This window comes from Kribbella sp. CCNWLW201 (genome assembly GCF_037203805.1).
Lineage (GTDB): Bacteria > Actinomycetota > Actinomycetes > Propionibacteriales > Kribbellaceae > Kribbella.
Genome location: NZ_JBBCBQ010000013.1, coordinates 56,284 through 169,793, shown reverse-complemented (window position 1 = coordinate 169,793; position 113,510 = coordinate 56,284). Strand labels below are relative to the sequence as shown.

Genomic DNA, 113,510 nt, shown 5'->3' with positions numbered 1-113,510 from the left:
CGATCACTCCCATCGTAGCGAGTACCTGACTGATCAGTCAGTCAATTGTTGTGAGGTCTACGACAACTGCTCAGACGGTGATGGCGATCTTTCCTCGCACCCGGCCGGCATCGAGATGGCGCATGGCGTCCGGTGCCTGCTCGAGCGGGTAGGTCCGGTCGATGCTCGGGGTCACCTTGCCGGCCTCGATCAACTCGGTGAGGCGGGCGAGATTGCTGCCGCTCTCCTTGTTGAGCACGCTGGTCAGCCGCTGGCGGACGAACAGCGACACGATCCGCGCAGTCAACTGCCGGCCCATACCGCCGGTCAGACTGCCGCCCTCCTCACCACCGGTGAGGACCGCCGTCCCGGTGTCCGTGAGCGCGCGCCGCAGCCGGGACAGCGACGGGTTGCCGGCGATGTCGATGATCAGGTCGTAGCGGATCCCGGTCGCGGCGAAGTCGTCGCGGGTGTAGTCGATGACGTGGTCGGCACCGAGGTCCCGCACCAGGTCGAGCTTGCGGGTGCTGGCGACACCGGTGACTTCCGCCCCCAATGCCTTGGCCAGTTGTACGGCGTAACTGCCGACGCCACCCGATGCCCCGATGATCAGCACGTGCTGGCCCGGCTGGATCCGGCCCGCGGTCAGCGCATCCATGGCGGTGAGCGCGGAGATCGGGACGACCGCGGCTTGCTCGAAGGACAGGTTGGCCGGCTTCGGAGCGAGCTTGGTCTCGCGAGTCACGGCGTACTCGGCGAACGAGCCGGGTGCGACGCCGTACACCTCGTCACCTACGGCGAACTTGGTCACGGCCGAACCGACGGCCTCGATGGTGCCGGCGACATCGCGGCCCGGCACGGGATTCCTCGGTCCGCGGAGCCCGAAGGCGAGGCGGAGGAGATACGGCTTGCCCGTCATCAGGTGCCAGGTGCCGCGGTCGAGACCCGCCGCGTGCACCCGGACGAGGATGTCCTTGTCGCCGATCTCGGGCCGGGCGATCGTTCCGGGGCGCAGGACGTCGGCCGAGCCGTACGCGTTCTGCAGGATGGCCCGCATGGTGGTCTGGGTGGCGCTCATGGCCATGGTGTTCCTCTTGGCGTGTTGAGGGGCGGTGCTGATCGTCGGTGCCCCGTGCACCTTTCGTACTTAGTACGGCGAGCGTAACGTACTTTGTACGAAACTGCTATGGTCCGGGGATGGAAAGATCGGAGCGCGGTAAGACCCAGGAGCGCGTCCGGCTCAGCCGGGACCGGGTGCTGAGCGCCGCGGTCGCGGTCGCCGATGCGGGCGGGCTCGGATCGCTGACGATCCGCTCGCTGGCCCAGGAGCTCGGCGTCAAGCCGATGTCGGTGTACTACCACGTCGCCAACAAGGACGAGATCCTCGACGGCATCGTCGACTTCGTCTTCAGCCAGATCGAGATGCCGTCCACCGACGGCGACTGGCGCGCGGAGATCCAGCGGCGCGCGGTGTCGGCCCGCCGGGTCCTGCGGCGGCACAGCTGGGCGATCGCGCTGATGGAGTCGCGGACGACCCCGGGGCCGGCGACGCTGCGCCATCACGACGCGGTCATCGCCACCTTCCGAGCGGCGGGCTTCTCGATGGCGATGACCGCCCATGCGTATGCCCTGCTGGACGCGTACGTGTACGGGTTCGCCGTACAGGAAGCCGCCTTGCCGTTCGAGGGGCCTGACAGCGTGTCCGACGTGGCCGAGTCGATCATGGCGCAGTTCGCCGCCGGCGACTATCCACATCTGGTGGAGATGACGACCGAGTTCTACAGCCGGCCCGGCTACGACTTCGGCAACGAGTTCGACTTCGGCCTCAAGCTGATCCTCGACGGGCTCGCGGCGTCGATTCCCGGCCACCGCGAGTGAGCTTTCCGGTCCATACAGGCGTAGTGTGGGAGTAGTTCCGGAATCGACGACATCCCATTTGAGGCTGCCAGCCACACCGGCCCTCCCGTAGGGGATGTCATGTCTGTACTTCACCGCACCCGCAGCACGCCCAAACCCGCTGCACCAGTCACGCCGGCACCTGTCGCGCCGGCACCTGTCACGCCGGCGTCGGCCGTCGACGAGCTCTCGAAACCGCTACCTCCCAGGCCGCCCCGGACCCGGATGAGTGCCGCGTGGTTCGGGATCTGCGCCGCCGCGGTCGGTCTCGTCGTACTCATCATCTTCATGTTGCAGAACACCGGCAGCGTGGACGTCCACTTCCTCTGGATGGACGGCTCCCTGCCGCTCGCGCTGGCCCTGTTCATCGCCGGCGTCGCCACGACCATCGTGGCCACGACGATCGGCGCCGCCCGGATGACCCAACTGCGCCGCCTCGTGCGTCGCCGTGGAACTGAGGCCTCGTCATGACGCTCACCGCCAACGACGGCAGAACCTTCTTCTCCGCCACCGAACCGTCGACGCCACGGCTGCGACTCCAGGCCGGTGCCGCGCCGGAACTGCTCGACGGCGGCTGGTGGCCGCGCTCGACCGATCCCGTCGCCGAGATTCCCGGCCTCGTGCTGGCCATCGACGGCCTGCACGGGCCGATCACCCGGCTGATGCTCCATGGCAACGACTGGGACAGCCAGCCGCGCCGGATGGCCATCGCCGGACGGCTCGTGCGGCTGGGCTACTTCGCCAGCCAGCCCGTTGGCCTGCTGACCGCACTGTCCGGGAAAGCCGGCGCCCGTGTCGATCTGGTGGTCATCCCGCCGGACACCGATCCGGACACAGCCGAGACCGTGATGACACTCGCCGCAACCAACGGCAACCACATCCACGCCCAGGACCTCGTCGCGAGCGTCGTCAACGGCCAGAAGGCACCCGAAAAGGCCTGAGAACCGAGGTATCAGGCGGCTTGACCCTCCGGTCACCGGAGGGTGGAGCGTCGGTGGGGACATCACCGAGTGATTGGACCTGCCGTGATCACCAGCATCTTTCCGGTCATCTGCGCCGACGACGTGCCGGCCACGCGTGACTTCTACGTCGACCACCTGGACTTCAAGGTCACCTTCGACATCGGCTGGTACGTCCAGCTCGAGGCTCCGAGTGGCAGCCGGCCGCAGATCGGGATCGTCGAGCGGGAGCACGAGAGCGTTCCGGAGCGCTTCCGGCTCCGCCCGGCCGGGGTGCTGGTGTCGATCGAGGTCGACGACGTCGACGTCGTCCATCAGCGGGTCAGCGCGGCCGGTCGAGAGATCGCGCTGAGTCTGCGCAGCGAGGACTTCGGCCAGCGCCACTTCATGACCGTCGATCCCAGCGGCACGCTGGTCGACGTGATCACGCCGATCCCGCCGTCACCGGAGTTCGCCGCGGCCTACGCGCAGTACGCCGCGGACTGAGGATCTGCCCCGGGTGGACGATCCGGCGGTTAGCATCGCCGGGACTGTCAACGAGGGGAGATGCTGTGACCGATCAGACCGCTTCAGCGCCGGTGACCGGATATGCACCGGTGAACGGGCTGCAGATGTACTACGAGATCCACGGTTCCGGGGGGACGCCGTTGCTGCTGTTGCACGGCGGGTTGTTCAACATCGACCTGCAGTTCGGCGAGCTGCTCCCCAGCCTGGCAGCGAACCGTCAGGTCATCGCCGCCGATTTCCAGGGGCATGGGCGAACGAACGACGTCGACCGGCCCCTGGGGACGGAGTCGCTGGCCGGTGACGTCGTGGGTCTGCTGCAGCATCTCGGCGTACCGCAGGTCGATGTCTTCGGCTTCAGCGTGGGCGGCGCCGTGGCGCTGCATATCGCGATCCGCAACCCCGAGCTGGTGCGCAAGGCAATCATCTCCTCGGTCTCGTTCCATCCCGACGGGGACCGGCCCGAGAACGCCGCGGTGGGCGAGATGAAGGTCGAGATGATCGCCGGTACGCCGATGGAGGCCGAGTACCTCGCGAAGTCGCCGCACCCTGACCTCGAGCACCTGCAGGTGCTGCTGGACAAGCTCGGCGGCTACGACCGCGGCGCCGGCGGCTGGTCCGACGACGACATCCGCGGGATCGCCGCACCGACCTTGATCACCGTGGGCGACTGCGACGCCGTCAAGCTGGAGCACGCGGTCCGGTTCGCGCAGTTGCGCGGCACCGACGTCAACGGCGACTTCGTCGGCGTACCCGCCTCGCAGCTGGCGGTCTTCCCCGGTACGACGCACTTCTTCGGCCTCGCTCGCACCGACCTGGTCCGCGACGTCGTACTGACGTTCCTGGACGCACCGATGCCTGAGGCCTAGGGATTGGCCCCTGGAATAACCCTGGAAGTGGCCCAGGTATCTGGGCCGGTCGGGACCTAGGTTGGCTGTATGAGCACAACGACGCGGCGGGTGAAGCTCGCCAACCTGGTTCCCGACTTCTACCAGGCGATGATCGCGCTGGACGCGGTGTCCGACACCGGGCTCGACCCCAAGCTGGCCCACCTGGTCCGGATCCGTGCGTCCCAGCTGAACGGTTGCGCCTATTGCACCGACATGCACTCCCTCGATCTGCTGCATATCGGCGACGACCAGCAGCGGATCAGCCTGCTTCCGGTCTGGCGTGAGGCCCGCAAGTTCTACTCCGAGCAGGAGCAGGCCGCATTGGAGCTGACCGAGGCGATCACGTTGATCAGCGTTGACCACGTTCCCGACGAGGTGTACGACGTCGCCGCGAACGCCTTCGACGACAAGGACCTTGCACAGTTGATCGCGTTGATCATCACCATCAACATGTGGACCCGGGTCGGCGTGACCGGCCGGATGGAACCCGGCCACTACAAGCCGAGCTGAGGACCCGATGGCATCCGCAGCCGAACTGTTCCGCGCGCTGCACCACGGCGGCACGCCGCTGATCCTGCCGAACGCCTGGGATCCGGTCAGCGCCCGGCTCGTGGCCGAGGCCGGCTTCCCCGCGGTCGCGACCAGCAGCGGCGCGGTCGCCCGCGTCCTCGGGTACGACGACGGGCAGTTGACGCCGGCCGAGGAGATGTTCACCGCGGTGGCGCGGATGGTCCGAGCCGTCGACGTACCGGTCACCGCGGACATGGAGGCGGCGTATGGCCTTCCGGCGAAGGAGTTCACCGAGCGCCTGCTCGAGACCGGAGCGGTCGGCTGCAACCTGGAGGACTCGGTCGACGAGGTACTCGTGGATCCGGCACAGCAAGCGGACTACCTGGCCGAGGTCCGAGAGGTCGCCGGTGCGGACTTGGTGATCAACGCGAGGGTGGACAGCTTCCTGTACGGCAAGGACGTTCCCGACGCGATTGAGCGAGGGCGTGCCTACCGCCGGGCCGGAGCGGACTGCGTGTACCCGATCTTCGCCCCGGTGGACGATCTACCCGACGTGGTTGCCGGGATCGGCGGACCGATCAACGCGCACGCCGCGCCGGACGGCCCGACGCCGGCCGAACTGGCCGCTGCCGGAGCCATCCGGATCTCGTACGGGACCAGCGTGCACAAGCAGCTGATGCAGACACTGCGGCAACTGCTGCCGACGCTTGCCTGACGAAGGTGGGGCCGCCCCCAGGACGGCCCCACCTCGTTCACTGCGTCAGATGGTCAGGGTCACCACCAGCCGCGCTGCTGGCGATAGCGGTTGGCCACCGACACGAAGCAGCCGGCGTAACCCCACTTGCGCCACACCTTCTTGGCCTTCTTCCAGTCGTTCTTCAGGAAGTCCCCGATGATGCCGATGCCGGAGCCGCCCACACACGCGCGGACGTACTTGTTCTTGTAGACCTTCTTGCCGAACCGCCAGACCTTCCGGACGTACTTGTTCTTCCGGATCTTCTTCTTGGCCTGCTTCCACTTCTTCGCGGCCCACTTCAGCGCGCACTTCTTGCTGAAGCACGGCCACTTGCCGTCCAGGTCGGTCTTGTCGACCGGGTCGGCACACGCGTACTCGTACGCGTTGCAGCCGCCACCGACGACCGGGTCCGTCTGCAGGAACCGGCCGGTGACCGGGTTGTACAGCCGGACACCCATCAGCACGATGCCCGACGGCGCGTCCGCGGCCCGCTGCTCCGCACCGAGCCAGCCGTACCGCTGTTTGCCCACGGACTCCGAGTCACCGAGTACGCCGTACTCACTCGACTCGCTCGTGGTCGACAGCCCCTGCTCGCCGGCGTGGATCGTCGCCACGATGTCACCGGAGAGATCGGCGATCTGCCACTCGGCCGCGGCCGAGTCGCTGTCCAGGATGGCCGTCATGCCGGACAAGCCGGGGATGACGCGGGTGTACCGGTCCGGGCCCTCCTGGGTCCATGCCGGCGAGTCGCCGTCGTCGTCGTAGTGCTGCACGTTCTGCACCACCGCACCGGTCGCGTTGTCGGTCCAGGACCGGATCCGCTCCCCCATCACATCAATGGTGTAGTCGGTGGTCCGGCCACCCTGGGTGATCGTGTCGACCAGGTCGTTGGCGTGGTAGGTCGCGGTCAGGTTCCCGGCCGCCGGCACACCCGTGTCAATCGCCGGCACCGTCGTCGTACGGCCCAGTGCGTCGTACACGTAGCCGGCGCTCGTCACCCGGTTGGCGGTGTCGTACGTCCAGGTCCGCGACGACGCCGCAGTACTGGTCTGGCAGCTGCCGTCAGCCGCCGGTCCGTACTCCGTGACGCTGTTCCGGTCGCTCGCCGCGCTGAGCCCGTACGCCCGGGTCACACACTGCTCGCCGACCGTCTGCTGCACCGTGGTCACCCGGCCGGCCTTGTCCTGCGCGTAGACCTCACTGGACAGAGTCGACACGCGCTTGGCGGTCTGCCCCTGCGCCGTCGAGGTCAGGACCTCGCGGAACAGCGTGCAGTCGCTGGAGGCACAGCCGGGCTTGCTGTAGGTGATGCCGGCCTTGTCACCGTTCTCGTCGTACGTGGTGTCGACCTTGACCCCGTTCGGCCAGGTCTCGCTGACCAGCTTGCCGTCCGGATCGTAGCTGCCGGTGTAGTCCCCCGCCTGGCTGTCGTTCACCGAGGTGGTCAGGCCCCGGAAGTCGTAGCCGTAGGTGCGGGTTGCCTTCCCGTCACTGGTGGTCGCCGTCCGCGAGAGCAGGTCGTACGTCGTGGACGACAGGTTGCCATCGGCATCCTTGTACGACGTGAGCCGGCCGAGTGTGTCGTACGTGCGCACCACTTCCGCGATCACCGTGCCACCCGACACGGACTGGGTCCGCAGCGTCTGGCCCGACACCGGGTCGTACACGTTCCGCTTGATCGGCACCGCCGTACCGGGACCGGTCACGCTGGTCTCCAGCACGCGCCCGGCGGCGTCGTACGTCGTCGTGGTGGTGCGCAGCGTCCCTGCGCTCGTCTTCTCCGTCTCCGTCCGTTCCTGGTTGTACATGTCGTACGTCGTGACGACGGCCGGGATCTCGGGTCCGGACACGGCCTGGCCGCCCGGCTGGATCCGGCAGGGCAGGTTCGCCCACTCCGGGTGCAGATCGCACTCGGCGTACCCGGAGCCGGAGCCGGATCGGTAGTTGATCGTCTTCCGGGTGGCCGGGGTGTTGGTCGTCGTACCGCCGGCTGCCTGCGTTGTCGAGGTCACCAAGCCCGTGACCGGGTCCAGGGTCGTCCGCTCGGTCTGACCGAGTCCACCCGGGTCCTTGGTGACCACAGTGGGCTGGCGGAGCGACCAGTTGTAGGCAGTGGTCGTCGTACGGCGGTCAGCCTCGACCGTCGTACCACCGGTGCCCCACACCCGGACCGACGCATCCTCGGTGGTGATCAGGTTGTAGGGACCACCGCTCGTCGGCGCGCCCTGGTCGTACGCGTTGCGAGTCAACTGACGCCCGCGAGTGGTGGTGCCGTTGGCAAGGCGTACCTCGGTCTCAGGTGCCAGCACGGACTCCAGCCGGACACCGTCGAGCGAGTAGGTGTTGACGGTCGAATAGGTCTGAGCCAGTGCCTGCTCAGCCACATCGTTGTCACTCGACGATTGGTTCAGCGCCCGGGCCCGGTTGGCCGCGGTGAGCTTGCGCACCTCGTTGCCGAAGCCGTCGTACCAGGTGGTGGTGAGGTGGCCGCCAGGAGTGGCCTCGTTGATCTCACGCCCGTTGGCGTCCAGGTAGCTGACGGTCGCCCGCTCGTAGCTGGAGCCGTTGGGGATCTGGTCGGCCGGGAACACCGCGGTCGCGTCCGTCGGCGCCTCCGGCTGTCCCCAGCGCTTCGTCTGCGCAGGCGACAGGTCGTTCGGTGCGCCGGAGCCCGAGACCGGCACCTTGTAGACCACTGTCTCCACAGCGGTCCCGGCAGACAGCGCCGACCGGGTCACCTTCTGCAGACGACCCGCACCGGGATCAGTCGCTGTTGTCGTGTAGCTGAGCTGCGCCGGCTCTTCACCAGCAGGCTTCACGGACGACAGCACGCCGTCAGCCTGGTACGTGTACGACTCCTTCGCCGCAGCACCCACTCGTGGGTCCCACGTGGCCCGAAGCCGTCCGGTGCTGTCGTACTCGTACGCGGCCATCGGCACTGTACGCATCGCAGCCGTGTCAGGATCCCAAGCAGTAAAGGAGATCTGCTGCACCCGTCCGGCGTAGTCACCAAGCACCGAGCCGCTGGCAGTGGTAGTGGTCGCATAGGTGAAGCTCAAGGCCCGGCACCCACGGCTGAGAGTGCTGCAGTTGACCCCGTCCGGCACCGGCGCGATCACCCGCGTCGGCCGCACCACCTCGGCACCTGCGACAACCACCTTCTCCCACGCGTACGACGTGGACTGGTTGCTACCCGGCAGAGTGGTGGACGTCGGGAAGTACTTGCCCGCCGCCGAACCGGTCACCCGGCCGAACACCACACTCGTACCCTGGTCATCGGTCAGCTTGTAGGTGTCGGTCGAGCTGGTGTAGACGAGCTTGAGCGTCTCCTGACCGACCTCCGGATCGAAGTTGACACCGTCCCGGGCGGTGAAGCCGACGACGTCTCCATCCGGCGTACCGACCTGCAGGAGCGAGCCGAAGACATCCAGCGAGGTGTACGGCGTCTGGGCCTCGTCCACGATCGCACCGGAGATCCAGCCCGGGCCGAACATGCCGGACGGGTCCACCTTGGCCGCCTGCCGGCTGTTGTACGTGCGGCTGACCGTGAGGTCACTGCCATAGGAGTCGACCGTCACGTCGGTGTCGGTCAGCGTCAGGTTACCGGTCAGCAGGTTGACTTCACCCGGCCCGATCTCCTTCGACGCCGCGGTTGCCAGGTTGCGGTCGAAGGTGATCTTCACGGCGCCGGAGTTGGCCGCCGTACCTCCGGTGAAGGCACCGCGGAGTTGCAGTGGTCCGTCGCGCGGGATCGACTGCGCGTCGACCGCGGCCAGCGTCGCCTCGATGTCCCAGTTGAGCTTGGGGAACTGGCCACCGCCACTGCTCGGCAGCGGCCACGTCACGGCACCGCCACCGGCGGCCTGGGTCACGTGCGCAGCCGGCACGTTGGTCCAGGTGTCGGTGTCGCCCCGACGCCACTGGTACGTCACACCGGTCGCCGTCGAGCGGCCGGCACCGGTGATGGCTGTCTTCGCCGCACTGATGTCACCGGCCTTCGGCGTCAGTACGGCGCCCCCACCGACAGCGAACTGGTACGCCGTCAACGGCGACCTGTTGCCCGCACGGTCGCGAGTACGGACCCACAGCGTGTGCGGACCGTCAGCGGTCGGAGTGATCGACACGGAGGTGGTCGCCCCCAGGCTGGCCGCGTTCACGACCTCGTCCGGCGGGTTCTCGTCCACGCCGTACTCGTACGCCGCCACGTCGCCGACCCCTGATGCGCCGAAGGTGAAGGAGCCCGCCGTACCGGCGCTGCCCGACCACTCCGCGACCGGGTAAGTCGCCGACGACACAGTCGGAGCCACTGCCGGGGACATAGTGTCCACGGTGAACTCGCACCAGTTGGACCACGCGCCGGGCGTCGTACCATCGCTGCCCTGGACTCGCCACGCGTAGCTGCCACCCTCGGCGAACACGCCGTCAGGGATGTAGGTGCCGAGCCAGGAACCGGACGCACCGGGTCCTTCGGTCACTGTGGTGCTGGTGGCCGCGCCGACCTGCTTGTACTCGAAGTTCGCGTACACCTGGGAGCTCAGGCCGTCGCTGACCAGTGCTCGCAGTTGCGGCGTCGTACTCGAGATGTACGGGCGGGTCACACCGGTCGCACAGGTCGTGTCCGGTGCCGTCGCCACAGCGTCGACCGAGGTCTTGGTCTGGTAGGTGATCGTGACCGACGGCGGGTTGGACGCGGCGTCGCGGGAGGCGAACCGCTTCCAGCCGTAGCTGTCGGACTCACTCGCCGCCTTCACCCCGATGCTGGTCTTGGTCAGCTTGTTCGTCGCCGTGTGCTGGAAGGCCGCGGTCACCGGGATCGTCACCCAGCCGTCACCGCAGGAAGACGAGAAGCCCTTCGTCTGCGTCGATGTGCCGACCCGCTCGACCCAGGCAGGCTGGTTCGACCAGCGCACTGTGTTGGTGACGTCCGGTGTACGCCAGGCCTCCCATCCCTTCGCCGTACACGAGTACGAGTGGTGCTCCCACAGGTTCAGGGTCGCGGCCTGGATCTGCTTGTCCCACAGCCATTCCTGGTTGTCGAACCGCAGGTACGACCGGGCCTTCGTGGACCCGCCGTCGTGCGTGCCGAGCTTCAGTTCGGTCGCACCCGACTGGTCAGTGGTGTACGTGTTCTCGACGAACGCGTCGAAGCTCGCACCCGAACTCTGCGACGGGTCGATCGTCACCGGGTACACGGTCTTCGGATCGTTCAGGAACGCCGCGTCCGGGGTCAGCACGACCGCGTTCTTGGCCAGCTCGAGGCCGACCGCGGCCCGCCGGGTGTGCTCGCCGGAGGCCTCGTCGACGGTCGCGTCCCACATCATCGGCGCGGGTACGTCGTACGCCTCGGCGCCGGCGCGGACCGACAGACCGCCCTTGCCGTCCGGCTTCGCGGTCAGACCAGCGGTCTTCCACGGCATCCGGATCTGCTTCAGCTGCGCCGCGGCCGCCCGGTCCTTGACCAGCAGGTGCTGCTCGTAGCCGGTCCGGGTGGCCTCGACGACCAGGTCGACGCCAGGCTTGACGTCCCGATAGGTGGCAGTGGTGCCGTCCAGCTCAGGGGCGGGGAGCGGGCCGGACCAGCCGAGGGCGGAACGCTTGCCCTCGGCCCCTATCGAGACGAGTTCGTGGTCGCCCTTGCCGGCCGGGCCGGACAGCTTCAGGCCGTACGGGTGGGCGAGCGACTCGACCGTGCCGTCGGGCATCCGGACCAGGGTCACGTCGACGTCGATCCAGGTCCCGGACTCGTCGCGCATCCGGACCGGGCCGGCCGACATCGTCGCCTCGATCTTGCCGTCGGGCATCGCGCGGTATTCGGTCGTCTCGGTGGTCCGATTGGTGATGATGACGGGCTTGCCGGTGACGCGGGCGGTGACCGCGGCGGATGCGTCGTCGGGCCGCTGCAGCGGTACCTCTGCCGCGGAGTTGATATCGGTCTCTTCCGTCGGTGCGGCCTCGGCGCCACCGGACTCCTGGAGGACTCCGGCGACCAAGGCCAGGCCGAGCGTCACGCCGATCCAGCGCGCCGAGCGGCGCCCCGGATAGACGCGCAGCAGGCGCGATCTCGGGAATGCGGACATGGTTGACCTCTCTTGCGTTACCATTCCCGGACACGAGGTATCGGCCGAAAACACCTGCAGGAGCAGGCGCCTCGGCTACCTGGGACGACGTGAACGGGAACTCGGGGCGGACCTCACCAGCGTGCGGTGCACTCGCCACCACCGACAGAGAAGAAGTGGACAACTTCCTCAACTGGCCAGTTGTGCAACGTTCAAAAGAGGTCTAACCGAGCAGGCCGAGGCGTTGGGCCGCGGCTCCGGCGGCGAAGCGGGTCGGCGCGTCGACGAACTCCATCACCGTGGCGATGTGCCGTCGTACCGTGCGAACGCTGAGCTTCAGGTGCCGCGCGATCGCCTCGTCCTTCAGCCCGTGCACCAGCAGGGCGAGGACTTCCCGCTCGGTTGCGCCGAGTCCTTTGGCCTCCGGCGATCGCGCCGGTACGACGGGAGTCGCCGAAGCCCACAGTTGGTCGTAGTACTGCGTCAGCGCGCCGATCAGCACCGACGACCGGACGAGCAGCGCACCTGTGGTGCCGGTCGGGACCAGACCAATCAGGGCGAAGTGGTCGTCGACGATCACCATTCGGGCCGGCAACGACTGGACAGTTCGCACCTCGACCCCCGCCTCCACCGCGGCCTGGACCGACTTCGCGCCGCGTGGGTCCGCGAGGAATTCCGGCGTACACAACTCGCGGAAGTGCATGCTGGAGCACTGCGCATTCAATTGGGACGGCAATGGCAGGTCGGGATCGTTGACCGCGATCGAGCGGTACGTGCACTGCACGGTGTGGATCGAGGTCTTCCACCGTTCCGCGATCTCGTCGGGATCGGTCAGTACCTGCGCCAGAACCGACGGCACCTCCCCCGCCTTCCGGTCATGCAACTGGAGTTGGTGCACCTCGGCGGCGGCGACGTACCCCTGCAGCAGGCGGTCGTGCTGTCTGGTCAGCTCGCGATGCACCTGGGTGAGCAGACCGGTGACGGCGATCAGCGGATCGACCGGCCGCAACAACACTGTGTCCGGACCGCGATGCAAATAGGCCAGGTGACGGTTCACCAGCTCCTGATCGACCGCGTGACGTTCACGCGCCGGGCGTTCGCCGATCGCGGTCAGCTCCAGATACGAGTCCGCGACCTCGTCCGGCAGCAGCTCGCGGACCAGCTTCTCGTGCTCGGACGGTTCTTGCAGATGCCGGCTGAGGCCGGCGGTTACGTTGGCAACCACGCGACATCCCCCCACCACGGTCAGCCACCGGTTGGTGGCGTTCAGTTGTGGCGAAGAAGCTACCAAAGAGTTATCAGATTTGGTAGTTATCTTACCTAAACTGCTCGTGACATTCTGAGGGCGTAGACGAGAGCCCAGTCCTGGTCGTTGGCCAGCGGATCCGCAACGTGGGCAGGCTGCCCGTTGACACAACTCGGGTAGACGAAGGCACACGTCGCCGAACCGTCTGCCTCGAAATTGACCAGATTCGAGCGCAGGATCGCCTCGGCCGCCGCATCCAGCCACGCCGCCTGCTTCTCGTCGACCAGCTCGCGCGGCCAACCGCCGTACACGGCCGCACTCAGGACAGACCAGTAGTGCGGGAAGACGTCACCCCACAACCGCAACCGGCCGAACCAGTACCCGTCCCAATGGCGGATCGACACATGCCGCAGCCGTACGTCGGGTTGATCGGCGGCGAACGAGGTCAGCCAGGGCAGGCGCCGGGTGAGTTCGGCACCGTCGATCTGGTCGGGCGCGATCCGGTACGCCGCGACGAGGAGTTCGAGCAGTGGGGCGACCATCGACTGCTCGTAGTTGACCTCGTGCGGCGGCAGTTCATCGCCGTACTCGATGAACGTGCGCGCGTGCTGGACGAGGTGGTCACGCATCCCGAGTTCGCTCAGCAGTGGACCGAGGTCGAAGGCGAGGAAGTGCGAGCCGCCGAGTTCGTAGTACCGCTGGAGAATACGCGTCGCGCCGGCCCGATCGCCTTGGCCGAGCAGGAACCGTGCGAACCACGGGAAGTTGTAGAGCCGCACATGGCCCTGGTGAATGCTGTCGTCCTGGACCGTCCCGTCCTCGTCCACCACGTGCTCGCGGACGAACTGCTCATATCCGGCGAGCGCGTCGTCCAGCTCGGCCCGGTCGCCCCAACCGCGGTCGCGAACCTCCTGCAGCAGAAGCGCCATCCCGATCCGTTCGCGGGCGTCGGAGTAGTCCCGCCACGCGCCGGACAACACGGTGAGCCCACTGTCGTTGTCGTACGGCACGAACGCGTACTTGCGGCTGTCCGCTAGCTCCGGCCGGCGTTGCTCGTCGAGGATGAACCGCACCCGTCGTTCGGCGATCTCTTTGAGGGGCTGATGGAACATGACGGCGATCCTTGCGGTCCGTTTGCCGTCGGTCGCGTCGACGTGCACGACGCCCGGCTCGTCGCTGGTGATTGTGGTTGGGCCGATTCCGGTGAGGTGGATCGTCTCGCCGACCTCGGCGGCCAACGTGTCCGCGCCGATCAGTGGCTGCCGATCCGCGTGGAAGCCGGGCAGGTCGTCGTACCAGGAAAGCTGCCAGGTCCAGCGGTACGACTGGTTGGACGCCAGCGTGATCGACGGCTGACCGCCCAGCGCGTGTGGCGAGCGGGCGTGGTCGGTGACGTGGAGGTAGAGGTGACCGCGGATGTTGCTGCCGGTCCCCGGCTCGCGGGACTCGACCGAGTACGCCCACAGCTCACCCTCCTTGAGCTGCAACCCGAGCCCCGGACCACTGCCGTCCATCGGGACCGCCCACACCCACGCATCGGCGCCACCGGTCCACACATGCGCATGGACCGCGCCGGTGAGGCTCTCCCGACTCGACCGGTAGATGTCCCGGTACGGCGTACTGATCGCGATCGACCCGACCTCGACGGGCTCGGCACCGGTGTTGCGCAGCTCGTACGTCTCGACCCACTGCTCGCCGAACCGGCGGCCGACCCGCAGCTCCAACTCGCCGAACTGGTAGAGCAAGTCGATCCCGGTCTGCCGCCAGCGAGCGCTCAGCGGGGTGTCGAACCGGTGGCTGCCACGGTCCGTGATCACGAACCCCTTGCCCCACGCGTGCAGCGTGTCGTGCACCCCGCCGTCGTGCTCCAGCAGCACCTGCCGTCCGCCTGGGTGGACCACCTTGGCGACCGACCCGTCGTCGTCGACGTGGACCTGCCCCGCACCGAATCCGAAGATTTCCACGATCGGTCAACCTATCCATGTCGAGGATCCGTCCGCGGCTCCGTCCCACTGGTGAGAACGCCCCGAGACGGAAGGATCCCATCATGACCAAGGAAGAGATCGCGGAGATTCTGGCCAAGCCGTACGCCCAGCAGCTCCTGAACGGCCCCGAGCCGGCCCGAATGGCCTACACCGGCCTCGACGGCGACCCGCGGGCGATCCCGATCGGCTTCTGGTGCGAAGGTGAGCAGATCCTGATGGCCACCGTGCCGAAGTCGGCCAAGGTCGCGGCCCTGCGGAAGAACCCTCGCGTGGCACTCACGATCGACACCGGCGCCTTCCCGCCCAAGGTGCTCCTCATCCGCGGCACCGCCCAGGTCGAACTGGTCCAGGGCGTCCCGGACGGCTACCTCGAAGCCGGCCACAAGGTGATGACCGACGACCAGTACCCCGGCTGGGAGGCCGGCGTCAAAGGCCTCTACGACGAGATGGTCGTCATCACCATCACCCCCACCTGGACCAAACTCCTCGACTTCGAAACCACCATCCCCAAAGCCGTCGAAGACCTCATCCAGGAAAAGTCAGCCAACTGACCCACGCGAGCTGGCATCCGCTCCGCCCGCTCACAGCCGAGTCGGGGTGATGCCGCCGTGGGTGGGTCAGCCAACCAGAGTGCGGGTTGGCCCACCGGATTCTGGTTGGCCAACCCACCTCGAGGTGAGCTGACCCACTAGACACACTTGCCGGGCAGCATCGCCGAGTCGTGGATTCCTGCTGGAGATCGTGGCTGGGATCGACGCAAATCCACGACTGAGTGAGGACTCAGCCGTGGGGTTGTTGCGGTCAGGACCACCATTTCTGGCGTTGGGCTAGGGCGTCGGGAGTTTGGTTGGTGGTGTCGAGGGCGTCGAGTGCGGAGACCGAGTCATCGTCGAGTTCGAAGTCGAAGACGGCGAAGTTTTCTTCGATGCGGGTCTTGTGGGTTGACTTGGGGATGACGGACAGGCCCTTCTGGATCGCCCACCTGATCAGGACCTGCGCGGGTGTGCGTCCGGTGGCCGTGGCGATCCGCTCGACGACCGGGTCGTCGAGGTGGCGGCCGGTGCCCAGTGGGCTGTAGGCCTGGGCGACCACGCCCGCGTCCTCGCAGGCATCGACCAGAGCCCGGCGGTAGTCGAACGGGCTGAACAGGATCTGGTTGACCGCCGGCGGGATCTGGCTCACCTTGAGGAGTTCCTGGAGCTCCGCGGAGCCGAAGTTCGAGATCCCGATCCCGCGGGTCAGCCCGGCCTCACTGGCCGCTTCCATCCCGGGCCAGGCCCACGTCGGCCCGCCCTGCGGCCAGTGGATCAGATAGAGGTCGAGGTACTCGGTACCGAGCCGCTCCAAGCTCTTCTCCGCCTCGACCCGTGCGTCCCGCCGCCCCGGGTAGAACTTCGTCGTCAGGAAGATATTCTCCCGAGGAATCCCGCTGCTCCGGATCGCCCGCCCCACACTCGACTCGTTCCGGTAGGCCTGCGCCGTGTCGATCAACCGGTAACCACACTCGAGCGCCGCGGCAACCGCGCGCTCACACTCAGGACCGTCCGGCACCTGCCACACACCCAGACCCACCACCGGGATCTCCGCACCATTGAAGAGCTTTCGGGTCACCTGAGCGTCAGCCATGCATCCCTTCTACCACCCGAGCTCAAAACCCAACCCAAACAGGCAGGTCGGGTCGGCAGGATCGGGCAGCACGCAAGGAACGCGGGGTGCGCGTGGGTAGGTGGTTAGAGCTTGTTGGCTTGGCGGATTACGTCTACGACGTTGGACATCATGCTGGTGAGGTCGTAGTCCTTGGGGGTGTAGACGGCGGCTACGCCGGCGGTCAGGAGGGTGCGGGCGTCGGTGTCGGGGACTATGCCGCCGACGACGACCGGGACGTCTTCCAGGCCGGCTTCGCGGAGGCCGGCTACTACCTGGGGGACGAGTTCCATGTGGGAGCCGGACAGGATGGACAGGCCGACGCAGTGGACGTCCTCGGCGACGGCTGCGGCGACGATCTGTTCGGGGGTCAGCCGGATGCCCTGGTAGATCACCTCGAAGCCGACGTCACGAGCCCGTACGGCGACCTGCTCCGCGCCGTTCGAATGACCGTCGAGCCCCGGCTTGCCGACCAGGAACCGCAGCCGTCCGCCCAGCTCCTCGGAGGTCGTCGCGACCTTCTCGCGTACGGCGGCGATCGCCTCGCCGCCCGCTGAGACGCCGACCGATCCGGAGACCCCGGTCGGGGCGCGGTACTCGCCGAACATCTCCCGTAGGACGCCCGCCCACTCCCCCGTCGTCACGCCCGCCCGGGCGCATTCGAGGGTGACCGGCATCAGGTTGTCAGTTCCCTTCGCCGACTCGCGCAGCTTGCCGAGCGCGACCTCGACCGCCTTGTGGTCCCGGTCGGCCCGCCACCTCCGCAGTGACTCGAGTGCGGCGCTCTCGGCGGCCGGGTCGACGGTCTGGATCGCGGTGTCGAGGTTCTCGATCAGCGGCGACGGCTCGGTGTTCTCGAACTTGTTGACGCCGACGACGATCTGCTCACCCGACTCGATCCGCTGCCGGCGTTCGGCGTGGGACGCGACCAGCGCCTGCTTCAGGTAACCGCTCTCGACGGCCGCCACCGCACCGCCCATCGCCTGCACCCGATCGATTTCTTCCCGGGCACCAGCGACCAACGAGTCCACCTTCGCCTCGATGACGTGCGATCCGTCGAAGATGTCGTCGTACTCGAGTAGATCCGACTCGTAAGCCAGCACTTGCTGCATCCGTAGCGACCACTGCTGGTCCCACGGGCGGGGCAGGCCGAGCGCCTCGTTCCAGGCCGGGAGCTGGACCGCGCGGGCGCGGGCGTTCTTCGAGAGGGTGACTCCGAGCATCTCGAGCACGATCCGCTGGACGTTGTTCTCCGGCTGCGCCTCGGTCAACCCCAGTGAGTTCACCTGGACGCCGTACCGCAACCGACGAGCCTTCGCGTCCGTCACGCCGTACCGCTGCAGTGTCAGTTCGTCCCAGAGACGGACGAACGCGCGCATCTTGCAGGTCTCCTCGATGAACCGCACCCCGGCGTTCACGAAGAACGAGATCCGCTGCACCACGTCGCCGAACCGCTCGGGCGGCACCTGGCCGCCGTCCCGGACCCGGTCCAGTACGGCGATCGCGGTCGACAGGGCGAACGCGAGTTCCTGGACCGGCGTGGCACCGGCCTCCTGCAGGTGGTAGCTGCAGATGTTGATCGGGTTCCACTTCGGCACGTTCGCCACGGTGTAGGCGATCAGGTCGGTGGTCAGCCGCAGCGACGCGTCCGGCGGGAACGCGTACGTGCCGCGGGACAGGTACTCCTTGACGATGTCGTTCTGCGTCGTCCCGGTCAGCTCGTCCGGCAGCGCACCCTGCTCCTGCGCGGCCACCTGGTAGAGCGCGAGCAGCCACATCGCGGTCGCGTTGATGGTCATCGAGGTGTTCATCTGCGCGAGCGGGATCTGGTCGAACAGCGCGCGTACGTCGCCGAGATGCGCGATCGGTACGCCGACCTTCCCGACCTCACCCTTGGCCAGCGGGTGATCCGCGTCGTACCCGGTCTGGGTCGGCAGATCGAACGCGACCGACAGCCCGGTCTGGCCCTTGGCCAGGTTCCGCCGGAACAACGCGTTCGACTCCGCCGCGGACGAGTGGCCCGCGTACGTCCGCATCACCCACGGTCGATCCTTCTCGGTCGCCATGTACCCGAGAGTAGGACTCCGTGCGCTTGTGAGTCCTACTCTCGTGACCCGAGTCACCAGGGGCTTAGATCACAGTCGGGTTCACGCGCTGATCGGGAGCGGCATGCGCTCGACCCGCAGAATGCGGTGCAGCCGGGTGACCGCGAGGATGCGGACCACCGACGGCACCGGGTGCCAGAGGACCAGTTGGCGGCCCAGCAGCTGCGTACGGCGATGGGTCGCCACCAGCAGACCCAGGCCGGTGGCGTCGACCGCGTCGACCTCCTCCAGATCCACGATCACGTCACCGTCGGAGGTGTCGATCAGGTCGTTGAGAGTTTGACGGACGTCGCCCACCGTCCGGACGTCCAGGATGCCGGTCAGGTGTATGACGTTGTTCGGTGCTGTGTTGTCGTGGGTCGGTGCGAGCATGTCCGTGCCCTCCGCTCTCCCGGCGGCCCCCGAGAATCGGCCGCACTGCAGCGTGTGCCTGCTTGTGATCGTAAAGACTCCCTGGGGACACGGAAGGTTGCCAAGACCTCGCGACCTTTTATTTCGCGAGACAATGTGTCCGTGTTCGCCGAGCAGTACTTCTTGTTCCCTCTCGTGGCCATCGCACTGGCCGGGCTGATGGTACTGCTCTGCCGCTGGGCCTTCTCGAAGGCGAAGGGTGGCTCGCTGGTTCGGCGTGTCGATCTGGGCCCGGCGGAACGGGACTCCTTCGGGCTCCTGATCGACGTCCGGACGGTGCACACCTACAACGAGGCCCGGGTCAAGGTGTCGATGCTGAAGGACTTCGGGATCAAGGCGACCGCGGCCCGGACCAAGGACGGCTGGACCGTCTACGTCTGGCCGCAGGACGAGGCCGCGGCCCGCGGACTGCTCGACGCTTCCTGACCTCTCGTCCCCGAGAGCTGTCCTCCGGAGAGCGTTCTCGCGCGTCTATCTGCCGGCAGCTCGGGGTCGCGAGAAGGGGTCTGGGGACATCGGACAAGAAGAGGGTGAGCCGACCGGCACACCAGACGTGAGGAGTCCGATGACGCCCGACCTGGCCTTGGCGACCCTTGCGTTCCCGGGGCGGTTGCCGGCTGCCGCCGTACCCGCGACCGAGGCTGACGAGGACGGACGGGTGCTGGAGGCGTCGGTGCGGGAGCCAGACCGGTTCACGCTGATCTTCGACCGGTATTTCGCGCAGGTGCACTCGTACGTCGCCCGCCGGCTCGGCGCGGATATCGCGGACGACCTGGCGGCGGAGACGTTCCTGATCGCGTTCCGGCAGCGGGACCGGTTCGACCGGCGGAACGGGGTCGTCCGCGCGTGGCTCTACGGCATCGCGACGAACCTGATCCGCCGGCACCGCCGCGACGAGGTGCGGGCCTGGCGGGCGGTCGCGAAACTCCCGCTGCCGACGCCGTCGGGCGGGCATGAGGACCGCATCGCCGCCCAGGTCACCGCGCAGGGTGCGAGTCGTGAGCTCGCGACCGCGCTCGCCAAGGTCTCCGCCAAGGACCGCGAGGTCCTGCTCCTGGTGGCACTCGGCCAACTCACGTACGACGAAGTCGCCGAGGCACTGGGGATCGCCTACGGAACCGTGTGCTCCCGCCTGTCCAGGGCCCGCCGCATCCTCCGCGAGTCCCTGGGCCCGATCGCGGGTGAGTCCTGATGAACGAACTCGAGTCCCTCCGCAAGGCGTTCCCGGAGCAGGAGGAGCCGTCCGCCGAGGCGAGGACCGCGGCGCGGCGCCAACTACAGCTGCTGATCCAGGAGGCAGAAACCAGCGTCAGTTGGCGGCAACGCTGGTGGATTGCTGCTCGGTCAGGGCGCGTCGGAGTCGCGTTGACGGCAGCCACCGCCGTCGTGACCGTCGTGGCCTTGGGGGTGCCGCTGCTTCGGGGAGCCGACGGGTCGCCCGGAGCGGCGCCGGCGACCGTCATTCCGACCACCCCACGGCTGGCGACGGCGAGCCAGGTCCTGATCGCGGCAGCTGTGCTGCAGGAGACCAATGAGAAGGTCTCGGGGAAGTACTTCCGGGTGCGGAATCTGCACCTCAGTGCGGCGACTCGGGTGGGGAGCCCGAGGTACACGCTGGAACGACGGTCGATCAGCGAGAGCTGGATGCCGATGAAGCCCGGTGTGCAGTCGTGGTTCGGCTGGGTGAACCTCGGCTACCGACCCGCCACACCGACGGACGTGGCCAAGTGGCGAGCGCAAGGTTCACCCCAATCGTGGCAATTGGCCTACGAGGACGACCCGATCACCATCGCCCCCTCTGAGCCGGTGGTGAACAAGATGGCCTTCGACGAAGTCCCACCCGGGTACTACCTGACCGGAGACAAACCCCTGACCGCGCAGCAGATCGCGGCCCTCCCGACCGACCCGGTCAAGCTCCGCGCGGTTCTCGCCCGCGGCGCCGACCGCGACGCGACCGCGAGCGAGCTCAACTACGTCGTCTTCGCCGCCGCCGGCCGGCTGCTGTTCGAGATGCCCTCGCCCCCGAAGCTGCGCGGCGCGGCCCTCCGCGTGCTGGCGGCGCTGCCCGGCACGCACGTCAGCACCGGCGTCAAGGACCCGATCGGCCGCATCGGCACCGAGATCACCATCGACATCGACCCGACACTCCCGAGCGGCAGCAAGACGTTCATGCTGCGCAGCGGCGCCGCCTACATCATCGACCCGGCCACCGGCCGCCTGCTCAGTTCGACGTACGGCGACCGGAAGCCCGGCGCGACTATCGTCCTCGAATCCGGCTGGACCGACGAGCGCCCCACACCACCCTCACCAGCGATCCGCTGACCCACGACACCCCCAGTCCCTGGGGTGAACTCTGCCCACTTTGAGAGGTGAACCTTGCCCAGATTCCGCCCCCGACGGCTGCTCCCGGCCGTCGCACTCGCCGCGCTCGCCGTCACCGCGATCGCCTTCCCCGCCGCCGGAGACCAGACCGCCACCGCTACGACGACCAACGTCACAACCACCCGTGGACCGCTGACCTTCACCCTGATCACCGGTGACAAGGTGATCGCCCGTCCGGGTCCCGGTGGAACCTTCGCCACCGAGGTCCGCCCCGGCCCCGGCCGCTCCGGCATGCTGTTCCACAAGATTGCTCTAGGCAAGCAACAGTCGGTGATCCCGTTCGACGCGATCCCGCTCGTCACCGCGGGAGTCGTCGACCCACAACTGTTCGACGTCGCCCTACTCGCCGACCTCGGCCTGGACGACGCCTCCTCCCCCGCCCTCCCGCTCCTGGTCAAGTACACCGGCCAGGCCCGCGCACTCGCCCTCCCCGAAGGCAGCGAGGTCAAGCGCGAACTCCCCCTCGTCGACGCGGTCGCCCTGCGCCAGGACCGTCGTACGGCGAACGACCTCTGGCAGTCCTGGATCGGCCCGCAGACCAAGCTCGGCGAAGGCCGCCAGGTCACCAAGGTCTGGCTCGACGGCGGGATCAAGCCGGCCCTCGACCGCAGTGTCGCGCAGATCGGCGCGCCCGCGGCGTGGCAGGCCGGTGCCACCGGGAAGGGTGTGAAGGTCGCCGTCCTCGACTCCGGGTACGACGCCACGCACCCTGACCTGAAGGGTCGGGTGATCACGTCCAAAGGCTTCACCAGCGACAACGACGTCGTCGACCGGATCGGCCACGGTACGCACGTCGCGTCGACCGTCGGCGGCAGCGGGGACGCGTCCGGTGGCAAGTACCGCGGGGTCGCACCGGGCGCCGACCTGATGGTCGGCAAGGTGTGTGGAGCCCGGAACTGCGAACTGTCCGACATCATCGCCGGCATGCAATGGGCCGCGGCCGAAGGCGCCCGGGTCGTCAACCTCAGCCTTGGCGGCGGGCCGTCCGATGGCACTGACATCGTGGCCCAGGCAGTCAACGAGTTGACCGCAAGCACCGGCACCCTGTTCGTCGCCTCGGCCGGGAACTTCGGCGCCGAGTCCACCGTGAGCAGCCCAGGTGCGGCCGACGCGGCCCTGGCGGTCGCCTCGGTGACGAAGTCCGACACCCTCAGCACCTTCTCCAGCCGTGGACCGCGCGTCGGCGACCTGTCCGTCAAGCCGGATCTGGCCGCGCCGGGCGACCGCATCGTCGCCGCCCGCGCCGCCGGCACGTCACTGGATCCGATCGCGATCAATGCGTCGTACGCCGAAATGTCCGGGACCTCGATGGCCTCGCCGCATGTGGCCGGCGCGGCCGCGTTGCTGGCGCAGTTGCACCCGACCTGGAAGGCGCCGGAACTCAAGGCCGCGCTGATGAACTCGGCGCTCGGTCTCGACGGGATCGGCGTCTTCGGTCAGGGCGCCGGCCGGGTGGACGTCGGCCGCGCGATCAAGCAGTCCGTCATCGCGACGCCGGCCAGTGTCAACCTCGGCCTGCAGAGCTACCCGCATGACGACGACAAACCCGTCACGCGGACAGTCACCTATCGCAACGTCAGCAGCAAGCCCGTCAGCCTCAAGTTGCGGGCCACCAACAAGGCTTTCGCCCTGAGCCGGTCGACTGTAGTCGTACCCGCGCGGGGCACCGCGACCGTCGACGTCACCGCCGACACGTCCACGCCGGGACCCGACGGCGCGTACGCCGGCTGGCTCGTTGCTACTGGCAACGGTACGACGATCCGGACCACCGTCGGCGTGGGCAGGGAGGTGCCGAGCTTCGAGCAGAAGGTCACCATGCTCGACCGCACCGGGCAGCCGGTGATCGGTGACGAGAAGCAGTTCGGCGCGGTGTTCCTGGTCGATGTCGACCACCAGCAAGGCTATTTCGTCGAGCCGGGCAGCACAGTGCGTCTGCCCCAGGGCCGCTACGCGATGGACGGGCTGCTGGCCAAGTACAACCCCGGCGGTCAGGGCTACTCCGAAGGCACGTACTTCGGGGAGCCGGATCTCGTCATCAGCAAGGCCGGTGAACTCGTCCTCGACGGCCGCAAGGCCAACAAGGTCGCGGTCCAGGCGCCGGTCGCCGGGGCTGATGCGGCGACCGCAGGTGTCGGCTACACCCGGCCGCTGGGCGACACCACGTTCCTCGGCGGTATCGCGGTGATCAACTCGCTGGAACCAGGCTTCTCCCCCGATCTGTACGTCGTACCGAACACCACCGGTACGTCGAAGACCTTCACCGGGTTCGCGCACATCGTCTGGGCCGAAATGCCGCCGGACCAGTCGCCGGAGGGCGGCTTCTACCTGGACAGCCCGTACCTCTACCACAACGTGGTCACCTGGCCTGGCCGCTTCCCCACGAACCCCTCTCTGGTGACCAACGACTACGCCCAACTGGACGCGTCGTACGCCGGTGAGCCGGGCACGCGGGCCAACAACTACGGCTTCCCCGCGCTGCCGAAGAAGGACCAGGGCGGGCATGTGGTCGGCCTGTTCCTGTTCACGCCCGCGGTGGAGATGAACCTGCCGTTCCGCCGGAAGGAGTACTACTCCGCGAAGGGTGTCCACTGGGGATTCGAGACCGACGTGTTCCGCCTTGTGCCCGACGGGGTCGAGTACACCGCGATCGTCGACTCACAGCACGTCGCGTACCCGACCGGACGCACCACACCGGTCCGCTGGCAGCACGGCGTCTTCGGACCGAGCCTGCCGGACAACCGCGCCGGCATGCCCGGGCGGGATCCGTCGCCGTTCGTGTTCCGCGATGGCGACAGCCTGACCGTCAACGTCCCGCTGTACGCCGATGGCCGTGCCGGACGACTCGGCGACGCCACGATGGAGTCGGAGCGTACGACGTTGTGGCGAGACGGGCTCGAGGTCGGGAACAGTGACTCGTTCCGGTTGCAGACGTTCGCGCTGCCTGCCGGTGACGCGCAGTACGTGCTGACCAAGAAGGCGACCCGGTCGCCGGAGCGCTACAAGCTGTCAACCGAGATCGAGTCGGCCTGGACGTTCCGTTCGAAGCGCACCCCGGACGGGCAGTCGACCGCGCTGCCGCTGATGAACGTGCGCTACGAGCCCGCGCTCGACGACCGCAACCGGGCCCCGGCCGGCCGGTTCGACTTCCCGTTCACCATCGAGCACCAGTACGGCGCCACGCCGCGTCCGGTGGTCTCGGTGACGATCCAGGCGTCGTACGACGGTCAGACCTGGCGCACTCTCCCGGTACGGCGGACTGGCTCGGGCTGGATCGCGACGGCCGACCAGCCGGGCGGCGGGTTCGTCTCACTGCGCGCCCGCGCGGTCGACAGCGCCGGGAACGAGGTGGAGCAGACCATCCAGCGCGCGTACGAGGTGAGGTAAGAGTTGTGGGCGGCGTCTAGGGTCGATGTATGGGGATTCTGCTGGAGCTGGATCTGACCCGGGGTGTGCTCGAGACGCCGCCCTCCTCGCCGGTGGCCGCGTTCCGGTCGCGGCACCTGCCGACCCTGCGTGAGCTGGTGGCGGCCCTGCGGAAGGGTGCGCGCGACGACACGGTCGTCGGTCTGGTCGCCCATCTGGGCGGCCAGCGGCTGTCGCTCGCGCAGGTCCAGGAGCTGCGGGAGGCGGTCGCGGACTTCCGGACGTCGGGCAAGACCGCGGTCGCGTGGAGTGAGTCCTTCGGCGAGACCGGCCACGGGACCGTGCCGTACTACCTGGCCACCGCGTTCGACGAGATCTGGCTGCAGCCGTCCGGCGACCTCGCGATCACCGGCATCTCCGTGCAGGCCGTCTTCGTCCGTGGCGCACTGGACAAGGCCGGCGTGATCCCACAGTTCGGCAAGCGCCGGGAGTACAAGACCGCCGCGGACACCTTCACCGAGAAGGAGATGACCGAGCCGGCCCGCGAGATGGCGTCGCGGCTGGCCGAGTCGGCGTACGAGCAGATCGTCGAGGGCATCGCCGTACGACGCCGACTCGACACCACCCGGGTGCGGGAGCTCGTGGACAACGCACCGCTGCCGGCGCAGACCGGACTGGAAGTGGGGCTGGTGGATCGGCTCGGCTACCGCTCTGACGTGTACGACGAGTTGCGTAAGGGACTCGGCGAGACCACGCGGCTCCTGGCCGAGCGATACATCCGCCGTGGTCCTCGGACGCTGCAGGACCTACGCAAGCAGCTCCCGTGGCCGCAGAAGCCGGTGGTGGCCGTCGTACGGGTCTCTGGAGCGATCAACGTGGGCCGCAACTCCAGTAGCCCGCTCGGTGGTTCCAGCTCGGGCTCTGACACGGTCGGGGCCGCACTGCGTGCTGTGGCCGACAACGAGAAGGTCAAAGCAGTCGTACTGCGGGTGGACAGTCCAGGCGGCTCGTACGTCGCCTCGGACGCGATCCGGAACGAAGTACTGCGGCTGAGGTCCACTGGGCGCCCTGTGGTCGTGTCGATGGGCAGTGTGGCCGCGTCCGGCGGGTACTTCGTCGCCATGCCGGCCGATGTGATCGTCGCGCAACCAGGCACGATCACCGGCTCGATCGGCGTACTGACCGGCAAGGGCGTCGTACGCGACGCGCTCGGCCGGATCGGTATCACGCAGCAGGCGGTGTCGGAGGGTGAGAACGCGCGGATGTACTCGGCGCAGGAGGAGTTCACCGAGGAGCAGTGGGCGCGGCTGGAGGAGACTCTCGACCGCATCTACAAGGACTTCGTCGCGAAAGCGGCTCAGGACCGCGGGCTGCCCGTGGAGCAGCTGGAGAGTCTCGCTCGCGGCCGGGTCTGGACGGGAGCCGATGCCCACGCCCGCAAGCTCGTCGACGAGCTGGGCGGGTTCCAGCACGCGCTCACCATCGCCTGCAACCGGGCCGGCCTGGACCGCGACAACATCGCGCTGGCCACGGTCCCGCACAAAAACCTGCTGGACCAGCTGCGTGCGCCCACGACCACTGACGACCTGGCCGTCAAGGCTCAGCCGGTCACGCTCGACGGTCTGACCACCGGCATCTACGCCGCGCTCGGCCTGCCGCCGGAAGGACTGTTGCGGATGCCACTCAACTGGCAGTTGGGCTGATCGACTGCGGGAAGGCGAAGAACCCGTCCGGGTCGTAGGTCTGCTTGACCTTGCGGAGCCGGTCGAGGTTCTCGCCGTGGTACGCCGTGAGCGGGTCTTCGAGGGTGGGGTCGGGGAAGTTCGGGTAGACCCGGCCGGTGCCGTAGGGCTCGAGTGGCGTGAAGACTTCGGCCAGCTTGGCGCGCAACGCGGCGTCTTCCGTCGCTGGTGCGCTTGCCATGAGTTCCAGCAGGAAGGCCGTGTCGCGGTGGGCGAACGCGGTCGCGTCCGCGGGGAAGCGGTTGTAGGCGCCGCCCATCGGCGTGAAGTTCACCTCGCCCGGCGCAGCCCTGAGCACCTCCTCGAGCACGGGTGCTGGGATCGGCTGAGCGAAGAACTCCGACTTGCTGACCTCGATCGTCTCGACGGTGCCATCCTCCGCGCCGAGACCGACGAACGATCGCTTCAGCTGCCGGTAGGGCAACTCTTCGACGGTCGCCTCCACCGGAGGGAGGTCCACCGGCACTGCGAACTCGCCGGTGGTGAGCCCGAACAGGTGGACCGCGTCGGCGGCGACGCGAACGTTGGCGTTGAGTTCATCCGCGGCGTACGGCGCCCACCGCTGCCACGCGTCGACCACCGCAACCGCGTCTGCGCGCGACCACGTGAGGTGGAACCGCGTCGCAACCGGAGCGGGCAGAGTCGAGAACCACAGCCGGCTGACGACGCCGAACTGCCCGCCACCCGCGCCCCGGAGCGCCCAGTACAGGTCGGCGTCCTCATCGGCGGAGCAGGTGATGACGCGACCGTCGGCCAGGACCACCTCCGCCGCCACCAGGCTGTCGCAGGTGAGGCCGTGCATCCTGCCGAGCAGGCCGATCCCACCGCCCAAGGTCAACCCCACGACACCGACCGTCGGACCACAACCACCCGGGATGGTCACGCCGGCCGCGTCGAGAGCGTCGTACAACTCGTTGAGCCGGACGCCTGACCCCACACAGGCCACGCCGTCGGTGATGTCCACCGAGGTCATCGGTGAGACGTCGAGGACGATTCCGGTCGTGGACGATCGGCCGGCGAAGCAGTGGCCGCCGCTGCGTGGCACGACTGGCATGCCCGTACGGCGTGCTTCGGCCAGAACGTCGACCACGTCGGCTGTGGATGAGCACTGGGCGATCGCGGCCGGGCGGATCGCGCCGTACTGGGGCATGGCCGGCCGCCGGGCCGCCTCGTATCCGGCGGAACCCGGCCGGAGCCACCGGACGGTCACGAGGTCCGTTCGCCGCCCGGGACCCAGAGGATGTCGCCGCCGGAGGAGAGATTGGCCACCCGGCCGAGGATGAACAGCAGGTCGGAGAGGCGGTTGAGGTAGGTGAGCGCGAGCAGGTTCACCGACGGGCCGTGCGCCTCGACGGCGGCCCAGCCGGCGCGTTCGGCCCGCCGTACGACGGTCCGGGCGACGTTCAGGTAGGCAGCGCCCTCGGTCCCGCCGGGCAGGATGAACGAGCGGAGCTTGGTCAGCCGGCTGTTGTAGTCGTCGCACCAGCCTTCGAGGCGGTCGATGTACTCCTGGGTGATGCGCAGCGGCGGGTACTCCGGATTCGGCGTGATCGGGTTGCACAGGTCGGCGCCGACGTCGAACAGGTCGTTCTGGATCCTGGTCAGCAGGACCACCAGGGTGCTGTTCAGGTGCCCGGCGGCGATGGCCACTCCGATCGCGGAGTTCGCTTCGTCCACCTCGCCGTACGCCGCCAGCCGCGGATCGGTCTTCGAAGTCGTCGAGTTGTCGCCCAGGCGGGTCTCGCCGGCGTCGCCGGTCCGGGTGTAGATCCGCGTCAAGTTCACAGCCATGGCAAGGACTCTACGCAAAGGCTGGGATCGTTAAACGCTACAGTCGGCGGGTGGAACGGTTTCGGATCGCGGGTGAGGCACGGCTCGAGGGAGTCGTGGAAGTTGCGGGCGCAAAGAACAGCGTGCTCAAGCTGATGGCGGCGGCTCTGCTGGCGGAGGGTACGACGCTGCTACGGCAGGTACCGAGCATCCTCGACGTCACGTTCATGGCCCAGTTGCTGGACACCCTCGGTTGCTCCGTCAACGTCGACGCGGACGAGCGGACCGCGACGATCGCCGTACCGGGTGAGGTCGGACACCAGTGTGATTACGAACTGGTGCGCAAGCTGCGGGCGTCGATCTCGGTGCTCGGACCGCTGCTGGCCCGCTGCGGTCAGGCGGAGGTGGCGCTGCCGGGCGGCGACAACATCGGCTCCCGCGGGCTGAACATGCACGTGGCGGGGCTGGAGGCGATGGGCGCGAAGGTGCACATCGAGCACGGTTTCGTCATCGCCGAGGCGCCGCAGGGGCTGCACGGCGCCGAGGTGTGGCTGGACTTCCCGAGCGTCGGGGCGACCGAGACGATCATGATGGCCGCGGTGCTGGCACGCGGTACGACGATCATCGAGAACGCGGCCCGGGAGCCGGAGATCCAGGACATCGCCGCGATGCTGGTCGAGATGGGCGCCCAGATCGACGGCGCCGGGTCGCCGCGGATCGAGATCACCGGTGTGACCGGGCTGCTCAAGCCGGTCGAGCACGTCGTCGTACCGGACCGGATCGTGTCCGGCAGCTGGGCGTTCGCGGCCGCGATCACCAAAGGTGACGTGACGATCACGAATGGCCACGCCGAGCACCTCGAACTGCCGCTGGACAAGCTGCACAAGGCCGGCGCGGAGATCACCGTGCTGGAGTCCGGCTTCCGGGTCCGGATGAACGACCGGCCGAAGCCGGTGGACGTGGTCACGCTGCCGTACCCGGGGTTCGCGACCGACCTGCAGGCCTTCGTGATCGCGATGAACGCGATCAGTGACGGCGCGGCGATGGTGACGGAGAACCTGTTCGAGGGCCGGTTCACGTTCGCGCAGGAGCTGACCCGGCTCGGTGCCCAGATCCAGACTGACGGTCACCACGCCGTGGTTCGTGGCGTCCCGCGGTTGTCGGGTGCGCCGGTGGTGGCCAGCGACATCCGCGCCGGCGCCGCCCTCGTGCTCGCCGGTCTTGCGGCCGAAGGCGAGACGCTCGTGTCCGCCGCGCACCACGTGCACCGCGGTTACACCGACTTCGCGGGCAACCTGCGCCGCCTCGGCGCGGACGTCACCGTGGAGCCGGACGACGCGGAACTGTACTGGAACTGACCGCGCATTCTCGGTGCATTCTCTGAGCACTCAGGCCTGGTAGCCCGATCGAGCGGGTTAGGGTCATCGACATGAGTGAGCGCGTAGTCAAACCTGTAGGCCGTGGATTCCTGTTCCTGGACTCGCATCCAGGCGGGTGTGCCCGGCTCGTCCGTGACCTGGCCGGCCAGGTCGAGCGTCGTACGCCGGAACGCCGCGTCGCGCTCGTGATCGGGTCGAGCTCCGGCTACGGCCTGGCCGCGACGATCGCGGGGCTCGCGCGCTACGGGATCGACGGGGTCGGTGTCTCGTTCGAGAAGGCGCCGACGGCCCGTCGGACCGCCACGGCCGGCTGGTATCGGACGGCCGAGACTGCCGCGTTGGCTTCGGAGCTCGGCCGGGACTTCTCGTTCGTCAACGCGGATGCCTTCGCGGACACGACGAAATCCGAGGTGCTCGACCTGATCGCCGAGCGGTTCGGCGGGGTCGACCACCTGATCTACAGCGTCGCTGCACCACGCCGGGTGGATCCGCGGACCGAGGAGACGTACCAGTCCGCGATCAAGGCGATCGGCGCGCCGCACACCACCAAGAGCCTCGCCTTCGACGGCGGCGACCCGGTGCTGCAGGAGGTCGGCATCGAGGTCGCGACCGACGACGAGATCGCGCAGACGGTGAAGGTGATGGGCGGTGAGGACTGGTCCCGCTGGATCTCCGCACTGGACGAGCGCGGGTTGCGGAAGCCGGGATTCAGCACCGTCGCGCTCACCTACATCGGTTCCGAGCGCACCGGCCCGATCTACCGCCAGGGCTCGATCGGTGCGGCGAAGGCCGACCTCGAGCAGACCGCGCTCACGCTCAGCAAGGACGGCGTCCAGGCGATGACGTCGGTCAACGGCGCCGCCGTCACCCAGGCCTCCTCGGCGATCCCAGGCATCGGTCTGTACGTCAGCCTGTTGCACAAGGTCCTCGGCGACGGCCTGCAGACCCCGATCCAGCAGTCGATCGCCTTGTGGGATCAGCTCACCGGCGACGCCCCGCTGGACCTCGACGAGGAGGGCCGCATCCGCCTCGACCGCTGGGAACTGACCGACGACGTCCAAGCCGCCGTACGCACCGCCTGGGAAGCGGCAACCCAGGACAACATCGCCGACGTCGCCGACACCACCTGGTTCTTCTCAGAGGTACGCCGCCTGTACGGCTTCGACGTACCGGGTGTTGACTACGAGGCCGAAACCGAGGTCGACGTCGCCTGGCCTGCTGAGCCTTCTACAGGGGCTTGAAGGAGACCATTTCGAGGACCAGGTCGCCGGCCTCGTCGGAGGCGGCTAGGTCGACGGTGGCGGTGATGCGCCAGTCGTGGTTGCCCTCGGGGTCGTCGATGATCTGCTGGACCTCCCAGTAGCCGGGGTGCTCCTCGACGATGAAGAGGGCCGGGCCGCGTGCTCCCGGGCCGGTGTTGAGGGTGGAGTGTTCGGCGTAGTACGCCGTACCGGCCTCGGCCCAGCGGGCGGCGTCCCAGCCGGCGTCGGTGTCGAGCTGGCCGAGCTCGGCCCAGCGGTGCAGTGAGACCAGCTCGACGCGGCGGAACATCGCGTTGCGGACGAGCACCCGGAAAGCCCTGCTGTTCAAGGTGATCCGGCGCGGCCCGGCCGGGGTCGGCGCGACGACCACCTCGTCCGTCGGGTTGGTCAGTTCCTCCCACTCGTCGAGCAGGCTGGAGTCGGTCTGGCGAACCACCTCACCGAGCCACTCGACCAGATCGGTGAGATCCTCGTTCACCAAGGCCTCTGGCACGGTCTGCCGGAGTGCCTTGTAGGCATCGCTGAGATACCGCAGTACGACGCCTTCGGACCGAGCGAGCCCGTAGAAGCCGATGAACTCGCCGAACGTCATCGCCCGCTCGAACATGTCCCGGACCACCGATTTCGGCGACAACCCGGCGTCCGCGATCCACGGATGCGTCTGCCGGTACATCTCGAACGTTGCCTCAAGCAACTCATTGAGCGGCTTCGGCCAGGTCACGTCCTCGAGCAGTTCCATCCGCTCGTCGTACTCGATCCCCTCGGCCTTCATCGCGTTCACGGCCTCGCCCTTGGCCTGGTGCTCCTGGGCCCAGAGCACCGCCCGCGGGTCCTCCAGCGTCGCCTCGATGATGGAGACCACGTCCAGCGCGTACTCCGGGCTCTCCGGGTCGAGCAGGTCCAGCGCGGCCAGGGCGAACGTCGACAACGGCTGGTTGAGGCTGAAGTCCTTCTGCAGATCGACGGTCAGCCGCAACATCCGGCCGTACTCGTCCGGCTCGTCCAGCCGCTCGACAACCCCTGCGGTCAAAAGGGTCCGGTAGATCTGGATCGCACGGCGAATCAGGCGGACCTGGGTCTTCGCGTCCTCGTGGTTGTCACGGAGCAGATGCCGCATGCTCGCGAACGCGTCGCCGTCGCGGGCGATCACGTTGAGCAGCATCGCGTGGCTGACCCGCATCCGCGACCGCAGTGCCTCGGGCTCGGCCGCGACCAGCCGGTCGAACGTGTCCTCGCCCCAGGTGACGAACCCCTCCGGCGGCTTCTTCCGCTGCACCTTGCGCTGCTTCTTCGGATCGTCACCGGCTTTGGCGAGCGCCTTGACGTTCTCCACCACATGATCCGGCGCTTGTACGACAACGGTCCCCGACGTGTCGTATCCGGCCCGGCCCGCGCGACCCGCGATCTGGTGGAACTCCCGCGCCTTCAGGATCCGTTGCCGGCGTCCGTCGTACTTGCTCAGCGCGGTCAGGACGACGGTCCGGATCGGTACGTTGATGCCGACGCCGAGGGTGTCGGTGCCGCAGATGACCTTGAGCAGACCGGCCTGGGCGAGCTGCTCGACCAGGCGGCGGTACTTCGGCAGCATGCCGGCGTGGTGGACGCCGATCCCGTGTTTCACCAGTCGCTGCAGGGTCCGGCCGAAGCCCTTGCTGAACCGGAAGTTGCCGATCAGCTCGTTGATCTTCTCTTTCTCCTCCTTCGAGGAGACGTTGATGCTGGTCAGCGCCTGGGCACGTTCGAGGGCGGCGGCCTGGGTGAAGTGGACGACGTACACCGGCGCCTGGTGGGTGGTGAGCAGCTCCTCGAGCGTCTCGTGCAGCGCGGTGGTGACGTACTTGTAGATCAGCGGCACCGGGCGCTCGGCGCTCGACACGATCGCCGTCGGCCGGCCGGTCCGCCGGGACAGGTCGATCTTGAACCGCTCGACATCGCCGAGGGTCGCCGACATCAGGATGAACTGGGCATGCGGCAGCTCGAGCAGCGGCACCTGCCAGGCCCAGCCGCGATCCGGCTCGGAGTAGAAGTGGAACTCGTCCATCACCACCTGGCCCACGTCGGCGGCGGCGCCCTCACGCAGCGCGACGTTGGCGAGCACCTCGGCGGTGCAGCAGATGATCGGGGCACCGGCGTTCACCGACGCGTCGCCGGTCAGCATGCCCACCTTCTCGGCCCCGAAGATGTCGCACAACGCGAAGAACTTCTCCGACACCAGCGCCTTGATCGGCGCGGTGTAGAAGGTGCGCTTGCCGTTCGCCAGCGCCGCGAAGTGCGACCCGGTGGCGACGAGACTCTTCCCCGACCCGGTCGGCGTCGACAGGATCACGTTCGACCCCGTCATCACCTCGATCAGCGCCTCCTCCTGCGCCGGGTACAGCGAGATCCCCTGCTCCCCCACCCACCCCGCAAAGGCGTCATACAGCGCGTCGGCATCAGCAGTCGCAGGAACTTGCTCGGTCAGCGTCATCACCGACCATTGTCCCTTACTGCCTAGAAGAGAGCCGCGACCAGGTCACCCGGGTCGCGAGACGCCGGCCAATCGCTCACCTGCCCGTCGCCGAGCTCGACCACCCGCCAGGCACCATCGCTCCGCTTCACCAGGTCAACGGTGACGAACGGTAGCCCGAGGTCGGCCACCAACGGCTCGACCTCGATCAGATCCAGCCCTTCTGGCAGCTCGTCCGGAGTATCGGGATGCGGCGTGACCAACGCACAGCGCCCGCCGATCCACCACGTCCGCGCCTCGGCCCCGGTGAAGCTCTCGAACCTGCGCACCACGAACCCACCGGTGAACGAGTCCTCCCGCAACTCCAGGAACCTCCGCGCAACCCGCTCGACGGCCCGCGGGTCAGGCACGTACGCCGCCTCATCCCAGTAATGCTTCATCGATTTCACGTAGTCCCGCAGCACCACAGGCCCCTCACCAAGCGCCCGCGCCGCCGAGACCACCGCCTCGACATCGTCGCCCGTGGTCCAGACAGACTCCGGTGTCACTGCATTCAGCGCGTCGTACCAGCCCGGCAACTCATGGGCAGCGCGGTAGGCAGCCGCCGTCGTCCGCAGTGTCACCCCACGACCAGCGAGAGCCTTCGCGAATCCGTCGTACTCGACCGCCGTCATCATCCACCCGCGATACACGGCATCCTCGCCCGCCGGCACTCCGGCAACCGCACGCTCGGGGTCGTCCAGCGCATCGTGGTCGATCCGGGCCACCACGATCCCCCGCTCCCGCGCAGCCGCGGCCTGATCCGCGAAGTGCGGATCGACGCGACGTGGGTTGAGCGGATCCCCAGGCACCAGCAACATCCCCCAATTCTCTTCGCTTCCCAGGTGTCGCGCCCCCTATTTAGTGCGAGGGGACCTAAGGACTGGAAGTGTGCCGTGGCGGTCACCTTGTTCCCGCGTGGATCGGGCGCTGCACCGGCTGATCCGGGTGATACGTCCTGTCCTTCGGTCCCCTGTGGACAACCGGAAGCAGCGTCGGGCCGAACTCGGGCAGCATTTCCGGATGGAGTCTGTTGCCGACGTCCTCCGGCGTCTGGGGCGTGCGGCAAGCTCGGCGGAACTCGTGGCTGCCACTTCCAAGAGGGCCCTGGCCTCGGCCGTGCGCCGTGGTGAGGTGGAGCGGCTGAGGCGAGGGGTCTACACCCTGCCAGGCTCGGCAACGGACCGGATGACCGCAGTTGCTTATGACGGTGTCCTCTCGCACCTGAGTGCCGCGCAGGTGTGGAACCTTCCGCTGCTGGTGGCGCCGTCGAAGCCGCACATCATCGTTCCGGTGAAGCGCAAGCCGCGTCGTGGTCCGCCCGCCGTCCTGCACTGGGCCGAGGTCACGGCGGACGAGCGCCGGACCGGGACGACTTCACTGCTCCGGACAGTCATCGACTGCGCGAGACTGCTCCCGTTCGGCGAGGCGCTCGCGGTGGCTGATGCCGCGCTGGCCAGCGGGCTGATCGCCCCGGACGAACTGCTCCGGGCGACCGTCGCGGCACGCGGTCCCGGCTGCCCGAACATCCGCCGGGTCGCCGCCTGTGCGGACGGTCGGGCCGGCAGTTTCCTCGAGTCGATGCTTCGAGCGCTGCTGATCACCCACGGCGTGGATGGGTTCGAGCCGCAGGTGATGGTGCGCTCCGGACCGTTCCGGGTGCGCGTCGATCTCGGCAATCGGGGGGCGCAGGTCGCACTGGAGGCAGAGGGTTACGAGTTCCACGGATCGCCGAATGACTTCGCCGCAGACTGCGGGCGGTACAACGAACTCGTCAGGGCGGGTTGGGTGGTCCTGAGATTCACCTACCAGCATGTGATCGGGGACCCTGCGTGGGTCGTCGACACCACAAGGCGGACGTTGGCGCAGCGGATTGGCGTGCCGAACGACAGGAGGTAGTCGCGCCTTGCCGCGGTCGGCAAGCGTTCGTCGGCGGGCGGCCGGGCACGCAGCATCCATACCTCCTGTCCTTCGGTCCCCCCGACCGCTTGTCTCCGGGAACGGGCCGTTGGGCGCTGCAACAACTGCAACTCGTTGAGTCATATCTATTCAGCGGTGACTTGGCAGTATGAATACTGGTGGCGCCGAGTGGGCGCGAGTGCGCCGGTGATGGCGGTGGGTGCGGCGCGGCGTTCATCCGGACCAGCGGTGAGTTCGACGGCTTCGTCGACTTCGACGCCGCCACTCGCGACCCCGCCGACCCGACCCGACCCGCCTGCAACGTACGACGGGGGCGACGGCCTCCACCCCAACGACGCGGGCAGCCACGCGATGGGTCACACGGCGGACCTCGACACCCTCCGCTGCGACTGAGAGGAGCCGTTGGTGGTGCCGGGGCGAGGTTGCCCCGGCACCGCGTTACTTCCTTCCTTGGGTGGCCATGGCCTCCTCGAATTCGTGGCGGATGGCGTCGCCGCCGGCCTTTCGCCAGTCGGCGACTGCCTTGTCCCAGGTGGAGAGGTCGGCCCGGCCGAGCTGGATGTCCTTGGTGAGGGCGTCGAACTTGGTGTCGAAGACCTTGAACTTGGTCGAGTGGGTCGGCGAATAGAGCCCGTACGTCGGCTGCTGGGCAGCGGTCGGCAGGATCGCCTTGAGGTGGTTGTACGCCACGTCGACCGCCTCCGGACGGCCCGGGAAGTAGACCGGGAAGCCGCCGTCGGCCAGGTACTGGATCGGGAACTCGCCCAGGCAGACCTCGCTGCCGCCGGTCTCGGTCAGCACCGGGTCGGTGCCGTTCAGCGTGTAGTGCCGCCCGGGCAGACCGAACTTGCGGAACAGGTACTCCTCGGTGCCGAACGGCGCGGCCATCCAGTTCAGCACCCGCAGCAGCATCTTGGTGCGCTCCGGCGAGCTGGGCTTGACCGCCGCGATCGAGTTGACCGGCTTGCCCAGCAGGACCCGAGCGGTCTTTCCGGCCTGGTTGCGGACGACCGGGATCGCGATCGCGAAGTCCTTCACGACACTGCGCCGGTAGAAGCTCTGGATCGAGGAGTACGTGTCCGACGTCATCACCGCCGAGCCCTGGCTGAACCAGACCTTCTGGTTGTTCTTCGCCACCCCGTCGGGATGGATCAGCCCGTCGACGACCAACTGCCGGCCGATCGCGACCATCTCCTTGTGCTCCTCGAGTTCCCAGGTGTGCACCAGGCGACCGTCGCGGACCTCCCAGTCCCTGGGCAGCCCCAGCATCGCGGACAGCGCCCACCTGGGCGGAAGGGCGAACGCCCAGCGATTCTTCTTCTCGTCCGTGACCGCCTTCGCGACCTTGATCAACTCGTCCAGATTGGGCGAACCGAGCTCGACGCCGAGCTGATCGAGGATGTCCTGCCGCGCCAGCAGCAGGTCGGTCGACATCACCCCGCGCTGGATCGGCACCGCCCGGATGCCGCCGGAGAACACGCACCCGCGCCAGGCGTCGGCGGACAGGTTGGCCAAGAACGGGTACTCCAGGATCGCATCGCCGGACAGGTGCTCGGTCAGATCCTGGGCTCTCGCCTCGAGGAACTGCGGCAGATAGGCGAAGTCGCCGTACACGTTGAACAGATCGCCGAGGGTGTCCCCGGCGACGGACGTCGCGAACTTGTCGTCGTAGTCACCGGCCGCGGTGATGGTCAGCTCGAGCGGTGAGCCGAGCCTGCGGTTCAGCTCCTGCCAGTACTGGTTGCGGTCGGCAGTCGGTGGGATCGGATTCGATGTCGGCACGCTCCCGGTCAGGTCCTCGCCGTCACCGGGTACGCCGTCGGTGACCCGAGCCGGCTGGGCCGGGAACCGGTAGAAGCAGTCCGGCATCAGCGGATGGCTGCGCGGCAGGTCCGGCTTCGGTCCGTCGAAACGCCGGTACGTCGGCAGTTGTACGGGCTTGTTCAGAGCCGCGATGTCCGTCGACCGGGTCACCGTGGCACAGCCGCTGAGGCTGCCGATGGCGGCGGCGGCCAACGACCCGCCGAGGAGAGTTCGTCTGCTGATCATGGTCATCCCTTCACCGCCCCGGTCAGCATTCCCTTGGCGAAGTGCCGCTGCAGGAACGGGTAAACGATCAGGATCGGCACCAAGGAGACCACCAGGATCGCCATCTGGATCGACTCCTGCGGCGGAAGCTGGTCGGCGGCCGCGCCACCGAGGTCACCACTGCTGAGCTCGGTGTTGTTGATCACGTAGGTCCGCAGTACCAGCTGCAGCGGCCACTTGGCGGTGTCGCTGATGTAGAGCATGGCGCTGAAGAACGCGTTCCAGTAGCCGACCGCGTAGAACAGGCCGATCACCGCGAGCACCGCCTTGGACAGCGGCAGGATGATCGACCAGAAGATCCGGAAGTCGCCGGCGCCGTCGACCCGGGCGGAGTCGATCACCTCGTCCGGGATGCTCATGAAGAACGAGCGGAGGATGATCACGTTGAACCCGCTGATCGCGGTCGGCAGGATCAGTGCGAGCAGCGAGTCCAGCAGGCCGAACTGCTTCACCACCAGGTAGTTCGGGATCAGGCCGGGGCTGAACAGCAGGCTGAACAGGACGATCATCAGCATCGGCCGCTGCCCGAACGAACCCGGCCGGCTGAGCGCGTACGCCAGCATGGTCGACCCGGCCAGGCTGATCAGGGTGCCGCCGATGGTGATCGTGAAGCTGATCAGCAGTGCCTGCAGTACGACGCCACCGTTGAAGATGGTCCGATACGCGTCCAGGTTGATCCCGTCCGGCCACAGCACGAAGCCGCCGGAATTGGTCACATGCGCCTGACTGGCGATGCTGGTCGAGATCACCCCGATGAAGGGAATGATCACGACCAAGCAGCAGAGCACCAGCACGATGCCCTTGATCGCCCGAACCGGCATCCCCGGCCCGTCGATCAGTTCCGGCCGCCCGGAGGTGGGCCGTTCAAGGTCTGTTTGGGTACTCATGATTTTCTGTACACCCCCGCCTCGCCGAAGATGTGGGCGATCTTGTTGGCGCCGATCACCAGGGCGACGCCGACCAGACCCTTGACCAGGCCGACTGCGGCCGAGACGCCCCACTGACCCGCGAGCACGCCGTTGTTGTAGACGTAGGTGTCCAGGACTTCGCTGGCCGGTCTGCCGACCAGGCTCTGCTGCAGGATGATCTGCTCGAAGCCCACGGTGAGCGAGTCGCCGAGCCGCAGGATCAGCAACAGCACGATCAACGCGCGGATCCCCGGCACGGTGACGTGCCACAGTTGCCGCAGGCGTGAGGCTCCGTCGACTCTGGCTGCCTCGTAGAGCCCGGGATCGATCCGCGTCAGCGCGGCCAGGAACAGGATCGTCCCCCACCCGGTGTCCTTCCAGATCACCTGACTGCTGAGCAGCGCGATGAAGGTGTCGGGATTGCCGAGGAAGTCGATCGTCGACCAGCCCTGGGACCGCAGGAAGTTGTTGATCATGCCGCTGCCGCCCAGCACCTGCTGGAAGATCGCGATCACGATCACCCAGGACAGGAAGTGCGGCAGGTACAGCACCGATTGGACGATCCGCTTGATCCGCTCCGACAGCAGGCTGTTCAGCAGCAGTGCCAGCGCGATCGGTGCCGGGAAGACGATGATCACCTGGACCAGGGTGATGAGTAGCGTGTTCTTCAGCGCGTTGAGGAACTCCGCGTCTCCGTTGAAGATCACCGCGAAGTTGTCCAGCCCGACCCACGCGCTGCGCCCGAGCGGCACGAACGGCAGGTACTCCTGGAACGCGATCAGGTTGCCGAGCAACGGCAGGTAGTGGAACGCGAGCATCAGGCCCAGGCCGGGCAGCGCCATCAGCAGCAGCACCTTGTCGCGCCGCGCCCGCGCCCACCAGGTGAGCTTCCCACCGCCCGACGGAGGGGCGGATCTCCCGGAGGCGGACGTCGGCGGCGATCCGGAATCGGACACCCCGGCTGGATCGATCGGCTTGGACTTGTCGGTTTCCGGGCGGAGGATTCCGTCTGTTCGAGCCACGCGACACACTCCCTGCGTCGTTGTCGGACGCCGCTCTCCCGGCTTGGAGAGCGCTTACCGTTCCAACGTTGTATCGTGTCTCGGCCCGTGACGCTAGGTCGAACGGTGCATCTTTTTGAGTTAAGTCAGGTGCCAGCGGGGTTCGGCGAGGTGCTCGCGGGACAGTACTTCGAGGTGGGCACGGGCCATCTGAACCGTCTGCAGGCAAAGCCCGCCGAAGTCGCCCAACTGGGTGCCGAGCTCCCCGGCCAGTTCACGGACTGTGAGGGAACCGCGGATGCGGAGGAGCTGGCGGGTGAAGGTGTCGACGTCACTCACCCACTCGATGCTCTCGCTGATGCGGCGCCGGCCGGCGGCGGCGTCGAGCGGGTCGCCGTGCGAAGGGACGAGGGCGTCGAAATCCAAGCCCAGCAGGCGATTGAGGCCGTCGACGTAGTGGTTCACGTTGGTGTATAGCCAGCTCAAGCCCACCGCCGTACGCGTAACCGTTGATTGCCGCGATGACCGGCGTACGCAAGCCGCGCAACCCGTCGCAGTAGTCGCGGCGGTTGCGGAAGTGCCACGGGCCGTCGTAGGCGTCGAGTTCGCGGACATCGCTGGCCGACCCTCCACGGCCCGGGAGCCAATCCCTAGCAAGCTCCCGGGCCAGCGCCGGCGGGTGGCATCCGGCACCTGTTCGTGCGCGGGAGCCCTACTTCACCAGGAGCCGCCGCCTCCGCCGCCGGAGCCGCCGCCGACGCCGCTGCTGGAGCTCCCGCTGTAGCTGCTGCTGGAGGACGACCCCCCGGAGCCGCCGGAGGCTGACCTGGCGCTGTCGGTGGCCATCGGCAGGTACAGGCCCAACTGCCAGCGGACGTGGTCGTACTCGGGCTGGGCCTGACGGGCCGAACCGCCCTGCTTCGTTGCGCGCTCGGCTTCGATCGTCCAGGAGGTGGTCTCACCGAGTCCGGCGGCCCAGGCGGTGAGCAGGTCCTCGTCGCGGCCGTCCCACCCCTCAAGGCCGGCAAGATAGAGGCGGTACGCCTCGGCCTGGCACCACAGCTCCGAGCCGCGCGCCGTACGGGCCCTCAGTTCCCAGGACCGCAGCACCGCCGCGAGACCACCACCAGCCAGTGCCGCGCCGACGGCGGTCGGCGTGCGCCAGGCCGTGCCCGAGTCCAGCGCGCCGTCGGCCGTGAAGATCAAGACGATCACACCGGCGACAGCGGCCAGCACACCGGCGATCAGGGCCACGCGGCGCGCTCGCTCCGCACCTGGCACCCAGAGCTCCATGTCATCGGACAGCCGCCAATCGTTCAGCCCACTCTCCAACTCGCGCCAGGCCTCGGCGAAATTCTTGCTGTACTTGCGCAGCGAGACGTCCGGATTCCTGGCGAACAGGGTGCCGACGACTCGCTCGGTCAGTTTGTCGGCGTTGCCGGGCTCCTCGACGGCTCTACGCAGTACCGGTTGGGTCGCCCCGGTGATGCGCAGGTGGCCATCCAGTGCGGCGCCGAGCAGCCACGCGACCAGATGGTTCTTGCGAACCTGTCCGGTCAGGAGGATGCCGCCTTGGGCCGGGCCGAGCTCCGCCGGGGGGACGGAGGACGGCCGAACAGTCCGGGCCAGCTTGCCCAGGTCCATCCGGCGTCCGCCCCGGACACGCTGACGTCCCGCCAGCCGGAGGAGTTCTGCGATCACCAGGGCGGCCAGGACGGCGATCCCCGTGATCCACAACCAGCCCTGTGCGAGGTGCCCCTCGGGCTCGGCGGGCGCCGGTCCGGTCGGCGGCTCGGGCAGTGTCGCACCGCCCCCGCTGGCCTCCGTGAACGTGCCGTACACGGTCAAGCCCTGTCCCTTGTCCAGGCCGCCGTGGCCGGCATCCAACTGTCCCGGCCGGGGCTGTTGCGTCGTCGCGCAGGGATCTCCCGAGCCGTACGAACCCGCGTTGCAGTGCACCGACCGCAGCGCGTACGGCGTGGCGACGTGCACCTCCACCCGCCTGATCGGCACCTCCCACTCGGTGCCCACGGCGTCCCAGGCCAGCCGCTCAAGGTTTCCCAGCGTCCGCAGGGTGTACTCGATCCGGTACCGGTGTGTCCCCGTCACCGTCGACGCCGGGTCGCCGATCACCATCTCGGTCACGAGGGACCCGTTGAGCCGGAACGGGACCTCCGCACCGTCCATCGTGATCGAGACGTCCCGCAGATCGCCACGCTCGTCCAGTGGCACGGTCCGGTAGATCCCGTGCTTGTCCTTGCCGGCGAAGTCGTAGTCGATGACCTCGGTGATCCGCGCGCTTCCGTCCGGGCGCACCTCGGCCCCGACCCACATCCGCGCGACCTGCTCCCCTGTTTGTGCGAGGAGCCCGACCAGCAGCCCGACCAGGCCGATCAGCAGGACACCCGCGACCAGCCAGAGGGCGTCCTTCTTCCTGCGCCTTGCGACCGAACCCGCCATCGTCGCACGTCCTCTCCTGACCCCCGGTGCCGGCACGGACGGTCCATCATCCTTCCAGTCCCAGGGGTGCATCACCCCAGCGCATCGGTACGGGCGCGGTACGGGCAGAGCGTCAGCAGCGGCGGTTCGTAGGGGGTCGGCGGGTCCCACCTGCCCGGTACCGCGGTGCGGCACGTCGTCCTGAGCACCGCCGCCACCAAGCCCGCGCACGCGACCAGCACTCGAACCGGGTATGCGCGAAGATGGCGAGGGTCGAAGGACAAGCGAGCGGAGTGTCATCGCATGTTCAACCACGAGCCTGACGACTATGAGTGCCCGTTCTGCCTGGTGGCGGCCGGCGGTGAGAACGGCTACTCCGGGCAGCAGGACATCGTGCTGCGCACCGAGCACGCGATGGCGTTCGTCGCCGCCCGGTGGTGGCCGAACAACCGTGGGCACGTGCTGGTGGTGCCGACCGCGCACCACGAGAACCTGTATGACCTTCCGGCGGTCTACGGGCACGCGGTACACGACGTCGTACGGGAGGTGGCTATTGCGATCCGGCACACCTACGACTGCGCAGGGGTGTCGACTCGGCAGCACAACGAGCCTGCTGGGTATCAGGATGCGTGGCACTACCACGTGCACGTGTTTCCGCGGTACGACGGGGATGAGCTCTACAACACGCGGCACCTCGCCGAGCCCGCTACTGCCGAGCAACGGTTGCCTTATGCGCGGCGGCTCCGGGAGTACTTCGCCCGGAGTTAGCCGGCTCGGCGACGAGGATGCGGGGGTGCTGCCCGGCGACAGCGACGTCGTACACGTCGAGGACCCGCCAGGCAGCATCCCCGATCATCCTGTCGCCCTGTTCGTGATTGAGGATCGCGACGACGAGGCCGTCCGGTCGCACGACTTGTCGCCATTGGTTCAGGTACGGCGTCAGGTCGCCGATGCCGAGCCGGATGTCCCAGGGCGGGTTCGTCACGATGCGATCGACTCGACCGCGTAGGTGTCGCGCGTCGCCGACAGACCACGTGACGGGTGCGTGTTCAGGCGTGTTCGCGCGAGCGGCCGCGATCGTTGCCTTGTCGATCCCCAGGTACGTCGCCCCCGGCATGAGCGCGTGTGCTTCTAGCAGGAGCGTTCCCGCACCACAGAAGGGGTCGAGCACTCGATCACCGGTCCTGATGCGAGCAAGCCTTGCCATGGCCGCGGCGACCGGTGGGTGCAGGCTGCCGGTGACTGTCTGACGGCGCCACTCGCGGCGGTGAAGCGGTACGTCGAAGGGGCGGATACCGACCCACATCGTCGTACCGTCGAGCACCACCCGCCAGTCGACCCGCTCGTCCGGTGGGGCTGTGCCGGTCCGGCGGGAGTGATACCTGGAGCCGGAGAGCCGCCGCAGTGCTTCACCGATGAGATCTTCGACGTCGAACCTGTTGTAGTTGCGCCTTCCCTGGAATGACGCGCTCACCGCGAACCGGCCCGGCGGGCAGGCTGTCAGCTGACGTTGGACAGCAGCGACGGCCGCTGCCAACGCCGGCCTGGTGTGACCTGGATCAGCCACGGCTGCCTGGATCACGAAGAGGTCGTCGGCCAGTCGTGGTGGGGTGGTGATGATCGTCGCGGAGGTGGGTTCGACGATGAGTTGTCGTTTGGACAGGTCGATCACGCGGTGACTCGCCGCGGCCAGTTCGGCGGCGGCGAGCCGCTCCAGGCCAGTGACGGTACGCACCAACACCGTCGGCTGGTCGCCGAGGTTGAGCGCGCGGGTGATCGACTCTGCCGCGCCGAGGCGCACAGAGGGCATGAAGGTTTCTCCCGGTCAGCGTTCGGGAGCGCCCAAGGGGGTCCGCTCCCGCGTCGCCGGCTGCGGGCAAAGCCACGAACAGGCCAGCGGGAAGCTAGCCCACGCGGAAGAAGTATGTCTCCATGGCGGCCGATGATGGCACAACTGCTTCGCCGTTCCCACCGATTTACCCGCCCGGTGGTTGAGCTCAGTGCATCAGCAGGCGTGGCAGCTTGTAGTCGATCCGGTGGATGACCTGTGCGCCGAGCCGGACATGCTCATCAGAGTCCCACTCGAAGTCGAAGGCGTTGGCCAGCCGGTTCATGACGTTGAAGATCAGGTTCACGTACAGCGCGTCGACAATGGCATCGTCGGGCACACCTGCCGCCCGGACGGCATCGACGTCGGATCGGGTGAGGCTGTCCGGCTGGTGGGTCGTCTTTTCCAGCAACGGCAGCACCGCCGCCAGCTGCGGACGAACGGAGCCGATGTCGTCGACGTCCAACTGCCCGGCCGACTCGACTCGGGTCGTCTCGATGTGGATCCGCACGCAGAAAGGGCATTGGTTGAGGCGAGACGTGAACACCGCGAGGAACTCGCGCTCGGCGGCAGTCCAGTACGACGGACCCCGCAGTACGTCGCTGCCGAAGGCAAACATCGGCGCGCCGAAGTACCGGGGACGGTAGAGCGCCAACTGCGCGACCGGATCCAGTCGCTGGCCACTCAGTCGCCGTACCGAGCGGATGAACAACCGCGCCCGCAGTCGGTGCCCGCTCTCCAAGATCGGCAGCCTCATCGTCAGGCCTCTTCGCGCAGAACACGCAGGCCGGCGTCCAAGCGGTGACAGGCAGCGCCGAGTGCGGCCGCGACAGTGATCTCGAAGATCTCGTCCTCGCTGACCCCGACCGCTCGGAGCTCCGCGACATCCGCATCCGTCACGCGGTACGACTCATCGCGGACCTTGGCGGCGTAGGACCGCAGCGGCTCGGCCAACGGGCCATCACTCGCGGCAGCCGCGCGGACAGCTGCGCCGGATCGGGCCGGCGCCTCGAAGACGACGCGCCGAAGCTCAGCCAGCAGCGCGGCTCTCCGCGCCGCGGGCCCTTCCACGCCGGATCGCCGTCCCAGGCCCATCGTCCCCGTCCTCGAGCCTCAGTATCTCCGATCAGCGCGTTCGCCGGAAGGTCAGGACGGCGGCGGGCGGTCAGTTGGAAGTGCGGTGCTCCTTCCACTCGCAGGCCGTTGCCGTCGGCATCAGTCAGCTCGGCCCACCGCACGTCGCTCCGCACGCCGTTCTCCTGCGGTACGACGAGCACCGGCCGGATCCAGTCGAGCCCGAAGACTCCGTCCCGCGGCTCCCACGTCGACCAGACCGACTCCCCCACCCGGATCACACCGATCCCCGCCGCGCTCATCAGATCCAGGTCTGTATCAACCCGACCATGCAACTCCCGCGACAGATACTCCGGGTAATAAGCCGTCCCCAACACAACCCGCGGCGGCGGCATGAGAAGAAGTTGACCCAGACAACGCCTGAATGCAATCGTTTGCACGCGACGCGACAGGACACGTGGCGTGGTTCGGGATGAGGTCAGGTGGCGCGGATGCGGGCTCGTCGGCGAGCCGGGCCGGTGCTGGCGCGGACTACCAGTTCAGGGGTCAGCAGGTCTGGACGCGGCCAGTCCTCACCCGAGAGTCTTGCGGACAGCTGTTGCCAGGCCAGCTCTCCCAACCGCGCGCGTTCGTTGCGGAGGGTGGTGAGTGGGGGGCGGGCGTAGGCGGCGATGGGGATGTCGTCGTAGGAGGCGACCGACAGCTCGGCGGGGACCTCGACGTCGTTGTCGTGCAACCAGCTGAGAAGGCCGACGCCGACCAGGTCGTTGAAGGTGATGACGGCGGTCGCGCGACTCCGCAGTACGGTCGGCCCGGCGTCGTACCCGTGGTGACCGGCCCAGCCGCCCTCGATCTCGTCCAGCGTCACGTCGAGGGCGCGCGCCGTACGACGCAAGGTCCGCCGGCGCTCGCCGTCCGACCAGGACGTAGCCGGGCCGCCGACGTACAGGACTCGCCGATGACCTAGACCGGTGAGGTGTTCGAGCAGGATCCGGCTGGCGGCGCGGTAGTCGATCGCGACCACACCGGCGTGCTTCACCGTCCGGTTGATACAGACAACCGGCACCGGGAACGCGAGCGCCTTCTCCAGGCCGGCCCGGTTGAGCCGCGAGCTGCAGAGCACGAGCGCACCGGAGTGGTCCACCAGCTCCTCGACCAAGCGCAGTTCCTCGGCGGGATCCTCGCCGCTCTCACCGATGAGCAATCGGTAGCCGCCGGCCCGGGCCGCGGCGGCGAGCCCCTTCAGCACCTCGGAGAAGAACGGGTTCGTCAGGTCCGGCACGGTCACCCCGACGGTCAGCGGCCGGCCGAGCTTGAACTCCTGCGCCCGCTTGTCCGCACGGTACCCCAGCTCCCCCGCGACCGCCCGCACATGCGCGACCACCTCGGGTGAGATCAGGTCGGAACCGTTCAGCGCCCGGGACACCGTCGACACCGACGTGCCCGCCTCGCGTGCCACGTCGATCAGCCGAACCCGCTCCGCCACGCTCACCTCTCATCTGCTGAGGGGGTGGGACGCCGTCACCCCACCTGAGTGTCTCCGATCCACACATTCCGGATCGTCACGTCGTCGGCGTACTGTACGACAGCTTCCGCCGCAACCACGTCGAACCGGCTGTTCGTGACAGCGACGGAACGAATCCGCAGACTCTCCGCTCCCACCATCCGATACGCCCGCTCGGCCCGCGCCACCCGGACCCATCGAACCGGATGTCGCTTGAGAGACCGTGTCGCTGCGGATCGGGTTCCGCACCGCGTCTGGGTGACTCTGGACGCACTGCAGCACGCCCTCGGCAGCCCGACCAGTGGAGCACCGATCCTGCCGCCGTACGACCTGCAGCCCCGCGCTCACCGCGTCCGATTCACCCTCAGCTGAAGTGCAGCCAGGTGCCGGCCAGGGGTTGCTGGGCGATGCCCGGCTTGGTGTAGTCACAGACGCCGGTCGGGAAGATGGCGAGCAGGCGATTCCATTGGGCGTCGGTGAAGCTGGAGTAGTCGCTGCGGACTGGCGTGTGGAGGCGGCACTTCACCACGTCAGCGGCCACCCCCGCGCCGGCGACCTCGCGCGGGAACGACGCAGACGGGAACAATTGCTCGCAACGCGACGAGGGATTGCGGTTGAGCGGCTGCGCGATGAAACCTTCGGGCCCACGGCAACCTTCGACCAACGTGGACGGACGCGCGTCGACGATCTTGTCGATGCGTGGGCGGGACGAGTCGTCGGCGCTCAACGCGGTCAACCAACGGTCGAGCGAGTCGACGGCGTGTTGAAGCAGTGGGCTCGCAGTGCTGAAGAGGCCGTACTGCGCGTTCTCCAGCAGGCTCACCTGATTCGCCGACGTCCCGTTCGCCTTCTCCAGCCGCGCACGCATCGAGAACGTGTGGTACCTGACGTGGATGTCGCCGTACGACTGATCGTCGTAGTACGCGCGATAGTCGATGATCGGTACGTCGGCCAGCCCTCCCCCGCCGCTGGTCAGTCGTCCGGTCCGGTACGCCGTACGCAGCGCCTGCGGATCCGCCACCGTCCGGGCCGGCACCAGGTTCGCGTCGGCGTCGAAGCCGCCGACCCGCTCGTTGAGGTCGAGGAACTGCTCTGCCGTGATCACGCCGGACCGCAGTACGCCGAGGCCGTACTGCACGCCCACGTTGTCCAACGGCCGGCGGGCGAACCCGGTCGCCGGGTCAGCGCCGTACGCGTTGATCGCGTGGTCGTAGACATCGCAGCGGACGCCACGCGGGTTCTGCAGCGGGTCGTAGCGGTCCGCGGCCGGGATGATGTCGCAGTTGCGGCGTGGATCGATGCGTCCGGCGCTGATCGCCATACTCGGAAGGGTCGCGTACGTCGCGAAGCCGGAGACCTGGCGCTTCTGCTCCTGGGTCCAGGGGACGCTCGCGCGGGAGGTGAAGTACGAGTCCAGCAGCCAGGCGTCGCTGATGAACGTGACGGTCCCGAACCCGACGTCCGGGAACGAGCAGCCCACGATGATCCCGTCGAAGATGCCCGGGTAGTTGTCGGTGATCTGATGGGCCTGGTACGAGCCACCCGAGCAGCCGAAGCCGACGGTGTACGCGGGTTGGCCGTAGTGCTCGACGAACAGTTCCTTCGTCATCATCGCCGACTCCGCGGCCGTCAGATCGTTGCAGTTCTGGCCGAAGACGTTCAGCGACGACGACATCAGCGCGTAGCCGCGGCCGAGCAGGAAGGCGTCCGTCACGCCGCCGGTGGTGCTGCCGGAGCGGTACCAACCGCCCGCGCAGCCGCCGCCGAGGGTGAAGATCGCGCGGCCGTTCCAGCCGGCCGTCCGCTTGACGGGCGTTGGCGCGGGCTCGCTGAGCGGGTCGTGCAGCATGCTGGTCTGGACGACGGCCCGGTTGGCGCTGCCGGTTTCCATCCGTACGACGAACGGAACCTTCACGCCGAGCGAGTTGGTGGTGCGGGCAAGGTCAGCCGGGTATGACGTGGTGCCTTTGGGCCACGTGGCCCACTGGCCCGTGGTCGTCCGGTAGAAGTAGTCGACCCGCGGCGCGACGGTGCAGTTGGCGTCGAGTGGGGCGCCCAGGGTTCCGCCGATGACGGGGATGGTGAACTTCGCGGTCTCGCAGACGAACGGTTGCTGGTGCGGGCCCGAGAACACCGGGCCTTGCCGTGGATAGTTGCGCACTTCGAGGGTCGTTCGTTCGTCGGCGGCCGACGCTCGCAGAGTGTTCGAACCCACCCGCATGCCCCCGACCAGACCGGTCAGTCCCTGCCCGTCGGCGGTGAACACCGACGTCACGTCCCTGCCGTTCAGCGTCACCTGCACACGCTCGGCGCCAGCCGGCACATCGACGTGCACGAGCGCGTCGCCACCAGTCACCGTGTCCGGGCGACCGGAGAGGACCTCGACCCGCAACTCATCGGCAGCCGAAGCCGGCAACACCGCCACAGGCAGACCCACCACAAGCAGGCACGCGATCAGCCCGATCGGCCGGGAGCGATTCACGACTCCTCCCGAATCAGCCGCGCCTCGCCCCAGAAGACGGCCCGAACGGTGCCAGTGGCAACGTCCGGGTACCCGCTGTAGACGCCGATCCGGTTCACGTCCCTGAACGTACCCAGATTCAGCGTCACTACCGCCGCCGTGGTGGCTGAGGCTCACCCGGCGGCGGCTGGACCTGGCCTCAGTGGTAGGTCTGGCTGCTGGGTGGGGCGGATTCCATCCAGGCCAGGACGCCGGTGAGGGCCTCTTCGGTCATGGCGAAGTGGACCGTGCGGTCGCGGAGCTCGGCGTCGACGATGACGTGGCCGGCGTAGGTGACCAGGGGCTCGTTGCCCATCGGGCGGCGGGTGGTGACGCCTTCGAGCTGGCGGCGGTTGACCACCAGCTTGGGCCACCAGGCGAGGCTGAAGACGCGGAACCACTGGAGCTCGTCGCCGACGTACCGGGCCAGGCCGAGGGCCCAGCCGCGTCCGTGGTCCTTCTGCGCCAACTGCAGGCTGCAATCGAACGTGCCGCCGTCCCTGGACAACCAGCGACGGCGGCACGCGAAAGCGATGATCAACAGTACGGCGGCAAGCAGACAGACCCCGACGACATCGAGGACTGTCCTCATACCTTGCCGACCCCATTTCCGGTGCCCATTGTCCGGTACTGCCCCGGGCACCGCCGGAGAACCGTACTGTCAGTGACGATATTCAATTATGACAGGTGGGGTCAGTCCGCCTTCTCGGCGGCCCTCACCCTCGCTTCGGCGAGCCGGACGTCTTCCTGGGCACCCTCGGTGTCGCTACCGGTGGCCAGGGCCCGCTCGAGATCGCGACGGGCCTCCTCCAGGTCGATGTCGTGACCCATCTCGGCGTTCTCGGCCAGGATCGAGACCCGGTCGTTGGCCACCGAGATGAAGCCGTCGGGTGCGGCCGCGACGAAGTACTCGTCGTCGACGGTCCGCACCTGCACGGTGCCACCCTGCAGCAGGCCCAGCAGCGGCGCGTGGCCGGGCAGGATACCGACGTCACCGTCCGTGGTCCGGGCGATGACGATCTTGGCCTGGCCCTGCCACACCGTCCGCTCGGCCGCGACCAGCGCGACCTCGAGGTGCTTGGCAGAATCCTCGGCCATCTCAGTTGTCCTTCTGCAGCTCGGCCCACTTGCGCTCGACGTCCTCGAGCGAACCGACGTTGAAGAACGCCTGCTCGGCGATGTGGTCGCACTCGCCTTCGGTGATCTTCTTGAAGGACTCGATGGTGTCCTTCAGCGGCACGGTGGAGCCCGGGATGTTGGTGAACTTCTCCGCCATGTAGGTGTTCTGGGAGAGGAACTGCTCGATCCGGCGCGCGCGGGCGACGGTGATCTTGTCCTCTTCGGAGAGCTCGTCGACACCCAGGATGGCGATGATGTCCTGCAGTTCCTTGTTCTTCTGCAGGATCTGCTTCACCCGGACGGCCACGTCGTAGTGCTCCTGGCCGATGTACTGCGGGTCGAGGATCCGCGACGTGGAGGTCAGCGGGTCGACGGCCGGGTACAGACCACGCGACGCGATGTCACGGGAGAGCTCGGTGGTCGCGTCGAGGTGGGCGAAGGTGGTCGCCGGCGCCGGGTCGGTGTAGTCGTCCGCGGGCACGTAGATCGCCTGCATCGAGGTGATCGAGTGACCCCGGGTCGAGGTGATCCGCTCCTGCAGCACACCCATCTCGTCGGCCAGGTTCGGCTGGTAACCGACCGCGCTCGGCATCCGGCCGAGCAGGGTGGAGACCTCGGAACCGGCCTGGGTGAACCGGAAGATGTTGTCGATGAAGAGCAGTACGTCCTGCTCCTTGACGTCGCGGAAGTACTCCGCCATCGTCAGCGCCGACAGCGCGACGCGAAGACGCGTGCCCGGCGGCTCGTCCATCTGGCCGAACACCAGCGCGGTGTCCTTGAAGACGCCGGCCTCTTCCATCTCGTTGATGAGGTCGTTGCCCTCACGGGTCCGCTCGCCCACGCCGGCGAACACCGACGTACCACCGAAGTTGTGGGCGATCCGGTAGATCATCTCCTGGATCATGACGGTCTTGCCGACACCCGCACCGCCGAACAGGCCGATCTTGCCACCCTGCACGTACGGCGTGAGCAGGTCGAGCACCTTGATGCCGGTCTCCAGCATCTCGGTCTTCGACTCGAGCTGGTCGAAGGCCGGCGCCTTGCGGTGGATCGGCCAGCGCTCGGCGATCTCGAACTCGGACTCGTCCTGGCTCAGGCACTTGCCGGTGACGCTCCAGACCCGGCCCTTGGTGACGTCGCCGACCGGCACGGAGATGGCCGCGCCGGTGTCGCGCACCTCGGCGCCGCGGACCAGGCCGTCGGTCGGCTTCATCGAGATGGCCCGGACGATGTTGTCACCGACGTGCAGGGCCACCTCGAGGGTGATGGTCTGGGTGACGTCGCCGAGCGTCAGGTCCACCTCTAGCGCGTTGTACATCTCAGGCATCGCATCGGCGGCGAACTCGACGTCGACGACCGGGCCGATCACCCGGGCGACGCGACCGACGCCCGCGGCGCCGGCCTCGTTGTTCTTCTCGGTAACCGTGGCAGTCATCTCTCTCACTCGCTCCCGGCGGATGCGTCGGCCAGCGCGCTGGCGCCACCGACGATCTCGCTGATTTCCTGGGTAATTTGGGCCTGGCGGGCCTGGTTCAGATCCCGCGTCAGCTTCTCGATCAGATCCTGCGCGTTGTCCGTCGCCGACTTCATCGCGCGCTGCCGGTTGGCCAGCTCGGAGGCCGCCGCCTGCAGCATGCAGTAGTGGATCCGGCTGGCGACGTACTTGGGCAGCAACGCGTCCAGGACGTCCTCGGCGGACGGCTCGAACTCGTACAGCGGCAGTACGTCGTCGGCCGCGGGGGCCTCCTCGCCCTCGACGACCTCCAGCGGCAGCAGCCGGATCACGTCCGTGCGCTGGGTCAGCATCGACACGAACCGGGTGAAGACGATGTGGATCTCGTCCACGCCGCCCTCCTCGGTCGGGGTCAGGAACGCCTCGATCAGCGCGTCGGCGATCTCCCGGGCCCGGGCGAAGCTCGGGCTGTCGGAGTCACCGGTCCACGACTGCGCGATCTCCCGCTGGCGGAAGGTGTAGTACGCCAGGCCCTTGCGGCCGCTGATGTACGGGACGATCTGCTTTTCTTCCTCGCGCAGCAACGTGTTCAGCCGCTCGCCTTCGCGGATCACGTTGGAGGAGTAGGCGCCGGCCTGGCCGCGGTCGGAGGTGATCAGCAGCACCGCCGCCCGCTTCGGGTTCGGCTTCTCGGTGGTCAGCGGATGGTCGACGTTCGAGAACGTCGCCACCGCCGACACGGCACGGGTGAGCTCACGCGCGTACGGACCGGCCGCCTGGGCGCGTTGCTGCGCCTTGACGATCCGGGACGCCGCGATGAGCTCCATCGCGCGGGTGAGCTTCTTGATCGTCGAGACCGAGGCCTTACGCTCGCGAAGCTCCCGCAGACTGGCTGGCACGGTTGATCAGCCCCGCTTCTGCCGGACGATCTGCTCCTGCTCGACGTCCTCTTCGTCCATCGCCTCGGCCGGCGCCTCGTTGGCGGCCAGCAGCTGGCCGTCCGAGGTCTGGAAGGTCGGCTTGAACGCCTCCAGCGCCTCGGTCACGGCCGCGGCTGCGTCGTCGTCGAACTGGCCGGACTCGCGGACACTGTCGAGCACCTTGCTCTCGCGCCGCAGGTAGTCGAGGAAGTCCCGCTCGAAGCGGAGTACGTCGTTGGTCGGAACGTCGTCGAACTTGCCCGTCGTACCGGCCCAGATGGAGACGGTCTGCTCCTCCACCGGGTACGGCGAGTACTGCGGCTGACGGAGCAGCTCCACCAGACGCTGACCACGGTCGAGCTGACGACGCGAGGTGGCGTCGAGGTCGGAGGCGAACATCGCGAACGCCTCCATCGCGCGGAACTGGGCCAGGTCCAGCTTCAGCGAGCCGGAGACCTTCTTCATGCCCTTGACCTGCGCGGCACCGCCGACCCGGGACACCGAGATACCGACGTCGATGGCGGGGCGGATGTTGGCGTTGAACAGGTCCGACTGCAGGAAGATCTGGCCGTCGGTGATGGAGATGACGTTGGTCGGGATGAAGGCCGACACGTCGTTCGCCTTGGTCTCGATGACCGGCAGGCCCGTCATCGAACCGGCGCCGAGCTCGTCGGACAGCTTCGCGCAACGCTCCAGCAGGCGGCTGTGCAGGTAGAAGACGTCACCCGGGTACGCCTCGCGGCCCGGCGGGCGGCGCAGCAGCAGCGACATCGCGCGGTACGCCTCGGCCTGCTTGCTCAGGTCGTCGAAGACGATCAGCACGTGCTTGCCCTGGTACATCCAGTGCTGGCCGATGGCCGAACCGGTGTACGGCGCGACGTACTTGAAGCCGGCCGGGTCGGACGCCGGGGAGGCCACGATGGTGGTGTACTCCATCGCGCCGGCCTCTTCCAGCGCACCGCGGACGGCGGCGATGGTCGAGCCCTTCTGGCCGATCGCGACGTAGATGCAGCGGACCTGCTTCTTCGGGTCGCCGGAGTCCCAGTTGGCCTTCTGGTTGATGATCGTGTCGATCGCGATCGCGGTCTTGCCGGTCTTGCGGTCGCCGATGATCAGCTGCCGCTGGCCGCGGCCGATCGGGATCATGCCGTCGATCGCCTTGATTCCGGTCTGCAGCGGCTCGCGGACCTCCTGGCGGTCCATCACACCGGCCGCCTGCAGCTCGAGCGCACGGGTGCCCTCGAGGTCCTTGATCTCGCCCAGGCCGTCGATCGGCTTGCCCATCGGGTCGATGACGCGGCCGAGGTACCCCTCGCCGACCGGCACCGACAGGACCTGCCCGGTCCGGCGGACCTGCTGGCCTTCCTCGATCCCGTCGAACTCACCGAGGACGACGACACCGATGTCACGGACGTCGAGGTTCAGCGCGATGCCCCGGGTGCCGTCCTCGAACTCGAGCAACTCGTTCGTCATCGCCGAGGGCAGACCCTCGACGTGCGCGATACCGTCACCGGCGTCGACGACCGTGCCGACCTCTTCCCGGCTGGATTCGGCCGGTTGGTACTCGTTGACGAACTGATCCAGGGCGTCCCGGATCTCCTCCGGCCTGATCGTGAGCTCAGCCATTGTGTTTCCTGCTTCCTTGACCTTGCTGGCCTGTTGTGGCCCTAAAGGCTTTCCCGACCCTTAGCACCATAAGGTTTATGTCGTTAAGAGCCGTCAGCCCGCGATGCGCCGTTGCGCTTCGTCGAGCCTGGCCGCGATGGTTCCGTCGATCACTTCGTCGCCGATGTCCACCCGGACGCCGCCGACGACATTGGGGTCGACGATGACGTTCAGCTGGATCTCCCGGCCGTACTGGCGGCCGAGCGCCTCGGCCAGCCGGGTGCGGTCGGCCTCGGACAGGTCGGTCGCGACCCGCACGGTGGCGATGCTCGCGCTGCGGCGAGCCGCCGCGGCGACCTGGTAGGCCCGCAACGAAGCGGCGAAGCCCCGTCCCCGGCCGTCCACCGCACGCTCGGCCAGCCGCACCGTGGTGGGGTCGGCCTTGCCCTGCAGCAGTCCGTGGATCAGTCCCTGCCGGGCGGTGACCGGAAGGCGGCGGTCGCTCAGCATCTCGCTCAGCGCCCGCTCGACCGCGACCACCCGCTCCAGCCGGAACAGCTGGTCCTCGACCTCGTCCAGGGTCCGCTGGTTGTCGGCGTACGCCACCTCGGCCTCGACACTCAACTGGTCCAGCGCGTTGCCCAGATCCCGGCCGCTGACCCAGCGGCCGGCCACGGCGGCGGTCAGGATCCCCAGCGCCTGGGCGGAGATCTTGCCGCCGAACAACTGCTCGACCAGTGCGGTGCGCGCGGCCTGCGGACGGGCCGGGTCGGTCAGGGCGCGCCGGAGCGAGCCGTTCCCGTCCAGCAGCCGGGCGACCGAGAACAACTCGGTGCCCAGCTCCTCGGCAGCGGTGACACCGGCCAGGGCCTCTTCGGCCCGGGCGAGTGACTCCTTCGACGCGCCGCGCATCAGCCGTCCGTTCCGACGGCCTGACGTGCGGACTCCGACGCCTCGAGCTCCTCCAGGAACCGCTCGACGGTGCGACGCTGACGCGCCTCGTCCTCGAGCGACTCACCGACGATCCGGCCGGCCAGGGTGGTGGCCATGTGGCCGACCTCGCCGCGCAGCGAAGCGACCGCCTGGGCCCGCTCCGCGTCGATCTGGGTCCGGGCGTGGGTGACGATGCGCTCGGCCTCGACGTTCGCCTGCTCACGCATCTCCGCGATGATCTGCGCACCCTGCTCGCGCGCGTCCTCACGGATCTTCGCAGCCTCCTGGCGGGCCTCCGCCAGCTGCGCGTTGTACTTCTCCAAAGCCGCCTTCGCCTCGGCCTGGGCCTGCTTGGCCTCGTTCATCCCGCCTTCGATGGCCGCGGTCCGATCGGCGTACGCCTTCTCGAACTTCGGGACGACGACCTTGGCAAAGGCGATGGCCAGCAGGACCAGGAAGACGAAGCCGAAGATGATCTCCGCGGTGTGCGGCATCAGCGGGCTGGGACCCTCAGTCGCCGCCTCGGTCAGCGGGAGCACTTTCGTCAACATGTCTGAGTCCTGTCAGTCAGGGGAAGGGATCAGGCGCCGCGGAAGACGAAGGCCAGGGCGATACCGATGATCGCCAGCACCTCGGTCACGCCGAAGCCGATCCATGCGATCGACTGCAGCTTGCTCTGGGCCTCGGGCTGCCGCGCGGTGCCGTTGATCACGGCGGCGAAGATCAGACCGACACCGACGCCCGGGCCGATCGCGGCGAGGCCGTAGCCCAGGACGGCAATGTCGCCGGTGATCTCGAGAGCAGTCATTGCAGTGTGTTCCTTTCGGTACGGATAGGGGCTATCCGGGTTTCCGTTACTACGGTCTAGGGGTACTGCGGGTGATGCGGATCAGTGCTCTTCGGCGATCGCGCTGCCGATGTACTGCGCGGTCAGCACGACGAAGATGTAGGCCTGGATGCACTGGACGAACAACTCCAGCCCGGCGATCGCCAGGCCCATCAGCAGCGTCAGGATGCCGACGCCGCCGAGCGCGATGCTGCCGGAGTGCAGCAGCATGTACTCGCCGCCGAGCACGAACACCAGCAGCAGGATGTGGCCGGCGAACATGTTCGCGAACAACCGCAGGCTCAGCGAGACGGGCCGGACCAGGATGTTCGAGATGAACTCGATCGGGATCATCAGCGGCATCAGCCAGCCCGGCACACCGGCCGGCATCGTCTGGAGCTTCAAGTAGCCCCCGACGCCGTGCTTCCTGATGCCGGCCGCGTTGTAGATCACCCAGGTCATCACCGCGGCGACGTACGCCCAGCCGACGTGGCTGAAGGTCGGGAACTGAATGAACGGGATCGACGCGGCGACGTTGTTCAGCAGGATGAAGAAGAACACTCCGCACAGGTACGGCACGTACTTCATGTGCTCGTGGCTGCCGATCGCGTCGCGGGCGATCGAGTTCCGGACGAAGTTGTAGCCGAGCTCACCGGCGAACTGGAGCTTGCTCGGGACGATGTCCGCCTTGCGGGACGCGCCCCAGAAGAACCAGACGATGACGACCACGGACAACGCGGCCACCAGTACCGGCTTGGTGAACCATTCGACGCCCGAGAAGATGGGCGGAAGGTCGAAGTCTGCTGGACCGGGTGGGTTGAACTCGGTCGAAACGCCGGCGATCACCGGGTCTCCTCTCGCGTCGTGCTCAAGTCGGACGCCTTGTGGCTAAGGGCAGGGCGGCTCAGGGCATGGCGGTCAACAACGTCAGACCCGGCAGGGCTCAGGACCGCGACCCGTACCGGAAGTGCAACATCACAATGCTCAGCGCGGCACCGAGGACGATGCCCACCGGGAGTAAGAACTGGGTGCCGAGCAGGCGATCCAACCCGAACCCGATGCCGCCGTACACCACGACACCGCCGATCAAGTAGGACAGGACCCGCCAGCCGTCGCCCGCATTCGGGGGTGATGGCTTCGGATCCTGATGCTCGCTCATTGGCACCCGAAAGGTACCAGTCCAGAACAGATCCGGTCACATCGGCACCCGTAACCCTCAGCACAGCAGGCAAACCACTACGCAGGGTGCTCATCCGGTGACCTCGCCGTCCAGGTCGTAGATCGGCACGCGCAGCCGCGACCAGGCCCAGATCTCGCCGGCCATCCAGCCCATCACGACGACCAGGGCGCAGACGCCGAGCACAGTCAGATTCACGTGCCGGGCCAGGCCTTCCGAGTTCAGCGCGAGGGCGAGCAGGCCGCCGAAGATCGCGATCCGCCCGGTGTAGGAGGCCATCGCGATCGCCAGTTGCATGGTCGGCGACGTACCGCGGGACAGGTGCAGCGCGACCAGGCCGGCGCCGGAGAAGACGACCACCATCAGCAGACCGAGCAGAGCACCCCAGAGTCCTTCGAGACCGGCGGCAACCGTCGAAACGGCGGCGGCGTTCACGCCGACCACGAGCGCGGCGACGAGTGCGCCGCGCAGCATGACCAACGCCGGGTGCCTGGTGGCCTGGCCGGCGACTTTCGGACTCTGAGCCGAGGGAGCCATCTGGTGGTTCCGTCCTGCTGGCGACCGGGTCTCACAGCCTGGTCGTCGGGTGGGCGGGGTCAGGGGTGTCGCTGTTCTTTGCTGGTGCTTGTGAAAACTAGCACAAAGTCTGCGCGGTCAGCAAAACGAGCCCCTTGCCGCTGTACAGGCACACCCTATCGGTAGGCCACGCTGACGAGTGGTCTGGTCCCCACCCGTTTGCTCCCAGACCCCGCTCGGACCCGGCTCAGACCCGGCTCAGACCTTGGCGAGCGGTTTCCGGGAACGGCGTGGGAGGCCGGTGGTGAGCAGGATCGCGGTGACCGTGACCGCCAGCACGATGAGGGCGGTCCACCAGAACAACACGAGCCCGAGGACGACGACGCCGTACGCGATCAAAGCGGTCCAGAGGTACATGAGCAGGACCGCGCGGCGGTGTGAGTGGCCGCGTTGCATCAGGCGGTGGTGCAGGTGCAGCTTGTCCGCGGCGAACGGCGAGCGGCCGGCCTTGGTACGGCGGATGTACGCCATCGTCAGGTCGAGCGCGGGGATCGCGAGGACTGCGATCGGGAGGATCAACGGGAGCAGCGCCGGCAACAGGCTGGAGCCGCCGGGCTCGTACGGGACCGCGTTCGGGTCCATCTGACCGGTCAGGCTGATCGTCGACGCGGCCAGCATCAGCCCGATCAGCAGGGCGCCGGAGTCGCCCATGAAGACTCTGGCCGGGAAGAAGTTGTGCGGCAGGAAGCCGAGACACGCACCGGCCAGGGCGACCGTGATCAGGGTCGAGGTGGTCGCCCGGTCGAGGTTCTGCTCGACGTTCAGCAGGTACGAGTAGGTGAAGAACGCGGTCGCGCCGATCGCGGTCACGCCGGCGGCCAGGCCGTCCAGGCCGTCGACGAAGTTCACCGCGTTGCAGGACACCAGCAGGATGCCGGCGGTGAGGACGGCGAGCTGTGCGGGCGGCGGGGAGACGACGCCACCGGGGAGCGGGAGCCAGTACAACTGGATGCCCTGGACAACCATCACGCCGACGGCGAGGACCTCGCCGGCCAGCTTGGTGATCGCGTCCAGCTCGTACAGGTCGTCGACCACGCCGACGGCGCAGATCACCACGCCGCCGATCAGGATGGCGCGGGCGTCGTGGGCGACCTGCAGGCTGTCGCCGAGGAAGGGCAGGCTGGAGGCGACCGCGAAACCGGCGATCAGGCCGCCGAGGATGGAGATGCCGCCGAAGTACGGGATCGGAACCTTGTGCACATCCCGGGCCCGGACCTTCGCGACAGCGCCGTACCGCAGGGCGATCTGCCGGGCCACGCCGGTCAGCAGGAAGGTCGTGGCCATGGCCACGAACAGGACCAGCAGGTACTCGCGCACTAGTCCGCAGGCCTCACATCGGGTTCGGTCGGCTTCTCGTCCTTCTCCGCAGACTTGGACGCCTCGGCCACCGCTTCGGTTGGCTCGTCACCCTCAACCGGCTTCTCGTCCTCGACCGGCTTCTCGTCCTCGACCGGCTTCTCTTCGTCGGCGGGCTTGTCGTCCTCGGCCGACTTGTCCTCGAGGGGCTTCTCGTCCTCGGCGGGCTTCGCTTCGTCTTCGGGCTTCTCGTCGTCGTCGGCCTCGAGGTCGCTGGTGACGTCGGGTACGACGGCGCGGAGTTGGGCGAGGGTGAGGGCGCCGAAGCGTACGACGTGGGGCGTGTCACCGGTGATGTCGACGATGGTGGAGGGCTGGCCGCCGGTTGCCGTACCGCCGTCGAGGTAGACCGCGACCGAGTCGGCCAGCTGCTCCTCGGCGTCGTACACGTCGAGCGCCGCCGGCTGGCCGCTCAGGTTGGCCGAGCTGACCGCGAGCGGGCCGGTGCGGGACAGCAGTTCACGGGTGTTCTCGTGGTCCGGCACGCGCAACGCGACGGTCCCCTGGGTCTCCCCCAGGTCCCACATCAGCGACGTCTGCGCGTGGCAGATCACCGTCAGCGGCCCGGGCCAGAACTCCTGGCAGAGCTTGCGTCCGGACTCGGGGACGTCGGTTGCGAGCGCGTCCAGCGACTCCACCACCGAGATCAGCACCGGCGGCGGCATGTCCCGGCCCCGGCCCTTGGCGTCCAGCAGTCGCTGGACCGCGTCGGACTTGAAGGCGTCCGCGGCGATCCCGTACACGGTGTCGGTCGGAAGGACGACCAGGTCGCCGGCCTCGATGGCGTCCACGGCCGCTCGATAGGCCGGTGCCAGCTCGTCGCCGGTGAAGTCGAAGCGCTCACTCACGCACCGAATCGTGCCACTCACGCACCCACCCGCTCCACTCGGGCTACCTCCGGCGTGATCTGACAAATGATTGTCAGCTTTCCAGCGCGTCCCGGTCGGACGTCTTTAGGATCCCGGACATGACTGTGTCGCGAGAGTTCCTCGCCGGCCTGCCGAAGGCCGAGCTGCATGTCCATCACGTCGGATCCGCCTCGCCGCGGATCGTCGCCGAGCTCGCCGCCCGGCATCCGGAGTCGCGGGTGCCGGCCGACCCGGCCGCGCTGGCGGAGTACTTCGAGTTCAGCGATTTCGCCCACTTCATCGAGATCTACCTGAGCATCGTCGAGCTGATCAAGACGCCCGAGGACGTCCGGCTGCTGACCTACGAGATCGCCCGCGAGATGGCCGGGCAGAACCTGCGGTACGCCGAGCTGACGGTGACGCCGTACACCTCGGTGACGCGCGGGATCGCGGCCGAGGCGTTCTGCGAGGCGATCGAGGACGCGCGGGTGGCGGCCGAGAAGGAGCTCGGCATCACGCTGCGCTGGATTTTCGACATCGCCGGTGAGGCCGGGCTCCCGGCCGCCGACGAGACGCTGCGGATCGCGACGAAGATCCGGCCGGAGGGACTGGTCGGGTTCGGGCTCGGCGGGCCGGAGATCGGCGTACCGCGGCCGCAGTTCGCCCCGCACTTCGAGGCGGCCATCGCGGAGGGGCTGCGGAGCGTGCCGCACGCCGGTGAGACGACCGGACCGGAGACCATCTGGGACGCGCTGCGCGTGTTGAAGGCGGAGCGGATCGGCCACGGTACGTCGACGATGCAGGACCCGGCCCTGGTCGACTACCTGGGCGAGCACCGGATCCCGCTCGAGGTGAGCCCGACGTCCAACATCGCCACCCGCGCGGTCGCGTCGTACGACGTCCACCCGCTGCGCGCGATGGTCGAGGCCGGGCTGGTCGTCACCATCAACTCCGACGACCCGCCGATGTTCGGCACCGACCTCACCAACGAGTACGCCGTCGCCGCCGAACTGCTGGAGCTGGACGAGGCCGGGGTCGGCGAGCTGGCCAAGACCGCCGTCCAGGTCTCGTTCGCCGAGGACTCGGTGAAGACCGCGCTGGTCGCGGAGATCGACGAGTACGTCGCCAACTCGTCGACGTAGGTCGAGCGTGGTTCTCTAGGTGGGGTGCGGAGAGTTCCAGGAGTGCTGGCGGTGCTAGGTGTGTTGCTGGGTGTGACAGCCTGCAGCGACGTGCCTGGCGCCGCAGCACCGAGTGCCACTCCCCCAACGTCGACCAGCCCGTCGCCGAGCCTTCCACCTCCTCCTGCTGATGGGGACCTGCCGCGAGGCGGGCGGACGATCTTCCCGAAGTACCAGCTCGTCGGGTACGTCGGTCTGCCCGGCTCACCGGCTCTCGGGCCACTGGACAAGGACCTGGACGTCAAGGCCGCAAGGCTGGAGAAGCTGTCGCGTGCGTACGCCGCCGGCCGGACACCGCTGCCCGTGATGGAGCTGATCACGGTGGTCGCGAAGGCAGGACCGGGCAAGGACGGGATGTATCGCGGCCGGCTGCCGGACGCGAAGATCCAGGAGTACCTGACCGTCGCGCGCAAGCACAGAATGCTGTTGCTGCTCGACATCCAGCCGGGCCGGGCCAAGATCCTGCCCGAGGTGAAACGGCTCGAACGCTGGCTGAAGGAGCCGGATGTCGGGCTGGCGTTCGATCCGGAGTGGGCGGTCGGTCCGAACCAGGTGCCAGGCCAGGTCTTCGGCCGTACGACGGGCGCCGAGCTCGACGGCATCGCGTCGTACCTCTCGGGTCTCGTGCGGACGCATCAGCTGCCGGAGAAGGTGTTCGTCTTCCACCAGTTGTCGCCGCGGATCGTGGCCGGGGAGCAGGCGCTGAAGAAGCACCCGGGTGTGGTGACGATCAAGTCGGTCGACGGGATCGGTGCCCGCGAGGACAAGCTGAAGACGTGGGGCAAGCTCACCCAGCGCTTGCCGGCCGGAGTGCATGCAGGCTTCAAGGTGTTCCGGGTCGAGGACGCCCGCCACGGGCCAGTGATGACACCAGCGCAGGTGCTCGCGCTGAGACCCCGGCCGGAGTTCGTGGTGTACGAGTAGCTAGATCCGCCGGCCCGTTGCGAAGCGGGGGCGGGCGGCGAGGTCTTGTTGGTCGCGGACCTCGGCGAAGAGGCCGGTGGTGGCGAAGACGGCGGGGGCGGACCCGCCCTGGACGTCGGCGTGTTCGCAGGCGAACCAGCCGCCGGGCTTGAGCAGGCGACCGGCGGTGGCAGCGACCACCTTGATCTCGTCGAGGCCGTCGTCACCCGACCACAAGGCCAACGCGGGGTCGTGGTCGCGGACCTCGGCGGTGACGGATTCCCACGCGGTCAACGGGATGTACGGCGGGTTGGAGATCACCGCATCCACCCGGCCGTCGAACTCGGGCAGGCAGCCGTCGATATCGCCCTCGTGCAGGACCGCACCGGTCCCCGCGAGATTGCGGCGCGCCCAGACACAGGCGTCTGGCGACAGCTCGACCGCATGTACGACGCTGTCCGGCCGCTCGGTCGCCACCGCGCCGGCGATCGCACCAGAGCCCGTGCACAGGTCCACGACCAGCGGTTCCTTGACGTCAGCCAGCTTGTCGAGGATCCAGCCGACCATCACCTCGGTCTCCGGCCGCGGCACGAAGACGCCTGGTCCGACGACGAGTTCCCGGTAGCGGAAGGCCGCCGTACCGGTCAGGTGCTGGAGTGGTTCGCGAGACGCGCGCCGGGCGATGAGCTCGTCGTACCGAAGCTTCTGCTCGGGGGTGGGCTCGGCGAGGTTCAGGCGGCTCGAGGCGGTGACGAAGGCGAGCAGCTCGGCGGCGTCGAAGTCGGGTGACGCAACGCCCGCTTCCCGCAACCGGTCCGCCGCCTCGGAAACCAGGGCCTTGGCACTCACTGTGACTCGACGGCCTCGAGGCGGGCGGCGAGGTCGGCATCGGTCAGTGCCTGGATCACCGGGGCCAGCTCGCCGCCGAGGACCTGGTCGAGGTTATGCGCCTTGTAGCCGACGCGGTGGTCGGAGAACCGGTTCTCCGGGAAGTTGTAGGTGCGGATCCGCTCGGACCGGTCGACGGTCCGGATCTGCGAGCGGCGGGCGTCCGAGGCCTCCTGGTCGGCGGCCTCCTGCGCGGCCGCGAGCAGCCGGGCCCGCAGGACGCGCATGGCCTGCTCACGGTTCTGCAGCTGGGATTTCTCGTTCTGCATCGACACCACGATGCCGGTCGGCAGGTGGGTGATCCGGACCGCGGAGTCGGTCGTGTTCACGCTCTGCCCACCCGGGCCGGACGACCGGAACACGTCGATGCGCAGGTCGTTCTGGTCGATCTCGACGTCGACGTCCTCGGCCTCCGGCAGCACCAGCACACCGGCCGCGCTCGTGTGGATCCGGCCTTGCGACTCGGTCACGGGGACGCGCTGGACACGGTGTACGCCGCCTTCGAACTTGAGCCTCGCGTACGGCGCCTCACCCGGCTCCGGCGTGCCCTTCGCCTTCACCGCGACGGTGATCGACTTGTACCCGCCCAGGTCGGACTCGGCCGAGTCGAGCACCTCCGTCTTCCAGTTCTGCGACTCGGCGTACTTCAGGTACATCTTGAGCAGGTCGCCGGCGAACAGCGCGGACTCGTCGCCGCCCTCACCGGCCTTGATCTCGAGGATCGCGTCCTTGTCGTCACTCGGGTCGCGCGGGACCAGCAAAACCTGCAGCTTCTCCGCCAGCTCGTCGCGGCGGGCTGCCAGCTTGGTGGCCTCCTCGGCGAACGACGGGTCCTCGGCAGCCAGTTCCCGGGCCGCCTCGATGTCGTCCGCGGTCTGCAGCCATTCGTCGTACGTCCGCACCACCGGCGCGAGCGCGGCGTACCGCTTGCCGACCCGGCGGGCATTGGCCTGGTCGGAGTGCAGCTCCGGATCCGACATCTGCCGCTCCAGCTCGGCGTACTCCGCCTTGAGCGTCTGAACCGCCTCGAACATTGTGCACTCCTCCCTTCGAAACTACCGCTGACAACACAAACCGCGCGCCGGTCCACTGAGCGTGAGCTCGTGGACCGGCGCGCGGTGAGACAGCTACTTCTTGGCGTACCGCTTCTCGAAGCGGGCCACCCGGCCACCGGTGTCGAGGATCTTCTGCTTGCCGGTGTAGAAGGGGTGGCACTGCGAGCACACGTCGGCGTGGATCACGCCGTTCTCCGCGGTCGAGCGCGTGGTGAACGTGGCGCCACAGGTACAGGTCACCGTGGTGTCGACGTACGTCGGGTGGATGTCGCTCTTCAAGGGTTCTCCTAGGTTCAGGTGCCCCGGGTCGCCCGCGGATGCGGACGTGAACCGGAACCGACGTACCAGTTTGCCACCCGAGGGCGGCAAACTGGTAATCGAGTGCGTCTCAGTTGCCGTCGTCAGTGCTGCGGCCACCGGCCGACGGGGTGGTCTTGTTGACCTGCAGCAGGAACTCGATGTTCGACTTGCTCTCCTTGAGCTTGCCGATCAGGAGCTCCAGCGCGGCCTGGCCGTCCAGCGCGGACAGCACCCGGCGGAGCTTCCACACCACCTGGGTCTCGTCCTTGCTCATCAGCAGTTCCTCGCGGCGGGTACCGGAGGCGACCACGTCGATGGCCGGGAAGATGCGCCGGTCGGCGAACTCGCGGCGCAGCCGCAGCTCCATGTTGCCGGTGCCCTTGAACTCCTCGAAGATGACCTCGTCCATCTTGGATCCGGTCTCGATCAGCGCGGTGGCCAGGATGGTCAGCGAGCCGCCGTCCTCGATGTTGCGGGCCGCACCGAAGAACCGCTTCGGCGGGTAGAGCGCCGACGAGTCGACACCACCGGACAGGATCCGGCCGCTGGCCGGTGCCGCGATGTTGTACGCCCGGCCCAGCCGGGTGATCGAGTCGAGCAGTACGACGACGTCGTGGCCCAGCTCGACCAGGCGCTTGGCCCGCTCGATCGCCAGCTCCGCGACCGTGGTGTGGTCGTCGGCCGGCCGGTCGAAGGTCGAGGCGATGACCTCACCCTTGACGGTGCGCTGCATGTCGGTGACCTCTTCGGGCCGCTCGTCCACCAGCACGACCATCAGGTGCACTTCGGGGTTGTTCGTGGTGATCGCGTTCGCCAGCGCCTGCAGCACCATCGTCTTACCGGCCTTCGGCGGCGAGACGATCAGGCCGCGCTGGCCCTTGCCGATCGGGCTGACGATGTCGACGATCCGGGTGGTGAGCACACCGGGTTCGGTCTCCAGCCGGAGCCGCTCGGTCGCGTACAACGGGGTCAGCTTGTTGAAGTCCTGCCGCTGCTTGGCGATCTCCGGGTCCGACCCGTTCACGGTGTCGATCCGGACCAGCGGGTTGAACTTCTCCTTGCGCTCGCCCTCCTGCGGCTGCTTCACCGCACCGGTGATCGCGTCACCCTTGCGCAGGCCGTACCGCTTGACCATCGACAGGGCGACGTACACGTCGTTCGGGCCGGGCAGGTAGCCGCTGGTCCGGACGAACGCGTAGTTGTCCAGTACGTCGAGGATGCCGGCCGCCGGGACGAGGACGTCGTCCTCGCTGATCGTCGGCTCCGGGTCGAACCGCTCACCGCGGCCACGGTTGCGGGTGTTGTCCCGCGGGCCCTGGTTCGGTTCGCGGTTGCGGTCCCGGTCGCGGCCCCGGCGGCGCCGGCGACGGCCCTCGCCTTCCTCGCCGCGGTCGTTCTGGTCCTGCCGGTTGCGGTTGTCGCGGTCACCACGGTTGTCGCGGTTCTGCTCACCACGGTTGTCGCGGTCGCCACGGCTGTCGCGGTTGCCGTCCCGGCTCTGGGTGTCCCGGTTGCGGTCGCGGTTCTGCTCACCACGGTTGTCGCGGTCGCCACGGCTGTCGCGGTTCTCGCGGTTCCCGTCCCGGTTCTGGGTGTCCCGGTTGCGGTCGCGGTTGCGGTTGTCGCGGCCCTCCGCGGGCTCGGCGACGGTGGTGCCGTTCTGCGACGCGACGCCGTTCTGGGTCGCGACCTCGGCGGCGGGCGCCTCGGCGGCGACGGCCGGCGCGGCAGCGGGGGCGGCGGTGGTCTCGGCGGCCGCGGCGCCGTTCTGGCCGGCGTCCTTCTCGGCCGCGGCGCGGGTCCGGCGGCTGCCGCCCTCGCGCTTGGCCGGGGCCGCGGCCTTGGCCGCGGGCGCCTCGGCGACGCCCTCGTCCAGGGTCGGCTGGCTCGCCTTCGGGCGCGAACCGCCCGTCGAGCCACCCGCCTGGGCGGCCTTGATCGCCTCGATCAGCTGGCCCTTGCGCAGTGCGCCGGTGCCCTTGATGCCGAGCGTCCCGGCGAGCTGCTTGAGCTCGGGGAGCAGCATGCCTTCGAGGCCGCCTCCGGCCTTCCGGCGACGCGTCGCGGTGGTGGCCGCAGCGTCGGTACCCGGGGCCGGCGTGGTGCCGGCGCCGCTGGAGGCTTCAACAGTTTCTGTCACGTGAGGTCCTTCCCACACGGATCGTCGATGTCAGATGTGCGCATCGACCGTTTCATCACCCACGACCGACGCGGTGCCGACTGGTCCGGCTTCGGCGGCGACGTGGATACAAGAGGCTCTCGCTCGATCTGAGTCCCCCCGGACCTCTCCGGCGCAGGCGGCGCAAGTTCAATCCACAGGAGGGTCGCCACACAACACAGGGTGCCGGGAGCACAGCCCGGATCGTGGCGAGAGTTCACCGATCACCTGGAGGGGATCGGGTGAGTCGAGACTAGCACCACTCCGGGTCGTTCTGCTGACTCGAGGGGTTCAACGCGTGTCAATTTCAGATCATTCCCAGCGGCCGGAGGTAGCTAGCCCGCCTCCAGCGACCAGACCTGTACGCCGACTGGATCGATCCCCAGCTCGTACCGCGTCCAGCCGTCCGGCGGGGGCGGCGCGGTCCACGAGGTCCCATCTGGGCGGCCCAGTACGACGACGGTCGGGCCGGCGCCGCTCACGATCGCCGGCAACCCGCTCCCCCGCAGTTTGTGCACCAGCGCCAGGCTCTCCGGCATCGCCGGCTCGCGATACCCCTGATGCAACCGATCCTCGGTCGCCGTCAGCAGCAACTCCGGCCGCCCGGTCACCGCCGCGACGAGCAAAGCCGCCTTGCCCGCGTTCGCGGCCGCATCACTGTGAGGTACGACGCCCGGCAGCAACCCGCGCGCCTCCTTTGTCAGCACACGATTGTCGGGTACATAGGCCACCGCACCCAACCCTTCCACGGTGTCCAGCCGCACGGCCCGGCCAGTTTCGCCTTCTGTCCAAGCGATCGTGAACCCACCCAGCGCGGCCGCGGCCACGTTGTCCGGATGCCCTTCGATCTCGTTCGCCAGTACGACGAGACGCTCGCGGTCCGCCGGTTCACCGGCCAGTGCGTACGCCGCCGCGAGGCCGCCGACGATCGCGGCCGACGACGACCCGAGCCCGCGGCCGTGCGGGATACGGTTCTCACACCGCAGCGTGAAGCCGGGCACCGAGGCACCCAAGGCCTCGAGACCGCGACGGATCGACCGGACCACGAGATGCGACTCGTCCAGCGGCACCTCACCTTCACCGCAGCCGGTCACCTCGACCGTGACACCGGATCCGCCCGGGGTCACGATCAGGTCGTCGTACAAGGTCAATGCCAGGCCGAACGCGTCGAACCCAGGGCCGAGGTTGGCGCTGGTCGCCGGGACCCGCACCCGCACCTGGTCGCACGCCCGGCGGTCGTCCTTGCTCTCCACCGCGGCCGCCGTCAGACGAGACCGGCGACGCGGGCGACGGCGTCGGTGTCGGCGGGGGTGACCGGGGACTCGATCACCTTGGCGTGGTCGAGGGCGGTGTCGATGTCCTTCAGGCCGTGGCCTGTGACGGTGATCACCACGGTCGAGCCGCCGTGCAGCCAGCCGTTGGCCTTCGCGTGCAGCAGTCCGGCCACACCGGCCGCCGACGCGGGCTCCACGAACACTCCCTCACGGGCGGCGAGCTCACGCTGCGCGGTCAGGATCTGCTCGTCGGTGACCATCTCGATCCGGCCGCCGGACTCGTCCCGGGCGGCCTCGGCCAGCGTCCAGGAGGCCGGGTTGCCGACCCGGATCGCGGTCGCCGCGGTGTCCGGCTTCTCGACGATCGCGCCGCGCACGATCGGCGCCGCACCCTCGGCCTGGAAACCCCACATCCGCGGGGTCTTCGTGGCCAGCTTGTCCTTCGCGTACTCCTGGTAGCCCTTCCAGTAGGCCGCGATGTTGCCCGCGTTCCCGACCGGCAGCAGGTGCAGGTCCGGGGCGTCGCCGAGCGCGTCGCACACCTCGAAGGCCGCGGTCTTCTGGCCCTCCAGCCGGACCGGGTTCACCGAGTTCACCAGCGCGACCGGGTAGTGCTTGCCGAGCTCGCGGACGATCCGCAGGCAGTCGTCGAAGCCACCGTCGATCGACACGAGCTGGGCACCGTGCACGATGGCCTGCGCCAGCTTGCCCTTCGCGATCCGGCCGGCCGGGATCAGGACCAACGGGATCAGCCCGGCGCGGACGGCGTACGCGGCCGCCGAGGCCGAGGTGTTGCCGGTCGACGCGCAGACCACGGCCTTGTCGCCGGCCTGCGCGGCCAGCGAGATCGCGACCGTCATACCGCGGTCCTTGAACGAGCCGGTCGGGTTGTTGCCCTCGACCTTCAGCCAGACCTCGCAGTTGGTCTGCTCGCTGAGCCACTGCGCGGCCACCAGCGGCGTGCCGCCTTCGCCGAGCGTGACGACCGGGGTGTCCGCCGAAACGGGGAGCCGGTCTCTGTATTCCTCGATCACGCCCTGCCACTGGTGAGCCATTGTGCTCAGTCTCCTTCTACCCGCATCACACTGCTGACTTCCCGAACGATGTCCATGTCACGCAGGGCCTCCACGGTCGCGGACAACGCGGCGTCGGTCGCGGTGTGGGTGACCACCACCAGTTGCGCGTCACTGCCCCGGCCTTCTTGGCGGACGGTCTGGATGGACACGTCGTGCTCCGCGAAGGCATGGGCCACCGCCGCCAGCACACCGGCCTTGTCGGCCACGTCCAGCGACACGTGGTAGCGGGTCATCGCGTCGCCCATCGGCCGCACGGCTCGCTGGGTGTACGACGACTCGCCGACCCCCGGCACACCCTTGAGCCGGTTGCGCGCGGCGGACACGAGATCCCCGAGGACTGCACTGGCCGTCGGGGCGCCGCCGGCACCACGACCATAGAACATCAGCTGGCCGGCCGCTTTGGATTCCACGAATACAGCGTTGTAAGCGTCCCGGACACTTGCCAGCGGGTGGGTGGCGGGGATCATCGCCGGATAGACGCGGGCGCTGACCGAATCGGTCGCCTCGTCCAGCTCGCAGATCGCCAGCGACTTCACCACACAGCCCATCTCGCGGGCCGAGGCGATGTCGGTCGCTGACACCTCGGTGATGCCCTCGCGGTGTACGTCGGCGATGGAAACCCTGGTGTGGAAGGCCAAACTGGCCAGCAGCGCGGCCTTCGCGGCCGCGTCGAAGCCCTCGATGTCCGCGGTCGGATCGGCCTCGGCGTACCCGAGCGCCTGGGCCTCCTCGAGCGCCTCGTCGAAGCCGGCGCCGGTGCTGTCCATCTTGTCGAGGATGTAGTTCGTGGTGCCGTTGACGATGCCCATCACCCGGGTCACGTCGTCACCGGCCAGCGACTCGCGCAGCGGCCGCAGGATCGGGATCGCGCCGGCCACCGACGCCTCGAAGTACAGGTCGCGCTGGTACTTCTCCGCGGCGGCGAACAGCGTCGGGCCGTCCTCGGCCAGCAGCGCCTTGTTCGCCGTGATCACCGAGGCGCCGTGCTCGAGCGCGGTCAGGATCAGGCTGCGAGCGGGTTCGAGCCCTCCGATCACCTCGATCACGATGTCCAGGTTGCCGCGCTTCACCAGCGCCTGGGCGTCGGTGGTGATCAGCGCGGGGTCGACGGCGATGTCGCGCACGCGTCCCGGCCGCCGTACCGCGATGCCGGCGATCTCCAGCCGCGCGCCGACCCGGGCGGCCAGGTGGTCGGCCTGCTCGGTGAGGATCCGGACCACCTCGGTCCCGACCACGCCACAGCCCAGCAGGGCGACCTTCAAGGGTTTGTCGTTCACTCCGCCCCCATGTCGAGTGCCAGCAGATCGTCTTCGGTTTCCCGCCGTACGACGATCCGCGTGTGACCGTCCTTGACCGCGATCACCGGCGGCCGCGGTACGTGGTTGTAGTTACTCGCCATCGACCGGCAGTACGCACCGGTCCCTGGTACGGCGACCAGGTCGCCGGGCTGCACGTCCGAGGGGAGGAACTCGTCCTTCACCACGATGTCACCGGACTCACAGTGCTTGCCGACGACCCGGGCCAGGGTGGGCTCGGCGTCGGAGTACCGATTGGCCAGCGTGCAGGAGTAGTCGGCGTCGTACAGCGCGGTGCGGATGTTGTCGCTCATCCCGCCGTCGACGGAGACGTAGGTGCGGGAGGCACCGGCGTCAAGCTCGACCTCCTTGACCGTGCCGACCGTGTACACGGTGCAGACGGCCGGGCCGACGATCGCGCGGCCGGGCTCGATCGACACCTGCGGCACGTCCACCTCGAAGGCGCGGCACTCGTGCTCGACGATCTTGCCCATCTCGGTCGCGAGCTGCGCGGGGTCGGACGGATCGTCCTGGGTGGTGTAGGCGATGCCGAAGCCACCACCCAGGTCGAGCTCCGGCATGTCCACGCCGAGCTCCTCGGAAACCCTTGCGTGCAAGGCGATCACGCGCTTGGCGGCGATCTCGAAGCCGGACGCGTCGAAGATCTGCGACCCGATGTGCGAGTGCAGTCCGAGCAGCTCCAGCTCGGGCGCTTCGTTGACTCGGGCAACGGCTTCGTAGGCCGCGCCGGAGGTGATCGAGAAGCCGAACTTCTGGTCCTCGTGCGCGGTCGCGATGTACTCGTGGGTGTGCGCCTCGACGCCGGCGGTCACCCGGACCATCACCGGGGCGGTCGTGTCCCGCTCGCGGGCCAGCTCGATCAGCCGGTCGATCTCGTACAGCGAGTCGACGATGATCCGGCCGACGCCGGCGTCGACCGCGCGGGCGAGCTCTTCCTCGGACTTGTTGTTGCCGTGGAAACCCAGTCGCTTGGGGTCGGCGCCGGCCCGGAGAGCGACGGCCAGCTCTCCCCCGCTGCAGATGTCGAGGTTCAGCCCCTCTTCCATCACCCAGCGAACGACCGTCGTACACAGGAAGGCCTTGCCGGCGTAGTAGACGTCGAAGTCCTTGAACGCGTGCTTGAAGGCGCGGGCGCGGGCCCGGAAGTCGTCCTCGTCCAGTACGTACGCCGGGCTGCCGTGCTCGGCGATCAGGTCACGGGCGTCGACACCGCCGATGACCAGCGAGCCCTCGGCGGTCTTCTTGGCCGTGGACGACCACAGCTGCGGGACCAGGTCGTTGACATCGCGGGGTGCGCGCAGCCAGGACGGGCCGCGGTGGCCGATGTCCGCGTGCAGCGCGCCCGCCTCGTGCGCCCTCACATCCGCTCCGGAGCGGAGACGCCGAGCAGGTCCAGCCCGTTGGCGAGTACGGTCCTGGTCGCGCCGACCAGGGTCAGGCGAGCCTTGTGCACCGGCTCCACCTCCTCGTCGCCGCGCGGCAGCACCCGGCAACTGTCGTAGAACTTGTGGAACGCCGACGCGGTGTCCTCCAGGTAGCGGGCGATCCGGTGCGGCTCGCGCAACTCGGCCGCGGTGGCGACGACCCGCGGGAACTCGGCCAGCGCCCGGAGCAGGTCACCCTCGCGCTCATGGCTGAGCAGCCCCGGGTCGAACTCGTCCAGCTTGATGCCGAGCTCGTCGGCGTTGCGCAGGATCGAGGCCAGCCGGGCGTGCGCGTACTGCACGTAGTACACCGGGTTCTCGCTGACCTGGCGGGTCATCTCCTCGATGTCCAGGGTCAGCGGCGAGTCCACCGGGTAGCGGCAGAGCGTGTAGCGGAGCGGGTCGACGCCGCCCTCCTCGACCAGCTCGGCCAGCGTGACGATGGTGCCGGCCCGCTTGGACAGCCGCATCTCCTCGCCGCCCTTGAGGATCTTCACCAGCTGACCGATCAGGATCTCGATGTTGTGCTCCGGGTCGTCACCGGCACAGGCGGCGATCGCCTTCAGCCGGTTCACGTACCCGTGGTGGTCGGCGCCCAGCATGTAGATGCAGACCTCGAAACCACGCTCGCGCTTGTTCACGTAGTACGCGGCGTCGGAGGCGAAGTACGTCGGCTCGCCGTTGGTCCGGATCAGCACGCGATCCTTGTCGTCGGTGAAATCGGTCGTCCGCATCCACAGCGCGTCGTCGGCGTCGTACAGGTGACCCTGCTCGCGCAGCTTCTCGATCGCGTGGCCGACACCGTCCTGCTCGTGCAGGCTGCGCTCGGAGAACCAGACGTCGAAGCTGGTCCGGAAGTGCTCGAGCTGGGACTGCTGCTCCTTGAGCTGGCGCTCGTACCCCGCCTCGCGGAAGGCGATCACCTGCTCGGCCTCGGGCAGGTCGGTGATCCCGGGCACCTCGGCGACGATCTGCTTCGCGAGGTCGACGATGTACTCACCGTGGTAGCCGTCCTCGGGGATCGGCTGACCGTGCGCCGCGGCCTGCAGGCTGGCGCCGAACTTGTCCATCTGGGCGCCGCGGTCGTTGATGTAGAACTCGCGGGTGACCACGGCACCGGCCGCGGCCAGCACCCGGGCGAGCGCGTCGCCGACAGCGGCCCAGCGGGTGTGACCGAGGTGCAGCGGACCGGTGGGGTTGGCGGAGATGAACTCCAGGTTCACCGCCTGACCCTGCAGGGTGTCGGTGTGGCCGTAGCGCGGCCCGGCGTCCACGATCGCCTGCGCGACCTTGCCCTGGGCATCGGCCGCAACCCGGATGTTGATGAAGCCCGGCCCGGCGATCTCGACTGCGGTGATCGCGGCGTCGTCCGTGAGCTTGGCGGCCAGCAGCTCGGCGAACTGGCGCGGGTTCAGCCCGGCGCGCTTGCCCAGCTGCATGGCGACGTTGGTGGCGTAGTCCCCGTGCTCGGGGTTCTTGGGTCGCTCGACCTTCAGCTCGCGCGGCAACCCGCCCTCGACGGTGATGCTGCCGTCGTCGGCGAGAGCGGTCAGGGCCTGGAGGATCTTCGCAGCGAGCTGTTCCGGGGTCACCGGATCAGCCTAATGGCCGCGCCCCCAAACCCTTGACTCACCATCCACAGCCCGGTACGGCGGTCACTCCCAGGGGTTGAGCAGCTCCACCCCGGTCTTGACGAAGTCCTTGGTGTTCCGGGTCGCGAGGGCCGCTTCCTCCACCAGACAGATGGCTGCGATTTGCGCGTCCAAGGGCGCGATCGGCAGACCAGCCCGGCGCCGGTCGGTCATCACCACCGGGTACGCCATCGCGGCCTCGGCGGTGAAGGACAGGACCTCGTCCTGCACCAGGGCGAAAATCCCCCCGGCAGCCTCCCGGACCTGCTTCCGCAGGCGTCCGGCCGGCAGCTGCTCGATGCCGTTGTGGATCTCGGCGGCGGTGATCGCCGTCGTGTACAGCTCCTCGCCCAGGTTGTCGTGCAGCCATTGCCAGACAGCAGTGTCCGGCGACTCCTTCATCAGCTCCGAGATGACATCGGTGTCCAGGACGATCATCAGTCGAACTCGACCACCCGGTGGTCGTGCGTCCGTGGCGGTATGTCCAGCTCGACCCCGCCGATCGCGGCGCAGCGCTCATGCAGCAGGAGAAGCCAGTTCTTGGGCTCCTCGTCCTCGGCCACGGCGTCGACGAGGATCGCTCGCACCTCGGCTTCCATCGACCGGCCGTGTTGGGCCGCCCGGATGCGCAGTCGGCGCTTCACGTCGTCGTCGAGACTTCGCACAGTGATTGCCGCCATACTCGATCTCCTCCCTGCGCACAGTGCTAGCAGAAAGACTAGCAGTGATTGCACTGTCAGTGGCGGGCCGCGATCTGGATGTGCGCTTTGGGCGTCATCGGTGCGTCCCAGGAGGCTGTTTGGTTGTTGACGACGACGGTGAGCGACTTGCAGGCGTCGGCCAAGCACTTGGCGTCGTACCGGATGCCCCAGAGGGTGAAGAACTGGGCGAGCGTCGGGCGCTCGGCCGTGGTCTTGGCCTCGACGTAGACCAGGCCGTCGGTGGTGTGCGTGTGTACGGCGGCCTGCTCGGCACGGATCCGGTCGACACCGATACCGGCCGGGATCTGCACCGGGGCACCATCGATGGCGACCGAGAGGGTCAGGGTGTACGGCGAGGGGCCGGAAAAGTCGAGCGGGAGTCGTTCGAAACCGGCCTTGTCGATGTACGAGACCGCGTCGCGGGGAGCGTCCCACGGCGGCGGCCCGGTCCGGAGCTCAGCCGGACCGGGCGGCGCGGGACCTACCTGGCAGCTGCTGATCACACTGCTGACGAGGAGCAGAGCGGCTGCCGTCGCAGCCGCCCGGCGCCACCTGCCTGCTCTCACGAGGAGTCAGGTTGCCATGCGGCGCCTGAGCGGGTTGTCGCCGGGGGTCAGCGCTCCGACGGCATCAGGATCCAGAGAACGATGTAGATCAGGATCTGCGGGCCGGGAAGCAGGCAGCTGATGACGAAGATGAGCCGCATCGTGTTCGCGGACATACCGAACCGGCGAGCCAGTCCGGCACAGACACCGCCGATCCAACGACCGTCGGACGGGCGGACCAGAGTGCTAGCCATGGGTACCGATTTCCTTTCAGCTGATGGGCTTACAACCACTATGACGCCACCGTGGGCACTCGCGATCCCGCCGCACCGCTGTTCCAGGGTCCCGTCAGGGAGTCCCCTGCCCCCGTCTCCGGTACCCACCCGACGCACCACAACCCGATTCGGGATTCGCAGAAGTTTCCTGCTACTGTTCTGACCGTTCCTGAGCCCCCGTAGCTCAGGGGATAGAGCACCGCCCTCCGGAGGCGGGTGCGCAGGTTCGAATCCTGCCGGGGGCGCGAACGATCTGGGCGATCCTTGCTCGCAGAAAGCGCGAGCCTTGGATCGCCCTTCGTGTTTGTGGGGGTGCAACCCCCACACCCCGCCCGGCGGGGCTTCGCCCCCCCGGACCCCCCTTGGCTGTGGTTGCTGTGGGCTGTCTGGTGCGGGTTGCTGCTCTGTTTGCTGTCCGCTGTCTGGTGCGGGTTGCTGCTGTGTTTGCTGTGGCCGTCATGCCTCCTGCGTCGGGGGCACCGCCGTTCTGCCTTCGGTTAGTCGTCGGGGAGAGCTATGAGGGAGAGGACTACTCGGTCCTTTCCGGGGGCTGCTTGGAGGTGGGGTTCCAGGAGGGCGTTGATGGCTTGGCGGAGGGTGGCCAGGTCGGTGGGGTCTACGTAGAGGGCCAGTTGGGCGTAGGTGAGTTGGTTGAGGCGGGGGTAGAGGTCGCCTCGGTCGACCAGGCGGTCGAAGTCGGCGGCCAGGCGGGTGAGGAGCAGGAGGAAGGCTTGGCGGTGCTGGTCCGGGGTCATCGCCCGGGCCTCGCGTTCGTCGATGCGGCCGACCTTGGTTTGGTCGAGGGTGAGGGTGCGTTCGGTCGTGCCGCGGATCTTTCGCTCGCGGACGACTGTCAGGTAGCCGGCGTCGATCAGGGCGGCGACGTGGCGGTAGAGGGTTGTGGCGGGGACGTCCGGTAGGTCGCGTTTGAGCTCGGTGGTGGTCAGCTCGCGGCCCAGTACGCGTTGGACGATGCGCCACCGGATCGGGTGCAGCAGGACATCGAGCACTGGCGTCGGCGACTCATCCATGACACGCTCCCATTGGTTCCAAGTTTGGTAATAATATCTTAGATGGAAGCATTTCCCTTCGCCCCGAGGAGAAGTCGCCGTGTCTGTTTCTCGTCGAACCGTGCTCCGTGCCGCCGCCGTCGCCGTACCGCTGACCGCCGTACCCGCTCTGCCTGCTGTCGCCAGTGAGCCCGCGTCGATTCGGCGGCTCGCGGAGAAGATCGAGGCCGGGATGGCGAAGTACGCGATCCCGGGGGTCGGTCTGGGCCTGTGGTACCGCGGCCGGGAGTACATGCGCGGCTTCGGCGTGACCAGCGTCGACACCCAGGAGCCGGTCACCGCCGACACCGTGTTCCGGGTCGGCTCGACCACCAAGACCTTCACGGGTACGGCGCTCATGCGACTGGTCGAGCGTGGGCGGATCAACCTCGACCGGCCGGTGCGCGCCTACCTACCGGACTTCCAGACCGCCGATCCGTCGGTCGCCGCCCGGGTCACGGTCCGCCAGCTGCTGAACCACTCGGCCGGTTGGCAGGGCGACTACTTCGAGGACACCGGTCAGGGTGACGACGCGCTGGCCCGGTACGTCGCCGGCATGTCGAAGGTGCCTCAGCTCACCCCACCCGGCACGGTGTTCTCGTACAACAACGCCGCGATCGGTATCGCCGGCCGCATCCTCGAGGTCGTCACCGGGAAGCCGTACGAAGCAGCCGTTCGTGAACTGGTCATCGATCCGCTCGCGCTCGACCACAGCCGGTTCTTCCGTAGCGAGCTCGAGGGGTTCAGCGTCGCAGCATCGCACAACGTGGTCGACGGCAAGGCTGTGGTGGAGCCGTCGTTCGACGCGATGCCGCGCAGTCTGCACGCGGCCGGCGGCCTGATCTCCAGCGCCCGCGACCAGCTCCGCTACGCGCGTTTCCACCTCGGCCACGCCGGACTCCCCCGGCTGCTCAGCGATCGCGCACGTGTCGCGATGCACTCCAAACCAGGTCCAGGCGGCACGCTGTTCGTGGAGTTGGACGGTGTCGGTGTCAGCTGGATGCTGCGGCCGACTGCCGAGGGACCGACCGTCGTACAGCACGGTGGCGACTGGTCCGGCCAGCACTCGGGCTTCCTGATGGTTCCGCGCCGCGACTTCGCCATCACCCTGCTCACGAACTCCGAGAGCGGTCCGGCCTTGGTAGCAGAGCTGTTCGCGGACGACTGGGCGCTGCGGGAGTTCGCGGGCGTGAGCAACCTGCGTGCGGTGCCGCGTGAGCTGCCGCCTTCTCGACTGGCGCAGTACGAAGGCCTCTACGTCGCGCAACAGATCGGCTTCGACGGACAGCCGAGTGAGTTCGGGCTCGAACTGACCGCCGACGACGGCGAACTGGTCGCCCGACTGAACGGCGAAGTCGCCCTACGCCTGGCCTTCTACCGCAAGGCCTACGTACTCGCCCTCGACCCAGCAGGCCAGCCCACCCACGTCCGAGCCAACTTCGTCCTCGGCCCCGACGGTCAACCCCAATGGCTCCGCTACGGCGGCCGCCTCTTCCGCCGCGAACCCGCCGGACGTCGTACCACCGCACTGAAGCCAGCCAAGCTGCCCCGGTTGCTCTGACCGTCAGGCGGGCTGCTTCGTGAAGCGGGCGGCAGGTTTGCCGGTGAGGTGGCCGGTGGGGAGGGTTCGGCCGCAGAGGACGAGGAGGAGGTCTTGGGCCAGGCCGGTCAGGACCTCCGAGCCGGTGCCGTGGGTCCAGTCGAGGTCGGTGGCGCGGAGTTGGATGTTCGTGAGGTCGACGCCGAAGTACTTGAGTTGGCGGGGTTTGAGGTCGCCGAGGATGTGCTGCAGGCGGTCCGGGGGTACCTGGCGGTCGATGCCTAGGGCAACGGTGATGTCCAGGCCGTGGATGACGTCGTGGGACAGTGCGCCCTCGTAGCCGCCGCCCGGTGGTTTCCAAGGGTGGTTGATGTTCTGCCGCAGGCACTCCGTCAGCTCTTGCGGGGAGAGCTCGGCGGCGTCTTGGCGGGCCTGGCGATCGGCGTAGCGGTCGAAGTTACCGCGGGCCCTGATCATCCCCAGCAGGAAGCGGGGCATGGACATCCGGTACGGCATGGTGATGTGGGCAACGAGTTCGCGAACCCGCCACCCCTCGCACAGCGCCGGCTTGTCCCAGTCCTCTTGCGGTAGTCCGGCCAGCAGGTCAGCGAGGTCGGTCCGCTCCCCCGCCACGGCCACTCTGATATCTGTCATACCCCACCGACGAACGGGTCCCGCTCAGACAGACACCTCCTCCAGCCGTTTCGTCAGATATCGGCGCTCGGCATCGGTGGCGGCGAGTTCTATTGCTTCGCGGTACGACGTTGCGGCGTCGACGTACCGTCCGAGGCGCCGGAGGAAGTCGGCGCGGGTGGCCGGGAGGAGGTGGTAGCCGGCGAGTGGGCCGGCTGCGAGGTCGTCGACGAGTCTGAGTCCTACGGCCGGGCCGTCTGCCATGCCGATGGCGACTGCGCGGTTGAGTGCGACTACTGGGGTCTGTTTGAGCTGCCCGTACAGTGCGGCGATCTGCGGCCAGTCGGTGTCGGCCGCCGTACGTGCAGAGGCGTGGCAGGCGGCTATGGCGGCCTGCACTTGGTAGGGACCGGGTGAGCCGCGTCTGAGGGTGGACTCCAGCAGGTCAACGCCTTCTGTGATCAGCGTGTGGTCCCAGCGGGAGCGGTCCTGGTCTTCCAGCGTCACCAGCACACCGTCAGCGCTCAGCCGGGTGTCACGGCGTGAGTCGTGCAGCAACATCAGTGCGAGCAGTCCGGCCGCCTCTGGCTCGTCCGGCATCAGTTGCACGAGCAGGCGAGCCAGTCTGATCGCTTCACTGGTCAGACTGCTCCGGACGACATCCGTGTACCCCTCGTTGAACAACAGGTAGAGCACAGCCAGTACGGCGGGCGTCCGCTCCGGCAGGAGGTGCGCAGGTGGGACCCGGTAAGGGATACCGGCGTTCTGGATCTTCTGCTTGGCCCGGGTGAGTCGCTTCGACATGGTGGTCTCCGGGACCAGGAAGGCCCGCGCGATCTCCGCCGTACTCAGGCCGGCCAGCGTCCGCAGCGTCAACGCGACCCGAGCCTCCATCGCCAGCGCCGGGTGGCAGCAGGTGAACATGAGTCGCAGCCGATCGTCCGGTACGTCGTACGGCTCGTCGGGCTCGTGAGACATGACAGCCACCTCCTTCAGCTTGGCCGCGCCCACGGCCTCCCGGCGCAACCAGTCGACGGCCTTGTGGCGCGCGGTGGTGGTCAGCCAGGCACCGGGCTTGTCCGGTACGCCGTCGCGCGGCCAGCGTTGCAGCGCCGCGGCAAACGCCTCCTGCGCGCACTCCTCGGCCAACTCCCAGTCACCGGTCAGGCGAATCAGTGTGGCGACGACCTGTGCCCACTCCTGCCGGTAGATCTGCTCGAAGGTCACACAACCCCCGGCGGCGGCTCCAGCACCGGCCTGATCTCGATCGTTCCGTAGCCGGCCGCCGGATGCTTGGCCGCGATCTCGATGGCCTCGTCCAGATCGGCACAGTTGATCAGCACGAACCCGCCGATCTGCTCCTTGGTCTCCGCGAACGGACCGTCGGTCAGCAGCAGTTCGTCGTTCCGCACCCGCACGGTCGTCGCCTCCGACGGCGGCCGCAACCCGGCCCCGCCCTCGACCACGCCGCGCTGCTCCATCTCCTCCGACCAGCCGCCGCACCCGTCGTTCGCGTGCGCCTCGGCGGTCTCGTCACCAGCGATCATCAGCAAGTACTTCACGGTCCTCCTCCAGAGAGTCTCACCCCACCGACGAACAGCCCCGGCGGAAACAGACACCCCCACCGTACGAGTCGCCACGCCCTTCGGCCCCTGGACACACGAAGGCCCAGGTCACGCGGGGACCTGGGCCTTGTCCGCCATCCGCGAAACGAACGCCGGCGGCCTCAGCTACGGACCTCCTTACGAGGCGACTCGATCGTTGCGGCGGTGGGCCGGTGGTCGAGGCGGTGCTGGTAGACCAGGTAGATCAGTGCCGCGGTGAGCATGAAGTTCGGCGCCCGCTCGACGACGTCCCAGACCTCGGGGTAGAAGTCGCCGACGGCGGTGACCCGCGAGGCGGCGGTGGCGAATCCCCAGAGCGCTCCCCAGGCGTAGATCGCGATGGCGACCGGGCTGTAGGCCAGCCGGTACAACGCGCCCTGTCCCTGAATGGCACCGATCAGCATGGCCAGCATGACCGCGCTCACCGCGAGGTCGAACCAGCCGATGCCCTTGACCCAGTTGGTCGCCGTACCGGTGCTGACGGTGACGCCCAGGACGTGGTCGAACGAACCGCTGAACAGCTTCACGAACGACTCTTTGCCGTCGATCGCCCACATACCGTGTCCGAGGAAGGCGCCGATCGCGCCGACGGACAACAGGCTGTAGAGAACCTTGTCTCGCTTCATGGCTTCTCCTGTGATCGTGTGCCGATGAGTTCTCTGCTCTCAGCGTGCGCACAGCGAATTCACAGCGAACGAGTCGAAGGACTCCAGTCGGCAGGTCCATAGACCCCCTCCCGGCGCGGCTCCTCGGCCGGGAGCTGGTTCCAGGTGCTCAGGCGGCCCACTCGCCGGCGGCCGCGCCCTCGGTCTTGATCAGGAAGCGGAAGGTGGTGGCGTCCTTGACGTCGGTTGCGATCACCGTCCACTCGTCGACCTTGGCGAAGGTGTCGGCCGACTGGCAGCCGCCGTTCTCGAAGCAGACCTTGATCTCCAGGCCCTTGAGGCCCGGCTGGCTCCTGAGCTTGAGGTTGATGTCCCTGCACCTCCGCCCGGTTTCTGTGCGCTTTCCGGTCAGCCCATGCCTTGGAGGTGGCGCATCGGGCCGTAGCGGTCGATGAGCCGGCTGAAGTCGGGCTCGTCGTACAGGGAGATGGTGCCGGCGCCGTACGACTTGGCGGTCTCGATGCAGAACCGGGCGGCCGCCTCCACGCTGGTCAGGTCGGTGGCGCCGGTGCCACAACCGGGTACGGCGGTCTCGGTGGTGATGGCGACACCGACCACCGGGGCAGCGGTCGCCGTACAGGGCTGGAGGATCGAGTTGATGTGGTAGACGTCGTTGCCGTACGGCGTGATGTCCTGCATGGTCAACGGCAGTACGACGGGCAGCCGGCCGGTCACCTGGGACGCCAGGTCGAGCAGGTCCTCGGAGACCCGCAGGATCCAGCCCTCCTTGACCGTCGGCGAGATCGCGAAGCCCTGGTGGTTGACGACCCGGTTCCCCTTGGTGGTGTCGACCGAGAGGATCGCCTCCATCGCGTCCTCGACCTCGTGCCGGTTCATCGCGTCGACGTCCACCGGCGAGTCCATGAACGGCACCGGATCGTGCGGGCGGGTCGGCGCGTCCGGGCAGACGTGGGTCGCCACGATCACGTCACCGGGCAACTGGTCGCCGCGCTGCCGCATCGTCCCGAGTTTGCCGGCCACCGCGAGCGAGACCAGGGCGCCGTCGCCGTCGGACACGAACCCGATCCGCTCCGGCCGGGCGCCGAGCCCGCCGAGGCGGCCGATCACGCCGAGCGTCGGTGCGTCGCCGCCGGCCAGCCGGCCCCGGCTGCCCGGGATGACCGCGCGGACGAAGTCGGTGCTGCCCTTGTCGCCGGTCACCGTGGTCACGCTGACGTCGTCGACGCCGTGCTTGCGCAGCCAGGCGGCCACCCCGTCACCGGAAGCGGAAGCGTCGTCGAGCAGGTCGTAGAGGGCGAGAACTTCGCGCCATGCCATATCTGTGGATCTCCTGTCAGAACTTGGTTTTCACGAGACTGTTGCCGAAGCCCCAGAGGGCGTCGCCGGCGATGAAGCCGGCCGCGGCGATGGTCATCTGGGTCTCCGCCTCGGCGCCCTTCCAGCGCCGGTACGCGAGCCGCAGCACGATGCCGGCCAGTACTGTCCAGCCGGCGATCGGGTTGACGATCAGCGTGCCGGTGGCGAGCAGGATGCCCATCTGCCGCTTCGGGCCGCCGATCGCCTGGATGATCGCGCCGGGCACGGCCCACAGCAGCAGCTTGCCGATCAGGCCCGGATCGACCCCGGCCTGGATCGTCTTGGCGTACACCTGGACGATCGGCGGGAACAGGTCGCGGTCGAAGTACACGTGGTAGGTCAGCGCGACCACCACTCCCGCGACCGCCATCCCGACCAGGCCGGCGAAGAGTTGTTGCCTGCGGCCCGCAAGTTCGAAGGCCGGATCCGCGCCACGGCCGCGCAGGATCCAGCCGGCCTTGAAGTCGTAGCCGGCATCGGCGAAGGCCGGGCCGCCGGCGGCGATGAAGCCGACCAGCAGCGCGAGCGCGATCGCCGGGAACCCGAGCAACATGCCGATGGTGAGGAAGATCAGCGAGGTCGCGAACGACGGGAACCAGCCCGAGTGCATCGCGGACAGGCCGACGATGAACTCGGCGATGATGCACGACACGGCGGCGTACAGCACCCAGAGCACCAGTTCGCCCAGGCCCAGGTCGCTGACCAGTCCGCCGGTGACCGCGAGCAGCACCGCGGCTCCGACGTACAAGGCAAGACCCCGGCCGAGGCCGCGCCCGACGTACGAGTCGTCCCGCGTGTACGACGTGGGTTCGGCCACGGGTCGCTGGACTCGCCGGCCGCGGATGACGACCACCAGGGCCTGGGTCAGCGCGACTAGGCCGGCTCCGATCATCAGCCCGTGCGGGATGTACAGCTCGGCGATGTTCACGCCGAACACGTCCGCGCTGTAGCCCCGTGCCAACAGCCCGATCCCGAACATCGTGAGCGCGACGACGTTGCCGATGAAGGCGACACCGAAGGCGGACATCGGTACGCCGAGCCAGGCTCCGGCCAGGCCGACCGCCGTACCCGCACCGAGCAGGGCGGCCCGCTTGCCACCCTCGTCACCGGCCTTGATCGCCTCGGCCGCGGCGACACCGGGCGGCCAGGCCGCCTGCCCCGGGAAGACCTTGGAGTCGAAGAGCCAGTACAGCATCGCGAAGTCGATCAGCATCGCCAGACCGGCCCCGATCAGCATCGGCCAGACAAGTCCCGGCCGGCCGAGGACGACCGGGATCGCGATCGGCAGCAGCAACGAGTTGGCCGCCGCGAAGGTCGCGGTGGAGATGTTCGACTGGACCAGGTTCTGCCGGTGCACGGACCGGAACGGGCGCAGTACGGCGAGCGGCACCCGGCTCAGCGCGATCGCGACCAGGACGCCGATCAGCGCGGTGTTCGGCGTGACCCCGAGTGTGGTGATGATCTGCAGGCCGATGATCGAGCCGACGGCGGCGCAGATGACCAGCAGTACCAGGGTCGCCGGCTCGAAGGTGCGCGGGTGCCGGGTCGACCGGGATTCGGTGGGCAGCGTGTCTGACATGGCTCTCTCCAGGTTCAGCAAAGCTCGGCGGTGAGCCGCGCGACAACAGATCGGGACAGCACCACCGGCCGGCCGGCCGCCGCGGCGGCCGCCTCGCGATGCGCCTGCGTGTAGCCCATACAGTCGAGCACCAGGATCTCCGCGCCGTCATCGGCCAGGCTGCGCGCCGCCTCCTCGACAGCGGTCATTCCCGGCTGGTACGGCGTCGCCCAGGCCACCTTCACCTTCTGCTCGAGGTGGCTGAACTTCTCGTACGACTGCTGTTCCTGCTCCGCGAGCGGACAGATCACCCCGACCACCGAGTCACCGGCGATCGCGGACAGCCCGGCGGTCAGCAAGGGTCCGGCCAGCAACAACGGCCGGCTGTGCCGGAACGCCGGGAACTCGCCGGTGCAGACGATCAGTACGACGTCCGCGCCGCCGGCCTCGAGTACGTCGATCTGGTCCTGCAGCCGAGGCAGGATGCCGGCCCGCCCGATCACGACCGACGAGCCGTCCCGCATCCGGGTGGTGAGCGTCTCGTCACCGGGAACCGGGGCCAGCGCCTCGATCTCCGCGGCAGTCAGTCCGTCCAGCGCGCCGCGTTCGCGCACTTCGACCTCCGGCAGCCAGTCGATCAGCTCCGGCACCATGTCGGTGCGCGGTGCCTGACCGATGGTCACCACACCGAGAACGGTCATGCGATGGCCTCCTTGAGTCCGGCTTCGACTAGCTCGCGGCGCTGGGCGCGGTCGAGCCGCGCCCTCGGGTCGGCGGACGGCACCGCGGCCAGCAACGCCTTCGTGTACGGGTGCTTGGGCGCCGCGAACACCTGGTCGACCGTGCCCTGCTCGACGACCTTGCCGCGGCTCATCACCAGCACCTCGTCGGCGACCATCTCCACCACGGACAGGTCGTGCGAGATGAACACATAGGTCAACCCCAGTCGCTCCTGCAGGTCCTTCATCAGCTCCAGCACCTGCGCCTGCACCGAGACGTCCAGGGCGGACACCGGTTCGTCACAGACGACCAGCGACGGGTTGAGCAACAGCGCCCGGGCGATACCGATGCGCTGGCGCTGACCGCCGGAGAACTCATGCGGGAACCGGTGCAGATGATCGGCCTCGAGCCCGACGAGTTCCATCACCTCGACCGAGCGGTCGCGGATCCCATCGGCATCGAGGTCGGTGTGCAGCCGCAGCGGCTCCGCCAGGGTGCGCGCGATCGTCCAGCGCGGATCCAGTGACGCGTAGGTGTCCTGGAAGACGATCTGCATCCGGCTGCGCATCGCCCGCAGCTCTTCCGCGGACAACGCGAGCAGGTCGACCCCGTCGAACCTGACCGACCCGGATGTCGGTTCATGCAGCCTGAGCAGCGCCCGCCCGGTCGTCGACTTGCCCGAGCCCGACTCCCCCACGATCGCCAGCGTCCGTCCCGGCGCGACGCTGAAGCTCACTCCATCGACAGCCGTCACCGGCTCGTCCCGACGCCGACTCGGGAACACTTTCCTCAGGTCGGCCACCTCGAGCAGCGGGCGTTCGTCGTCCACCGGAAGCACCGGCGCCACGTCGTACGACGAAATTCGCGCCAGCGGTTCGCCGACGGGCTGGAGGACTCGTTGCCGTCCGGACGGAAGGAAGCTCAGCAGTCGTTGGGTGTACTCGGCCTGTGGGGCCCCGAAGAGCTGCTCGACCGGGGCCGTCTCCTGGACCCGACCGTCGTGCATGACGGTGACGTGGTCGCACGTCTGCGCGACCACCCCGAGGTCATGGGTGATCAGCAGGACCGACGTACCGTGGGTGCTCTGCAGATCCATCACGAGCTCGAGGATCTGCAGCTGCGTGGTCACGTCCAGCGCGGTCGTCGGCTCGTCCGCGATCAGCAGCTTCGGCTCGCAGGACATCGCCATCGCGATCATCACCCGCTGCCGCATACCGCCGGACAGTTGGTGCGGGTAGTCCCGCAGTACCCGCTTGGTGTTCCGGATGCCGACCATGTCGAGCAGCTCGGCCGCCCGGTCCGCGGCCTGCCGCCGGTTCAGGCCGAGGTGGATCCGCAGCGGCTCGGTGACCTGGTCGGCGACTGTCAGCACCGGGTTGAGTGCGGTCATCGGCTCCTGGAAGATCGTCGCGATCTCCTTGCCTCGGACCGCCCGCAGCGACCGGTCGGACAGGCTGGTGAGCTCGCGTCCGTCGAACACGATCCGGCCGCCGGTCACGTGCACCGACCGGCGCGGCAGCAGCCGGGTGATCGTCATCGCGGTCACGCTCTTGCCGCTGCCCGACTCACCGACCAGACCGAGCATCTTCCCGCGCGGGATGCTCAGGCTGACGTCGCGCACCGGGGTGATCGGACCGCGCGAGGTGTCGATCCGGACGGTGAGATCGGTGATCGTGAGCAGATCAGTCATCGCTCAGCCCCAGGTAGCGGATCGTGGTCAGCGCGTAGGTCTTCGCCGCCAGTACGACGTCCTCGACCGGAGCCCGCTCGTCGAAGCCGTGGATCGTGGACAGCTCGGCCGGGCCGTACTGCAGCACCGGGATGCCGTGACTGCGGAACGTCCGCGCGTCCGACGACGCCCACTGCAGCACCCCTTCGGCCGGCTCTCCGGTGAGATCACGCAGCGCACCGACGAGCTCGGCCACGATCGGGTCGTCGGGCAGCGTCCAGTTGGGTTCGCTGCGGAATCCGATCGGCTCGACCGTTGCCTCGACACCCGCTTCGGTCATCAGTTCGTCGACCTTTCGCAAGACCTCTGCGCGGGTCAACCCGATCGGCACCCGGGTGTCGATCTCGACGACACAGGTGTCCGCGACGACATTGGTCGCACTGCCGCCGGTGATCGTGCCGATGTTGATCGTCACGTGGTCGAACACCGCCCCGATCCCTGGCGCGTAGCCCTCCCGCTCCTCGGCGAACAGCTGCGATCGACGGACCAGCTCGCGGACCTCGGGCGGCGCGTCCGGTTCCAGCTCCCACAGGCGTTGCAGAGCGAGGACCGCCTTCGCTGCCTGAAGATTCGCGTTGGTCCCGTGCAGCGGTTGCAGGCTGCCGTGTCCCGGCCGGCCGGCCACCGTCAGGCGGAACCAGTTGCTGCCCTTCTGCCCGATCGTCGGATGGGTCCGTTCGGCCGGCTCCGCGATCACCGCTCCGGTCGCGCCGTCCAGCACGCCCTGGTCGAGGAGCCAGTCGGCCCCGAGCGGACCACCGGCCTCCTCGTCCGGCACGGCCGCCAGCGACAGCCGCCCGGCCAGTGGTACACCGAGCCGGTGCATCACGACGTACGCCTGGATCACTCCGGCGAGCCCGGCCTTCATGTCGCTGGCGCCGCGACCGCGCAGGTACCCGTCCACGACATCGCCGGCGAACGGCGGGAAGCTCCAGCGGCTCACATCGCCCACGGGTACGACGTCCGTGTGGCCGGCCAGGACCAGATGACGGTCACCCGCCGGGCCCTGGTGCGACACGACATTCAGCCGTCCCTGGCCCGCGTCCAGGACATCCACCTCGACGCCGGCCTTCCGCAGTACGGCGGCGACGTACTCACCGATCTCGGTGCAGTCGCCCGGCGGGTTCTCACTCGGGATCCGGATCAGCTCACCGGCGAGCTCGATCAGCTCGTCCGCGGTCCGGTCCAGCTCCGCGAGGACTGTCCCCTCCCAACTCATTTGGTCGCGCTCAGCTGGAAGAAGCGGACGATCCCGTCCGGGTACGACGTGTAGCCCTCGATGCCGGCGCGGTGCGCGACCACGATGTTGTACTCGTACAGGTAGGCCCACGGTGCCTTGGTGTTGATGACCTGTTGCGCCTCGCCGTACAGCTTGTTGCGCTTGGCGGCGTCCGGCTCACGCGCGGCCTGCTGCCAGGAGCGGTCCACCGTCGGGTCGGAGAAGTTGGCGTAGTTGCTGGTGCCCTGGCTGGTGAGCAGCAGACCGAGGTGGTAGCCGGGGTCGTTCACGAACGACGTCCAGCGGCTGATGTACGCCTGCACCTTCTTGGTCTCGAGCGCGTCGAGGAACTGCGGCCGGGCCATCTTCTTGATCTTCATCGTGACGCCGATCTTGGCCAGCTCGGCCTGGATCAGGACGGCGTCGTCGTTCCAGTCGTCGAACCCGGAGCCGAGGGTGAAGTCGAAGCTGAACCCCTTGGACAGGCCTGCCTCGGCCAGCAACGCCCGCGCCTTGTCCAGGTCGTAGGTGTAGGTGTAGCCGGCGTCGGTGGAGCCCGGCGTCGAGCTGGCCACCGCCGACTTCATCGGGGACGCCTCGCCCTTCATCACGTCGTTGATCAGCTTCTCGTACGGGATCGCGTACGACACGGCCTGCCGGACCCGCGGGTCGTCGAACGGCTCGATCTTGTTGTTCATGGCAAAGAACAGGATCTTGTTGCTGGCCCGCGAGTCGATCACGACATCCTCGGTGTCCTTCAGCGACTGGACGTCCTTCGGCGGCACCTCGAGGGCGAGACCGACCTCCCCCTTGCGCAGCAACTGCACCCGGTTCGAGGCCTCGGCGATGAACTTGACGTCGACCTGCCGCAGCTTCGGCTTGTCACCCCAGTAGGCGTCGTTGCGGACCATCGTGGCCTCGGTCGACGGGTCCCACCTCGTGATCTGGTACGGACCGGAGCCGGCCGTGTTCGTGGCCAGCCACTTCGCGCCGCCGTTCTTGGTCACCTGGTCCATGTCGATGATCGAGAACGAGTACATCGGCAGGATCTGCAGGAACAGGTGGTTCGGCGCGGTCAGGTCGATCTTCACGCTGCGCTCGTCGACCTTGGCCACCTTGGCGATCCCGGCCATCTGGTAGAGAAAGCTCGCCGAGCTGGACGCCTTGATGTGGGCGAACGTCTTGACCACATCGTCGGCCGTGAGCGCCGAGCCGTCCTGGAACTTCGCGCCGGCCCGCAGGGTGAAGGTGTACGACGTGTTGGTGGCGTTCGCCTTCCAGGACTCGGCCAGCATCGGCACGATCTCCTCGGTCTTCGCCCGCGGCTTGCCGTCGGCCTCGGTCCGGGCGTAGGTGACGAGCTGGTCGTACGCCGCCAGCACGAACGTGTCCGAGGTGACGTCGTTGGCCTCGGCCGGGTCGAGCGTCTTGCCGCCCTCGGAGTACGCGGCGACCAGCGTGTCGCCCGCGCCGGCGTTGTCACCGCCGGCGCTGTTCGCGTTCGCGGCACAGCCGGAAACCGCGAGGACGACCGCTGCGAACGAGAGAACTGTGCGCTTCACAGGGATCTCACCTTTCAGGGGATGGTGGGTCATGGGGCCTCCCGGCCTGGACTGAGGAGTGGAGGGAGCGAAGCGACTGGAGCGACGAGGGAAGGCCGGGAGTCAAAGCCCCATGACCACGCCGGCGCCGGAGGCCCGGCCAAAAGCACAGTCATTTGCTCGTCCGCAACCGGGGGTCCAGAACGTCCCGGAGGCCGTCGCCGAGCAGGTTGAAGCCGAGAATCGAGGTGGCGATCGCGAGCCCCGGGAAGGTGGTCATCCACCACTCGCCGCTGATGATGTAGCCGCGGCCGTCGGCGATCAGCACGCCCCACTCGGGGTCGGGCGGCTGCGCACCGAGGCCGATGAAACTGAGCGACGCGGCGGTCAGGATCGCGTAACCCATGCCGAGCGTGGCCCGGACCAGGATCGGCGCCATCGCGTTCGGCACGATGTGCCGGGCCAGGATGCTGCGCCCGGGCAGCCCGATCGCGTGCCCGGCCTCGACGAAGTCCCGCTCCCGCAGCGACACCGTCTGGCTGTACACGATCCGGGCGAACTCCGGGATGCCGACGATGCCGACGGCAACCATCGCGCTGACCATCCCCGGCCCCAGCGCGGCCGCGATCGCCATCGCCAGGACCAGCGACGGGAACGCCAGCAGCATGTCCATCACCCGCATCACCAGCCCGCCGGCCCGGCCGCGGACGAACCCGGCGAAGGCTCCGAGCGGTACGCCGACCAGCAGCGAGATCGCGACCGCGATCAGTCCGGTCCACAGCGAGATCCGGCCGCCGGCCAGCACCCGGGCGAGGATGTCGCGACCGAAGTTGTCGGTCCCGAACGGATGCGCGAGCGACGGTGGGCTGAGCAGTCCACCAACGCCCGGCTGCGTCGCGCCGTACGGAAGGAGACCGGACAACAGGGCGCCGAGCGTCCACAGGGCGATGAAGACGAGGCCGACGACGGCGAGACGATTGCGCAGCAGCAGGCGGGCGGTCGTCCGGGGTTTCAGCGCGGTCTCAGGCATCGGCGATCCTCGGATCGAGGCGGGCGTTGACGAGGTCGACGATCAGGTTCGCCGCCAGGTAGACGACCGCGGCCAGCAAGGTGAACGCCTGCACCGGCGCGTAGTCGGTGGCCAGGACGGACTGCACGACGTACGAACCGATCCCGGGCCAGGTGAAGACGGTCTCGGTGATCACCGCACCGCCCATCAGCTGGCCGAACTGCAGCCCGGTCACCGTGACGATGACGGGCGCGGCGTTCTTCAGCGCGTGCTTGAAGGTGACGACAGCGGGCTTCAGTCCTTTCGACACCGCCGTACGGACGTAGTCCTGGCCGATCACCTCGAGCATCGCGGACCGGGTCATCCGGGCGAGGATCGCGGTGCTGCCGGTGGCCAGGCAGAGCGCGGGCCAGATGATGTGGGACAACGACGACCGCAGGGCCACGGTGTCGCCGGTGAGCAGCGAATCGAGGACGTAGAGGCCGGTGATCTGGGTCGGCGGGTTGACCCCCTGCGCGACCCGGCCGAGTGGCGCCGGCGCCCAGCCGAGCTGGTTGTAGAACACCACGATCACCATCAGGCCGAGCCAGAACAGCGGCATCGACGCGCCGAGCAGCGAGAAGACCCGGCTGACGTGGTCGACCGGACGGTCCCGCCGGGTCGCGCTGACGATGCCGATCGGGACACCGATCAGGATCGAGAGGAACAGGGCGGCGAGCGCGAGTTCGACGGTGGCCGGCAGCCGGGACGCGAAGTCCGAGGCGACGCTGTGACCGGTGTGCCAGGCGAAGCCGAGGTCACCGTGCAGGAGATCCGCGAAGTAGCGGACCAGCTGGAGGTGCAGCGGCTGGTCGAGTCCCATGTCGGCGCGGATCCGCTCGACCACACTCGGGTCGGCCTGGTCGCCGGCCAGCGTGCGGGCCGGGTCGCCGGGGAGCACCCGGGTGAGCACGAAGATGCACACGACGACGCCGACCAGGGCGGGCACCATCGCGAACATGCGACGCAGGACAAGGTTCATGACGACTGAGGCTCGGGGACGGGCGGCGACATCTGCAACGACTTCTCTCTATATGAGAGGGGAAATCATTTAACGGTCCGTGCGTTAGGGTTGCCGGATGCTGGATGATGCGGTGCGGTCGCCGTTGCAGACCGTGGACCGGGCCTTGCTGATCCTGATCTCGTTCTCCGAGCAACGCCGCGACTGGGGCGTGATGGAGCTCGCCGAGGAGCTCGACATCGACAAGTCCACCGCGCAGCGGTTGCTGGCCGCCCTCGCGTTCCGCGGGTTCCTGCGGTCGGATCCGATCAGCCGGCGCTACAGCCTGGGGCCGACGATGTGGCGGATGGCCGCGCTGTGGGAACGGACCGGCGGCCTCGCCGCGCTGGCCGACGGCGTCCTCGCCCGCCTCGCGCAGGACACCGAGCGGACCGCGACCTTCACCATCCCGGACGGTTTCCACGTGCGCTGCATCGCCGCGGTCGACGGCGGCGGCGGTCCGCTGCGCAGTCACCCACTGGTCGGCGACCTCTACCCCGCGCACGCCGGGGCGACCTCGCGGGCGTACTTCGCCTTCCTCGATCGCAACGAACGCCGCGCGCTGCTGTCCGGCCGCCCGTTCGCCCGTTTCACCGAGCTCACCGAGGTCGACGAGGCCGCCCTGGAGCAGGTGTTCGAGCAGACCGTGCAGACCGGCTGGGCCTTCTCGGACGGCGAGTACGACGCCGGCACCCGGGCGATCGCGGCACCGGTCCGCCTGGGCCGGCGCCCGATCGGTTCGCTCACCCTGGTAGAGGGCAAGACCGAAGAACTGCCCGGCGACATCCGGGACCTGGCCCCACGGTTGCTCGAGGCAACCGAAGAGCTGAGCAACCTGCTCTCCCATCGCGCCCCGGCGGCTCGCGCCCGCCGCTGAACCCCTGTGAAACAAGGAGAATCCATGCAACTGCTGCTGCTCTCGAACTCCGCCACCCACCAGCGGCCGTACCTCGAGCACGCGCTCGACGCGCTGACCGACATCCTGCGCGGCATCGACGAGTTGGTGTTCGTCCCGTACGCGCTCGCCGACCACGACGGCTACACGTCGACGGTGCGGAAAGCCTTGGAGCCGATCGGGGTGTCGGTCGTCGGTGCGCACACCGATCCGGAGGCGCTGCGCAAGGCAGCCGCGATCTTCGTCGGCGGCGGCAACACGTTCCGGCTGGTCAAGGCCCTGCAGTCGAGCGGCGACCTCGACGTCATCCGCGACCGCGTCACGAGTGGCACGCCGTACATCGGCTCGAGCGCCGGGACGAACCTCGCGGCCCCCAGCCTGCGCACGAGTAACGACATGCCGATCGTGCAACCGCCGTCGTTCGAGACCCTCGGGCTGGTCCCGTTCCAGATCAACCCGCACTACCTCGACCCGGACCCGGACTCCGAGCACCAGGGCGAGACCCGAGAACTGCGCATCACCGAGTTCCTCGAGGAGAACGACGTACCGGTCCTCGGCCTCCGCGAAGGCACCTGGCTCCGCCTCCGCTCCACCACCCTCACCCTCGAAGGCTCCGCCGTCGGCGCCCGCCTCTTCCGGCGCGGTTCGGCCGCTGAAGAGATCGCTCCCGGCACCGACCTGTCCAGCCTGCTGGAGACCGCCGCCGCCTTCGACGCCTGAGGGCTGGCCGGGGGTCGGCGAGCGGGTCTAGCGTCGAACCAAACCCGGTTCCAAGGGGAGGACTTGTGATGGCCGGACGAGTGGTGCATTTCGAGATTCCGTACGACGACGGGGAGCGGGCGCGGGCGTTCTACGCCGACGTGTTCGGGTGGCAGATCAACGTGATGCCGGAGCTGAAATACACGAGTGTGTCGACCGGGCCGGTGACCGAGGAGGGCTACCCGACCGAACCCGGCTACATCAACGGCGGCATGTTCGAGCGGGCTGGGGCGCCGGCCACGCTGCCGGTGATCACCCTCGACGTCGACGACGCCGACGCGGCGCTGGAGTCGATCGAGCAGCACGGCGGCAAGACGGTGGCCGCCAAGTTCGCGGTCGGCGAGATGGGATTCGCCGCCTACTTCGAGGACTGCGAGGGCAACGTCCTCGGCCTGTGGCAGAGCGCCTCCGGCGGATAAATCGTTCGCACTGCGCTGGGCTCCGCCGTAGCGTAGTGGCGACACCACAGATTTGCTCCGGGAAAGACTTCGCTGCCAAACGATGCACCCGGAGCCGGGAGACACACGTCTCCTGGCTCCGGGTGCTTTTGGTTTTCCGGGCCGAGATTTTTCGGGCTGGGATTTCCGGGCTGAGAGGAGTGATGCGGATGTTGACGGATGCTCAGCGAGATGAGTTCGAACGGACCGGTCTGGTGCGCCTGGCCGGTGCGATCCCGGCGGCCGACACCGTCCTGATGTGTGACCGGATCTGGGAGCACGTCGAGGCCGAGCACGGGATGCGGAGAACCGAGCCGGCCACCTGGCTGATCGAGCAACGACTGATGGGCCTTCAGCAGGTGGCCCGCTGCGACGAGTTCGAGCGGATCGGAACCCAGGCGGTCCGGACGTCGCTCGACGAGCTGCTCGGCGAGTGGCAGGAACCCAACCGCTGGGGTGGATTGCTGGTCACGTTCCCGCTCCGGGAGAAGACGGAGTGGGATGTTCCGCTCTCCGTGTGGCACAACGACTTCGAGCGGTTCGTCGAGCGGCCGGGGCTTCGGGCGGTGCAGCTGTTCGTGCTGCTGAACGACGTCCGGCCGCGGGGCGGTGCGACGCTCGTACTGACCGGGTCGCATCAACTGGTGGCGACGTACGCCGATCCTGCCGAGGACGGGCCGCATCCGAAACGGCTGCGGCGTGAGCTCGGCGGCGCCCATCCGTGGTTGCGCGAGCTGTGGGGCCGGGACGGCAACGGCGACCGGATCCAGCGCTACATGGTCGACGGTTTCGAAGTGGACGGCGTACCCCTGCGGGTGGTCGAGCTGGCCGGCCGAGCGGGCGACGTGTTCCTGATGCACTGCGACACGTTCCACACCGCGGCGCCGAACTGCCTCGATCAGCCGCGGATGATGGCGACCACCATGATCCGCCGGGCGACCGGGCCGGGTGCCTAGACTTCTGGGTGTTGGCTCCGGTGTCCGTGGCTTAGGTGTTCGTTGGAGGACTGCATGCCTGACCGTACTCAGACGATTGCCTATCCGGCGCCGGGGTCGCGGCCGTCGCGACGGGATCCGGAGCCGCTCGCGCCCCATGTGATCGTGCTGTTCGGGGCGACCGGGGATCTGGCCAAGCGCAAGCTGCTGCCGGGGCTGGCGTATCTGCAGCTGTCCAAGTTCGCGCCCGACGTACGCATCATCGGGATGGCGACCGAGCAGCTCACGTCAGACGAGTTCCGGGAGCGGGCCCGCAAGGCGGTGGAGACGTTCGGCACGCACCGGATGAGCGACGAGGAGCTGACGCAGTTCGCCGAGCGGCTCGAGTATGTGCCGGCGACGGCCGGGCCGGAGGCGCTCGCGGCCGCGGTCAAGGCGGCCGAAGCGCTGCTCGGTCCGGAAACCTGCCGGCTGCACTACCTGTCCGTGCCGCCGAAGTCCGCGCAGGCGGTGATCGCGATGCTGCGCGACGCGGACCTGGTCGATCGGGCCCGGGTGGTGATGGAGAAGCCGTTCGGCGACGACCTGGCCAGTGCGATCCAGCTGAACAACTTCGTGCACGAGACCTTCGACGAGTCCCAGGTGTTCCGGATCGACCACTTCCTCGGCAAGGAGGCGGCGCTGAACATCCTCGCGTTCCGGTTCGCGAACGGGTTGTTCGAGCCGATCTGGAACCGCAACTTCATCGACCACGTGCAGATCGACATCCCCGAGTCGCTCGGCCTGGACCAGCGGGCCACGTTCTACGAACCGACCGGCGCGTTCAAGGACATGGTCGTCACGCACGTCCTCCAGGTGCTGTCGTTCGTCGCGATGGAGCCGCCGACCGCCCTGGAACCGCGGGCGATCTCGGAGGAGAAGAACAAGGTGTTCCGCTCCATGCTCCCGATTCAGCCGGCCGACGTGGTGCGCGGCCAGTACGGCGGCTATCGCACCGAGGACGGGGTCGCGCCGGACTCCGACACCGAGACGTTCATCGCGATGAAGGTCGGGATCGACAACTGGCGCTGGGCCGGCGTGCCGTTCTACCTGCGCACCGGCAAGCGGATGGCCGAGGGGATGCGGATCATCTCGATCGCCTTCAAGGAAGCACCGAAGACGATGTTCCCGGCCGGCTCCGGGGTCGGCTCACAAGGCCCCGACCACCTGACCTTCGACCTGGCCGACTCGTCCCGGGTGTCGCTGTCCTTCTACGGCAAGCGCCCCGGTCCGGGGATGCGGCTGGAGAAGCTGTCGATGCAGTTCTCGACGCAGGAGACGGAGAGTGCGGGCGACGTACTCGAGGCCTATGAACGCCTGATCCTGGACGCGATGCGCGGCGACCACACCCTCTTCACCACCGCCGAAGGCATCGAATCCCTGTGGGACCGCTCCGCCCTCCTCCTCGACGACCCGCCCCCGGTCAAGCCCTACCAACCCGGCACCTGGGGCCCCAACGCCATCCACCAACTCATCGCCCCCCGAGCCTGGCGACTCCCCTTCGAACGAGAATGGCGCGAATCCAAGCAGTAGGGGTCCCTCGAACACTGCCCGAAAGGACATTGACGCTCTGCCACCGCCCGGGCACTCTAAGACTCCACGGGGTGAGTCTGGGGTTGGGGCTGGGGGCGGATCATGCTGTGGCGACGAATCGTTGTGCCGGTGGTGATGTTCGGTGTGCTGGCCGCCTGTGGGGCGGACGCACCCGCGGCGAGCGGCGACGGGGAACCGAGCACGTCGAAGAGTTCCGAGGGCAAGGCCGGCGGGTGGCTGTCCTGGGTGCCGTTCGGGCCGAAAGATCCGAAGTCGCCGACACCGGGCTGGCCGGCGTACAACGCCTTCGCCAACGGCAAATGCTCCGAACTGCGCACCTACCTCAAGAGCAGCGATGCGGGCGAATTCGGTAGGTCTGACTTCGCGAGCGCCATGCTTGCAGTGTGCCGGGCCGCCGTCGACGGGCAGACGAAACAGTGGGACATCGCGGCAAAGCACGCGGACGCGGATTCCTCGCTCCTCGGACACGGCTGCCTGGAGCCACTGATCAAGAGCATGATCGATCGCGCATTGGCGTGGCACAAGGCCCACCCGGGCGAGACGCCCAAGGTGACGTTCAAGCGGGCCAAGGGCGGTATGACGGAGTGCGGGAAGAAGGACGGCGAGTCCGAGGAGCCGACCACGGAGCCTACTGACGAACCGTCGGTGACGGAGGAGCCGACCGACGAGGAGTCGCCGACGTCCGGGCCCAGCGAGGCGTCGTCGTCCGGCGAGACCACCGAGCCGACCGGATGACCGACTCCGCCCAACTGTCTCCTGCGACTGTGCCGGATGGTCGCCCGGATCCTCCTGCCCCAGCTCCCGCCGAGCCATCCGTACCTCCGCCCGCCGGCGCGCCTGACGAAGGCCCGCTGCAGGCCGTGTTGTCGGTGGTGACGACACTCGGCCCGCCGTTGACCATCGCGACGGCCCTGCTGTTCTACTTCGGCTGGGCGCGCAGTGATGCGCAGGCCGAGGAGCTGGGGCTCGACGTCAGCCTGTTCGGCTACTCGACCCAGGACTACGTGCTGCGGAGCATCAGTACGCTCTACCTGCCGCTGCTGTTCATCGCCGCGCTCGCGCTGGCCGGCCTGGCTGTGCATCGACGGCTGGATGCGGCACTTCGCCGTACCGAAGCTCACGCCGTACTGCGGAAGACCGGGCGGGCCGCGCTGATCGCGGGGCTGGTGGCTGTCGGCGTCGCCGTGATCGCCGCCGCGGCGTTGGGTGATGCGGTGGATCTGCTCGCGCCGCTTGTCGTTGCCGGCGGCACCGTCGTTGCGGCGTACGGCGCCTGGCTTCGGACCAGCGCGGACGGGGCGTGGGTGCAGCCGGCGTGGCACCGGGCGTTGCGCATGTTTCTCGTCGGTGGTGTGGTCACCTCGGCGCTGTTCTGGGCGGTCTCCGACTTCGCGGCGATCGTCGGCCGAGGCTACGCACAGCAGCTCCAGGCGAAGGTGACCGAGCTCCCCCGCGTGACCGCCTACAGCAGTACGCCGCTCGGCCTCGAAGCACCCGGGGTGGTTGAAACGCCGATCACCGAAGGCAAGGCGGTGCGGTACCGAACCACCGGCCTGCGCCTGCTGGTCAGCTCCGGCGGCCGGATGTTCCTGCTGCACGACGGCTGGAAGGCGGGCGCGGGCACCGTCATCGTGCTGCCCGACAACGACCAGACCCGGTGGCAGTTCTCCCGCTGACGCCAAGGCATTGCCGCGTTGTGGTTGGGGGGCGCACTATCTAGGTGTGATGTGAGTCACAAACACCTGGAGTGTGTCTGGAGGTGGGCGAATGACCGGGACCAGGACGCATCTGACCGCGGAGCGGGCGCCGTGTGGGCGGATGGGGGACGCGGACCGGAGCCAGGAGGACGACTTCGAGGGCTTCCGGATGGATGACATGCACTACGCGTGCGGGTGTCGCCGGATCCGGCACGAGTTTCATGACGGCAGTGTGCGGATCCAGACCGTGCGGCACGACGGCAAGATCCTGATGGACGAGCACAGCGGCGACCACGAAGCCTGAGACGGGGAACGGATGACATTCCACGACGTCGTGGTGGTTGGGGGCGGCGGCGCGGGGTTGCGGGCTGCTATCGCGGTGGCGGAGACCAATCCGGCGTTGCGGGTGGCGGTGATCTCGAAGGTCTATCCGATGCGCAGCCACACCGTGTCCGCCGAGGGTGGAGCCGCGGCCGTTGCCGCTGACGACGACACGCTCGACGAGCACGCGTACGACACGGTCTCCGGCAGCGACTGGTTGTGCGATCAGGACGCGGTCGAGGCGTTCGTCGCCGAGGCGCCGCGTGAGCTGCTCCGGCTGGAGCACTGGGGTTGCCCGTGGAGCCGGCAGCCGGACGGACGGATCGCCGTCCGCGCGTTCGGCGGCATGAAGAACATGCGCACCTGGTTCGCCGCCGACCGGACCGGGTTCCACCTGCTGCACACGCTCTTCCAGACCGCGCTCTCGTACTCCGACATCGTCCGGTACGACGAGTGGTACGTGACCAAGATCCTGGAAGACGACGGACGCGCGTACGGCGTCGTCGCGATCGAACTGTCGACCGGCCGGATCGAGACCATCACGGCCAGCGCGGTGATCGTGTGCACCGGTGGATGCGGCCGGGTCTTCCCGTTCACCACGAACGCCAACATCAAGACCGGGGACGGGATGGCGCTCGCGTACCGGGCCGGCGCCGCACTGAAGGACATGGAGTTCGTCCAGTACCACCCGACCGGGCTGCCGTTCACCGGCATCCTGATCACCGAGGCGGCCCGGGCGGAAGGCGGCTGGCTGCTCAACAAGGACGGCTACCGCTACCTGCAGGACTACGACCTCGGCACGCCGACACCGACACCGGTCCTTCGCAACATGGAACTCGGACCACGAGACCGGCTGTCGCAGGCCTTCGTGCACGAGATGGAGAAGGGGAACACGATCGATACGCCGTACGGGCCGGTCGTGAACCTGGACCTGCGGCACCTGGGCGCGAAGCTGATCGACGCCAAACTGCCGTTCGTCCGCGAGCTGTGTTCGAAGTACCAGAACATCGATCCGGTGACGGAACTCGTGCCGGTCCGCCCGGTCGTGCACTACATGATGGGCGGCATCCACACCGACATCCGCGGCCAGACGTCACTCGAAGGTCTGTATGCCGCCGGCGAGGTCGCCTGCGTCAGCATCAACGGCGCGAACCGGCTGGGATCGAACTCGCTGCCCGAGTGTCTCGTCTTCGGCAACCGCGCCGGCCGGGCCGCGGCGGTGTTCGCCGGCCGATACCGCAACGTCGTACCCAAGGCTGTCGAAGCTCAGGGGCGGGACGAGGTACGACGGCTGTCGGAGGAGCTGACCCGGCACGCCGAGGGGCACGAACGGATCGCGGACATCCGCACCGAGATGCAGACCACGATGGAGAACGGCGCCGGGATCTACCGCGACGGCGACTCGCTGGCGAAGGCCGCCGACCAGCTGAAGGAGCTGCAACTGCGGTTCAGCCATGCGGCGATCGACGACCACAGCACCAACTTCAACACCGAGTTGATCGCGCTGCTCGAGCTCGGGTTCATGCTGGATGTTGCCGAGAGCATCATCGCGTGCGCGCTGCTCCGGGAGGAATCGCGCGGAGCACATCAGCGCACCGACTTCCCGGCCCGCGACGACGATCGGTTCCTGGCGCACTCGCTGGTACGACGTGAGCCGGACGGAACGAGCCGGATCTCGTACCTGCCGGTGACGATCACCCGCTGGCCACCGGGCGAACGCGTGTACGGGAGGTAGGGATGGCAGACGAGATCACCCTCGAGGTCGCGCGTTACCGGCCCGAGCTGGAGTCCGAACCGGTGATGCAGTCCTACCAGGTGCCGCTGCGCGAGCACTGGGCCGTTCTCGACGGTCTGACGTACATCAAGGACCACCTGGACGGCACGTTGTCGTTCCGGTGGTCGTGCCGGATGGGGATCTGCGGCAGCTGTGGGATGACCGTGAACGGCGAACCGCAGCTGACGTGTGCGACCTTCCTCACTGACTACGCACCCGGTCCGATCCGGGTCGAGCCGTTGCGGAACTTCCCGGTGATCCGGGACCTCATCATCGACATCGACGACTTCATGACCAAGCTGCCGAAGGTCAAGCCGTGGATCGTCCGAGAGGTGCACAGTCCGGTCGAGGAGGGCGAGTACCTGCAGACGCCGGAGGAACTGGACGAGTACAAGCAGTTCAGTATGTGCATCAACTGCATGCTCTGCTACTCGGCCTGCCCGGTGTACAGCCTCGAGCCGGAGTTCATCGGTCCCGCGGCGATCGCGTTGGCCCAGCGGTACAACCTCGACTCGCGTGACGAGGGGGCCGAGGAGCGTCGCGCCGTACTGTCGTCGCCGGAAGGGATCTGGGCCTGCACGTTCGTCGGTGAGTGCAGTGCGGCGTGCCCGAAGGGTGTGGACCCGGCGGGCGCGATCCAGCGGTACAAGCTGACCGCGGCTACGCAGACGATCAAGGATCTGCTGATGCCTCGGAGCCGACGGTGAGCACCTACCAACGGCCGCTCGCTCTGTTCTGGTGGCTCGAACGCCGGTCCTACCTGTTGTTCGTACTGCGTGAGCTGAGCAGCGTCTTCGTCGCGTGGTTCGTGGTGTACCTGCTCCTCCTGGTCAAGGCGGTGAGCGACGGCGCGGCGTCGTACCAGGACTTCCTCGACTGGAGTGGGCGGTGGTGGGTGCTCGCGATCAATGTGGTCGCGATGCTGTTCCTCCTGCTGCATACGATCACGTGGTTCGCGCTGGCGCCTCGGGCGATGGTCATCAAGGTGCGCGGGCGCCGCGTGCCGCCGGCTCAGATCGTTGCCGCGCACTACTTCGCGTCGTTGTTGCTTTCGGCAATCGTCGCCTGGTTGGTACTGCGATGAGCCGCCGGCCCGCTCCCGAACCGCTGCTCTGGATGCTGTTCAGCGCCGGCGGCATGGTCGCCGCTCTGATGATCCCGATCCTGCTGTTCCTGTTCGGTATCGCGTTCCCGCTGGACCTGCTGTCGCCACCGGACCACTCGCACGTGTTCGCCGTACTGCGGAATTGGATCACGCGGCTCGTGTTGTTCGGGTTGTGTGCGCTGGCGCTGTTCCACTGGGCGCACCGCTTCCGCTACACCCTGTACGACGGGTTGCAGCTGAAGCGGTACGACGTACCGATCGTGCTGCTGTGTTACGGCGGCGCTGTGGCCGGAACCGTCATCGCCGCCGCACTCCTGCTGACGATCTGACTCAGTTGGGGTTGAAGGTGCCGACGGCGCAGAGGACGAAGCCGTAGGCGTCGATCTGGTCGTCGGTGCTGCCGCTCGCGAGCTTGCTGAATGACGCCTCGAAGATCCAGCCGTCGGCGGAGTAGCGGGGCATCGAGGTGTAGAAGGTCAGTCCGCGACCGTAGTTGCTGCCGCCGGAGAAGCCTCCGCTCACCGCGACCTGACCACTCGGGCACATCGCCTGCCAGTTCGCGTGCTCGCCGTCCCGGATGGTCTTCTTCACCAGGATCGGCGGGCTGACGGACAGCCCGGACGGGTCACCCTTCGGGCCTTGCGGACCTTGTTCGCCTTGCGGTCCGGGGACGCCCTGCGGACCTGCCGCGCCCTGTGCTCCTTGCGCGCCTTGAGGTCCTTGGGGGCCGGTCTCGCCCGTGGGGCCCTTCTGGTTCCAGGTGGTGGCGACCTCGTAGAAACGGCACTTCTCGCCCTTGGCCGGGTCGATGATCCGGACGTCGCCGAAGTTCTTGTCCACGCAGGCGCTGATGACGGCCGGCGCCGGTTCGGCCGCCGACGCGACCAGCACGCTACTGCCACCGACCACGACCGTTGCCCCCAGCACCATCGCGATCAGACCGTGCCGCCCGAGTCCCCGTGCTTTGCTCTTGAGTCCCATGCGTTCGATTGTGGGAATCGGGTGCTGCCGGCAACAGCTCCGTTGACGCCGGCGGTGGTGCCAGGTCACCTTCACCATCGGGCAATCTGGTCGCGATCGCTCACCGAGCGTAGTGACATAGGGTGCGGGGCATGCGGGAGATCGTGGTGATCGGCGTCGGTGCGGGCGATCCGGAGCAGGTGACGATGCAGGCTGTGTCGGCACTCAACCGGGTCGACGTGTTCTTCGTGCTGGACAAGGGCGAGGTCAAGCAGGAGCTGGTCGACCTGCGCGAGGAGATCCTCCGCCGGTACGCCAAGGACAAGGACTACCGGGTCGTCGTCGGCCGCGATCCCGAGCGGGACCGGACCACCGACGCGTACGTCGAAGCCGTCGACGACTGGCGGCGACGCCGAGCGGACGTGTGTGCGGACCTGATCGCGACCGAACTCGGCGAGGACCAGGTGGGTGCGTTCCTGGTCTGGGGCGACCCTTCGCTGTACGACAGCACGCTGGCGATCCTGGACGACATCCAGGCGCGGGGCGACCTCGCGTTCGAGGTCGAGGTGATCCCGGGGATCAGCAGCGTGTCGACGCTGGCGGCGCGGCACCGGGTCGGGCTGAACCAGGTCGGCCGGCCGATCCAGATCACCACTGGGCGACGGCTGGCGAAGGGGTGGCCGGAGGACGTGGACGACGTGGTCGTCATGCTCGATGCGCACACGGCGTTCACCGAGCACCTCGATCAGGACGCGACCATCTATTGGGGCGCCTACCTCGGCACTCCGGACGAGATCCTGATCTCCGGTCCACTGCGCGAGGTCGCCGCGCAGATCGAGAAGACCCGCGCCGAAGCCCGCGACCGCAAGGGCTGGATCATGGACACCTATCTGTTGAGGCGCGCTTAGACCAAAGGTGTAGGTGGCGTGGCCGTCGGGCCGAAGCGGGCTTGGGGTTGTCTGGCTGAGGCTGCTGGGCATGACGAGATTGCGAAAGCTACTGCGGTTGGCCGTTGGCCTGGCGCTGGTGCCGGCTGGGTTGGTGGCAACCAACGCTTCGGCCGAGACAGACGTCGTACGGACTGATGCCGGGCTGGTGAGCGGGACGTCCGCCGACGGGGCACGGGTGTTCAACGGGATTCCGTACGCCGCTCCGCCGGTCGGACCGTTGCGGTGGAAAGCACCACAACCCGTGCGGCCGTGGGACGGCGTACGAGAGGCCGTGGACGTCTCGAGCGCGTGCCCCCAGCAGGCCAACCCGGAGGCGCCCGACGGGTCCAGCAACGAGGACTGCCTCTATCTGAACGTGACTGCGCCCGCCAAGCCGTCCAGCAAGCCGCGGGCAGTCGTGGTCTGGATCCATGGTGGCGGGTTCTTCTCGGGAGCGGGTAGCAGCTACGACGCCGCGAAGTTCGCCACCAGGGGTGATGTGGTCGCCGTGACGGTCAACTACCGGCTCGGCATCTTCGGGTTCTTCGGCTACCCGGGTCTGCCCGGCTCTGGCACGTACGGCATCCAGGACCAGCAGGCCGCCCTGCGCTGGGTGCAGCGGAACGCGCGTGCGTTCGGTGGCGACCCCCGCAACGTCACGGTCGCAGGTGAATCGGCCGGCGGCATGAGCGTCTGCGCACAACTGACCTCCCCCACCGCCACCGGCCTCTTCGCGAAGGCGATCATGCAGAGCGGCTCCTGCGCGTTCAACTGGGACGACAACAGCCAGTACCCGGGCCAGGCCGCCGACTCCCCCTGGGTCCCACTAAAGACGGTCCAGACCACCGGCACGCAGTGGGCAGCCGACAACAAGGACAAGCTGTCCTGCAAGCCCAGCCAGTCCATGCTCGACTGCCTGCGCGCCGCGAAGTCCGACGTACTCGTGCAGGACACTCTGCAGTTCACCCAGGTCGCCTACGGCCGTACGGCGACGGTCCCACTGAGTCCCGCGATGGCGATGAAGGCCGGACTGTTCCACCGGGTGCCGATCATCTCCGGCAACAACCACGACGAGGCGACACCGTGGTTGGCCGCCTTCGGCGAGATCAAGGACTATCCGCAACTGGTGACCAACATGGTGGGCGCGGACCAGGCGGCCGAGGTACTGCGTGAGTACCCACTCGACCGGTATGAGTCACCGGCCGCAGCGTGGGCCGCAGTCACCACAGACCGGATCTGGTCCTGCACACAGGCAGCCACAGACCAGCAGGCGGCTCGCAAGGTGCCGGTGTACGCGTATGAGTTCGCCGACAAGCACTCACCACTCGCACAACCCGGTCAGGGCGCGGCACACGCTGTGGAGCTCCCGTACCTGTTCCGGCTCGGCGGCTGGGACGCCCCGCTGTCAGACACCCAGCAGGTGCTGTCCAACCAGATGATCGACTACTGGACCACCTTCGCCCGCACCGGCGACCCGAACGGCTCAGACCGACCACGCTGGTCCCCCACCAACAGCCACTCGGTCACAGGCCTCTCCCTGGCCCCCACCGACCAGGGCGGCCTCGAGCGAGCAGACCTCACCACCGAACACCACTGCACCTTCTGGTCAGGCATCAACTGACGCCAGCAGCGCCCGGTGCCGTCGGCAACGACGGACCGGGCGCGTGCTGCTACTTCTGAGGCGTGCGGAGCAGAGTCGCGGTGAGGACGAGTGCTGCGACCACGAAACCGGCTGCCGCGATGAAGGCCGCGCTGTAGCCGTCCCGGAGTGCCAGTACGGCGTCCGCACCTTCGCTCAGCCGGTTCGTCGTAGTGGACGCGGCCAATGTCGCCAGTACGGCGGTTCCGACCGCAGCACCAGCTTGTTGTGCGGTGTTGTTGAGACCCGAGGCCAGTCCAGCGTCACCCGGCTGAGCGGCCGACATGGCCAGCAGGATGGCCGACTGGATACCTATGCCGACGCCGATGCCCATCACCGTGAGCACTGGCGCGACGTTGACGACGTACGAGCCATCGACCGGAGCCTGGCTGAGCCAGAGCAGTGCGAGCAGGAATGCGGTGAGTCCGGCCAGCAGCATCGTGCGGCCGCCGAAGCGGACGATCAGCCGCGGAGCGACGAACAGAGACATCACCGCTCCCATCACGGGAGCCGGAAGGAACGCCAGGCCGGTCGTCAGTGAGTCATAACCCAGCACTCGCTGCAGGTAGAGCGCCGTCATGAACTGGAAGCCGAACCCGGCCGCGAAGAGCAGGATGACCACAACGTTGGACACACTCACCTGACGGTTGCGGAAGATGTGCAGTGAGAGCAGCGGGTTCGTGCTGCGTGCCTGACGCAGTACGAACGCTGCCAGCAACACCACCGAGATCACCGCGAGGACGAGCGTGCGCGGCAGTTCGGCGGATGGCTCAGCGGTCTGCACGATCGTGTAGACGCCCAGGGAGAGGCCGGCGGTCACCAGTACGGCGCCGAGGACGTCTGCGCCCTTGCCGAGCCCCAGACCGCGCTGCCCTGTCAGCAGCCGTACGGCGAGTGCCACGGAGACGGCACCGATCGGAACGTTGATGAGGAACGCCCAGTGCCACCCGACGGTCTGGGTGATCACACCGCCGAGGATGAGGCCGATGGACGCGCCACTGGCCGAGGTGAAGCCGTAGACACCCATCGCCCGGGCCTGCTCACCGGGAGCCGGGTAGAGGCCGACGATCATGCCGAGGATGACCGCGGAGGCCAGTGCGCCGCCGACGCCCTGCAGGAACCGACCCGCGATCAGGACCTCCGCACTGGTGGCCACACCACAGAGCAGCGACGCGGCGGTGAACAGGCCGAGGCCGGCGAGGAAGACCCGCTTGCTGCCGATCAGGTCGCCGATCCGGCCGGCCAGCAGCAGGAGTCCGGCGAAGGCGATCAGGTACGAGTTCATCACCCAGGCCAGGCCGGCCTGCGAGAACCCGAGCTCTTCCTGGATCGTCGGCAACGCGACCGTCACCACAGTGCCGTCGAGGATGATCATCAGCTGCATCACGCACAGCACCATCAGCGCTTTCACCCGGCTCCGAGCCGGGTGGTCGGTCGTCGGCGGAGGGGTTACCTCAGAGGTCGTCATGAGAACGACCTTAACAGATAGTTTTGTAGCAGACTATCTCTTTGTGGATCAGCTGACGCGCTGCCGTGCCCGTCGTACCGGCTGCGCCTCGACCGGAGTGGACAGGTGGCCGTCGACGAGCTCGATCAGGGCGTCCACGAACGGCTTGCGTTGGGTGGCGGCGAGCACCTCGAGGGCCTCGGCGTGGACGCGGTCGACGATCCGCTGGCCCTCCTGCGCGATCGCGGCGCCGGCGTCGGTGACGGCGATGATCCGGGCCCGGCGGTCGGTTGCGGACGGCTTGCGTTCGGCGTACCCGGCCTTCTCGAGCGCGTCGACGGTGACGACCATGGTCGTCTTGTCCATGTACGCCAGCTCGGCGAGCTGGATCTGGGTCCGCTCCGCCTCCAGCGCGTGCCGCAGTACGCACTGCATCCGCAACGTCAGCCCAACCTCCGCCAGCGCGGCAGACAACTGGGTCTCAAGAACATGACCGGCATGCGTGAGATACCCGGTGAGGTCAGGAACCGTGCGCGGTGGAGTCTTCGCCATACCTTCGAGGATAGCCCGGGATTATCCGGTGCCAGATGATCCCGTGACGGATCATTCGCCCTTTCCGCGGGATGGCGGGAATGCGACGTAGTGCGTGTTGCGTGAGGGCTAGCTGCGCCGGTCTACTGGCTGGAGTTGGTGTCGCGGATCTTGGTTGGGCTGGTGATCGGCGGGTTCTGGTCGATCGGCGCGGGTCTGGCCGGGAGGCTGGTGGCGCAGCGATCCGCGGTGCTCGGCGTACCAGCGGGGACCTTCCTCGGCGAACTCGCCGGCTGGCGCACGTCATTCGTCGTACTCGGGCTGCTAACGCGCGACGTTCCTGACCTGCGCAGGCCTCATAGCCGCCGCCACACTGCTGCTGCCGGTACTAGGACGCAATACGGCGGGCGCACTGGTCCTGCTGGTGGTGTGGGGACTCGGGTACGGCGGTGTGCTCGATGAGCTGGTTCGCCCGCGCCGTACCGCACGCCCGTGAGGCAGCCACCGTGCTGTTCACGTCCTCTTTCCAGGCCACGCTGTCCGTTGGTGCACTGCTCGGCGGACTGGTCGTAGACGCCTGGTTTGTGTCGGTGGCGATGGTCTGTGGCGGCCTGTGCGCGCTGCTGATGGCCGCCGTACTGCTGTGGTCCAGCACACAACGGGAGCCGGGCACGTAGCATCTCGGCTGTGGCGAGGACTCAGACGGACCGGTGCCCCGGCGTACTGGCGGTGCATCAGGCGGCCGACGGAGGCCTGGCCCGCGTGCGCGTCCCAGGTGGAGTGCTGAGCGTCAGGCAACTCGAGGTGCTGCGGCAGGCCGCGCTCGAGCTGGGTGACGGCCGGCTGGAGCTGACCTCGCGTGGAAACGTGCAGGTCAGAGGACTGACACCGGACGGCCCGCAGGAGTTGTCGGAGCGCCTGTACGACGCCGGACTGCTGCCCTCCATCACGCATGAGCGAGTCCGCAACATCCTGGCGTCGCCCCTGTCCGGACTGGACCACGAGAGCCGGTACGACGTCCTGCCGGTGGCAGCCGCGGTCGACCGGGCGCTGTGCTCGCGTCCGGAGCTTGCAGAGTTGCCGGGGCGGTTCCTGTTCGCGCTGGATGATGGCCGCGGGGACCTGGTCAGTGCGCAGGCGGATGTGCTGGTTCGGGCGGTGGACGACCATGAGGCGATCCTGAGCCTCGGGGGTGGATTCGGAGCGCGGGTGGGCTGGGCTGACGCGGCTGAGGTGATGGTTGGCGCAGCGGAGGCGTTCCTGGCGGAGCGTACGGCGCAGGGGTCGCAGGCGTGGCGGGTCGCGGAACTGGAGGACGGGGCTGATCGGATCCTCGACAGGCTCGGGCTGGACGCCACAGGAGTGGATCAGAGCTGGGCACCAGCGGTGGCGGCTGGGGCGCACGGGGAGAGTGCGCTGGTGGTGACGGTGCCGTTGGGGAGCCTTGGACCTGAGCAGGCCGACGTACTCCAGCAGGTCGCTGCGGGGCAGGTGCGGATCACGCCCTGGCGCTCCGTTGTACTGCCGGGGCTGCCGCAGGACCCGAGTGCGCGGCTGGATGAGGTTGGGTTGGTCACAAAGGCGGACTCGCCGTGGAACGGTGTGACAGCGTGTGCAGGTCAGCCCGGGTGCGCCAAGGCGCTGGCGGATGTCCGGGCGGACGCGAAGCGGGTGACGCCGCGGTTGCCCCGACACGGGCGGCCGATGCACTGGTCCGGGTGTGAACGGCGGTGCGGCAAACCGGCCGGCGAGTTCGTCGACGTGCTTGCCATCGGCAACGGATATGTGATCGACGGTGAGCGGATGGGACTGCGGTGAAGCACGAGTATGTGAAGGACGGGGCCGAGATCTACCGGCGGTCGTTCGCGACGATCCGGGCCGAGGCGGCGCTCGGCGATCTCCCGGCGGACCTCGCGCAGGTCGCCGTACGGATGATCCACGCCTGTGGCATGACCGACCTGGTCGCCGACATCGAGGCGTCGCCCAACGTGGTCAAGAACGCGCGAGCGGCCCTGCAGAACGGCGCACCGATCCTGTGTGACGCGCAGATGGTGGCGGCCGGCATCACCCGGAAGCGTCTCCCCGCGGACAACCAGGTCATCTGCACGCTGCAAGACCCACAGACCGTCCAGCTGGCGCAAGAGCTCCAGACCACCCGCAGCGCCGCCGCGGTCGATCTCTGGCGCGATCACCTCGACGGCTCGGTTGTTGCTATCGGCAACGCTCCGACCACGTTGTTCCGGCTGCTCGAGGTAATCGCCGCGGGCGGGCCGCGACCGGCCGCGATTCTCGGCATCCCGGTCGGGTTCATCGGCGCGGCCGAGTCCAAGGACGCGCTGGCCGCGAACGACCTCGGGCTGGAGTACCTCGTCGTCAAGGGCCGCCGGGGCGGTAGCGCGATCACCGCGGCCGCCGTCAACGCGATCGCGAGTGAGGCGGAGTGACGGGCCGGCTGTGGGGTGTCGGGCTCGGCCCGGGCGACCCCGAACTCGTGACGGTGAAGGCTGCCCGGCTGATCGGTGCGGCGGAGGTGATCGCGTTTCACAGCGCGCGGCACGGCCGGAGCATCGCCCGCTCGGTCGCGGCGCCGTACCTGCGGGAGGGACAGCTCGAGGAGCACCTGGTCTACCCGCTGACCACCGAGACGACCGACCACCCCGGCGGCTACCAGGGCGCGATGGACGACTTCTACGCCGACTGCGCGGCCCGGCTCGCCGCGCATCTCGATGCCGGCCGCGATGTCGTCGTACTGGCTGAAGGGGATCCGCTGTTCTACGGGTCCTACATGCACATGCACAAGCGGCTGGCCGACCGGTACCCGTGTGAGGTGGTTCCCGGCGTAACGTCGGTGAGCGCTGCGGCCGCCGTACTCGGGCGGCCCCTGTGTGAGCGGGACGAGATCCTCACTGTGCTGCCTGGCACGCTGCCCCCCGACGTACTGGCGGACCGGCTGCGCAACACCGACGCGGCAGCGGTGATGAAGCTCGGGCGGACGTTCGACAACGTCAGGGAGGCGTTCGAGCTCGCTGGTCGAGCAGACGAGGCCTGGTACGTCGAGCGGGCCACCACCGAGGCACAGCGGACCGCTCCTCTGGCTGACGTCGACCCGGACGAGGTGCCGTACTTCTCCCTCGCCCTGCTCCCCAGTCCGATCAACAACACGTTCACCGCACCGGCGACCAGGACCGAGTCGGAAGGCTCCGTGACCGTCGTCGGCCTCGGACCGGCCGGACCGGAGTGGATGACACCTGAGGTGCGTGCGGCGATCGCAGGTGCCGACGACTTGATCGGCTACGGCCCGTACGTCGACCGCCTGCCGGACCGCGCGCGGCAGCGCAAGCACGGCTCGGACAACCGGGTCGAGTCAGAGCGGGCCGCCTTCGCCCTGGACCTCGCCCGCAAGGGCTCCAAGGTGGTTGTGGTCTCGTCCGGTGACCCGGGTGTGTTTGCCATGGCCAGTGCGGTCACTGAGGTCGCGTCGGAGCCTGAGTACGCCGACATCGCCGTACGGGTGCTGCCAGGGATGACCGCCGCCCAGGCCGTCGCCAGCCGGGTGGGTGCACCACTCGGGCACGACTACTGCGTCCTGTCGCTGTCGGACCGCCTGAAGCCGTGGGAGGTGATCGCCCAGCGGCTGTCCGCGGCCGCCGCGGCGGACCTGGCGATCGCGATCTACAACCCCGCCTCGAAGTCCCGCACCTGGCAGGTCGCCGCCACTCGCGACCTGCTCCTCGAACACCGTTCGCCCAGTACGCCGGTCATCGTCGGACGTGACGTGGGCGGTGCCGAGGAGGCGATCACCGTCACAACGCTGGCTGAACTGGACCCGGAAGCGGTTGACATGCGTTGCCTCCTGGTGGTCGGCTCGTCGCAGACCCGCACCGTGCCCCGCCCGGCCGGCCCTCTGGTCTTCACTCCCCGCCGATACCCGGCGACAGGGAGTGAAAGTGCGCCAGAGGCCGGTTAAGACCGGCGTCTGGTTGTGTCAGACGCTCACTGGGCGGGTAGGGATCGCGCGAAGCTGACCAGTGAGGAGAAGCCGACATGGCTCAGCAGTACGGCGACACCGCCATTGCCCCCGTGACGGAGTCGAGTGCCGACCCGACCACCCAGAGCTATGAGGAGGCACGGGCCCGAGCCGCCCGGGCGATGAGCAGCGTCACGCTCATCCCGGACAAACCCCTCCCCCCGTCGGTCGAGGGCACTCAGCCGATCGAGCCCGTCGTCGATCCGGACCTGCTGTCTTACCGGGGCTTCAAGTTCGGAGCCGCGTTCTTCGGCTGGCTGATCGCAATCGCCATGTCGGCGCTGCTCTCGCTCGCCGTCTCCGCGGCCGCCCTCGGTACGGCGGAGATCCTCGACTACACCCGTGCCGACGCCGAGGCCCAGCCTGGTGCCGCCGGTATCACCGCCGCGGCCGTCGGCGTCTTCGTGCTGACCCTGGCCTTCTACACCGGTGGGTACGTCGCCGGGCGGCTGGCTCGGTTCGACGGCGGCCGGAACGGGTTCGGCGTGTGGATGTTCGCGTTCCTGTTCTCCGTGCTCGCGGCCGGGGCCGGTGCGCTGGTGAACAGCCAGTACGGCCTACTCGACGAGGTGAACCGGCCAGACGTGTCGGTGTCGACCAACACCATCACCACCGCAGGCATAATCGCCGCCGCGGCCCTGGTGGTCCTGACGCTGATGTTCTCGATCATCGGCGGCAAGGCCGGCAAGCGGTACCACGACAAGATCGACCGCCTGCTCGACTGACACGCAGTTATCACCTCGCCACGCATAGCCAGCGTTCCGACGGGTACCGGAGGAGCACACGGGGCTGTCTGGCGAGGAGAACTGACATGGCCCAGCAGTATCGGGACGACGTAGACGCAAACGCACAGTTACCCCATTTCTCGGACGACGAGCCGGGAACCACCACTCAGCAGCCGCAGCACCGGGCCCGCATCCGGACGTCGGCAGCCGATGAGGTCCACCCGGCGTACCGCGGGTTCAAGGGCGGTGCCGCGTTCTTCGGCTGGCTGGTCGCGATCGGCCTGATCGTGCTGCTCAGCGGGATCGTCGGCGCGGTCGCGGCGGCGGTCGACTACGCGGTCACGATCGACTGGAACGCAGCCCAGTCGGAGGCCGGCACGATCGGCATCGTCTCCGGCGCGGTGCTGCTGCTGATCCTGGCGATCGCCTACTACAACGGCGGGTACGTCGCCGGCCGGCTGGCCCGCTTCGACGGTGGCCGACAGGGCCTCGGCGTCTGGCTGCTCGGCGTACTGGTGACTGTGGCCGTCGCGGCGATCGCTGCGTTGGCCGGTTCGCAGTACGACGTACTGGACCGGGTGGACCTGCCGACCGTGCCGTTCACCGACGAGACGCTCACCACCGGCGGGATGATCGCGATCGGCGCGGCGGTAGTGGTCACCTTCCTCGCGTCCGTGATCGGCGGCAAGGCGGGTCAGCGCTACCACCGCCACATCGACATCAGCGGCGACTGATCCTCAGCGGACCCGGACGGCGGATGACCCCTATCCGCCGTCCGGGTCTTCGTTGCTCGACGCGCCGAAGCCGAGCAGGATGCCGCACATGGCCCGGACCGCACTCGTCATCGGAGGTACGAGCGGGATCGGCGCGGCCACCGCACTCCGGCTCGTCATCGACGGTGCGACCGTGATCGCGGCCGGGCTCGGTACGTCGACCGCCTCACCCGAGCTCCGGAAGGCGGCCCGGCTGCACGAACTGGACCTCCGGGATCCACAGGCCCTGGAGGACCTGATCGGATCTCTCGACCAGCTCGACGTACTGATTTATGCGGCCGGCATCATCCGGCGCGGCGACGAGCACCGGCCCGAGGTGTTCCGGGAGGTCGTCGAACTCAACCTCACCGGTGCGATGCGGGCGGCCGAGGCGGCGCACGACCTGCTCGCCGCCAGCCGCGGTTGCATCGTCAACGTCGCCTCGATGCTGAGCTACTTCGGCGGTCCGCTCGTGCCCGGATACAGCGCCAGCAAGGGCGGCGTCGTCCAGCTCACCAAGTCGCTCGCGGTCGCCTGGGCCGCCGACGGAATCCGGGTGAACGCGGTCGCGCCCGGCTGGATCGCCACCGACCTCACCGCCGCCCTGCAAGCCGATCCGGTCGCCGCCGACCGGATCATCTCCCGTACGCCGATGGCCCGCTGGGGTACGCCGGAAGAGGTCGCCAGTGCGATCGCCTTCCTGACCGGTCCCGACGCGGCCTTCGTCACCGGCGCGGTCCTGCCCGTGGACGGCGGCTACCAGAGCATGTGAAGGAGCTTCGATGATTCCGGTTTCGGCAGGGGTTCCGGCGGAGATCGCCGTACCGGCGGTGCCCGAGGACGATCGACTGTGGGTACCGCAGGCGCCCGACGTGTGGTTCCGGCCGCTGATGCTGAACACGATCACCGGGCAGTGGTGCAACCTGCTCAAGGTGACCCGCTCCGGCATCGTGTCGCGGCACCGGCACCCGAGCGCGGTGTTCGGCTACGTGATCAAGGGCAAGTGGCAGTACGACGAACACGACTGGGTCGCGGAGACCGGGTCGTTCGTGTACGAGCCGCCGGGTGAGATCCACACGCTCCGGGTGCCGGAGGACTGCACCGAGATGATCACGTTCTTCAACATCTCCGGCGCGATGATCTACGTCGACGACGAGGGCAACCAGACCGGGTACGAGGACACCTTCACCAAGATCCAGCTGTGCCGCGACCACTACGGCTCGAACGGCCTCGGCGCCGACTACGTGGACCAGTTCATCCGGTGATCTCGCGGATCACGTCGATCACCTGATCCAGCGCCGGTGAGTAGAGGCGTTCCTTGCGGCAGAACAGCGCGACCTGACGCTCGACGCCGGCGTCCTGGATCGGGACCAGCCGTACGCCGGTCAGGTTCGCGGTGGTGACCGCCAACTCGTTGGTGACTCCTACGCCGAGGCCGTGCCGGACCAGGGACAGCAAGGTCTGCGGCTGGTTGGTACGGAAGGCGGACTTGGGATTCAGGCCGGCGGATGCGAAGGCCAGGTGTGATTCGAACTGACGGGGTCCGGAGCTCTCGCCGATCGAGATGAGCGGGAGTTCGGCCAACTGCTCGAGGGTGACTATGTCCGCTGCCGCCAGCGGGTGTGATTCGGCGAAAACGGCGACGAGCGGCTCTCGCCAGAGCACCTCATGCTCGAGGGCCTGGTCGGCGACGAGTGGGTGGACTGGGCGGATCGCCAGGTCGATGTCACCGCGGAGCAGCGCGCTTTCCAGGTCGATGCTCGGCCCCTCGACCAAGTGCAGCGTGATGTTTTCCGGCAACCGCCGTACGACTTGCGGAAAGAGCCAGGCGGCCGCGCTGGGATAGGTGCCGAAACGGACCTCTCCCCCACCGGACGACAGGTCGCTCAGCCGGTTGAGAATCTCCTCGGCGTGTGGGAGGAGCGTCCGGCCTTCGGGCGTGAGCCGCGCCGGGTGGGCCGTCCGGTCGAAGAGCTGTACGCCGAGAGCGCGCTCGAGATCGGCCACATGCTCGCTGATCCGGGACTGACCACGGAACACGGCCTTGCCGGCGGCCGAGAACCCACCGTGCCGGGCGACCGCGACAAAGCTCACGATCCAGTCCATCCGAAAGCCATACGCCGCGGTCAGATCCATGGGCTCAGTATTCAGTCCACCCTCGTACGACGACACGCCGCCAGAACTCCAGCCCCCCGACGGGACCTGAGACAGGAAATCGTGACCAGGGACCTGAAATATGAGGTCCCAGCCCAGAACTTCCTGTCCCAACTCCCCACAGTTGCACGGTTCTGGGCCGGTGGTCTCGGTATCCGGACCCCTCCGGCCGGATGCTGGTCAACGCGGGTCCTCGTACACCCGGCGGGGACCTCGTACATCTGGTCAGGTGTCCCAGGTCCCCATCAGGTGTCCGAAGTTCTGCTCGTCGTCTGACCGCGAGCGCTGAACCGATCCACGACACGGGCTATACGTCTGCGCGGGATCCGCACAGCTGCGTCCTTCCCAAGCACCATCACGCAGCGGAGCCCGCGACATCACGATCCGTCTTCCCCGTAAGACAACCGGCACCCACCACAAACCTCCCGCAGGGAAGACCTGGCAGTTCCAGACTGTTGACTCCCGATGTGAAGGTCGTGGTGATCGGGGCAGGTCAGGCCGGGTTGTCGGCTGCTTACCACTTGGTTCGGCTGGGATTCGCGCCGTACGACGAGGTCGTCGTACTGGACCGGAATCCGGCGCCGGGAGGGGCGTGGCAGCACCGGTGGGACTCGCTGACCATGCACGACGTGCACGGGATCGCGAACCTGCCGGGTGTGCCGGTGCCCCCGAGTGCCGCTGGTGACCGGGCCAACGAGTTCGTGCCGGCGTATTTCGCGGACTACGAGCGGCGCTTCTCGCTGCCTGTCCTGCGGCCCGTCGAGGTGACGAGTGTGCGGCGGGTGGACGGGCTGTTCGAGGTGCGGACCTCAGGTGAGACGTACTTCTCGGAGACGATCGTGAACGCGACAGGGACGTGGAATCGGCCGTTCATTCCTTGGTATCCGGGAATCGAGTCGTTCCGTGGGCGGCAGTTGCACACGGCGGACTATCGCGGTGCCGACGAGTTCGCGGGTCAGCACGTGCTGATGGTCGGCGGAGGTGCGTCGGCGGTGCAGTTGCTGGCAGAGATCTCCGAGGTCGCGACGACGACGTGGGTGACGCGACGGCCGCCCGAGTGGCGGACGGGTGAGGAGTTCGGGCCGGAGCTCGGGCGCCGCG

Annotated in this window: 111 protein-coding genes and 1 tRNA gene (1 of these 112 running past the window's edge); 45 read left to right on the top strand and 67 right to left on the bottom strand. The window is 68.2% G+C overall.

Going from position 1 to position 113,510, the window contains the following annotated elements:
- Positions 1-70 precede the first annotated feature (70 nt).
- Positions 71-1,057: an NAD(P)-dependent alcohol dehydrogenase gene (locus V9K99_RS38190; protein ID WP_337012069.1), complete on the bottom strand. Its 987-nt coding sequence runs from the start codon at positions 1,055-1,057 to the stop codon at positions 71-73.
- 119 nt (positions 1,058-1,176) lie between these two features.
- Between V9K99_RS38190 and V9K99_RS38185 the strand changes: the two genes are divergently transcribed.
- From V9K99_RS38185 to V9K99_RS38155, 7 genes are all read left to right on the top strand, one after another.
- A complete protein-coding gene (locus tag V9K99_RS38185) occupies positions 1,177-1,857 on the top strand; it encodes a TetR/AcrR family transcriptional regulator (RefSeq protein WP_337012067.1) in 681 nt (226 codons plus the stop codon).
- 243 nt (positions 1,858-2,100) lie between these two features.
- Positions 2,101-2,346: a LapA family protein gene (locus V9K99_RS38180; protein WP_337012065.1), complete on the top strand. Its 246-nt coding sequence runs from the start codon at positions 2,101-2,103 to the stop codon at positions 2,344-2,346.
- Entirely contained in the window at positions 2,343-2,816 is a 474-nt protein-coding gene (locus tag V9K99_RS38175) for a DUF5994 family protein (RefSeq protein ID WP_337012063.1), read from the top strand. Before V9K99_RS38180 ends, V9K99_RS38175 begins: the two co-directional genes overlap by 4 nt.
- A gap of 84 nt (positions 2,817-2,900) precedes the next feature.
- On the top strand, positions 2,901-3,320 hold the full coding sequence (locus V9K99_RS38170; protein ID WP_337012061.1) for a VOC family protein: 420 nt from the start codon (positions 2,901-2,903) through the stop codon (positions 3,318-3,320).
- A 65-nt stretch (positions 3,321-3,385) separates the two neighbouring features.
- Positions 3,386-4,207, top strand: coding sequence for an alpha/beta fold hydrolase (locus tag V9K99_RS38165; protein ID WP_337012059.1), 822 nt, complete (start codon positions 3,386-3,388; stop codon positions 4,205-4,207).
- A 69-nt stretch (positions 4,208-4,276) separates the two neighbouring features.
- Positions 4,277-4,738 (top strand): carboxymuconolactone decarboxylase family protein, encoded by a 462-nt coding sequence (locus V9K99_RS38160; RefSeq protein ID WP_337012058.1) that lies wholly within the window; start codon positions 4,277-4,279, stop codon positions 4,736-4,738.
- A 7-nt stretch (positions 4,739-4,745) separates the two neighbouring features.
- Positions 4,746-5,453 (top strand): isocitrate lyase/PEP mutase family protein, encoded by a 708-nt coding sequence (locus V9K99_RS38155; protein WP_337012057.1) that lies wholly within the window; start codon positions 4,746-4,748, stop codon positions 5,451-5,453.
- Between the two features lie 59 nt (positions 5,454-5,512).
- On the opposite strand, the gene V9K99_RS38150 is transcribed toward V9K99_RS38155, so the two are convergent.
- The 3 genes from V9K99_RS38150 to V9K99_RS38140 all read right to left on the bottom strand — a co-directional run bounded on the left by V9K99_RS38150 (position 5,513) and on the right by V9K99_RS38140 (position 14,740).
- Positions 5,513-11,551: a DNRLRE domain-containing protein gene (locus tag V9K99_RS38150; RefSeq protein ID WP_337012056.1), complete on the bottom strand. Its 6,039-nt coding sequence runs from the start codon at positions 11,549-11,551 to the stop codon at positions 5,513-5,515.
- 202 nt (positions 11,552-11,753) lie between these two features.
- Entirely contained in the window at positions 11,754-12,755 is a 1,002-nt protein-coding gene (locus V9K99_RS38145; RefSeq protein WP_337012055.1) for a helix-turn-helix transcriptional regulator, read from the bottom strand.
- A 95-nt stretch (positions 12,756-12,850) separates the two neighbouring features.
- The gene (locus tag V9K99_RS38140; protein WP_337012054.1) at positions 12,851-14,740 is read right to left on the bottom strand and encodes a hypothetical protein; all 1,890 of its coding nucleotides are present in this window, start codon (positions 14,738-14,740) and stop codon (positions 12,851-12,853) included.
- A gap of 83 nt (positions 14,741-14,823) precedes the next feature.
- Here V9K99_RS38140 and V9K99_RS38135 point away from each other — a divergent pair, with 83 nt between their 5' ends.
- On the top strand, positions 14,824-15,312 hold the full coding sequence (locus V9K99_RS38135; RefSeq protein WP_337012053.1) for a pyridoxamine 5'-phosphate oxidase family protein: 489 nt from the start codon (positions 14,824-14,826) through the stop codon (positions 15,310-15,312).
- Between the two features lie 250 nt (positions 15,313-15,562).
- Here the strand turns inward: V9K99_RS38135 and V9K99_RS38130 are convergent, their stop codons facing one another.
- From V9K99_RS38130 to V9K99_RS38120, 3 genes are all read right to left on the bottom strand, one after another.
- On the bottom strand, positions 15,563-16,387 hold the full coding sequence (locus V9K99_RS38130) for an aldo/keto reductase (RefSeq protein WP_337012051.1): 825 nt from the start codon (positions 16,385-16,387) through the stop codon (positions 15,563-15,565).
- A 104-nt stretch (positions 16,388-16,491) separates the two neighbouring features.
- Entirely contained in the window at positions 16,492-18,471 is a 1,980-nt protein-coding gene (locus V9K99_RS38125; RefSeq protein ID WP_337012049.1) for a protein meaA, read from the bottom strand.
- Positions 18,472-18,552: 81 nt separating this feature from the next.
- Complete coding sequence (locus V9K99_RS38120) at positions 18,553-18,882, bottom strand: STAS domain-containing protein (RefSeq protein ID WP_337012047.1); 330 nt, start codon at positions 18,880-18,882, stop codon at positions 18,553-18,555.
- 141 nt (positions 18,883-19,023) lie between these two features.
- On the opposite strand from V9K99_RS38120, the gene V9K99_RS38115 reads away from it, so the two are divergent.
- The 5 genes from V9K99_RS38115 (at position 19,024) to sppA (ending at position 26,369) form a co-directional block, all read left to right on the top strand.
- Entirely contained in the window at positions 19,024-19,347 is a 324-nt protein-coding gene (locus V9K99_RS38115; RefSeq protein ID WP_337012045.1) for a hypothetical protein, read from the top strand.
- Positions 19,348-19,486: 139 nt separating this feature from the next.
- Complete coding sequence (locus V9K99_RS38110) at positions 19,487-20,113, top strand: RNA polymerase sigma factor (RefSeq protein WP_337012043.1); 627 nt, start codon at positions 19,487-19,489, stop codon at positions 20,111-20,113.
- Positions 20,113-21,243, top strand: coding sequence for a CU044_5270 family protein (locus tag V9K99_RS38105; protein WP_337012040.1), 1,131 nt, complete (start codon positions 20,113-20,115; stop codon positions 21,241-21,243). The genes V9K99_RS38110 and V9K99_RS38105 overlap by 1 nt, the downstream gene beginning before the upstream one ends.
- A 54-nt stretch (positions 21,244-21,297) precedes the next feature.
- Complete coding sequence (locus V9K99_RS38100) at positions 21,298-24,687, top strand: S8 family peptidase (protein ID WP_337012038.1); 3,390 nt, start codon at positions 21,298-21,300, stop codon at positions 24,685-24,687.
- Between the two features lie 29 nt (positions 24,688-24,716).
- A complete protein-coding gene (gene sppA, locus V9K99_RS38095) occupies positions 24,717-26,369 on the top strand; it encodes a signal peptide peptidase SppA (protein WP_337012036.1) in 1,653 nt (550 codons plus the stop codon).
- Here sppA and V9K99_RS38090 read toward each other — a convergent pair.
- Both V9K99_RS38090 and V9K99_RS38085 read right to left on the bottom strand, forming a co-directional pair.
- The gene (locus V9K99_RS38090; protein ID WP_337012034.1) at positions 26,350-27,618 is read right to left on the bottom strand and encodes an FAD-binding oxidoreductase; all 1,269 of its coding nucleotides are present in this window, start codon (positions 27,616-27,618) and stop codon (positions 26,350-26,352) included. The genes sppA and V9K99_RS38090 overlap by 20 nt on opposite strands.
- A complete protein-coding gene (locus tag V9K99_RS38085) occupies positions 27,615-28,199 on the bottom strand; it encodes a cob(I)yrinic acid a,c-diamide adenosyltransferase (protein ID WP_337012033.1) in 585 nt (194 codons plus the stop codon). Before V9K99_RS38085 ends, V9K99_RS38090 begins: the two co-directional genes overlap by 4 nt.
- Positions 28,200-28,249: 50 nt before the next feature.
- Here V9K99_RS38085 and murA point away from each other — a divergent pair, with 50 nt between their 5' ends.
- Both murA and fabV read left to right on the top strand, forming a co-directional pair.
- Positions 28,250-29,536 carry a UDP-N-acetylglucosamine 1-carboxyvinyltransferase gene (gene murA / locus V9K99_RS38080; protein WP_337012031.1) on the top strand — a complete coding sequence of 429 codons (1,287 nt, stop codon included), beginning with the start codon at positions 28,250-28,252 and terminating at the stop codon, positions 29,534-29,536.
- 71 nt (positions 29,537-29,607) lie between these two features.
- Positions 29,608-30,798, top strand: coding sequence for an enoyl-[acyl-carrier-protein] reductase FabV (fabV, locus tag V9K99_RS38075; RefSeq protein ID WP_337012029.1), 1,191 nt, complete (start codon positions 29,608-29,610; stop codon positions 30,796-30,798).
- Here the strand turns inward: fabV and V9K99_RS38070 are convergent.
- Positions 30,785-33,286, bottom strand: a complete 2,502-nt coding sequence (locus V9K99_RS38070; protein WP_337012027.1) for a DEAD/DEAH box helicase — start codon at positions 33,284-33,286, stop codon at positions 30,785-30,787. The two genes, fabV and V9K99_RS38070, sit on opposite strands and share 14 nt — an antisense overlap.
- Before the next feature lie 23 nt (positions 33,287-33,309).
- A complete protein-coding gene (locus tag V9K99_RS38065; protein WP_337012025.1) occupies positions 33,310-34,125 on the bottom strand; it encodes an ATP-grasp domain-containing protein in 816 nt (271 codons plus the stop codon).
- Positions 34,126-34,327: 202 nt separating this feature from the next.
- On the opposite strand from V9K99_RS38065, the gene V9K99_RS38060 reads away from it, so the two are divergent.
- Entirely contained in the window at positions 34,328-35,203 is an 876-nt protein-coding gene (locus V9K99_RS38060) for a type IV toxin-antitoxin system AbiEi family antitoxin domain-containing protein (RefSeq protein WP_337012023.1), read from the top strand.
- Between the two features lie 459 nt (positions 35,204-35,662).
- Here V9K99_RS38060 and V9K99_RS38055 read toward each other — a convergent pair whose 3' ends face one another.
- The 5 genes from V9K99_RS38055 to V9K99_RS38035 form a co-directional block, all read right to left on the bottom strand.
- Positions 35,663-37,273 carry a substrate-binding domain-containing protein gene (locus tag V9K99_RS38055; RefSeq protein ID WP_337010165.1) on the bottom strand — a complete coding sequence of 537 codons (1,611 nt, stop codon included), beginning with the start codon at positions 37,271-37,273 and terminating at the stop codon, positions 35,663-35,665.
- Positions 37,274-37,275: 2 nt separating this feature from the next.
- Positions 37,276-38,199 carry a carbohydrate ABC transporter permease gene (locus V9K99_RS38050; RefSeq protein WP_337010163.1) on the bottom strand — a complete coding sequence of 308 codons (924 nt, stop codon included), beginning with the start codon at positions 38,197-38,199 and terminating at the stop codon, positions 37,276-37,278.
- Positions 38,196-39,242, bottom strand: coding sequence for an ABC transporter permease (locus tag V9K99_RS38045; RefSeq protein ID WP_337010161.1), 1,047 nt, complete (start codon positions 39,240-39,242; stop codon positions 38,196-38,198). Before V9K99_RS38045 ends, V9K99_RS38050 begins: the two co-directional genes overlap by 4 nt.
- Positions 39,243-39,362: 120 nt before the next feature.
- Positions 39,363-39,707, bottom strand: coding sequence for a hypothetical protein (locus V9K99_RS38040; RefSeq protein WP_337010159.1), 345 nt, complete (start codon positions 39,705-39,707; stop codon positions 39,363-39,365).
- A gap of 231 nt (positions 39,708-39,938) precedes the next feature.
- The gene (locus V9K99_RS38035) at positions 39,939-41,681 is read right to left on the bottom strand and encodes a DUF2207 domain-containing protein (RefSeq protein WP_337010157.1); all 1,743 of its coding nucleotides are present in this window, start codon (positions 41,679-41,681) and stop codon (positions 39,939-39,941) included.
- A gap of 282 nt (positions 41,682-41,963) precedes the next feature.
- On the opposite strand from V9K99_RS38035, the gene V9K99_RS38030 reads away from it, so the two are divergent.
- Entirely contained in the window at positions 41,964-42,428 is a 465-nt protein-coding gene (locus V9K99_RS38030) for an HIT family protein (protein ID WP_337010155.1), read from the top strand.
- Here V9K99_RS38030 and V9K99_RS38025 read toward each other — a convergent pair.
- The 5 genes from V9K99_RS38025 to V9K99_RS38005 all read right to left on the bottom strand — a co-directional run bounded on the left by V9K99_RS38025 (position 42,367) and on the right by V9K99_RS38005 (position 46,048).
- Complete coding sequence (locus V9K99_RS38025) at positions 42,367-43,470, bottom strand: TRM11 family SAM-dependent methyltransferase (RefSeq protein WP_337010153.1); 1,104 nt, start codon at positions 43,468-43,470, stop codon at positions 42,367-42,369. The two genes, V9K99_RS38030 and V9K99_RS38025, sit on opposite strands and share 62 nt — an antisense overlap.
- Before the next feature lie 187 nt (positions 43,471-43,657).
- Complete coding sequence (locus V9K99_RS38020; RefSeq protein WP_337010151.1) at positions 43,658-44,245, bottom strand: hypothetical protein; 588 nt, start codon at positions 44,243-44,245, stop codon at positions 43,658-43,660.
- 2 nt (positions 44,246-44,247) lie between these two features.
- Positions 44,248-44,388: a hypothetical protein gene (locus V9K99_RS38015; RefSeq protein WP_337336426.1), complete on the bottom strand. Its 141-nt coding sequence runs from the start codon at positions 44,386-44,388 to the stop codon at positions 44,248-44,250.
- On the bottom strand, positions 44,385-44,957 hold the full coding sequence (locus tag V9K99_RS38010) for a beta-galactosidase (protein WP_337336425.1): 573 nt from the start codon (positions 44,955-44,957) through the stop codon (positions 44,385-44,387). Before V9K99_RS38010 ends, V9K99_RS38015 begins: the two co-directional genes overlap by 4 nt.
- Before the next feature lie 83 nt (positions 44,958-45,040).
- Positions 45,041-46,048: a LacI family DNA-binding transcriptional regulator gene (locus V9K99_RS38005; RefSeq protein ID WP_337010146.1), complete on the bottom strand. Its 1,008-nt coding sequence runs from the start codon at positions 46,046-46,048 to the stop codon at positions 45,041-45,043.
- Positions 46,049-46,279: 231 nt separating this feature from the next.
- On the opposite strand from V9K99_RS38005, the gene V9K99_RS38000 reads away from it, so the two are divergent.
- Positions 46,280-46,438 carry a hypothetical protein gene (locus V9K99_RS38000; protein ID WP_337010144.1) on the top strand — a complete coding sequence of 53 codons (159 nt, stop codon included), beginning with the start codon at positions 46,280-46,282 and terminating at the stop codon, positions 46,436-46,438.
- Here the strand turns inward: V9K99_RS38000 and V9K99_RS37995 are convergent.
- From V9K99_RS37995 to V9K99_RS37925, 15 genes are all read right to left on the bottom strand, one after another.
- The gene (locus tag V9K99_RS37995) at positions 46,431-48,548 is read right to left on the bottom strand and encodes a DUF6351 family protein (protein ID WP_337010142.1); all 2,118 of its coding nucleotides are present in this window, start codon (positions 48,546-48,548) and stop codon (positions 46,431-46,433) included. The genes V9K99_RS38000 and V9K99_RS37995 overlap by 8 nt on opposite strands.
- Positions 48,545-48,676: a hypothetical protein gene (locus V9K99_RS37990; RefSeq protein ID WP_337010140.1), complete on the bottom strand. Its 132-nt coding sequence runs from the start codon at positions 48,674-48,676 to the stop codon at positions 48,545-48,547. The genes V9K99_RS37995 and V9K99_RS37990 overlap by 4 nt, the downstream gene beginning before the upstream one ends.
- A 50-nt stretch (positions 48,677-48,726) precedes the next feature.
- Positions 48,727-49,158, bottom strand: a complete 432-nt coding sequence (locus V9K99_RS37985; protein ID WP_337010138.1) for a DUF2550 domain-containing protein — start codon at positions 49,156-49,158, stop codon at positions 48,727-48,729.
- Between the two features lie 101 nt (positions 49,159-49,259).
- Entirely contained in the window at positions 49,260-49,664 is a 405-nt protein-coding gene (locus V9K99_RS37980) for a F0F1 ATP synthase subunit epsilon (protein ID WP_337010136.1), read from the bottom strand.
- 1 nt (position 49,665) lies between these two features.
- Positions 49,666-51,120, bottom strand: a complete 1,455-nt coding sequence (atpD, locus tag V9K99_RS37975) for a F0F1 ATP synthase subunit beta (protein WP_337010134.1) — start codon at positions 51,118-51,120, stop codon at positions 49,666-49,668.
- A gap of 5 nt (positions 51,121-51,125) precedes the next feature.
- Positions 51,126-52,037: a F0F1 ATP synthase subunit gamma gene (locus V9K99_RS37970; RefSeq protein WP_337010132.1), complete on the bottom strand. Its 912-nt coding sequence runs from the start codon at positions 52,035-52,037 to the stop codon at positions 51,126-51,128.
- A 6-nt stretch (positions 52,038-52,043) separates the two neighbouring features.
- On the bottom strand, positions 52,044-53,684 hold the full coding sequence (atpA, locus tag V9K99_RS37965; RefSeq protein WP_337010130.1) for a F0F1 ATP synthase subunit alpha: 1,641 nt from the start codon (positions 53,682-53,684) through the stop codon (positions 52,044-52,046).
- A gap of 93 nt (positions 53,685-53,777) precedes the next feature.
- A complete protein-coding gene (locus V9K99_RS37960) occupies positions 53,778-54,575 on the bottom strand; it encodes a F0F1 ATP synthase subunit delta (protein ID WP_337010128.1) in 798 nt (265 codons plus the stop codon).
- Positions 54,575-55,147: a F0F1 ATP synthase subunit B gene (locus V9K99_RS37955; protein WP_337010126.1), complete on the bottom strand. Its 573-nt coding sequence runs from the start codon at positions 55,145-55,147 to the stop codon at positions 54,575-54,577. Before V9K99_RS37955 ends, V9K99_RS37960 begins: the two co-directional genes overlap by 1 nt.
- 29 nt (positions 55,148-55,176) lie before the next feature.
- Complete coding sequence (atpE, locus tag V9K99_RS37950) at positions 55,177-55,404, bottom strand: ATP synthase F0 subunit C (RefSeq protein ID WP_337010124.1); 228 nt, start codon at positions 55,402-55,404, stop codon at positions 55,177-55,179.
- Positions 55,405-55,485: 81 nt separating this feature from the next.
- Positions 55,486-56,268 carry a F0F1 ATP synthase subunit A gene (gene atpB, locus V9K99_RS37945; protein ID WP_337010122.1) on the bottom strand — a complete coding sequence of 261 codons (783 nt, stop codon included), beginning with the start codon at positions 56,266-56,268 and terminating at the stop codon, positions 55,486-55,488.
- A gap of 97 nt (positions 56,269-56,365) precedes the next feature.
- Positions 56,366-56,581, bottom strand: a complete 216-nt coding sequence (locus V9K99_RS37940) for a hypothetical protein (RefSeq protein WP_337010120.1) — start codon at positions 56,579-56,581, stop codon at positions 56,366-56,368.
- Between the two features lie 90 nt (positions 56,582-56,671).
- Positions 56,672-57,136 carry a hypothetical protein gene (locus tag V9K99_RS37935; protein ID WP_337010118.1) on the bottom strand — a complete coding sequence of 155 codons (465 nt, stop codon included), beginning with the start codon at positions 57,134-57,136 and terminating at the stop codon, positions 56,672-56,674.
- Positions 57,137-57,373: 237 nt separating this feature from the next.
- On the bottom strand, positions 57,374-58,492 hold the full coding sequence (locus V9K99_RS37930; protein WP_337010116.1) for a glycosyltransferase family 4 protein: 1,119 nt from the start codon (positions 58,490-58,492) through the stop codon (positions 57,374-57,376).
- A complete protein-coding gene (locus tag V9K99_RS37925) occupies positions 58,492-59,379 on the bottom strand; it encodes an L-threonylcarbamoyladenylate synthase (RefSeq protein WP_337010114.1) in 888 nt (295 codons plus the stop codon). The genes V9K99_RS37930 and V9K99_RS37925 overlap by 1 nt, the downstream gene beginning before the upstream one ends.
- Before the next feature lie 119 nt (positions 59,380-59,498).
- On the opposite strand from V9K99_RS37925, the gene V9K99_RS37920 reads away from it, so the two are divergent.
- Together V9K99_RS37920 and V9K99_RS37915 are read left to right on the top strand one after the other, a co-directional pair.
- Positions 59,499-60,521, top strand: coding sequence for an adenosine deaminase (locus V9K99_RS37920; protein ID WP_337010112.1), 1,023 nt, complete (start codon positions 59,499-59,501; stop codon positions 60,519-60,521).
- Between the two features lie 90 nt (positions 60,522-60,611).
- Positions 60,612-61,484: a hypothetical protein gene (locus V9K99_RS37915; RefSeq protein ID WP_337010110.1), complete on the top strand. Its 873-nt coding sequence runs from the start codon at positions 60,612-60,614 to the stop codon at positions 61,482-61,484.
- Here the strand turns inward: V9K99_RS37915 and prmC are convergent, their stop codons facing one another.
- The 13 genes from prmC to V9K99_RS37850 form a co-directional block, all read right to left on the bottom strand.
- Positions 61,485-62,312 (bottom strand): peptide chain release factor N(5)-glutamine methyltransferase, encoded by an 828-nt coding sequence (prmC, locus tag V9K99_RS37910; RefSeq protein WP_337010108.1) that lies wholly within the window; start codon positions 62,310-62,312, stop codon positions 61,485-61,487. It abuts the gene before it with no gap.
- Positions 62,309-63,385 (bottom strand): peptide chain release factor 1, encoded by a 1,077-nt coding sequence (gene prfA / locus V9K99_RS37905; protein ID WP_337010106.1) that lies wholly within the window; start codon positions 63,383-63,385, stop codon positions 62,309-62,311. The genes prmC and prfA overlap by 4 nt, the downstream gene beginning before the upstream one ends.
- 93 nt (positions 63,386-63,478) lie before the next feature.
- Complete coding sequence (rpmE, locus tag V9K99_RS37900) at positions 63,479-63,685, bottom strand: 50S ribosomal protein L31 (protein WP_130387310.1); 207 nt, start codon at positions 63,683-63,685, stop codon at positions 63,479-63,481.
- A 109-nt stretch (positions 63,686-63,794) separates the two neighbouring features.
- Positions 63,795-65,846 carry a transcription termination factor Rho gene (gene rho / locus V9K99_RS37895; RefSeq protein ID WP_337010094.1) on the bottom strand — a complete coding sequence of 684 codons (2,052 nt, stop codon included), beginning with the start codon at positions 65,844-65,846 and terminating at the stop codon, positions 63,795-63,797.
- Between the two features lie 353 nt (positions 65,847-66,199).
- A complete protein-coding gene (gene thrB / locus V9K99_RS37890) occupies positions 66,200-67,117 on the bottom strand; it encodes a homoserine kinase (RefSeq protein WP_337010092.1) in 918 nt (305 codons plus the stop codon).
- An 11-nt stretch (positions 67,118-67,128) separates the two neighbouring features.
- The gene (gene thrC / locus V9K99_RS37885) at positions 67,129-68,193 is read right to left on the bottom strand and encodes a threonine synthase (protein ID WP_337010090.1); all 1,065 of its coding nucleotides are present in this window, start codon (positions 68,191-68,193) and stop codon (positions 67,129-67,131) included.
- A 5-nt stretch (positions 68,194-68,198) separates the two neighbouring features.
- Positions 68,199-69,491 (bottom strand): homoserine dehydrogenase, encoded by a 1,293-nt coding sequence (locus V9K99_RS37880; protein WP_337010088.1) that lies wholly within the window; start codon positions 69,489-69,491, stop codon positions 68,199-68,201.
- Positions 69,488-70,891: a diaminopimelate decarboxylase gene (lysA, locus tag V9K99_RS37875; RefSeq protein WP_337010086.1), complete on the bottom strand. Its 1,404-nt coding sequence runs from the start codon at positions 70,889-70,891 to the stop codon at positions 69,488-69,490. The genes V9K99_RS37880 and lysA overlap by 4 nt, the downstream gene beginning before the upstream one ends.
- The gene (gene argS / locus V9K99_RS37870; protein ID WP_337010084.1) at positions 70,888-72,546 is read right to left on the bottom strand and encodes an arginine--tRNA ligase; all 1,659 of its coding nucleotides are present in this window, start codon (positions 72,544-72,546) and stop codon (positions 70,888-70,890) included. The genes lysA and argS overlap by 4 nt, the downstream gene beginning before the upstream one ends.
- 63 nt (positions 72,547-72,609) lie before the next feature.
- The gene (locus V9K99_RS37865) at positions 72,610-73,023 is read right to left on the bottom strand and encodes a type II toxin-antitoxin system VapC family toxin (protein ID WP_337010082.1); all 414 of its coding nucleotides are present in this window, start codon (positions 73,021-73,023) and stop codon (positions 72,610-72,612) included.
- Positions 73,023-73,265, bottom strand: a complete 243-nt coding sequence (locus tag V9K99_RS37860; protein WP_337010080.1) for a FitA-like ribbon-helix-helix domain-containing protein — start codon at positions 73,263-73,265, stop codon at positions 73,023-73,025. The genes V9K99_RS37865 and V9K99_RS37860 overlap by 1 nt, the downstream gene beginning before the upstream one ends.
- A 56-nt stretch (positions 73,266-73,321) precedes the next feature.
- Positions 73,322-73,852, bottom strand: coding sequence for a hypothetical protein (locus V9K99_RS37855; protein ID WP_337010078.1), 531 nt, complete (start codon positions 73,850-73,852; stop codon positions 73,322-73,324).
- A 47-nt stretch (positions 73,853-73,899) separates the two neighbouring features.
- The gene (locus V9K99_RS37850; RefSeq protein WP_337010077.1) at positions 73,900-74,085 is read right to left on the bottom strand and encodes a PspC domain-containing protein; all 186 of its coding nucleotides are present in this window, start codon (positions 74,083-74,085) and stop codon (positions 73,900-73,902) included.
- Positions 74,086-74,279: 194 nt separating this feature from the next.
- On the opposite strand from V9K99_RS37850, the gene V9K99_RS37845 reads away from it, so the two are divergent.
- Positions 74,280-74,351 (top strand) — tRNA-Arg (locus tag V9K99_RS37845).
- A gap of 252 nt (positions 74,352-74,603) precedes the next feature.
- On the opposite strand, the gene V9K99_RS37840 is transcribed toward V9K99_RS37845, so the two are convergent.
- Positions 74,604-75,137: a helix-turn-helix domain-containing protein gene (locus tag V9K99_RS37840; protein WP_337010074.1), complete on the bottom strand. Its 534-nt coding sequence runs from the start codon at positions 75,135-75,137 to the stop codon at positions 74,604-74,606.
- Positions 75,138-75,216: 79 nt separating this feature from the next.
- Here V9K99_RS37840 and V9K99_RS37835 point away from each other — a divergent pair, with 79 nt between their 5' ends.
- Positions 75,217-76,716 (top strand): serine hydrolase domain-containing protein, encoded by a 1,500-nt coding sequence (locus V9K99_RS37835; protein ID WP_337010072.1) that lies wholly within the window; start codon positions 75,217-75,219, stop codon positions 76,714-76,716.
- A gap of 3 nt (positions 76,717-76,719) precedes the next feature.
- Here V9K99_RS37835 and V9K99_RS37830 read toward each other — a convergent pair whose 3' ends face one another.
- The 12 genes from V9K99_RS37830 to V9K99_RS37775 form a co-directional block, all read right to left on the bottom strand.
- Entirely contained in the window at positions 76,720-77,349 is a 630-nt protein-coding gene (locus V9K99_RS37830; protein WP_337010069.1) for a maleylpyruvate isomerase family mycothiol-dependent enzyme, read from the bottom strand.
- A gap of 24 nt (positions 77,350-77,373) precedes the next feature.
- Positions 77,374-78,555, bottom strand: a complete 1,182-nt coding sequence (locus V9K99_RS37825) for an RNA polymerase sigma factor (RefSeq protein ID WP_337010067.1) — start codon at positions 78,553-78,555, stop codon at positions 77,374-77,376.
- Positions 78,552-78,890, bottom strand: coding sequence for a YciI family protein (locus tag V9K99_RS37820; protein ID WP_337010065.1), 339 nt, complete (start codon positions 78,888-78,890; stop codon positions 78,552-78,554). Before V9K99_RS37820 ends, V9K99_RS37825 begins: the two co-directional genes overlap by 4 nt.
- Before the next feature lie 164 nt (positions 78,891-79,054).
- Entirely contained in the window at positions 79,055-79,558 is a 504-nt protein-coding gene (locus V9K99_RS37815) for a hypothetical protein (protein ID WP_337010063.1), read from the bottom strand.
- A 387-nt stretch (positions 79,559-79,945) separates the two neighbouring features.
- Entirely contained in the window at positions 79,946-80,875 is a 930-nt protein-coding gene (locus V9K99_RS37810; RefSeq protein ID WP_337010061.1) for a DUF1177 domain-containing protein, read from the bottom strand.
- A 16-nt stretch (positions 80,876-80,891) separates the two neighbouring features.
- The gene (locus V9K99_RS37805; RefSeq protein WP_337010059.1) at positions 80,892-82,493 is read right to left on the bottom strand and encodes an OPT/YSL family transporter; all 1,602 of its coding nucleotides are present in this window, start codon (positions 82,491-82,493) and stop codon (positions 80,892-80,894) included.
- Positions 82,494-82,507: 14 nt separating this feature from the next.
- Positions 82,508-83,173 carry an AroM family protein gene (locus V9K99_RS37800; RefSeq protein ID WP_337010057.1) on the bottom strand — a complete coding sequence of 222 codons (666 nt, stop codon included), beginning with the start codon at positions 83,171-83,173 and terminating at the stop codon, positions 82,508-82,510.
- Complete coding sequence (locus V9K99_RS37795) at positions 83,170-84,882, bottom strand: ABC transporter ATP-binding protein (RefSeq protein ID WP_337010055.1); 1,713 nt, start codon at positions 84,880-84,882, stop codon at positions 83,170-83,172. The genes V9K99_RS37800 and V9K99_RS37795 overlap by 4 nt, the downstream gene beginning before the upstream one ends.
- Entirely contained in the window at positions 84,875-86,140 is a 1,266-nt protein-coding gene (locus V9K99_RS37790) for a M20 family metallopeptidase (RefSeq protein WP_337010053.1), read from the bottom strand. The genes V9K99_RS37795 and V9K99_RS37790 overlap by 8 nt, the downstream gene beginning before the upstream one ends.
- Positions 86,137-87,702, bottom strand: a complete 1,566-nt coding sequence (locus V9K99_RS37785; protein WP_337010051.1) for an ABC transporter substrate-binding protein — start codon at positions 87,700-87,702, stop codon at positions 86,137-86,139. Before V9K99_RS37785 ends, V9K99_RS37790 begins: the two co-directional genes overlap by 4 nt.
- Before the next feature lie 151 nt (positions 87,703-87,853).
- Positions 87,854-88,711 (bottom strand): ABC transporter permease, encoded by an 858-nt coding sequence (locus tag V9K99_RS37780; RefSeq protein ID WP_337010049.1) that lies wholly within the window; start codon positions 88,709-88,711, stop codon positions 87,854-87,856.
- On the bottom strand, positions 88,704-89,711 hold the full coding sequence (locus V9K99_RS37775; protein WP_337010047.1) for an ABC transporter permease: 1,008 nt from the start codon (positions 89,709-89,711) through the stop codon (positions 88,704-88,706). Before V9K99_RS37775 ends, V9K99_RS37780 begins: the two co-directional genes overlap by 8 nt.
- 97 nt (positions 89,712-89,808) lie before the next feature.
- On the opposite strand from V9K99_RS37775, the gene V9K99_RS37770 reads away from it, so the two are divergent.
- The 12 genes from V9K99_RS37770 to frdD all read left to right on the top strand — a co-directional run bounded on the left by V9K99_RS37770 (position 89,809) and on the right by frdD (position 99,574).
- On the top strand, positions 89,809-90,606 hold the full coding sequence (locus tag V9K99_RS37770) for an IclR family transcriptional regulator (protein ID WP_337010045.1): 798 nt from the start codon (positions 89,809-89,811) through the stop codon (positions 90,604-90,606).
- A gap of 24 nt (positions 90,607-90,630) precedes the next feature.
- Entirely contained in the window at positions 90,631-91,344 is a 714-nt protein-coding gene (gene pepE, locus V9K99_RS37765; protein WP_337010043.1) for a dipeptidase PepE, read from the top strand.
- 68 nt (positions 91,345-91,412) lie between these two features.
- The gene (locus V9K99_RS37760) at positions 91,413-91,802 is read left to right on the top strand and encodes a VOC family protein (protein WP_337010041.1); all 390 of its coding nucleotides are present in this window, start codon (positions 91,413-91,415) and stop codon (positions 91,800-91,802) included.
- Between the two features lie 188 nt (positions 91,803-91,990).
- Entirely contained in the window at positions 91,991-92,776 is a 786-nt protein-coding gene (locus V9K99_RS37755) for a phytanoyl-CoA dioxygenase family protein (RefSeq protein WP_337010039.1), read from the top strand.
- 54 nt (positions 92,777-92,830) lie between these two features.
- Complete coding sequence (gene zwf / locus V9K99_RS37750; protein ID WP_337010037.1) at positions 92,831-94,327, top strand: glucose-6-phosphate dehydrogenase; 1,497 nt, start codon at positions 92,831-92,833, stop codon at positions 94,325-94,327.
- A 102-nt stretch (positions 94,328-94,429) separates the two neighbouring features.
- Positions 94,430-95,083 (top strand): hypothetical protein, encoded by a 654-nt coding sequence (locus tag V9K99_RS37745; protein WP_337010035.1) that lies wholly within the window; start codon positions 94,430-94,432, stop codon positions 95,081-95,083.
- Between the two features lie 137 nt (positions 95,084-95,220).
- The gene (locus V9K99_RS37740) at positions 95,221-96,024 is read left to right on the top strand and encodes a hypothetical protein (protein WP_337010033.1); all 804 of its coding nucleotides are present in this window, start codon (positions 95,221-95,223) and stop codon (positions 96,022-96,024) included.
- A gap of 91 nt (positions 96,025-96,115) precedes the next feature.
- Positions 96,116-96,349, top strand: a complete 234-nt coding sequence (locus tag V9K99_RS37735) for a hypothetical protein (RefSeq protein WP_337010031.1) — start codon at positions 96,116-96,118, stop codon at positions 96,347-96,349.
- A 12-nt stretch (positions 96,350-96,361) separates the two neighbouring features.
- A complete protein-coding gene (gene frdA / locus V9K99_RS37730; protein WP_337010029.1) occupies positions 96,362-98,101 on the top strand; it encodes a fumarate reductase (quinol) flavoprotein subunit in 1,740 nt (579 codons plus the stop codon).
- Between the two features lie 2 nt (positions 98,102-98,103).
- Positions 98,104-98,847 carry a succinate dehydrogenase/fumarate reductase iron-sulfur subunit gene (locus V9K99_RS37725; RefSeq protein WP_337010027.1) on the top strand — a complete coding sequence of 248 codons (744 nt, stop codon included), beginning with the start codon at positions 98,104-98,106 and terminating at the stop codon, positions 98,845-98,847.
- Positions 98,844-99,224: a fumarate reductase subunit C gene (locus V9K99_RS37720; RefSeq protein ID WP_337010025.1), complete on the top strand. Its 381-nt coding sequence runs from the start codon at positions 98,844-98,846 to the stop codon at positions 99,222-99,224. The genes V9K99_RS37725 and V9K99_RS37720 overlap by 4 nt, the downstream gene beginning before the upstream one ends.
- Positions 99,221-99,574: a fumarate reductase subunit FrdD gene (gene frdD / locus V9K99_RS37715; protein ID WP_337010024.1), complete on the top strand. Its 354-nt coding sequence runs from the start codon at positions 99,221-99,223 to the stop codon at positions 99,572-99,574. Before V9K99_RS37720 ends, frdD begins: the two co-directional genes overlap by 4 nt.
- Position 99,575: 1 nt before the next feature.
- On the opposite strand, the gene V9K99_RS37710 is transcribed toward frdD, so the two are convergent.
- Positions 99,576-100,226, bottom strand: coding sequence for a hypothetical protein (locus V9K99_RS37710; protein WP_337010022.1), 651 nt, complete (start codon positions 100,224-100,226; stop codon positions 99,576-99,578).
- A 131-nt stretch (positions 100,227-100,357) separates the two neighbouring features.
- On the opposite strand from V9K99_RS37710, the gene cobF reads away from it, so the two are divergent.
- Both cobF and V9K99_RS37700 read left to right on the top strand, forming a co-directional pair.
- Positions 100,358-101,113 carry a precorrin-6A synthase (deacetylating) gene (cobF, locus tag V9K99_RS37705; RefSeq protein WP_337010020.1) on the top strand — a complete coding sequence of 252 codons (756 nt, stop codon included), beginning with the start codon at positions 100,358-100,360 and terminating at the stop codon, positions 101,111-101,113.
- Positions 101,114-101,183: 70 nt separating this feature from the next.
- Complete coding sequence (locus V9K99_RS37700) at positions 101,184-102,755, top strand: carboxylesterase/lipase family protein (protein ID WP_337010018.1); 1,572 nt, start codon at positions 101,184-101,186, stop codon at positions 102,753-102,755.
- 49 nt (positions 102,756-102,804) lie between these two features.
- On the opposite strand, the gene V9K99_RS37695 is transcribed toward V9K99_RS37700, so the two are convergent.
- The 3 genes from V9K99_RS37695 to V9K99_RS37685 form a co-directional block, all read right to left on the bottom strand.
- A complete protein-coding gene (locus V9K99_RS37695) occupies positions 102,805-104,241 on the bottom strand; it encodes an MFS transporter (RefSeq protein ID WP_337010016.1) in 1,437 nt (478 codons plus the stop codon).
- A gap of 48 nt (positions 104,242-104,289) precedes the next feature.
- Positions 104,290-104,772 (bottom strand): MarR family winged helix-turn-helix transcriptional regulator, encoded by a 483-nt coding sequence (locus V9K99_RS37690; protein ID WP_337010014.1) that lies wholly within the window; start codon positions 104,770-104,772, stop codon positions 104,290-104,292.
- A 122-nt stretch (positions 104,773-104,894) separates the two neighbouring features.
- The gene (locus tag V9K99_RS37685; RefSeq protein WP_337010012.1) at positions 104,895-105,053 is read right to left on the bottom strand and encodes a hypothetical protein; all 159 of its coding nucleotides are present in this window, start codon (positions 105,051-105,053) and stop codon (positions 104,895-104,897) included.
- A 156-nt stretch (positions 105,054-105,209) separates the two neighbouring features.
- On the opposite strand from V9K99_RS37685, the gene V9K99_RS37680 reads away from it, so the two are divergent.
- The 8 genes from V9K99_RS37680 to V9K99_RS37645 all read left to right on the top strand — a co-directional run bounded on the left by V9K99_RS37680 (position 105,210) and on the right by V9K99_RS37645 (position 111,520).
- Positions 105,210-105,428: a hypothetical protein gene (locus tag V9K99_RS37680; protein ID WP_337010010.1), complete on the top strand. Its 219-nt coding sequence runs from the start codon at positions 105,210-105,212 to the stop codon at positions 105,426-105,428.
- A gap of 10 nt (positions 105,429-105,438) precedes the next feature.
- On the top strand, positions 105,439-106,569 hold the full coding sequence (gene cobG / locus V9K99_RS37675; RefSeq protein WP_337010008.1) for a precorrin-3B synthase: 1,131 nt from the start codon (positions 105,439-105,441) through the stop codon (positions 106,567-106,569).
- Positions 106,566-107,195, top strand: coding sequence for a precorrin-8X methylmutase (locus tag V9K99_RS37670; RefSeq protein ID WP_337010006.1), 630 nt, complete (start codon positions 106,566-106,568; stop codon positions 107,193-107,195). Before cobG ends, V9K99_RS37670 begins: the two co-directional genes overlap by 4 nt.
- Positions 107,192-108,718 carry a precorrin-2 C(20)-methyltransferase gene (locus V9K99_RS37665; protein ID WP_337010004.1) on the top strand — a complete coding sequence of 509 codons (1,527 nt, stop codon included), beginning with the start codon at positions 107,192-107,194 and terminating at the stop codon, positions 108,716-108,718. Before V9K99_RS37670 ends, V9K99_RS37665 begins: the two co-directional genes overlap by 4 nt.
- A 77-nt stretch (positions 108,719-108,795) precedes the next feature.
- Positions 108,796-109,503: a hypothetical protein gene (locus tag V9K99_RS37660; RefSeq protein WP_337010002.1), complete on the top strand. Its 708-nt coding sequence runs from the start codon at positions 108,796-108,798 to the stop codon at positions 109,501-109,503.
- A gap of 86 nt (positions 109,504-109,589) precedes the next feature.
- Positions 109,590-110,237, top strand: coding sequence for a hypothetical protein (locus V9K99_RS37655; RefSeq protein WP_337010000.1), 648 nt, complete (start codon positions 109,590-109,592; stop codon positions 110,235-110,237).
- A gap of 88 nt (positions 110,238-110,325) precedes the next feature.
- Positions 110,326-111,027, top strand: a complete 702-nt coding sequence (locus V9K99_RS37650; protein WP_337009998.1) for an SDR family NAD(P)-dependent oxidoreductase — start codon at positions 110,326-110,328, stop codon at positions 111,025-111,027.
- Between the two features lie 10 nt (positions 111,028-111,037).
- Positions 111,038-111,520: a 2,4'-dihydroxyacetophenone dioxygenase family protein gene (locus V9K99_RS37645; RefSeq protein WP_337009996.1), complete on the top strand. Its 483-nt coding sequence runs from the start codon at positions 111,038-111,040 to the stop codon at positions 111,518-111,520.
- Here V9K99_RS37645 and V9K99_RS37640 read toward each other — a convergent pair.
- Entirely contained in the window at positions 111,510-112,391 is an 882-nt protein-coding gene (locus V9K99_RS37640; RefSeq protein ID WP_337009994.1) for a LysR family transcriptional regulator, read from the bottom strand. The two genes, V9K99_RS37645 and V9K99_RS37640, sit on opposite strands and share 11 nt — an antisense overlap.
- A 485-nt stretch (positions 112,392-112,876) precedes the next feature.
- On the opposite strand from V9K99_RS37640, the gene V9K99_RS37635 reads away from it, so the two are divergent.
- Positions 112,877-113,510 carry the 5' portion of an FAD-dependent oxidoreductase gene (locus V9K99_RS37635; RefSeq protein WP_337009992.1) on the top strand. It continues 416 nt past the right edge of the window, so 634 of the gene's 1,050 nt are visible here — the first part of the coding sequence; its start codon is at positions 112,877-112,879; the stop codon falls past the right edge of the window.

Excerpts from the sequence above, each read along its gene's own strand:
- V9K99_RS38190 (WP_337012069.1), bottom strand. The coding sequence starts at position 1,057 with ATGAGCGCCACCCAGACCACCATGCGGGCCATCCTGCAGAACGCGTAC.
- V9K99_RS38185 (WP_337012067.1), top strand. The coding sequence starts at position 1,177 with ATGGAAAGATCGGAGCGCGGTAAGACCCAGGAGCGCGTCCGGCTCAGC.
- V9K99_RS38180 (WP_337012065.1), top strand. The coding sequence starts at position 2,101 with ATGAGTGCCGCGTGGTTCGGGATCTGCGCCGCCGCGGTCGGTCTCGTC.
- V9K99_RS38175 (WP_337012063.1), top strand. The coding sequence starts at position 2,343 with ATGACGCTCACCGCCAACGACGGCAGAACCTTCTTCTCCGCCACCGAA.
- V9K99_RS38160 (WP_337012058.1), top strand. The coding sequence starts at position 4,277 with ATGAGCACAACGACGCGGCGGGTGAAGCTCGCCAACCTGGTTCCCGAC.
- V9K99_RS38155 (WP_337012057.1), top strand. The coding sequence starts at position 4,746 with ATGGCATCCGCAGCCGAACTGTTCCGCGCGCTGCACCACGGCGGCACG.
- V9K99_RS38150 (WP_337012056.1), bottom strand. The coding sequence starts at position 11,551 with ATGTCCGCATTCCCGAGATCGCGCCTGCTGCGCGTCTATCCGGGGCGC.
- V9K99_RS38135 (WP_337012053.1), top strand. The coding sequence starts at position 14,824 with ATGACCAAGGAAGAGATCGCGGAGATTCTGGCCAAGCCGTACGCCCAG.
- V9K99_RS38130 (WP_337012051.1), bottom strand. The coding sequence starts at position 16,387 with ATGGCTGACGCTCAGGTGACCCGAAAGCTCTTCAATGGTGCGGAGATC.
- V9K99_RS38125 (WP_337012049.1), bottom strand. The coding sequence starts at position 18,471 with ATGGCGACCGAGAAGGATCGACCGTGGGTGATGCGGACGTACGCGGGC.
- V9K99_RS38120 (WP_337012047.1), bottom strand. The coding sequence starts at position 18,882 with ATGCTCGCACCGACCCACGACAACACAGCACCGAACAACGTCATACAC.
- V9K99_RS38110 (WP_337012043.1), top strand. The coding sequence starts at position 19,487 with ATGACGCCCGACCTGGCCTTGGCGACCCTTGCGTTCCCGGGGCGGTTG.
- V9K99_RS38105 (WP_337012040.1), top strand. The coding sequence starts at position 20,113 with ATGAACGAACTCGAGTCCCTCCGCAAGGCGTTCCCGGAGCAGGAGGAG.
- sppA (WP_337012036.1), top strand. The coding sequence starts at position 24,717 with ATGGGGATTCTGCTGGAGCTGGATCTGACCCGGGGTGTGCTCGAGACG.
- V9K99_RS38085 (WP_337012033.1), bottom strand. The coding sequence starts at position 28,199 with ATGGCTGTGAACTTGACGCGGATCTACACCCGGACCGGCGACGCCGGC.
- fabV (WP_337012029.1), top strand. The coding sequence starts at position 29,608 with ATGAGTGAGCGCGTAGTCAAACCTGTAGGCCGTGGATTCCTGTTCCTG.
- V9K99_RS38070 (WP_337012027.1), bottom strand. The coding sequence starts at position 33,286 with ATGACGCTGACCGAGCAAGTTCCTGCGACTGCTGATGCCGACGCGCTG.
- V9K99_RS38065 (WP_337012025.1), bottom strand. The coding sequence starts at position 34,125 with ATGTTGCTGGTGCCTGGGGATCCGCTCAACCCACGTCGCGTCGATCCG.
- V9K99_RS38060 (WP_337012023.1), top strand. The coding sequence starts at position 34,328 with ATGGAGTCTGTTGCCGACGTCCTCCGGCGTCTGGGGCGTGCGGCAAGC.
- V9K99_RS38055 (WP_337010165.1), bottom strand. The coding sequence starts at position 37,273 with ATGATCAGCAGACGAACTCTCCTCGGCGGGTCGTTGGCCGCCGCCGCC.
- V9K99_RS38050 (WP_337010163.1), bottom strand. The coding sequence starts at position 38,199 with ATGAGTACCCAAACAGACCTTGAACGGCCCACCTCCGGGCGGCCGGAA.
- V9K99_RS38035 (WP_337010157.1), bottom strand. The coding sequence starts at position 41,681 with ATGGCGGGTTCGGTCGCAAGGCGCAGGAAGAAGGACGCCCTCTGGCTG.
- V9K99_RS38030 (WP_337010155.1), top strand. The coding sequence starts at position 41,964 with ATGTTCAACCACGAGCCTGACGACTATGAGTGCCCGTTCTGCCTGGTG.
- V9K99_RS38025 (WP_337010153.1), bottom strand. The coding sequence starts at position 43,470 with ATGCCCTCTGTGCGCCTCGGCGCGGCAGAGTCGATCACCCGCGCGCTC.
- V9K99_RS38020 (WP_337010151.1), bottom strand. The coding sequence starts at position 44,245 with ATGAGGCTGCCGATCTTGGAGAGCGGGCACCGACTGCGGGCGCGGTTG.
- V9K99_RS38010 (WP_337336425.1), bottom strand. The coding sequence starts at position 44,957 with ATGCCGCCGCCGCGGGTTGTGTTGGGGACGGCTTATTACCCGGAGTAT.
- V9K99_RS37985 (WP_337010138.1), bottom strand. The coding sequence starts at position 49,158 with ATGAGGACAGTCCTCGATGTCGTCGGGGTCTGTCTGCTTGCCGCCGTA.
- V9K99_RS37980 (WP_337010136.1), bottom strand. The coding sequence starts at position 49,664 with ATGGCCGAGGATTCTGCCAAGCACCTCGAGGTCGCGCTGGTCGCGGCC.
- atpD (WP_337010134.1), bottom strand. The coding sequence starts at position 51,120 with ATGACTGCCACGGTTACCGAGAAGAACAACGAGGCCGGCGCCGCGGGC.
- atpA (WP_337010130.1), bottom strand. The coding sequence starts at position 53,684 with ATGGCTGAGCTCACGATCAGGCCGGAGGAGATCCGGGACGCCCTGGAT.
- V9K99_RS37960 (WP_337010128.1), bottom strand. The coding sequence starts at position 54,575 with ATGCGCGGCGCGTCGAAGGAGTCACTCGCCCGGGCCGAAGAGGCCCTG.
- V9K99_RS37955 (WP_337010126.1), bottom strand. The coding sequence starts at position 55,147 with ATGTTGACGAAAGTGCTCCCGCTGACCGAGGCGGCGACTGAGGGTCCC.
- atpE (WP_337010124.1), bottom strand. The coding sequence starts at position 55,404 with ATGACTGCTCTCGAGATCACCGGCGACATTGCCGTCCTGGGCTACGGC.
- V9K99_RS37940 (WP_337010120.1), bottom strand. The coding sequence starts at position 56,581 with ATGAGCGAGCATCAGGATCCGAAGCCATCACCCCCGAATGCGGGCGAC.
- V9K99_RS37935 (WP_337010118.1), bottom strand. The coding sequence starts at position 57,136 with ATGGCTCCCTCGGCTCAGAGTCCGAAAGTCGCCGGCCAGGCCACCAGG.
- V9K99_RS37920 (WP_337010112.1), top strand. The coding sequence starts at position 59,499 with ATGACTGTGTCGCGAGAGTTCCTCGCCGGCCTGCCGAAGGCCGAGCTG.
- prfA (WP_337010106.1), bottom strand. The coding sequence starts at position 63,385 with ATGTTCGAGGCGGTTCAGACGCTCAAGGCGGAGTACGCCGAGCTGGAG.
- thrC (WP_337010090.1), bottom strand. The coding sequence starts at position 68,193 with ATGGCTCACCAGTGGCAGGGCGTGATCGAGGAATACAGAGACCGGCTC.
- V9K99_RS37865 (WP_337010082.1), bottom strand. The coding sequence starts at position 73,023 with ATGATCGTCCTGGACACCGATGTCATCTCGGAGCTGATGAAGGAGTCG.
- V9K99_RS37860 (WP_337010080.1), bottom strand. The coding sequence starts at position 73,265 with ATGGCGGCAATCACTGTGCGAAGTCTCGACGACGACGTGAAGCGCCGA.
- V9K99_RS37850 (WP_337010077.1), bottom strand. The coding sequence starts at position 74,085 with ATGGCTAGCACTCTGGTCCGCCCGTCCGACGGTCGTTGGATCGGCGGT.
- V9K99_RS37840 (WP_337010074.1), bottom strand. The coding sequence starts at position 75,137 with ATGGATGAGTCGCCGACGCCAGTGCTCGATGTCCTGCTGCACCCGATC.
- V9K99_RS37830 (WP_337010069.1), bottom strand. The coding sequence starts at position 77,349 with ATGACAGATATCAGAGTGGCCGTGGCGGGGGAGCGGACCGACCTCGCT.
- V9K99_RS37815 (WP_337010063.1), bottom strand. The coding sequence starts at position 79,558 with ATGAAGCGAGACAAGGTTCTCTACAGCCTGTTGTCCGTCGGCGCGATC.
- V9K99_RS37810 (WP_337010061.1), bottom strand. The coding sequence starts at position 80,875 with ATGGCATGGCGCGAAGTTCTCGCCCTCTACGACCTGCTCGACGACGCT.
- V9K99_RS37805 (WP_337010059.1), bottom strand. The coding sequence starts at position 82,493 with ATGTCAGACACGCTGCCCACCGAATCCCGGTCGACCCGGCACCCGCGC.
- V9K99_RS37800 (WP_337010057.1), bottom strand. The coding sequence starts at position 83,173 with ATGACCGTTCTCGGTGTGGTGACCATCGGTCAGGCACCGCGCACCGAC.
- V9K99_RS37795 (WP_337010055.1), bottom strand. The coding sequence starts at position 84,882 with ATGACTGATCTGCTCACGATCACCGATCTCACCGTCCGGATCGACACC.
- V9K99_RS37790 (WP_337010053.1), bottom strand. The coding sequence starts at position 86,140 with ATGAGTTGGGAGGGGACAGTCCTCGCGGAGCTGGACCGGACCGCGGAC.
- V9K99_RS37780 (WP_337010049.1), bottom strand. The coding sequence starts at position 88,711 with ATGCCTGAGACCGCGCTGAAACCCCGGACGACCGCCCGCCTGCTGCTG.
- V9K99_RS37775 (WP_337010047.1), bottom strand. The coding sequence starts at position 89,711 with ATGAACCTTGTCCTGCGTCGCATGTTCGCGATGGTGCCCGCCCTGGTC.
- V9K99_RS37770 (WP_337010045.1), top strand. The coding sequence starts at position 89,809 with ATGCTGGATGATGCGGTGCGGTCGCCGTTGCAGACCGTGGACCGGGCC.
- pepE (WP_337010043.1), top strand. The coding sequence starts at position 90,631 with ATGCAACTGCTGCTGCTCTCGAACTCCGCCACCCACCAGCGGCCGTAC.
- V9K99_RS37760 (WP_337010041.1), top strand. The coding sequence starts at position 91,413 with ATGGCCGGACGAGTGGTGCATTTCGAGATTCCGTACGACGACGGGGAG.
- V9K99_RS37755 (WP_337010039.1), top strand. The coding sequence starts at position 91,991 with ATGTTGACGGATGCTCAGCGAGATGAGTTCGAACGGACCGGTCTGGTG.
- zwf (WP_337010037.1), top strand. The coding sequence starts at position 92,831 with ATGCCTGACCGTACTCAGACGATTGCCTATCCGGCGCCGGGGTCGCGG.
- V9K99_RS37745 (WP_337010035.1), top strand. The coding sequence starts at position 94,430 with ATGCTGTGGCGACGAATCGTTGTGCCGGTGGTGATGTTCGGTGTGCTG.
- V9K99_RS37735 (WP_337010031.1), top strand. The coding sequence starts at position 96,116 with ATGACCGGGACCAGGACGCATCTGACCGCGGAGCGGGCGCCGTGTGGG.
- frdA (WP_337010029.1), top strand. The coding sequence starts at position 96,362 with ATGACATTCCACGACGTCGTGGTGGTTGGGGGCGGCGGCGCGGGGTTG.
- V9K99_RS37725 (WP_337010027.1), top strand. The coding sequence starts at position 98,104 with ATGGCAGACGAGATCACCCTCGAGGTCGCGCGTTACCGGCCCGAGCTG.
- frdD (WP_337010024.1), top strand. The coding sequence starts at position 99,221 with ATGAGCCGCCGGCCCGCTCCCGAACCGCTGCTCTGGATGCTGTTCAGC.
- V9K99_RS37710 (WP_337010022.1), bottom strand. The coding sequence starts at position 100,226 with ATGGGACTCAAGAGCAAAGCACGGGGACTCGGGCGGCACGGTCTGATC.
- cobF (WP_337010020.1), top strand. The coding sequence starts at position 100,358 with ATGCGGGAGATCGTGGTGATCGGCGTCGGTGCGGGCGATCCGGAGCAG.
- V9K99_RS37700 (WP_337010018.1), top strand. The coding sequence starts at position 101,184 with ATGACGAGATTGCGAAAGCTACTGCGGTTGGCCGTTGGCCTGGCGCTG.
- V9K99_RS37695 (WP_337010016.1), bottom strand. The coding sequence starts at position 104,241 with ATGACGACCTCTGAGGTAACCCCTCCGCCGACGACCGACCACCCGGCT.
- V9K99_RS37690 (WP_337010014.1), bottom strand. The coding sequence starts at position 104,772 with ATGGCGAAGACTCCACCGCGCACGGTTCCTGACCTCACCGGGTATCTC.
- V9K99_RS37680 (WP_337010010.1), top strand. The coding sequence starts at position 105,210 with ATGAGCTGGTTCGCCCGCGCCGTACCGCACGCCCGTGAGGCAGCCACC.
- V9K99_RS37660 (WP_337010002.1), top strand. The coding sequence starts at position 108,796 with ATGGCTCAGCAGTACGGCGACACCGCCATTGCCCCCGTGACGGAGTCG.
- V9K99_RS37655 (WP_337010000.1), top strand. The coding sequence starts at position 109,590 with ATGGCCCAGCAGTATCGGGACGACGTAGACGCAAACGCACAGTTACCC.
- V9K99_RS37650 (WP_337009998.1), top strand. The coding sequence starts at position 110,326 with ATGGCCCGGACCGCACTCGTCATCGGAGGTACGAGCGGGATCGGCGCG.
- V9K99_RS37645 (WP_337009996.1), top strand. The coding sequence starts at position 111,038 with ATGATTCCGGTTTCGGCAGGGGTTCCGGCGGAGATCGCCGTACCGGCG.
- V9K99_RS37640 (WP_337009994.1), bottom strand. The coding sequence starts at position 112,391 with ATGGATCTGACCGCGGCGTATGGCTTTCGGATGGACTGGATCGTGAGC.